The following is a 113,154-nucleotide window of genomic DNA, read 5'->3' on the forward strand; positions in this document are numbered from 1 at the left end:
TGGACGGCCGTCAGGTCGACAGCCGCGGCGTGACGCAGACCGAGATGGGCCGGATGATGGCCGAGTTGGGCGCCCACCACGCGCTCAACCTGGACGGTGGCGGATCGTCCACGCTGCTGGCCCGGGAGCCGGGCGCGCCCGCCGTGCAGCTGGAGAACGGCCCCTCCGACGGCAGCGAGCGGGCCGTGCCCAACGGCCTGGCCATCTACGCGCCGAAGGGCAGCGGGCGACTCACCGGCTACTGGGTCGAGACGGCCAGCGACCCCACCGCCGCCCCGGGCGTCTCACCGGTGCGAGGTGGACGGCCCGACCGGGTCTTCCCGGGGCTGACCCGCACACTCACCGCATCCGGCCACGACGAGACGTACGGCCCGGCGGCCGGCGCCCCCACCTGGCGGGCGACCCCGGCGGTACGCGGCCGGGTGGACAGGGACGGCGTGTTCCACGCCGCCGCGCCGGGGGCCAGCACGGTCACCGTCGGACGGGGGCGGGTCACCGGCTCGCTGAACCTCACGGTGCTCGGCCCGCTGGCCCGGATCGGCACCACCGCGCCGCGGGTCGGGCTGACCGGCCGGGACGGTGACGCCCTGGTCGGCGTCGTCGGGTACGACGCCGAAGGCAACACCGCGCCGATCGAGCCGGACGACCTCACCCTCGACTACGACCGGGACCTGCTGCGGATCACCCCCACCGGGGACGGCAACCTGTCCATCGCTGCTTTACGGGACACCGGCTCCGGCCTGGTGACCGTTCACGTCGGACGTACGAGCGCGGTCCTGCCGGTCACCGTCGGGCTGACCGACGTGCCGGTCGCCGGTTTCGACGACGCCGCGTCCTGGCGGTTCAGTCAGGCCCGTGCCAGCGGTTCGGTGGCGCCGGCGCCCGGGCACACCGGCACCGGTCTGCGCATGTCGTACGACTTCGGCCAGTCGACCGGCACGCGGGCCGCGTACGCCGACCCGCCCGCCTGGATCGAGGTGCCCGGTCAACCGCAGGCCTTCGGGATGTGGATCCACGGCAACGGCACTGGGGAGTGGCCCAGCCTGCACCTGCACGACGCCCAGGACACGCAACACGTGCTGCGTGGCCCACTGATCACCTGGACCGGTTGGCGGTACGTGGAGTTCGCGGTGCCGGCCGGGGTGCAGTACCCGGTGCGGGTACGCCGCTTCTACGTGGCCGAGACGAACGCGGCGGCGCAGTACACCAGCGAGGTGATCATCGATGACCTGGTGGCGAAGGTGCCCCCGACCGTCGACGTGCCGCAGGTGGCCCCGCGTACCGATCGGGTGGTGGTCCGCGACGGCACTGTGGACGGCGCGCCGTGGCGGTTCGCTGTGCTCTCCGACGCCCAGTTCGTCGCCGCCGACCCGGACAGCGACCTGGTCGCCCAGGCCCGGCGGACGTTGCGCGAGGTGCGGGCGGCCCGGCCGGACTTCCTCCTGATCAACGGCGACTTCGTGGACACCGCCTACGCGGCCGACTTCGCGCTGGCCCGGCGGATCCTCGACGAGGAGTTGGGCGACGCGCTGCCCTGGTACTACGTGCCCGGCAACCACGAGATCATGGGCGCTCCGATCAGCAACTTCGCGGCCGCGTTCGGTGCCACCTCCCGGGTGTTCGACCACAACGGCACCCGGTTCGTCACGCTGAACTCGTCCACCGGGACGCTGCGCGGCGGAGGCTTCGACCAGGTACGGATTCTCCGCGAGACGCTGGACGCCGCGGCCACCGACCGGCGCGTGGGGTCGGTCGTCGTCCTGCACCACCACCCGCCGCGTGATCCCAGCCCGGCGCAGGCCAGTCAGCTCGGCGACCGCAAGGAGGCGGCGCTGCTGGAACAGTGGCTGGCCGACTTCCAGCACCGCACCGGCAAGGGCGCGCTGTTCGTGGGTGGGCACGTCGGCACCTTCCACGCCGACCGGGTGGACGGGGTGCCGTACGTGATCAACGGCAACGCCGGCAAGACGCCGTCCACCCCTGCCGACCAGGGCGGCTTCACCGGTTGGACGGAGTTCGGCGTGGACCCGGTGACCCCGGCCGAGGCCGACCGGGCCCGTCGTGACCCCCTCGCCGAGGGCCCGCGTTGGGTGGACGCGGAGTTCCACGCGCACGCCGACCGCCTCACCGTGGCCGCCCCGGCCAGCGTCGCGGTCGGCACCTCCGTGGCGGTCACCGCCACGCTGACCCAGCCCGGCGGGCGTACGGTCCCGGTGGCCGCACCGGTCAGCGCCGACTGGTCGGCGTCGCCGGGAGTGCACGTCGGCTCGGCGGCCGGGGTGCGCCCCTGGCACACCGCCCGGTTCGACCCGGCCACCGGCACCCTGACGGCACTGCGGCCCGGCGCGCCGATACGCCTGACGGTCGAGGTGAACGGCGTGCGCGCCGAGGCCACCATCACCGTCACCGGGTGAAACCGTCCGGACGGGCCCCCAACGCGCGGGGCCCGTCCGGACACCTCAGAAGTCGCCGTCGGCCACCTGGAAGACGGTGAGGCCCAGGGATCGCCACATCTGGACCACCTGGACGCGGTCGTCGAAGACGCCGGCCACCCGGTAGCGGTCCCGGATCTCCCGGTCGTAGATCTCCCGCTTGACGATCGAGTCCTTCCGGGAGTCGCCGACGGCGCGCAGGTGCAGGCCCAGGTACGGCACTCGTACGTGCCGGGCCAGCCACGCCTCGGTGGCCGCGCGGGCGGAGGCGTCCCGCCCCGAGCAGAAGACCACCCCGTACCCGGCGGCGTGCATCGCCCGGACCGCCGCGATCACCGCCGAGTTCGGCTGGTCCTGACCCACCCGGGTCATGTCGTACGGGCTGCGGGAGACGGCCAGCGCGACTGTGCCGTCGATGTCCACCAGGACGATCTCCGGTGGCTCGGTCGACGGCGGGTGCACCACGGCGGGTCGCCCGGTGCGGGCCTGCGGCACCGGCAACGGCAACTCCCGGCCCTGAAGGTAACGCTCGTGCAGCCGGCGGATCGCGTCCGCGCCGACCTGGTCGGTGGCCGGGCGGGCGGCGTCGCGGCGCAGGCACTCGTCCAGCGGCACGTCGGTGAAGTCGTGCACCTCGAAGTCCGCGCCGTGGCGGGCGGCCAGCTCGGCCCAGCCGCGCAGGGTCCGCGCGCGCAGGTTGGTGTCGTCCACGCAGACGTCCGCTCGGGCCCGCAGCAGCGCCTCGACCTGAGCCTGCTGTACGGCCGTCACCTGCGCCTCGGCCCACTGGGTGAACAGCCGTTCGCCGTGCAGCATCCGACGCAGATCGTCCCGGTTCACCCGCGACACGGACGGCTGGAGCGTGCGGGCGAACGTCGTCTTGCCTGAGGCGGGCAGTCCCCGGGTGGCGATCAGACGGGTCATCGGCCCACCTCCGGCTCGACGGGCGTACCCCGGCCGGGGTACCTGGCGGCGGTCCGCCGGGTGCGCGAATGCCCCGCCGGGCGGCGGGAATGCGGACGGGTATGCACGTGTTGACGATGCCGGACGAGGTGTGCGGCCCGATTACCGGGTCGGCTCAGGCCCATGGCACACTGGTCAATCGGCCACCGGTTCCGGTTCACGCCCGAGCCCGTCGCGTACGGCGCGACGAGCGATGACGGCGACCCGGCGACCACCAACGAGAGGACCGAGGCGACATGAAGGCAAACATCCACCCGGAGTACGTGACCACCGAGGTCAGCTGCTCCTGTGGCAACACGTTCACGACCCGCAGCACCGCCAAGGGCGGCACGATCCACGCCGAGACCTGCAGCGCCTGCCACCCGTTCTACACCGGTAAGCAGCGCGTTCTCGACACCGCCGGCCGGGTCGCGAAGTTCCAGCAGAAGTACGCCAAGGTTCAGGCCAAGAAGGCCAAGTAACTCCTCGTTCGGCGCCCGCGTCCGGTTTTTCACCGGAAGCGGGCGCCGTCCGCGTTTTCCTCCATTTCCGCCCGGCCGCTGGCCTCCCGGCCCCGGCCTGGTCGTCGCGCACCGTCGAAGGAGCATCCGCAGCATGAGCAGCGAGCGTCTGGCCGGCCTTCTCGACGAGTACGCGGAGCTGGAGAAGCGGTTGGCCGATCCGGCCATCCACGCCGACCAGGCCACCGCGCGCAGGGTCGGCCGCCGGTACGCCGAGCTGGTGCCGCTGCACAAGGCCGCCGACGAGTTGGAGCAGGCCCGCGCCGATCTGGCAGCGGCTCGCGAACTGGCCGCCGAGGACCCGTCCTTCGCGGCTGAGGCGGACGCCATCGCCGGGTCCCTGCCGGTGTTGGAGGAACGGCTCGCCGAGCTGCTCATTCCGCGCGACCCGCACGACGCCAAGGACGTGATCGTCGAGATCAAGGCCGGTGAGGGTGGCGAGGAGTCAGCGCTGTTCGCCGGTGACCTGCTGCGGATGTACACCCGGTACGCCGAGCGGCACGGCTGGGTCACCGAGGTGATCGACGCACAGGATTCCGACCTCGGCGGGGTCAAGGACGTCTCCCTGGCGATCAAGACCAAGGGTGTGCCGGACGGTGGCAACGGTGTCTGGTCGCGGCTCAAGTGGGAGGGCGGCGTGCACCGGGTGCAGCGTGTCCCGGTGACGGAGTCGCAGGGCCGGATCCACACCAGCGCCGCCGGGGTGCTGGTGCTTCCGGAGGCCGAGGACGTCGACGTCACGATCGACCAGAACGAGCTGCGCATCGACGTGTTCCGCTCGTCCGGCCCGGGTGGCCAGTCGGTGAACACCACCGACTCGGCGGTGCGGATCACCCACCTGCCGACCGGCATCGTCGTCTCCTGCCAGAACGAGAAGTCCCAGTTGCAGAACCGGGAGCAGGCGATGCGGATCCTGCGGGCCCGGCTGCTCGCCGCCGCCCAGGAGCAGGCCGACGCCGCCGCCTCGGACGCGCGCAAGGCCCAGGTGCGCACCGTGGACCGCTCGGAGCGGATCCGCACCTACAACTTCCCGCAGAACCGGATCACCGATCACCGGATCGGCTACACCGCGTACAACCTGGATCTGGCGCTCGGCGGCGAGCTGGACGGGGTGCTGGACGCCCTCACCGAGGCCGACCGGGCCGCCCGGCTGGCCGGCGACACCGAGCTGACCCGCCGCTGACCCCGGCCCTCGGCCCCTCGCCGTCCGGGTCGATCATGGAGTTGTGGTGGGTTGATTGTGGCGTCGTGGGCCTTTTGTGGGGCACCACAACTCCATGATCGACCCTGCGAGGGGTGATCAGCTTGCGCGCGGGCGGGTCTTGGCGCGGAGCATCTCGCGGTCGGCCTGCTCGAACGCGACGCTGAGCGCGTCGCGCAGCCCGCTGCCACCGGAGACCTCGGCGAAGCCGATGCTGACCCCGACCGGGGTGCCCGGGACCAACGACTCCCAGTCCTCCAGGCGGACCGCCGCCTCGATCCGGCGGGCCACCTCGGCGGCCTCGATCATGCCGGTGTCCGGCAGCACCACCACGAATTCGTCACCGCCGTAGCGGGCCACGAAGTCGTCCCGGCGCATCACCCGGTTGATCACGCCGGCGATGCGTTGCAGCACCAGGTCGCCCGAGTGGTGCCCGTGCCGGGTGTTGACCGCCTTGAACCCGTCCAGGTCGCAGACGCCGATCACCACTCGATCGCCGCGGGTGACCACGGCCGTGATGTAGCGCTCCAACCGGCGGCGGTTGGGCAGCCCGGTGAGCGGGTCGGTCAACGCCTCGCCCTCGAAGCGTGCCGCCTCACGGCGCATCTCCTCGTGGTCGATGCGGGCGGCGATGCCGTCGATGTAGACGTCGCGCAGCCGGTCGTTGCGCTGCGCGGCGAGCCGGAACGCCAGCCGGTCGGCCCGGTGCGCCGCCAGGTGGTCCCCGGCGCGGGTCAACGCGATGCTGCGCAGCCGGGCCGGCTCGGCCGCCCCGAGCGTCTCGTTGGAGACCTGGACGGTGTCCAGTCGGGCGACCGCCTCGATCGGCCGACCGTCGGCGACGGCGAGGCACACCTGCCCGAGCTGACGCAGGTCGCGGGCGCGGGCGCTGTCCCCGCCGTGGGTCATCAACCGGGCCGGCTCGGGGCCTTCGGTCGCCACCTGATCGCCGAGCGCGGCCTGTCGAGCTGCCGCATAGCCGTACGCGGCGAGGCTGCTCGGGCGTAGCTGGGCCGCCCGCCCGGCGCGGACGAAGCGGGTCAGGTCGGCGGCCACGTCCCGGAGCACCCGCAGGCAACCGTCGCTGTCGCCGTTGTGGTCGAGGGCCACCGCGTTGCGCAGCCGGATGCCCGGCGCGGCGAACGTCTCCTCCGGGATCCCGGCGGTCAGCCCGAGCTGCCGGGCCCGCTCGATGGCCCCCAGGGCGTACCCGTGGAAGCTGAGGTAGCTGTAGGCCATGGCCAGGTCGTGCCAGCCCCAGGCGGTGTCCCGGTCCGGGTCGGCGACGGCGCCCAGAGCCCGGGCCGCCCGGACGAGGTGCATGACGCAGCGGTCCAGTGCGCCCTGGTGGTGCGCGGCGAGCGCGGCAAGGGCGTTGAGGTGACCGTGCAGATAGGGCTCGGCGAGGTCGCGGACCGCCGCCGACGCCTCTTCGATGGCCCGGGTGAACTCCGCCGTCCGACCGAGATTGATCAGCGCGGAGAGTCGCTGCACCATGGCGTCCGCTCGCGCCGCCGGGCCGTCGGTGGTGCGGATCACACGCTCCAGCAGGACGTACGCCTCCGCGGAGCGGCTGGCCTCCTGCAACGCCCGGGCGTGCGTCAGGGCGTCAACCTGGTCATCGACCCGGTCGAGCCAGCCCACCCGTCAACCTCCTGTCGTGCGCGCCTGGGCGCACCTGTTCGTCACGTCGCCCGCGACGCTTCATGATTATGTCGTGAGTACTTTGCCGCAACACCCCCCCGAAGGGACAGGTCCCATCCGGCCGTCCGCCGCGGTGGCCCGAGCGGCCCGCGCCCTCGCCGCCGCCGGGGTCGGCTCCGCCCGGGTGGAGGCCGAGTTGCTGGCGGCGTACGTGCTCGGGGTTCCCCGGGGTCGGTTGGCCATCGCCGACGACCTGAGCGACGACCAGGTGGTGCGGCTCGACGAGTTGACGCGCCGACGCGCCGCGCGTGAGCCGTTGCAGCACCTGACCGGGCGGGCCGGGTTCCGGCACCTGGAGCTGTCGGTCGGCCCGGGTGTCTTCGTGCCCCGCCCGGAGACCGAGCTGTTGGCCGGCTGGGGCGTCGAGCAGGCCCAGGGGCGGCCCGACCCGGTGGTGGTGGACCTGTGCAGCGGTTCGGGCGCGATCGCCCTCGCGGTGGCTCAGGAGCTGCCGGCAGCGCGGGTGATCGCTGTTGAGCGGTCCGCGGGGGCGCTGGTGTGGCTGCGGCGCAACGCGGCGGAGCGCGCCGCGGCGGGGGACCGGCCGATCGAGGTGGTCGAGGCGGATGTGACAGCGCCGGACCTGCTGGCCGAGCTGGTGGGCCGGGTGGACGTCCTGCTCTGCAACCCGCCGTACGTGCCGGACGACGTGGTGGTCCCGCCGGAGGTGGCCGGTCACGACCCGGCGGAGGCGGTCTTCGGCGGCGCGGACGGTCTGGTGGTGATCCGGCCGGTCGTCGCTCGTGCGGCGGCGCTGTTGCGTCCGGGGGGTGCGTTCGGCATCGAGCACGACGACACCCACGGCGCGGCGGTGCCCGAACTGCTCGCACAGGACGGCGGCTTCACCGCTGTCGCAGAGCATCTGGACCTCACCGGGCGTCCCCGCTACGCGACCGCGTCCCGACGGGCGGACGGCCAGCACGCCCCGATCGGGGCGGCGTGGCAGACTGACTCCTCGTGATGCTCTACGACTGCCGATCGCCCGCCGATCGGGACCGCGGCATCGCCGCGGCGATCGAGGCGGTCAAGAACGGCGAGCTGGTCGTTCTCCCGACGGACACCGTGTACGGGATCGGCGCGGACGCGTTCACCCCGTACGCGGTCAAGGCGCTGCTCGATGCCAAGGGCCGGGGTCGGCAGATGCCGCCGCCGGTGCTGATCGGCTCGCGGCACACCCTGGACGGGTTGGTCTTCTCGCTGCCCACGGCCGCCCGGGACCTCGTGGAGGCGTTCTGGCCGGGTGCCCTGACGATCGTTGTCGAGCACTCGCCGAGCCTGCAGTGGGACCTGGGCGACAAGACCGGCACGGTGGCGGTGCGGATGCCGCTGCACCCGGTGGCGTTGGAGGTGCTGCGCGAGACCGGCCCGATGGCGGTCTCGTCGGCCAACAAGACCGGCCAGCCGGCCGCGGTCACCGCCGACGAGGCACGTGACCAGCTCAGCTACTCGGTGCGGGCCTACCTGGAGGCCGGCCCCTGCCCGGATCCGGTGCCCAGCACGATCGTCGATCTGACCGGTGAGGTGCCGCAGCTGCTGCGGGCCGGGGCGATCCCGTTGGAGAAGCTGCGCGACGTGGTTCCGGATCTCGTCGACGGTCGGGCGGTCTGAGTGCCCCCGTTCACTGTTCTGCACGTCTGCATGGGCAACATCTGCCGCTCGCCGATGGCGGAGCGGCTGCTGGCCCTGGCGGTGCGGGAGCGGCTGACCCGGCGTTCGCAGGACCCGACCCAGGCCGAGGAGCTGGTGCACAGCCACAGCGCCGGCACGGGTGGCTGGCACGCGGGTGAGGAGATGAACCCGCCGGCGGCACGGCAGGTCACCGGCCGTGGTGGGGACGTGGCGGGGTTCGCCGCGCGCAAGCTGCGCTCGGACCACATCGACGCCGCCGACCTGGTCCTGACCGCCACCGCCGACCAGCAGGAGTACGTGGTGGCTCTTCGTCCGGACGCGGCGGCCCGCACGTTCGTGCTGGGCGAGTTCGGCCGGCTGCTGGCCGCCGTGGACGCCGCCGCGCTGCCACCTGGTGACGCCACCCCGGAGGCCGTGTACGCCCGGGGGATGGCCCTGGTGGCGGCGGCGCACGACGCGCGGCTCGGCGCCTCGGCGCTGACCACCGATGACCTGGATGACCCGTGGGGTCGTGGCGACCAGTGCTTCAGCCGGGTCGCCGACGAGATCGAGGAGACGGTCCACCCGCTGGCCGGCGCGCTGCTGCCCTGAGCGTGGTGCGAGTTTCCTCCGGGTTTGGGGAAAACCCAGGGCCAAAGGGGCGTTCCGGGTCATTCTGAACGGGTCCTAGCGTGACCGGCTCCTGCGGGGAGAGCTGATGATCCGGGCCCAACTCGACAAACTGCTGACCGTGGTGATCGCCGGAGTGCTGGCCGGGTTGGTGCTGGCCGCCGCCGCACTGCCCGCGGCCCTGGTCTTCGGGATCGGCTTCAGCGCCCTGTCGACGCCGTACTCGGAGCTGCCGAACACACTCCGGACGCCGCCCACCGCGCAGCGCTCCAACCTGTACGCCAACGACGGCACCACCCTGATCACCTCCTTCTACCAGGAGGACCGGGTGGACGTGCCGCTGCACGAGGTGGCTCCGGTCATGCGCCGGGCGATCGTGGCCGCCGAGGACGTCCGGTTCTACCAGCACAGCGGGGTCGACCTGCGGGGCGTCGTGCGCGCGTTCACAGTCAACAAGCGCGACGGCCAGACCCGGCAGGGCGCCTCCACGCTGACCATGCAGTACGTCCGCAACGTGCTCAGCAACGACCCTCGGCTGACCGAGGCGCAGCGGGACGCCGCCACCGAACTCACCACCGTCCGCAAGCTCCAGGAGATGCGGTACGCGCTCGCGTTGGAGCGCGAACTCGACAAGGACGAGATCCTGACCCGTTACCTCAACATCGCCTACTTCGGTGCCGGGGCGTACGGCATCGCGGCGGCCAGCAAGCGGTACTTCTCCCGCTCCCCGGCCGAACTGACCCTGGCCCAGGCGGCACTGCTCGCCGGTCTGGTGCGCTCGCCGGACAGCGACGACCCGATCAACGGCGACGCCGACAGCGCGGTGGCCCGACGGTCGTACGTGTTGGAGCGGCTCGTGGAGACGGGGCAGGTGCCGGCGGACGCGGCGGCGGCGGCCCGAGCCGAACCGCTGCAACTGCTGCCCAGCGAGACCCCGAACGACTGCACGGGTGTGCCCGACGCGCACCGCGACTGGGGCTTCTTCTGCGACTGGTTCACCCGCTGGTGGAGCAGCCAGTCGGCGTTCGGGGCGACCGCCGACGAACGGCAGCGCACGCTGCGCCGGGGCGGTTTCTCGATCGTGTCGTCGCTGGACCCGGGGGTGCAGCGGGCCACCACCGAGCAGGTGCTGAAGATCTACGCGCCGACCAGGGCCGAGGCGGTGCCCACCGCGGTGGTGCAACCAGGCACCGGGCGGGTGCTGGCCATGTCGGTGAACCGCTCCTACAGCGTGGCGGACAACCCGGTCGGGCAGAAGAACCGACCGAACACCGTCAACCAGTTGGTCGCCGGCGGCGGCGCGATCGAGGGGTACCAGGGCGGCTCGACGTTCAAGCTCTTCACCCTGCTCGCCGCGCTGGAGTCCGGCCTGCCGCTGTCGACCGACTTCGTGGCGCCGACCCAGTTGCTCACCCGCTTCCCGGTGACCGGGGCAGCGAGCTGCGACGGACGCTGGTGTCCGGCGAACGCCAGCCCGTCGTCGATGGACGGCCCCCGCACCATGTGGAGCGCGTTCGGCCGCTCGGTGAACACGTACTTCGCCTGGCTCACCGAGAAGGTCGGCGCCGACCGGGTGGTGGAGATGGCCGAGCGGCTCGGCATCGTGCTGCGGGCCGAGTCCGACGCCAAGCTGGCCCGCTACGGCGCGAAGGACTGGGGTCCGTTCACCCTGGGCGTGGCCGCGACCACCCCGTTGGACCTGGCCAGCGCGTACGCCACAGTGGCAGCCGAAGGGACCTGGTGCGCGCCCCTGCCGGTGGTGTCGATCACCGACTCGGGCGGCCGACCGGTCGACGCCGCCAAGCCGGACTGCCGACAGGTGCTCGACCCCGACGTGGCACGGGCGGCCACCGACGCGGCCCGCTGCCCGGTCGGCGACCAGTCGATGTACGGGCGCTGCGACGGCGCCACCGCACCCGGGCTGCGGGCGAAGCTCGGCCGCCCGGTGGCGGGCAAGACCGGCAGCTCCGAGCGGTACGAGACGGAGACGGTGGTGGCGTTCACGCCGCAACTCGCGGTCGCCTCGATGGCCGCGAACCCGGACGATCCCCGGGACGCGGTCGGTCAGGCGGTGCAGGCCCAGATGGTGAACGCGGTCGGCGAGGTGCTCGCCTTCGCCCTGCGCGACCAACCGGTCCGCGACTTCGTTCCGCCGAGCGAACGCGCCGCCTTCCAAACCCAACCCCAAGCCGGCAACTGACCCCACCCCACCCCGGGCCCCGCCCCAGCCCGGTCGATCATGGACTTGTGGTGGGCATTGAATCCACAAGCGCCCTTTTTGTGGGGCACCACAACTCCATGATCGACGCGGGTGACGCGCGACGCGGGGTAGCGCGAGACGCACCCCGCCTCACTCCCGCGATCTTGCAGTTTCTGTCGCGACAAAGGGCGCATTAGCTCTCGAATCGACAACACAAAGTGCAAGATCGCGGAGTGGGGCTGGCGGGAGTGGGGCGGGGCGGGGTGCGGCGGCGCGGGCGACGTGAGCGATGCCGCCGCGCGGGGAGGCAAGGGAGACAGGGGAGGCGCGGGAGGCGCGGGGTGGTTAGCGGGGCTGTTCGGCGTTGCGGGCTATGTTGCGGGCCATTCCGCCGAAGACCACCGCGTGGAACGGGGCCACCGACTTCCAGTAGGCGTGCCCCGGAAGGCCGCGCGGCAGGAAGACGGCGCGTTGCTGGTAGCGGCTGCGGCCGTCGTCGGCCGGAAGGACCCGCATCTCCAGCCAGGCCCGGCCGGGTAGGCGCATTTCGGCGCGTAGGCGCAGCAGCTCGCCCGGGATGATCTCCTCGACTCGCCAGAAGTCCAGCGCCTCGCCGACCTGGAGGCGGTGCGGGTCGCGTCGACCTCGCCGCAGCCCGACCCCGCCGACCAGCCGGTCCAGCCAGCCGCGGATCGACCAGGCGAGGGGGAACGAGTACCAGCCGTGTTCGCCACCGACGCCCTCGACGACCCGCCAGAGCGCGGTGGGTGGTGCGTCAACCGTCCGCTCCCGGACGTCGGTGTAGGCGGTGCCACCGGACCACACCGGGTCGGTGGGCAGTGGCTCGGCGGGCGCGTCCGGGCCGCTCGCTGTGGACCAGCGGGTCTCCACCTGGGCGTCGCGCACCTTGGCCAGCGCCAGCGCCACCGCCTCGTCGAAGCCGGTCAGCCCGCCGGGCGGGTCGGGGATGTAGCGGGCGATGTCGTGTTCGTGGGCGACCGCTTCGTGGATCAGGCTCTCCACCAGGGGCCGGGCAATCTTGTTCGGCACCGGGGTGATCAGCCCGACCCAGTGCGAGGAGAGGGACGGGGTGAGCGGGCGGACCGGCACGATGATCCGCCGGCGCAGCCCGGCCACCCGGGCGTAACGCTGCATCATCTCGCGGAAGGTCAGCACGTCCGGACCGCCGACGTCGAAGCCCCGGTTGACCTCGGCCGGCAGTTCGGCGCAGCCGGCCAGGTAGTGCAGCACGTCGCGGACCGCGATCGGTTGGATCCGGTTGCGGACCCAACGTGGGGTGATCATGGCGGGCAGCCGCTCGGTCAGGTAACGCAGCATCTCGAACGACGCCGAGCCGGACCCGATGATCACCGCGGCGCGGAGCACCGCCGTGGGCACCCCGCTGCCCAGCAGGATCCGGCCGACCTCGGCACGGGACCGCAGGTGCGGGGACGGGACCTCCGCGTCGGACGCCGGCTCGGGGCCGCCCAGGTAGACGATCCGCCGTACGCCGGCGGCGCGCGCCGCTGCCGCGAAGTTGGTCGCCGCCGCCCGGTCGGCCGCCTCGAAGTCGGACCGGCCCAGCGAGTGCACCAGGAAGTACGCGACGTCCACGTCGGCGAACGCGGCGGGCAGCGTCTCCGGCCGACTCAGGTCTCCTTCGACGATCTCGGCCGCCGAGGCCCAGGGCACGTCGCGCAGCCGTACCGCCTTGCGGGCGAGGCAGCGCACTGTGTGCCCGTCGGCGAGCAGCAGCGGCGTCAGCCGCCCGCCGATGTAGCCGGTAGCGCCGGTGACGAGGCATCTCACGGGTTCCAGTGTGCGGCCCCCTAGACTCGTTCGCTGTGGAGACCGAGACGAGCACCTTCTGGGGGCCGGATTTCGCGCAGCTCAGGGCCACCGACCCGGAGATCGCCGGGGTGGTCCTCGGCGAGTTGGACCGGTTGCGCGGCGGCCTACAGCTCATCGCCAGCGAGAACCTGACCTCGCCGGCGGTGCTGGCCGCGCTCGGTTCGACGCTGACGAACAAGTACGCCGAGGGTTACCCGGGCCGGCGCTACTACGGCGGTTGTGCCGAGGTGGACCGGGCCGAGGAGATCGGCATCGCCCGGGCCAAGGAACTCTTCGGGGCCGAGCACGCGAACCTCCAGCCGCACTCCGGGGCGAGCGCCAACCTGGCCGCGTACGCCGCGTTGGTGCAGCCGGGGGACACGGTGCTGGCGATGGACCTGCCGCACGGCGGGCACCTCACCCACGGCAGCCGCGTGAACTTCTCCGGCAAGTGGTTCCACCCGGTCGGCTACCCGGTCCGGCCGGACACCGAGCAGATCGACTACGACGAGGTACGGGACCTGGCGCGGGCGCACCGACCCAAGCTGATCATCTGTGGGGCCACCGCGTACCCGCGCCTGATCGACTTCGCGCGGTTCCGGGAGATCGCCGACGAGGTCGGCGCGTACCTGATGGTGGACGCTGCGCACTTCATCGGCCTGGTCGCCGGTCGGGCGATCCCGTCCCCGGTGCCGTACGCCGATGTCGTCTGCGCCACCACCCACAAGGTCCTGCGCGGGCCGCGCGGCGGCATGATCCTGTGCCGCGAGTCGCTGGCCCAGCGGATCGACAAGGCGGTCTTCCCGTTCACCCAGGGCGGCCCGCTGATGCACGCGGTCGCGGCCAAGGCGGTCGCGTTGCGCGAGGCCGCCCAGCCGGAGTTCCAGACGTACGCCCGGCAGGTGGTCAGCAACGCCCAGGCGCTCGCCGCCGGGCTGGCCGACGAGGGGATGCGCCCGGTGTCCGGTGGCACCGACACCCACCTCGCCCTGATCGACCTGCGGGAGCTGGGGGTGACCGGCACCGAGGCCGAGCGCCGCTGCGACGCCGCGTCGATCACCCTGAACAAGAACGCCATCCCGTACGACCCGCAGCCGCCGATGGTGGCCTCCGGCATCCGGGTGGGCACACCGAGCGTCACCACGCAGGGGATGCGCGAGGGGGAGCTGCGTCAGGTGGCGACCCTGATCGCCCGTGCGGTGCGCACCGATCCCGGTGCCGCGGGCGGGGTCGACGAGTTGACCCGGCTCGGTGCCGAGGTGGCCGAGCTGGTCGCGGCGTTCCCGGCGTACCCCCGTGGCTGAGCCCGGGGTGGTCGAGCCGGGCACCGACCGGCGGTGGCGGCTGCGGCACCTGCCGGTGTTGCTGGCCGCGTCGGCGGCGCTCGCCGTGGTCGCCGCTGTGGTGGGCGGGGTGACCGGCGGTGTGACTGCAGCGGTCGGCGCGGCGGCCGGCGTGGGCGTCACGGTGCTCAGCTACACCCTCACCACGGTGGTGCTGGCGCGGGCCGACCAGGTCAACCCGCAGTTGCTGCTGCCGCTCGGTGTGGGCCTGTACGTGCTGAAGTTCAGCCTGTTGGGTGCGGTGCTGGTGGCGGTGGCGTCGACTGGTTGGCCCGGTTTGATCCCTCTTTGCCTTGGCATCGTCGCCGGGGTGGCAGTGTGGACAGCGGTGCACCTCTGGTGGCTGACCACGGTGCACGCTCGCCGGCCGCACGGCTGACCTGGCGGTCGTCCCAACCAGCGGACGCGCCGCAATGTGTCGGCCTCCGGTCATTTTCCGACGGGCGGAAGGGGAGTAGCGTGCCCACAGACGACGGCGCCCACGAGAAGCCCACACAACGACGGTTGTGCGGGGGGTGAGGCACAGCCTCGTCTTCCCGGCTGATATCGTTCGCCCCGTCATGGCTGGTGACCAAACCCCCCGTCCCGCCGGTGATTCGGACGATTATCCGTCCGGCGCCGGTCAGGGTTGGACCGCGCTCAGCTACCTCATCGGAGGAATGCTCGTGTGGGGTTTCATCGGCTGGCTGGTCGACCAGTGGCTCGATACAGGTGGCGTCGCCACCGGGATCGGCGTCGTGCTCGGCGTGACCGGGGGGATCATCCTCGTCGTCCGTCGGCTCGGCACGCCTACTTAGGAAGGGACACGGTGTTCGGAGAGGCGAACGTTCTGGCAGCGGGCCAGGCGGCATTCCCACCCAGTGTGGACGACTTCTACCTGCCCGCGATCGTGCCCTGGGGCGCGGAGAACGCCCCGTGGTTCACCAAGTTCACGCTGATGATCTGGATCGCGGTCGGCGTTCTGATCATCTTCTTCCTGGCGACCTATCGGAACCCGCAGTTGGTGCCGACCAAGAAGCAGTGGTTCGCCGAGTCGATCTACGGCTTCGTGCGCAACAACATCTCGGTCGACATGATCGGTCACCAGGGCGTGCGGTTCGCTCCGTACTTCACGACGCTGTTCTGCTTCGTGCTGTTGACGAACTCGTTCGCGATCATTCCGTTCTTCCAGATCTCGCCGAACTCGCACATCGCCTTCCCGGCGATCCTCGCGGTGATCAGCTACGTGCTGTTCAACTACATCGGCATCCGGCACCACGGCTTCGGCAAATACTTCAAGCACGCCCTGATCCCGCCGGCACCGTGGTACATCCTGCCGCTGCTGATCCCGATCGAGGCGTTCTCGACTTTCATCATCCGGCCGTTCTCGCTGGCCGTCCGTCTCTTCGCGAACATGTTCGCCGGCCACATGCTCCTGCTGGTCTTCACGCTCGGCGGCTTCGCGATGCTCAACGCCAACGCCTGGCTGGCGCCGATCTCGGTGGTCTCCTGGGTGATGACAGTGGCGCTGACCCTCCTCGAGGCGCTGGTCATCGTCCTGCAGGCATACGTCTTCACCGTGCTGAGCGCGAGCTACATCCAGGGCGCGCTCGCCGAAGAGCACTGATCCACGCACCAACCGTTGTCGTCCCGCGTGAGAGTCACGCGTGATAACCAGGAGGAACCACACCAATGGACGCTAGCGTTCTCGCCGAGGTCACCGGTAGCACCGCTGCCATCGGCTACGGTCTCGCCGCCATCGGCCCGGGCATCGGCGTTGGCCTGGTCTTCGCCGCCTACATCCAGTCGACCGCCCGGCAGCCCGAGTCGTCGCGCATGACCCTGCCGTACGTCTGGATCGGCTTCGCCGTCATCGAGGCGCTCGCGCTGTTCGGCATCGCCTTCGGCTTCATCTGGGCCGGCTGATTCCGCCCCTTCCGACCGGGAGGTCACCCATGTTGTTCCTCCTCGCCGCCGAGGGTGGTGAGTCAGACCACAACCCGATCATTCCGATCTGGCAGGAGATCGTGGTCGGCACGGTCGCCTTCGCCGTGCTCTGCTTCGTGCTGATGAAGTTCGTCTTCCCGCGCATGGAGCAGACGTTCCAGGCTCGGGTCGACGCGATCGAGGGCGGCATCAAGCGCGCCGAGGCCGCCCAGGCCGAGGCGAACCAGCTGCTCGAGCAGTACCGTGCCCAGCTCGCTGAGGCTCGGACCGACGCCGCCAAGATCCGTGACGACGCGCGGGCCGACGCCGAGGGCATCCGTCAGGACATCCTCGCCAAGGCGCGGGAAGAGTCCGACCGGGTCATCCAGGCGGGCAAGGACGCGCTCGCCGCCGAGCGGGCCACCATCGTGCGCGAGCTGCGCGCGGAGGTCGGCACCATCGCGGTGGACCTGGCCAGCAAGATCGTTGGCGAGTCGCTGGCCGACGAGGCGCGGCGTAAGGGCACCGTCGACCGGTTCCTGAGCGGTCTCGAGAGCACGGGGGCCCGCTGATGCAGGCCGCCAGCCGGGAGTCGTACAAGGTCGCGGCCGAGCGCCTCGACGCGTACGTCCGCGGCGCGGAGCCGTCGGCGGTGGCCTCCACCGCTGACGCCATCCTCTCCGTGGCGACCCTGCTGCGGCGTGAGCCGCGGCTGCGCCGGGCGCTCTCCGAGCCGGCCCGCTCCGGCGAGGATCGCGGGGCGCTGCTCGGCGACATGCTGGGCGGGCGGATCGGCGCGGACGCGCTCGACCTACTCGTGTCGCTGGTCGCCGGCCGGTGGTCGGCACCGTCGGAGCTGCTCGACGGCACCGAGCGGCTGGGCGTGGAGGCGCTGCTGGCCAGCGCCGACAAGGCCGGTGAGCTTGGCGAGGTCGAGGACGAGCTGTTCCGCTTCGGCCAGGTCGTCTCCGGGCAGCCGGCGCTGAGCAATGCGCTCGCCGACCCGGTCGCCCCGGTCGAGCAGCGGGCCACCCTGGCCCGCGAGCTGCTCGCCGACAAGGCCCGCCCGGTCACCGTCCGCCTCGTCGAGGCGGCGCTCGGCGGGTTCGGGGGACGCTCCTTCAGCGGGGCGCTCACCCGGCTGGTCGAGCTGGCCGCCGACCGGCGTGACCGGCAGGTGGCGTACGTGACGGTCGCGGCCCCGTTGAGTGACGAGGACGAGCGTCGGCTGGGTGCGAGCCTCACCGCGATATACGGTCGAGAGGTCTCCGTCAAGCAGACGGTCGACCCCGCCGTTCTCGGTGGCGTGAGCGTCCGGGTCGGTTCCGACCTGTACGACGGCACCATCCTGCGCCGCCTCAACGAGACCCGCAACGCGCTCGCGAAGCGCTGAACGGCTTCGCCGCCCGCAATGCGGTGGTTCCGCCGCCTCACCGTTGGGGCGGCTCCGCCGCCGCAGCGCCCGGATTGACAGACGCCATTCGGACCGGTTGGTACTAGGTATCCCGGGCCCCTGAATTTTAAGGAAGCAGAGGATGGCCGAGCTGACCATCTCGACGGAGGAGATCCGCGGCGCCCTGGAGCGCTACGTCTCCTCTTACTCGTCCGACGTCTCCCGCGAGGAGGTCGGCACCGTCGCCGACACCGGCGACGGCATCGCCCACGTCGAGGGCCTGCCCTCGACCAAGACCAACGAGCTCCTGGAGTTCGAGGACGGCACGCTCGGCGTGGCGTTGAACCTCGACGTGCGGGAGATCGGCGTCGTCGTCCTCGGTGACTCCGCCAAGCTCGAGGAGGGCCAGCGGGTCAAGCGCACCGACCGGGTCCTCTCGGTCCCGGTCGGCGACGCCTTCCTCGGCCGCGTGGTCAACGCCCTCGGCCAGCCGATCGACGGCCTCGGCGACATCGCCGAGGAGGGCTACCGCGAGCTGGAGCTGCAGGCTCCGAACGTGATGGCCCGGCAGTCGGTGTTCGAGCCGCTGCAGACCGGCATCAAGGCCATCGACGCGATGACGCCGATCGGCCGGGGCCAGCGGCAGCTGATCATCGGTGACCGGAAGACCGGCAAGACCACTGTCGCGCTGGACGCCATCCTCAACCAGCGGGACAACTGGCGCACCGGCGACCCGAAGAAGCAGGTCCGCTGCATCTACGTCGCCATCGGCCAGAAGGCCTCCACCATCGCCTCGATCAAGGGGCAGCTGGAGGAGGCGGGCGCGCTGGAATACACCACCATCGTCGCCTCGCCGGCCTCCGACCCGGCCGGCTTCAAGTACCTCGCCCCGTACACCGGCTCGTCCATCGGGCAGCACTGGATGTACGGCGGCAAGCACGTCCTGATCGTCTTCGACGACCTGAGCAAGCAGGCCGAGGCGTACCGGGCCGTGTCGCTGCTGCTGCGTCGCCCGCCGGGCCGTGAGGCGTACCCGGGTGACGTCTTCTACCTGCACTCCCGTCTGCTGGAGCGCTGCGCGAAGCTCTCCGACGAGCTGGGTGGCGGCTCGATGACCGGTCTGCCGATCATCGAGACGAAGGCCAACGACATCTCGGCCTTCATCCCGACCAACGTCATCTCGATCACCGACGGCCAGATCTTCCTGGAGACCGACCTGTTCAACCAGGGCGTTCGTCCGGCGATCAACGTCGGCACCTCGGTCTCCCGGGTCGGTGGCGCCGCGCAGGTGAAGCCGATGAAGAAGGTCTCTGGTTCGCTGCGGCTCAACCTGGCCCAGTACCGCGAGCTGGAGGCGTTCGCCGCCTTCGCTTCGGACCTGGACAAGGCCTCGCAGAACCAGCTGAACCGTGGTTCGCGTCTGGTGGAGCTGCTCAAGCAGTCGAACTACTCGCCGTTCCCGGTGCAGGAAGAGGTCGTCTCGGTCTGGTCCGGCGTCGAGGGCAAGCTCGACGACATCCCGGTCGGCGAGGTGCGGCGCTTCGAGTCGGAGTTCCTCCAGTACCTGCGGCACAAGCACGAGGGTGTCCTCGCGTCGATCGCCGACAACCAGTGGAACGACGACATCACCGGCTCCCTGGACACCGCGATCGCGGAGTTCAAGCAGGTCTTCCTCAACAAGGAGGACGAGCGCAAGGTCAACGACGCGCCGGCCGCTCCGCTTGAGGGCGACGAGAACCGCGAGACGGTGACCCGCTTCCGCGACAGCGCGACCGACCGCCCGGCCGAGAGCTGATCCCATGGCGGCCCAGGTTCGCGTTCTTCGTCAACGAATCCGCTCGGCGAAGTCGATGAAGAAGATCACCAAGGCGATGGAGCTCGTGGCGACGAGCCGGATCGCCAAGGCCCAGGCCCGGGTGCAGGCGTCCCTGCCGTACGCCCAGGCCATCACCGGTGTGCTCACGGCGCTGGCGTCCAACGCGCGGATCGACCACCCGCTGCTCACCCCGCGCGAGCGGGTGCGGCGGGCGGGCGTCCTGTTGGTCACCAGCGACCGTGGCCTGGCCGGCGGTTACAGCTCCAACGCGATCAGGATGGCCGAGTCGCTGATCGCGCGGCTCAAGGCGGACGGCAAGGAGCCGGTGCTCTACGTCATCGGGCGTAAGGGCGTCGGGTTCTACCGGTTCCGCGACCGGCCGATCGAGGCGAACTGGACCGGGTTCAGCGAGCAGCCGTCGTTCGAGGACGCCCGTACGGTGGGTGAGACGCTGATCAAGGCGTTCACCGCCGGTGCGGACGACGTCGACGGTGGCGCTGGCGCGGACGGGGTGCTCGGCGTCGACGAGTTGCACATCGTCTACACCGAGTTCCACTCGCTGATGACGCAGAACCCGGTCACGAAGATCATCGGCCCGATGCAGGTCGAGGACCGGCCGCGCTCCGAAGGACTGCTGCCGGCGTACGAGTTCGAGCCCGAGGCGGAGGCGCTGCTCGACGCGCTCCTGCCGAGGTACATCAACACGCGGATCTACGCGGCGTTGCTCGAGTCGGCGGCGAGTGAGTCGGCGGCACGGCGGCGGGCGATGAAGAGCGCCACCGACAACGCCGAAGAGATGATCGAGAAGTACACGCGTGAGATGAACTCGGCCCGTCAGGCCGGGATCACCCAGGAGATCAGCGAGATCGTCGGCGGCGCCAACGCGCTTGCCGCGTCGGGAAGTGAAGTGTGATGACTGCACCAGTAGAGACCAAGACGGCCACGGGTCGCGTGGTCCGGGTCATCGGCCCGGTCGTCGACGCCGAGTTCCCGCGCGACGGCATGCCGGCCCTGTTCAACGCCCTGAACGTCACCGTGAGCCTGTCCGGCGGTGAGAAGACGCTGACCCTGGAGGTCGCCCAGCACCTGGGTGACAACCTGGTCCGCGCCATCTCGATGCAGCCGACCGACGGTCTGGTTCGCGGCGCGGAGGTGCGTGACCTCGGCGAGCCGATCAGCGTGCCGGTGGGCGACGCGGTCAAGGGCCACGTGTTCAACGCGATCGGCGAGGTGCTCAACCTCAAAGAGGGCGAGACGTTCGAGGCCGACGACCGGTGGGGTATCCACCGCAAGGCCCCGGCCTTCGCGGACCTGGAGCCGAAGACCGAGATGCTGGAGACCGGCATCAAGGTGATCGACCTGCTCGCCCCGTACGTCAAGGGCGGCAAGATCGGTCTGTTCGGCGGCGCGGGCGTGGGCAAGACGGTGCTCATCCAGGAGATGATCACCCGTGTTGCCCGTAACTTCGGTGGTACCTCGGTCTTTGCCGGCGTGGGTGAGCGCACCCGTGAGGGCAACGACCTCATCGCCGAGATGACCGAGTCCGGCGTCATCGACAAGACCGCGCTGGTCTACGGCCAGATGGACGAGCCGCCGGGCACCCGGCTGCGGGTGGCGCTCTCCGCGCTGACCATGGCGGAGTACTTCCGCGACGTGAAGAAGCAGGAGGTGCTGCTCTTCATCGACAACATCTTCCGCTTCACCCAGGCCGGCTCCGAGGTCTCCACCCTGCTCGGGCGTATGCCGAGCGCCGTGGGTTACCAGCCGACCCTGGCGGACGAGATGGGCGAGCTCCAGGAGCGGATCACCTCCGTCCGGGGCCAGGCCATCACCTCCATGCAGGCGATCTACGTGCCGGCGGACGACTACACCGACCCCGCTCCGGCCACCACGTTCGCCCACCTGGACGCGACCACCAACCTGGAGCGGTCGATCTCCGACAAGGGCATCTACCCGGCCGTGGACCCGCTGGCGTCCTCGTCCCGGATCCTCGCCCCGGAGTTCGTCGGCCCCGAGCACTTCCAGGTCGCCACCGAGGTGAAGCGGATCCTGCAGCGCTACAAGGACCTGCAGGACATCATCGCCATCCTCGGCATCGAGGAGCTCTCCGAGGAAGACAAGATCACCGTGGCCCGGGCCCGGCGGATCGAGCGCTTCCTGTCGCAGAACACCTACGCGGCGGAGCAGTTCACCGGCGTGCCGGGCTCGACGGTCCCGATCAAGGAGACCATCGAGGCGTTCCGCAAGATCAGCGAGGGTGAGTACGATCACTTCCCCGAGCAGGCGTTCTTCATGTGCGGCGGCCTCGAGGACCTGGAGCGCAAGGCTGAGGAGCTGATGAAGGCCTGACCAGCCCTCGTCGATACCCGTAGCAAAAAGACTGCCCCGGCAATGCCGGGGCAGTCTTTTGTTCATCTTCGCGTCTTAGCATCGTCGCGGTCCGTTACTCGTGGTCGTCACTTCCGCGGCTCCCGAGCTACGGTTCGTTCCGCGCTCACCTGAACGAGCGTTGATCTTTGCAACCTTTCGACGACGTGCGCCCGTCTTCCTCGTCGTGGGCGTAACGAACGGAGCTGCTCGTGGGTAAGGCCGGCAAGAGTGGCCGCAAGGCGTCCCTCTGGCGAGGTGTGCCGCGCTGGGCCAGGCTCTGCACGGTGTTCGGCACCGTGCTGACAGTGCTCTGCGGCGCCGTGCTGGTCGGCACCGAGGTGCTGATGGCCCGCTACGAGGGGTCCGTCGGCAAGGCCGATCTCTTCGGCGACCAGGCGGCGGGCGCCCAGGCGAAGAAGAGTGACATCAAGGGACCGCTCAACATCCTGCTCGTCGGCATCGACCCGCGTACGCCGACGGCCGCGCCGCTGGCCGACTCGATCATGGTGCTGCACGTGCCGGCCTCGATGGACCGGGCCTACCTGTTCTCGCTGCCTCGTGACCTCTACGTGCGGATCCCGGCGTTCAAGAAGGCCGAGTTCCCGGGCGAGACCACGAAGATCAACGCGGCGATGTCGTTCGGCAGCAGGGTGCCGGGGGCCAACCCCGACGCGGCACGGGGCTTCGAGTTGCTGGCCACCACCGTGCAGAACGTCACCGGCATCAAGCGCTTCGACGCCGGCGCGATCATCAACTTCACCGGTTTCCAGAAGATCGTCGACGCCATGGGCGGTGTCGACATGTACATCGAGCGCGATGTGAAGTCCGAGCACAAGCAGCCGGACGGCAAGCCGCGGCCGGGCAACACCCGTGGTGAGGGCTACGTCGGCCCGCAGGCAATCTACAAGAAGGGCAACCGGCACCTGAGTGGGTGGCAGGCGCTGGACTACGTCCGGCAGCGCTACCCGAAGAACGGCGTTCCGGATTCCGACTACGGTCGTCAGCGCCACCAGCAGCAGTTCGTCAAGGCGATGGTCGGCCAGGCGTTCAGCGCCGACGTGGTGTCCAACCCGATCAAGCTGGACAAGGTGCTCCGCGCCGCCGGCCAGTCGTTGATCTTCAACGGTCGAGGCAACAGCGTCGTCGACTTCGGGCTCGCCCTGAAGGACATCCGCCCGAACACCATTGAGATGATCAAGCTGCCCGGTGGTGGAGTCTTCGAGGGGCAGAAGTACCTGGGCGAGCAGTTCCAGGAAGGTGTGCCGGACTTCTTCACCGCCCTGCACAACGAGCAACTCGACCCGTTCCTGCTGGAGCACCCGGAATTCGTGAACAAGGCCAAGTAGTCAGGTCGGCGTTGTCCCACCCGCGTTGGGCGCGCCGCATCGTCAGGCTAGACTTTCGGCAATCCGTAGCCGCAGCAAGGAGACAGCGTGGCACAGCAGCTTCACGTCGAGCTCGTCGCCGTCGAGGAGAAGGTCTGGTCCGGTGACGCCGAGATGGTCGTCGCCCGGACGACCGAAGGCGAGCTCGGTGTCCTGCCGGGGCACGCGCCGCTGCTCGGCCAACTCGCCGAGCCCGGTCAGGTGCGCATCAAGCTCGCCGGCGGCGAGCAGGTCGCCTACGAGGTGGCCGGCGGCTTCCTCTCGGTGAGCGCCGAAGGTGTCACAGTGCTGGCCGAGAGCGCAACCCCGGTCTCCGCGCAGAGCCGCTGAGCCACACCGGGGATGGAGATCGTCGAAGGATTCGGAATCGGCGTTGTCGTCATCCTCGGCGCGCTTCTGACCCTCTTCGTCCGGCGAGCTCTGGTCACCCGCAGCGGCGGCATCATCCGGCTCAGCGTCCGGGTCTCCACCATGCTCGACGGCCGCGGCTGGTCGCCTGGCTTCGGCCGGTTCGCCGGTGACGAGCTCCGCTGGTACCGGATGTTCAGCTTCGCGATCCGGCCCAAGCGGGTCCTCTCCCGCAAGGGGCTGGCCGTGGAGCGCCGCCGGTTGCCCGAAGGTCAGGAACGGTTCTCCATGCCGGCCGACTGGGTGATCCTGCGCTGTACCAGTCACCACGCACCGGTGGAGATCGCCATGGCGCGATCGACAGTGACCGGTTTTCTTTCCTGGCTCGAGGCCGCCCCTCCGGGGGCGGTCTCGCCGCGTATGGCCTCCCAGGACTGGCCGGCTGCCTGAGGCTCGCCTTTGGTTGCGCTGGTGGTTTCCGGGGCAGCCCGCCCGGCGCAGGGATCAAGCCTGACCGCCCGGAGCCGGGCGGGCTGCCCCGGAAACCCTTCGTTGGCACTGTCCGCCGTTCTGGCGCGGTTCTCTCACCTGCCGTTACCGATGCCGTTGAGTCCAGCCTCCTCGGCGCGCGCTGCGCGTCGGGCTGGTTGATCGACTCGGCTTTCTTGATGTCGGGGTGTTCTGGTGGTTGGGATGCCCCGACATCAAGAAACCCGAGTTGATCAAGGCGCCGGCCAGCCGGACTCGCCGAGGGGCCCGGGTACTGGTCGGCCTGGCTCGCGAGGAGTCGGCCTTGGCTACGCGTGGTGGCGGGCAGAGTGGGAACTCAGACCTCGACGTGGTGCGGAGCGCCCGACGTTCAGCGCTTGCCGCCCGGCACCCATAGCACGTCTCCTGCCGGATTTGCCGTTCTTGACAGGATAAAGAGCAGATCGGAGAGCCGGTTGAGATACTTTGCCGGGAGCGTGCTGGTTCGGTCCGGATCGTGGCTGACCAGCGCCCACGCTGCCCGTTCGGCACGCCGGGCGACGGTCCGCGCCACGTGCAGCAGCGCCGCACCTGCGGTGCCGCCGGGGAGGATGAAGGAGTCGAGCTTGCTCAGGCGTGCGTTGTACTCGTCGCACCAGCCCTCCAGGCGCTCGACGTACTCCTCGGTGACCCGCAGCGGCGGGTACTTCGGCTCCGGCTCGACCGGGGTGGACAGGTCGGCGCCGACGTCGAACAGGTCGTTCTGCACCGACCCCAGCACGCCGCGAAGCTCCTCGTCGAGGTTTCCCAGCGCGAGCGCGACGCCGATCGCCGCGTTGCACTCGTCGACATCCGCGTACGCGGCGATCCGCGGATCGGTCTTCGGCACCTGCTCGTTGTTGCTCAGCCTGGTCATGCCGGCGTCGCCGGCCTTGGTGTAGATGCGCGTGAGGTGGACGGCCATGACGCACAGCCTACGGATTCCCGACCTGACGATCCCGGCGCGGCCGGACAGCACCGCCGGCTTGCCGGTGGTGGTGGGCCCCGGCGACGCCGGCGATTCGACGGTCAACGATGTCGACGTCATCCGGGTACGCGGTGACGCCCGACTGTCCGGCACCGTGCATGTGGTCGGTGCCAAGAACTCGGCGTTGAAGCTGATGGCCGCCGCGCTGCTCGCGCCGGGCCGCAGTGTGATCACCAACGTCCCCCGGATCACCGACATCGCGATCATGGGGGAGGTGCTACGTCGGCTGGGCTGCGACGTCCAGTTCGACGCGGACGACCCGGTCGACCCGATGGTCGCCCGGGGCGGTGTGGCCCGGTCCCGGTCGGTGACGATCGACGTACCCGAGCAGCCGGGCGCGGAGGCCGACTACGACCTGGTTCGACGGTTGCGCGCGTCGATCTGCGTGCTCGGCCCGTTGCTGGCCCGCCGGGGGTACGTGCGGGTGGCCCATCCCGGCGGTGACGCGATCGGGTCGCGTGGGTTGGACATGCACATCTCCGGGCTGACCCGGATGGGCGCGGAGATCTCCGGTGAGCACGGGTTCGTCATCGCATCCGCCCCGCACGGGCTGCGCGGCGCGGACATCGTGCTGGATTTTCCCAGCGTCGGCGCGACCGAGAACCTGGTGATGGCAGCGGTGCTGGCCCAGGGCACCACGATGATCGACAACGCGGCCCGGGAGCCGGAGATCGTCGACATCTGCACGATGCTCAACCAGATGGGCGCGCGCATCGTCGGCGCGGGCACGTCGACGTTGCGCATCACCGGTGTGCCCGGTCTGCGTCCGGTGCGCCACGCCACGGTGGGGGACCGGATCGTCGCTGGCACCTGGGCGTTCGGCGCGGCGATGACCCGCGGCGACGTTACGGTGACCGGGCTCGACCCGGCCTTCCTGGAGGTCGCCCTGGACAAGGTGGTGGCGGCCGGCGCGCTGGTGGAGACCCGGGGGGACGGCTTCCGCGTACGGATGGACGAGCGGCCCCGGGCGGTGGACGTGGTGACGCTGCCGTACCCCGGTTTCGCCACCGACCTGCTGCCGATGGCGATTGGGCTGGCGGCCGTCAGCGACGGCGCCTCCCTGATCACCGAGAACATCTTCGACGGCCGGTTCATGTTCGCCAACGAGATGATGCGGCTCGGCGCGGACATCAAGACCGATGGGCACCACGCGGTGGTCCGTGGACGGGGCCGGCTCTCCGGCGCACCGGTGCAGGCGACCGACATCCGCGCCGGCGCCGGGCTGATCATCGCCGGGCTGTGCGCGCAGGGGGTCACCGAGGTGTCCCACGTGCACCACGTGGACCGGGGTTACCCGGACTTCGTGGCCGACCTGCGTGCGCTCGGGGTGGCGGTCGAGCGGGGCACCACCCCGGAGGAACCGTCACTGGAGATCTGAGGCCCCCACGACCCGGCCCGACCACCACTTAGCCATCGTTCAGGCTCGCCGACTAGGGTGCAGGCAGGCACTCAATCGCAGCGAGGGAGAAGCAGATGGCGGGTCGACTCGCGGTCGTCGGGGCCGGGTTGATGGGTTCCGGCATCGCCCAGGTGGCGGCGCAGGCGGGCTGGCAGGTGACGCTGCGCGACCTGGACGAGGCGGCCACCACCCGGGGTCTGGGCGGTATTCGAAAGTCTCTGGAGAAGTTCGCCGAGAAGGGCAAGATCGAGGCGTCCGAGGTCGAGGCGACGCTGGCTCGGATCACGCCGACCACCGACCTGGAGGCGGCGGCGGACGCGGACATCGTGGTCGAGGCGGTCTTCGAGCGGTTGGAGATCAAGCACGAGGTGTTCCGCGCTCTGGACAAGATCTGCAAGTCGGACGCGGTGCTCGCCACCAACACCTCGGCGATCCCGGTCACCCAGATCGCCGCGGTGACCGAGCGGCCCGAGGCGGTGGTCGGCACCCACTTCTTCTCCCCGGTGCCGATGATGCAGCTCTGCGAGCTGGTGCGCGGTTACAAGACCAGCGACGCCGCGCTGGACACCGCGCGGGCCTTCGCCGAGGAGATCGGCAAGACGGTCGTCGTGGTCAACCGGGACATCGCCGGCTTCGTCACCACCCGGCTGATCTCCGCCCTGGTGATGGAGGCGGTCAAGCTGGTCGAGTCCGGCGTGGTGTCCGCGGAGGACCTGGACACCGCCTGCCGGCTGGGCTTCGGGCACGCGATGGGCCCGCTGGCCACCACCGACCTGACCGGCGTGGACGTGCTGCTGCACGCCTCGAAGAACATCTACACCGACACCGCCGACGAGAAGTTCTTTCCGCCGGAGCTGCTCCAGCGGATGGTCACCGCCGGTGACCTGGGCCGCAAGACCGGCAAGGGCTTCTACACCTACTGAGTTGTGGCGACCGGGGCGGGCGCCCGCCCCGGTCGGCCGCTCAGCCGCTCAGCCGTCGCGCTTGGTGGTCCAGCGGAAGGTGGTCAGGCAGACCACCACACCGATCACGCACCACAGGGCCAGCACCACAGCCACCCGGCCCAGCTCGAACGAGCCGCCCGGCTCCTGGGCGCCGAAGCTCTCCGGCAGGAACACCGACCGCAGCCCCTGGCACATCCACTTGAGCGGGAAGAGTGCCGCCACCTGCTGCATCCAGGTGGGCAGGTCGGTGAAGACGAAGAACACCCCGGAGATGAACTGGAGCACCAGGGAGACCGGGGTGACCACGGCCGAGCCGCTGCGGGCCGTGCGGGCCAGTGACGAGATGGCGATGCCGCTAAGGGTGCACGCGGTCACGCCGAGCATGGAGACCCAGCCGAAGGTGAGCCACTTTGCGGCGGTGCCCGGCAGGTCGAGGTCGAACAGCGCCACCGCGAACGCCAGCAGCAGCGCCGTCTCGGCGATCCCGATCGCCACCACCATGATCACTTTGCCGGCGAACCAGACCCACTTCGGCATCGGCGTGCCCCGGTAGCGCTTGAGCACCCCCCGGTCCCGCTCGACCGGGATCCAGATGCCCAGGTTCTGGAAGCTCACAGTCATCAGGCCGGTCGCGATCATGCCGGTGATGAAGTACTGGGTGAACTTGACCCCGCCGCCGATCGTCCCGTCGAAGATCGACGCGAAGATCAGGATCATGATGATGGGGAAGCCCATCGTGAAGACCACCGACTCCCGGCTACGCAGGAACTGAGTGATCTCCAGTCGACCCTGGCGCAGGGCGAGCGCGCCGGCACCCGGCCGCCGGCCGCGGGTCGCGGTGACCGGCGTCGCCGGCTTCGTCGTGGTCGTCATCGCGAGTGTCCGATCATGGTGAGGTAGACGTCCTCCAGGGTCGGCCTGGTCACCGTCAGCCCGGGGACCTCACCGCCGTGACGCGCGGCGAGGTCGGCCACGAGGGCCGTCGGCGTCGCGCTCTGCGCGCTTTCCAGCGTCCCGTCCGGGGTACGCCAGGAGACCGTGGCGAGGGCCTCCTGCCGATTGCCCAGCCGATTGGGCGCGGCGACCTCGACAAGTCGGCCACCGGCGATCACGCCGACCCGATCGGCGAGGGCCTCGGCCTCGTCCAGGTAGTGGGTGGTGAGCACGATCGTGGTGCCGGCCGCGGCGAGATCGCGGATCAGCTCCCAGAACTCACGGCGGGCCTCCGGGTCGAACCCTGTGGTCGGCTCGTCGAGGAAGAGCAGCTCGGGGCGACCGATGATGCCGAGGGCCACGTCCAGGCGGCGCTTCTGGCCGCCGGAGAGGGTGTGCGTGCGGGCTTTCGCCTTGTCGGCCAGCCCGACCCGCTCGATCACCTTTGCCGGGTCGTCGGCGCCGGGGTAGAAGCCGGAGAAGTGTCGGATCACCTCGGCCACTGTCAGCTCGTCGAACTCGCCGGTGCCCTGGAGCACGATGCCGACCCGGGAACGCCAGTCGGCGTCGGGGTTGGCCGGGTCCGCGCCGAGCACGGAGACCTCGCCGGCATCCCGGTGCCGGTAACCCTCCAGGATCTCCACGGTCGTGGTCTTGCCGGCGCCGTTCGGGCCGAGCAACGCGAACACCTCGCCACGGTGGACGTCGAGATCCACGCTCGCCACGGCCACGTTGTCGCCGTACGCCTTGCGTAGCCCTCGGACGGAGATGGCCAGCTCGTCATCCATGCCGTCAAGTGTGCGTCCTGGCAGCAACCGGTGGGTGCCCGGGGTGTGGCGGTCCGCGCCACAGCGGGGGCTTGGCACCCGGACGTCCCCGACATGGACCTGTGTGGTTTTCCACAGCTCCTTTTACTGAACGGTAACTTAGACTCCGGCCATGGATGAGACGCCATTCCCGGGGCGACTGCCCGAGCGGGACCGCCCGTGGGTGATGCGCACCTACGCCGGCCACTCGTCGGCCGCGGCGACGAACGCGCTCTTCCGCCGCAACCTGGCGAAGGGGCAGACCGGCCTCTCGGTCGCCTTCGACCTGCCCACCCAGACCGGGTACGACCCGGACCACGAACTCGCCGCCGGCGAGGTCGGACGGGTCGGCGTGCCGGTGGCTCACCTCGGCGACATGCGGGCGCTCTTCGACGGTCTTCCGCTCGCCGAGACGAACACCTCGATGACCATCAACGCCCCGGCGATGTGGCTGCTCGCCCTGTACGGCACCGTCGGGCTGGAGCAGGGCGCCGACCTGGCCCGCTGCGCCGGCACCACCCAGAACGACATCATCAAGGAGTACCTGTCCCGGGGCACCTACATCTTCCCGCCCGCGGCGTCGCTGCGGCTCACCGCCGACGTGGTGGCGTACACGCTGCGCGAGATGCCCCGGTGGAACCCGGTGAACATCTGCTCGTACCACCTCCAGGAGGCCGGTGCCACGACCGTGCAGGAGGTCGGCTTCGCGCTGGCCACCGCCGTCGCCGTGCTCGACGAGGTCCGGGACTCCGGTCAGGTGCCGGCCGAGCGGATGGGTGACGTGGTCCAGCGGATCTCGTTCTTCGTCAACGCCGGGGTGCGCTTCGTCGAGGAGATCGCCAAGATGCGCGCGTTCGGCGTGCTCTGGGACGAGATCACCCGGGACCGGTACGGGGTCACCGACGCCAGACAACGGCGGTTCCGCTACGGCGTGCAGGTCAACTCGCTCGGCCTGACCGAGGCGCAGCCGGAGAACAACATCCAGCGCATCGTGCTGGAGATGCTCGGCGTGACGATGTCCCGCGACGCCCGGGCCCGCGCCGTCCAACTGCCCGCCTGGAACGAGGCGCTCGGCCTGCCCCGACCGTGGGACCAGCAGTGGTCGCTGCGGATGCAGCAGGTCCTGGCGTACGAGTCGGACCTGCTCGAATATCCCGACCTCTTCGCCGGCTCGCACGTGATGACCGCACTCGTCGACGAGATCGTCACCGGGGCGCGGGCCGAGCTGGGCGCGGTGCTCAAGCTGGGCGGCGTCGTCGCCGCGGTGGAGACCGGCTACCTCAAGAGCGCGCTGGTCGCGTCACTCGCCGAGCGGCGGCGGCGGATGGAGTCCGGTGCCGACGTGGTGGTCGGGGTCAACCGGTACACCGAGACCGAACCCTCCCCGCTGACCGCTGCGGGCGCGGGCTCCGTCGAGCAGGTCGACCCCGCGGTCGAGGCGGCCGCCGTGGACGGCGTACGCCGGTGGCGGTCCGACCGGGATGCGGCCGTCGTCGACGCGGCGCTGGCCCGGCTGCGCGCGGACGCCGCGACCACCGTCAACCTGATGCCGGCCACCCTGGAGTGCGTGCGGGCCGGGGTGACCACCGGCGAGTGGGCCGGCGCGCTGCGCCAGGTCTTCGGCGAGTACCGGGCGCCGACCGGGCTGGCCGGAGCTACCGGCGGCGGCGGGGAGCCGGGCCTCGCGGCGGTCCGCGAGCGGGTCGCCGCGACGGCGCGGGAGCTGGGTAGTGGCCGGCTGCGGCTGCTGGTCGGCAAACCCGGCCTGGACGGGCACTCCAACGGCGCGGAGCAGATCGCGGTACGCGCCCGTGACGCCGGCTTCGAGGTCGTCTACCAGGGCATCCGGTTGACCGCGGGGCAGATCGTCGCCGCCGCTGTCGAAGAGGACGTCGACCTGGTCGGGCTCTCCGTGCTCTCCGGGTCGCACCTGGCCGCCGTGCCGGCGGTGCTCGACGGGCTACGCGCCGCCGGCCGGGCCGACCTGCCGGTGGTGGTGGGCGGCATCATCCCGGCCGGTGACGCGGACACCCTCCGCGCGGCCGGGGTCGCCCGGGTCTTCACCCCGAAGGACTTCGCCCTCACCGGCATCATCGACGACCTGGTGACCGTCATCCGTCGCGCCAACGACCTGCCCTGAACGAAGCGCCGTCTCGGGCAGGTCGTCGGCCCGGCGTGGGTCAGCGGCCGGTGTAGGTCATGCAGTCCGCCATGTCGTTGTCCGGGCCGACCCTGATCGACGACGCGTGGCAAGCCAACTGCTCGTTGTGCCGGCAGTCGGCGCGCTGGCAGGCCCCCACCTGCGCGATCAGGCTCTCCACGCCGCCCCGGACGGGCGACTCGACGAAGGTGTGGCAGTGGGCGTGATCCATGCTGCCGATGGTGATCGCGAAGGCGTGGCAGTCACCCGACTGGTTGTACGCGCATGCGGCGACCACGCATTCCTGGACTCGGGGCATCTCCAACGCTGCGGTCATGCCGACCTCCTCTAGGCTCTTGCCCCGATACTAGGCTTTTGTCGCCCCGTGCAGCCCCGGTATAGCGGCCGCCGATCACGCGTCAGACGCGGAAGCCGGCGGCGCGGGCGGCCTCCCGTTCGCGGCGTCGATCGGACCGACGACGGAAGAACCAGAAGGCGAAGAATGCCAGGCCGACGAGGGCGACGAGCACCAGCACCGGCAGGATGATCGCCACCAGGGAGACCACCACGCTGGTGGCGTCCTCGGCGGTGCTGGCGACCGGGGCGCCGATTCCGGCGGTGGTCGCGTTGATCACCGGCCGGGCTGCGGACTTGAGCAGATGCACGCCCAACGCCAGCAGCACGCCGGTGACGACCGGCACCCACTGGTGCGACGAGAAGAAGCTCCCCGGGTCGCTGACCGTCACCGTCTCCGACGAGGAGCCGGCACCGAAGGCCAGGCCACCGGCGGTGGGTCGGACCACGGTCTGCACCACGTCGTTGATGTGGTCGACCACTGGCACCTTGTCCGCCACCATCTCCACGGCGAGCAGCACGGCCATGATGGCGATGACCCAGCCGTTGCCGAGCCAGGTCCAGCCGCTGGGCAGGTCGATCAGGTCGGTGTAACGGCCGAGTAGGCCGAGGATGAGCAGGGGTATATAGGCGTTGAGACCCGCCGATGCGGCGAGACCGGTGCCGGTGAGGACTTCGAACACGGTCTCAGCATCGCATCGACGCGCCAGTGCCGCTCGCTGGCGACCGGTGGGTGCTCGGCTACCCTCGTCGGGTGCGGTTGGTCATTGCGAAGTGCTCGGTTGATTACGTCGGACGGCTCTCGGCTCACCTGCCGCTGGCCACCCGGTTGCTGATGGTGAAGGCGGACGGGTCGGTGTCCATTCACGCCGACGACCGGGCGTACAAGCCGTTGAACTGGATGAGCCCGCCGTGTCGGTTGGAGGAGGCCCCCGGTGTGTGGCGGGTCGTCAACAAGGCTGGCGAGGAGCTGCGGATCACCCTGGAGGAGATCTTCCAGGACACCTCGTACGAGTTGGGTGTGGATCCGGGCCTGCGCAAGGACGGGGTGGAGGCGCACCTACAGGAGTTGCTGGCCGCCAACCCGGGCGCCCTGGGTGAGGGGTTCACGCTGGTCCGCCGTGAGTACATGACGGCCATCGGCCCGGTCGACCTGCTGTGCCGGGATGCCAACTCGGGCTCGGTGGCGGTCGAGGTCAAGCGGCGTGGCGACATCGACGGCGTGGAGCAGTTGACCCGCTATCTCGAGCTGATGAACCGTGACCCGCTGCTCAGCCCGGTCGTCGGGGTCTTCGCCGCCCAGGAGATCAAGCCGCAGGCCCGGGTGCTCGCCACCGACCGGGGCATCAGGTGTGTGGTCGTGGACTACGACAAGCTGCGCGGCATCGTGAAGGACGAGCTGACCCTCTTCTGACCGGCGTACTACCCGGTGCGCACCGCGATCAGCGACTTCGGCAGACCGAACACCCGCTCCACGAGCATTGTCGAGTCGGGGAAGTAGTGACGCATCTGCGAGCGGTCCAGCAGCTCGGTCCAGAGCACCTGGTGGATGGCGGCGTCGTGGCTGCGGGTCGGCTTGTGCCCCAACGGCCAGCGTCGGGCGAACGCGGTGCGCAGTCGTACCGGCAGGAACTGCATGCCGGGGGCGATCCAGTGTGGCTCGATGGGGAAGTAGCGGTAGGGCGTCTGCACCCAGTGCCGCTCAGCCAGTGAGCGGGCCGCGGCGGCGAAGCGGATCCGGCGTTCGTGCCCGCCCACATGCTCCAGCACCGAGTTCGAGAAGACCAGGTCGTAGCCGCCCTTGGTGAGGTGCGAGGGCAGGTCGCAGGCATCGGCCTGCTCGACGTGGGCCCAATCCGGGACGACAGCGGGCGGCTGCTCCAGGTTGACGACTGTCACCCGGGCCGGTCGGACGGTGGCTCGGTGCCAGGTGCCGAGCCGACCACCGAGGTCGACCACGTGCATGTCGCCGATCTCGGGAAAGGTGCGTGCCAGCCAGTCCGAGCGGTGCCGACGCCGTCGGGCGCTCCACGACTGGTCACTGTCGACAAGGCGGTAGCGCAATCGATTGGGGCCCATTTAACGCAATGTACCGCCGTCGCCACAGTGACCAAACATGTGGATGCACCGATCCTTGTTGATGATCGGTTATCCGACACTCACCTGCCGTACATGACCTTGATGGCCTTGACGAGTCGGGCCACGTCGGCCGGGGTGCGCTCGAAGGTCATCGACGGCAGCAGCGAACGGGCCCGACGCCTGGTGATCGCCTTGGCCCGACCGAACTCACGCAGGCCGTCCTCGCCGTGGATCCGCCCGAAGCCGGAGTCGCCGACACCGCCGAACGGCAGGGTGGACATGCCGGCGAAGGTCAGCGTGGAGTTGATCGACGCCATCCCGGAGCGCAGTCGCCGGGCAATGGCCACCGCGCGCCGCCGGCCGAAGACCGAACCGCCGAGGCCGTACGACAGGGCGTTGGCGCGGGTGAGGGCCTCGTCGGCGTCGCGGACCCGGCTGATGGTCAGCGTGGGACCGAAGGTCTCCTCGCGGACGGCGGCCGACTCCTCCGGAACGTCCACCAGCACGGTGGGGTGGACGTACGGCGGCTGTACGGCGCTCGGGCCGCCGAGCACGGCGCGCCCGCCGGACGTGATGGCGGCGTCGATGTGCCGACGGATCACGTCGATCTGCTTGGGCATGGTGATCGGGCCGATGTCGGTGCCCTCCGGCCCGACCGTCAGCCGACCGGCGCGGCTCACCACCTTGTCGACGAAGGCGTCGAAGACGGCGTCGACCGCGTACACCCGCTCGATGCCGATGCAGGTCTGGCCGGCGTTGGTCATGCCGCCCCAGACGCACGCCTCGGCGGCCGCGTCGAGGTCGGCGTCGCTGTCCACGATCATGGCGTCCTTGCCGCCGCCCTCGATGAGCACCGGGGTCAGCGTCTCGGCGCAGGCGGCCATCACCTTGCGGGCGGTGGCGGTGGAGCCGGTGAAGGCCAGCTTGTTGACGCCGGAGCGGCACAGCGCCGCGCCCACGTCGCCCAGCCCGTGCACGGCGGTGAAGACCGGCTGCTCGGGCACCACCTCGGCGAAGCTGTCCACCAGCCACTGGCCGACGGCGGGGGTGTACTCGCTCGGCTTGAGCACCACGGCGTTGCCGGCGGCGAGGGCGTACGCGGCGGAGCCGATCGGCGTGAAGACCGGATAGTTCCACGGCCCGATAACGCCGACCACACCGTAGGGCTGATATTCGAGATGCCCGGAGAACTCGGCCAGGATGAGCCGGGACCGCACCCGGCGTGGACCGAGCACGCTGCCGGCGTTGCGGGCGGCCCAGTCGATGTGCTCGATCGCGGTGACGATCTCGACGATGGCGTCGGCGATCGGCTTTCCGCCCTCGACGTGCACCAACTCGGCCAGCTCCTCGATGCGCTTGGCGAGCAGGGCACGCCAGCGCAGCATCCGTTGGCGGCGGCCGGTGAAGCCGAGGCCCGCCCACCATTCACCCGCGGCGCGGGCGCGGTCGACGGCCTGCCGCACGTCGGCGTCGGTGGCGACCGGGAGGCGACCGGCCTCAGCGCCGGTCGCCGGGCTGGTGGAGACCAACTGACCCGCGTCGATGACCGGAACGCCCGGGATATGCACTGCCGTCATGGCGGAAGTCTAGACCCGAGGATTACTCACCGGTAGGGTCCCCGATTCGGGGCCGGGGGAGCGGCGTCGCACCAACCCGACCGATCGTTGATCAGTGCAGGTCAGGGCGTTGGTATCGGAAATGGCCCGCCCGAATCGTCGAACGGCAGGTGGCCGGGAGGTGACGAGAGGCTGACCGGCCGGTCGGTATTGACGACTACCGTCTGATGGCAAGCTGACGCGCGGAGTGACGGTGTGGGGTGGAGGGCTGACTGTCCATGGAGGAACATCCGGAACTGATGCCGCTGTTGACGGTCGCGGGTGGACCGATGCGCGGCGCGAGCTTTCGCATGCGAGCCGAGATACAGGTGATCGGCCGAGCGCCGACCGGTCAGGTTGTCATCAACGACCCACACCTGAGCCGTCGCCACGCCGAGGTGTGGCTGGCGCCGGAGGGCCCATCCCTGCGGGACCTGGGCTCCACCAACGGCACCTGGCTCAACGACCGGCGGATCACCGAGGTGGAACGACTCTCCGACGGAGATGTGATCCGGCTGGGCCGTACCGAACTGCGCCTGTTCGACCCCGGGGTGGCGCTCACCGACCCGGTGGGGCTCAGCTTCGGCCCGTCCCGGCGCGACGTCCGACCGACCCTGCCGCTGCCGCTGGCCGCGCCGCCGGGCTCGCGTCGCTGATCGCCTGGCGGCCTGCCACACCGGGTCGGCCCGTTGGGTGGCGGTCCGACACCTGGACCGACGGGAACACCCGTGGCACCATGCCGCGGATGGAGACCGAGCAGCGGACCGTGACGGCGAACGGCATCACTCAGGCGGTACGGGTGGCCGGCCCGCCGGACGGCACGCCGGTGCTGCTCATCCACGGCAACTGCTCGTCCGCGCTGTTCTGGGAGCCGCTGGTCCGCCGTCTGCCGCCGACGCTGCGGGTGGTCGCCCCCGACCTGCGGGGGTACGGCGACACCGCGACCGCCCCGGTGGACGCTACCCGGGGCCTGCGGGACTTCGCCGACGACGTGGCCGCACTGCTGGACGACCCGACGCTCTTCGACGCCGACGCGCGACCGGTGGTGGTCGGGCACTCCCTCGGCGGCGGGGTGGCGATGCGCCTGCTGGTCGACCATCCGCACCGGGTGGGGGCGTTGCTGCTCGCCGCACCGGTCTCCCCGTACGGCTTCGGCGGCACCCGCGACCTGACCGGCACGCGGACCACCCCCGACTTCGCCGGCACCGGCGCCGGCACGGCGAACCGGGACTTCGTCGCCCGCCTCGCGGCCGGCGACCGGAGCACTGACGCGCCGGCCAGCCCGCGCGCCGTGCTGCGAGCCACCTACGTGGCCGATCCCGCCTCGCTGGGCACCGATGAGGAACTGCTGCTGGACACAGTGCTCTCCACCGCCACCGGCGACGACAACTACCCGGGCACGGCGGTGCCGTCGGAGAACTGGCCGGGCACCGCGCCGGGGGAGCGAGGGGTGCTCAACGCGCTGGCGCCGACCTGGTTCCGGCTCGCCGACGAGCTGGTGGCCGTCGCCGAGAAACCGCCGGTCACCTGGGTACGCGGAGACGTCGACGTCATCGTCTCGGACACCTCGCTCTTCGACCTGGCGTACCTGGGTTCGCTGGATCTCGTGCCCGGCTGGCCCGGCGCGGACGCCTGCCCACCGCAGCCGATGGTCGGCCAGACCCGGGCGGTGCTCGACCGGTACGCGGCGGCCGGCGGCGCGTACCACGAGGTGGTGCTGCCCGGCTGCGGGCACAGCCCGCACCTGGAGCGCCCCGCGGAGTTCGTCGCGGAGCTGTTGGCCCTGACCAGCGTGGCGGCCGGGTAGCGGCACCGCTGGGTCGTGGGTGACATAGGCCACGGCGTCTCGACAACTCACCGTCACGTGGCAGACTCGCGCGCATAACCTTAGCGGCCGTTCAGTGGCCGTGCGGAGTCCTGGGGAGGCCGGTCGTGGCGCGCGAGTTCAGCACCGTTGGTGTGGTGGGGCTGGGCACCATGGGTGCCGGCATCGTCGAGGTCTTCGCCCGCAACGGCATCGACGTGGTGGCAGTGGAAATCTCGGCACCGGCGCTGGAGCGCGGCCGGGCCACCCTGAAGGGCTCCACCGACCGGGCGGTCGCCAAGGGCAAGCTCGCCGAGGCGGACCGCGACGCCCTGCACGAGCGGGTGCACTTCGCTGTCGGGCTGGACGCGCTGCACTCCGTCGACCTGGTCATCGAAGCGGTGCCCGAGCACCTCGACCTCAAGCAGCGGATCTTCGCGGAGCTGGACCGGGTCTGCCGACCGGAGACCATCCTCGCCACCAACACCTCGTCGTTGAGCGTCACCGAGATCTCGGTCGCCACCAGCCGACCCAACCAGGTGATCGGCATCCACTTCTTCAACCCGGCCCCGGTGATGAAGCTGGTCGAGGTGGTCCGCACCGTCGTCACCGCACCCGAGGTGGTCGCCGACGTCGAGGCGCTCTGCGCCCGGCTCGGCAAGGTCGACGTCACCATCAACGACCGGGCCGGCTTCATCGCCAACGCGCTGCTCTTCGGCTATCTCAACCACGCGGTCAGCATGTTCGAGTCGCACTACGCGACCCGGGAGGACATCGACGCCGCCATGAAGCTCGGCTGCGGCCTGCCGATGGGCCCGCTGGCGTTGATGGACCTGATCGGCCTGGACACCGCGTACGAGATCCTGGACACCATGTACCGGCGCGGAGGGCGGGACCGCCGCCACGCCCCGGTGCCGCTGCTCAAGCAGATGGTGACGGCAGGGCTGCTCGGCCGGAAGTCCGGCCGGGGCTTCTACACCTACGAGCGGCCCGGCTCCCCGGTGGTCGTACCGGATGGGGCGACGCCGCAGGCCACCGACGTCGCGCTCGCCGACGGCGCGCGCGCCATCGCGAAGGTCGGCGTGGTCGGCTCCGGAACGATGGCCACCGGGATCATCGAGGTCTTCGCGAAGGCCGGCTACGAGGTCGTCTCGGTCACCCGCGGCATGGAGAAGTCCGCGAAGGTCTGCGAGGCGGTGAAGACCTCGCTCAACAAGGGCGTGGTGCGCGGAAAGCTCACCGAGGCCGACCGGGACGCCGCACTGGGCCGGATCAGCTGGTCCGCCACGCTCGACCATCTCGCCGACGTCGACCTGGTGGTCGAGGCGGTCGTCGAGGAGTTGAGCGTTAAGAAGGCCCTCTTCGCCAGCCTCGACGAGATCTGCAAGCCGGGTGTGGTGCTGGCCACCACCACCTCGTCGCTGCCGGTGATCGACGTGGCGATGGCCACCCAGCGTCCGGCCGACGTGGTGGGGCTGCACTTCTTCAACCCGGCCCCGGTCATGCCGTTGGTCGAGGTCGTCCGCACCATCCGCACCTCCCCGGAGGCCACCGCCACCGCCCGCGCCGTGTGCGCCGCGCTCGGCAAGACCGGCGTGGTCTGCGGCGACCGGTCCGGCTTCATCGTCAACGCGCTGCTCTTCCCGTACCTGAACGACGCGGTGAAGATGCTGGAGGCCAGCTACTCGACGGCCGACGACATCGACCACGCCATGAAGTTGGGCTGCGGCTACCCGATGGGCCCGTTCGAACTGCTCGACGTGGTCGGCCTGGACGTCTCCCTGGCCATCCAGCGCGAGCTGTACCTGGAACTGCGCGAACCGGGTTTCGCGCCCGCGCCGCTGCTGGAGCACCTGGTCACCGCCGGCTACCTGGGCCGCAAGACCCGCCGCGGCTTCCGCGACCACTCGCACCGCTGACCGGGTCAACGCCGGGCGGCTCCGGCCGCGTCTGCATGGTGTGACCTTCGAGGAGTACGTCGGCAGCCGCGGCCCGGCCCTCGTTCGGCTGGCCCGGCTGCTGACCGGTGACGAGCACCGGGCCGAGGACCTCACCCAGGAGGTGCTGTCCCGGGCGTACGTGCACTGGCGCAAGATCTCCCGGGCGGACCGGCCCGACGTGTACGTGCGCCGGATGCTGGTCAACGCCAACAACTCCTGGTGGCGCCGCCGGTCGAACCGCGAACTGGCCATCGACACGTTCGTGGACCGGCCGCACCGCGGCGACCTCGGCGGCGAAGCGGCCGACCGGGACGAGATGTGGCGGCTGATCCTCGGCCTGCCCGACCGCCAGCGGGCGGTCCTGGTGCTGCGCTACTACGAAGACCTGGACGACGCGACCATCGCGCAGATCCTGGACTGCTCGCCGGTCACCGTCCGCACCCACGCGATGCGGGCGCTCGCCAACCTCCGGGAGCGCTGCGCTGCCCCGGCCAAGAACGGGAGCCGGCCGTGATCGACCTCGACGAACAGATCGCCCAGACCCTGCGGATGCGGGCCGAGGGTGACGTGGACACCGACCGACTGCTGCGGGCTTCCCGCGGTCGGGGCCGCCGCCGACAGTTGCACCGCAGGACCGCCCTGGGCACCGCGTTGTGCCTCGTCGGGGCGCTCGGCTTCGTCGGGGTGAACGGGCCAGGCCTCGACGGTCTGGCCGGCCGCCTGCCCTGGACCACGGCCACCCCCACCGTGGTCCCGCCGGTGCCGGCGCGCGCCGACGGCGTGCCCGGGGCCGCCGCCGACCCGGCGTCGGTGGGTGCCGATCCGCAGGTGCTGCACCTCGGCCTCGACGCCGACCGGGCCCGCTACCTGGGCTGGGAGGTGATCCGGGACCATGTCGAGACGGTACGGCTCAGCGTGGCGGGCAGCGAAGAGGTGCGTGTCGACGTGGGCAGGTCGGCCGAGTTGTCCGGCAGCGTCACCATCGACGGCGTGTCCTTCGAGGTGACCGAGGAGGAACGGCCGACCTTCGACGGTGCGGTCCGTCCGGCCAGCGGCAGGGCCCAGGGGCTGGTCAAGTTCTGGCAGCCCGTGCCGGGCGTGTACGCGCGTGCCGTCATGCGCAACGGCGACCGGGCCGCGCTGAACCAGGCGGTCGAGGCCCTGCGCTGGCAGGAGGCCCGCCGCTGCGCCGCCCCGCTGCGGCTCGGTGGGCTGCCCGCGGGCGCGAAGGTCACCGTCTGCTCGGTCGACATCGCCTCGTACCCGAGGCTGGTCACCGCCCGGCTCGCCCTACAACGGGGCGAGATGGAGAACATGTCGGTGGAATACCGGTACGCGAGCGGGGCGGGCACCTCCACCGGTGCAGACCGGAGCATCGCGGGCCGACCCGCGTTGCTCACCGCGAAGGGGACCAGGTTGGACCTGGTCGGCATTCCCCGAACGAGTGTGTTCGTCAACTTCGGTTGGCCCTGGGACGGCGAGAGGCCCGCGAGCATCTTCACCGAGGCGGAGGCGACGGCCCTGCTCGCGGGGCTGGCAGTAGCCGAGGACCCGACCCGGCCGCAGAGCTGGAGGTGACGTGACCCAACCGTCGAGCGGGCCCGCCGGGCGGTCGCACCCGCCGGACGTACGCTTGGTGACTGTGAGCCCCCGTCGCAATCGCCCTCACCGGGACGAGAACGCCAACCTGGACGCCGACCGCGTCCGGCAGGGCGTCGCCTCGGTGCAGCAGTGGACCGACGGCGCCTGGCAGGTACGCGGCATCGGCGCGGGCGCGTCGGTCAAGACGTACCGCTGCCCCGGTTGCAACCAGGAGATCCGGCCCGGGGTGGCGCACCTGGTCGCCTGGCCGGCGGACGGCCTGGGTGACCTGACCGACCGGCGGCACTGGCACAGCGGCTGCTGGCGGGCCCGGGAGCGGCGCGGCCCGGCGGTGCAGCGCGGCCGGAGCTCCCCGCGCTACTGAGCGGCCCTCTCCGGGGGTGGCCTGTGCCACGGCTGAGCGATCTGGATCACCCTGTTCGTGCCTGGGCGGGCGGCGGCGGCGACTTCGCGACAGACTTGTGCGGTGAGCACAGCGATCCGCGCGTCGTCGATCCTGCCCGGCCGCCGGGAGGACATCGAGCTGCACACCGCCGACGGTCTGCGGCTGGTCGGTGAGCTGGCCCTGCCGGCCGACCGGCCGCCGGTGGCCACCCTGGTCTGCCTGCACCCGCTACCGACCCACGGCGGAATGATGGACAGCCACGTGTTCCGCAAGGCGGCCTGGCGGTTGCCCGCGCTGGCCGACCTGGCGGTGCTGCGGTTCAACACCCGGGGCACCAGCAGCGTGCGCGGCACCAGCGAGGGAGCCTTCGACGGCGCGGTGGGCGAGCGGTACGACGTGGCCGCCGCCATCGAGTACGCGGAGTTCGCCGAGCTGCCCAACATCTGGCTCGTCGGCTGGTCGTTCGGCACCGACCTGGCGCTGAAGTACGGCTGCGACCCGACGATCGCCGGGGCGATCCTGCTCTCCCCGCCGCTGCGCTTCTCCGCCCCCGACGACCTGACCACCTGGGCCAACTCGGGTCGGCCGCTGGTGGCCTTGGTGCCGGAGTTCGACGACTACCTGCGCCCCACCGAGGCACGGGAGCGGTTCGCAACCGTGCCACAGGCCGAGGTGGTCGGGGTGCCGGGCGCCAAGCACCTGTGGGTGGGCGACGCGGAGACGGTGCTCGACGAGATCGTCCGGCGGGTCAACCCGGCCGTCGAGGTGCCGCTTCCGACAACCTGGGACGGCCCGATGGAGTCCGGCGACGTCAGCGCGTACGCCGACCGGACGGTGGCCGCCTTCGCCGACACCCCCGTGCCCGGCCCGGCCGCCACCAAGGCGGACTGACCCGAGGGCCCGCAGCCCGGCCGCCGCTCAGAGGGCTGACGCTCAGCGACGCTCCTGGCGGGGCAGCACCACCTCGCGCAGGATTAGTTGCAGCGCGGCCACCGTGGGGATGGCGATCAGCGCGCCCACCACACCCAGCAGCGCCACTCCGAGCAGCGCGGCCAGCAGGGCGGCCACCTCGTTGACCTCCACCGAACGCCGCATCACCTTCGGGTAGATGAGGTAGTTCTCCACCTGCTGGTAGATGAGGAAGAAGACCGCGCAGGCGATGCCGGTGGGCAAGTCGGCGGCGAAGCCGACCAGGCTCACGATCACCGCGCCCAGGGTGGCACCGATCTGCGGGATCAGGTCGGTCACCGCGACCACCACGGCCAGCGCGAACGGGTACGGCAGGTCGACGATCAGCGCGAAGACGAAGGTGGTGGCGCCGGCCAGCACCGCGATGCTCAGCGCGCCGACCATGTACGAGCCCACCTTGGCCAGGATCTCGTCGCCGATCAGCTGCACCCGCTGCCGCCGCGACCGGGGCACCAACGAGTAGCCCAGCGAGCGCAGCTTGTCGAAGTACGCCAGGAAGTAGATGGTCAGCACCAGCACGGTCAGCGTCCGGAACACCGTGCCGAAGATCAGTTGTGCGCCGCCCAGCACCCCGCCGAGCGCCCGTCCGACCGTCTCCGCGTTGGCCGCGCCCTGCACCCGCTCCACCACGTCGTACCGCTCCACGAGGTCATTGACCGTCGGGTTGCGGCGCAACTCGTCGAGCAGGCTCGGGATCTGGTCGATGAACTGCCCCGACTGCGTGATGATCGGTGGGACCAGCGCCACGATGCCGCCGCAGAGCAGCAGCACCACCGTCAGGGCGACCGCCGCCACCGCCAGGCCGTGCGGCACACCCCAGCGGCGCAGTCGGACCACCGCCGGGTTGAGGCCGACCGCGAGGAAGAGCGCGATCACCACCAGCACGAGGATGCCGCCGGCATTGCGAATCCCCAGATAGAGGGTGTACGCCAGCAGCACGCCCAGCGCACCGGTGAAGCCGAGCAGGAAGCTGCTGCGGCGCAGTGGCCGCCCGGGTGTGCCGAACTTCCCGGACGGGACCGCCGGCGGCTCGTCCAGGTCGACCCCCGGGACGGGTACCGGCACCGGCGGCGGAGCCTCGGTCGACGGTGGTGCCTCAGTCGGCGATGGTGTCTCAGCCGACGATGGTGTCTCGGTCGACGGTGGCGTCTTCGGCGGCCGGGGACCGGCGGGCATGTCCGCGTCGTCGCCGGACGGGTCGTGCTGCGGCATCAGAACCTCCCCGCTCAGGCAGTCGGACGACGGGCGGCGGCCACGAACGCCCGCCACGCGGCCGGCGCGAGCACCAACAGCGGGCCGGACGGATCCTTACTGTCCCGCACTCCCACCATCCCGGGCAGGTTGTCCGCCACCTCGACGCACTCACTGTTGCCGCTGCGAGTGGAGGTGCGCCAAACTGCGCCGCTCAGGTCCATGAGGTCACAACTTCCTTCATCAGTTCCATCGACTGGCGGCGAGACAAGCGTTTCTGATCATCTCCCAGCGCGCCAGCAGCGTAGCCACCTCATGGTCGCCATCGACCACGAGACCGTCAATCTGATGCACCATGTGCCCCACCCAACCACCGTCGCCGCCTCGGGCCAGATTGAACGGTCCGGAAAGGCCGACGTGCAGTCCGGTCTCGGCCGCACCCCGCCGACCCGCAGATCTTGGAAACTTTTCGTCACGCCATGACGGAAACTGTCCAAGATCTGGTGGTGGGGCGGCGCTCAGGGGCGAAAGCTGTCCGGATGCTGCCCGCCGACGACGCCGACGCACTCGACTGGCTCGCCTTCGAGCAGGCGGGCGTGCTGACGACCGCGCAGGTCGCCGGTTGCTCAGCGAAGCGCGGGTGCGGGGCCGGATCCGCTCCGGTCGGTGGCGGTCGATCTGCCGAGGGATCCTGCTGGCCGGCAACGGTCGACTCACCCGCGACCAGCAACTCTGGGTGGCGGTGCCGGCGGCCCGCCGTGCCGCGCGGACCACTCTGCGTCGACTTCCGATCGACATGCCCGCCGTCCTGGTCCACCGCACGACTGTCCTCCCCGAAGCTCATCTCCAACGGGCCCGCCCACCGCGTACCACGACGGCGCGGGCCCTGGTGGACGCGGCGGGCTGGGCGGCCGGGGTGGACGAGGCGCAGTCGGTGCTGGCCGCCGGTTGCCAGCAACGCCGGGTGCTGCCCGAGGAGTTGCGGGCGGTGCTCGACGTCCTCCCTCGGGCCCCCCGTCGGCGGCTGATCGGGCAGACCATCAGCGACATCGCGGGCGGCGCCCAGGCGCTCTCGGAGATCGACTTCCTGCGGCTGTGCCGCAGACATCGGCTGCCCGCGGCGGATCTGCAGGAACACCGGGTCGACGCGGCCGGTCGGAACCGCTGGCTGGACGCGTACTGGCGGGAGTGGCGGGTGCAGGTGGAGATCGACGGCGCGCACCACATGGATGCCAAGCAGTGGGCTGCCGACATGCGTCGGCAGAACGACGTCTGGACCAGCGGCGACCGGATTCTGCGCTTCCCGGCCTGGCTGGTCCGCGCTCGCCCAGACGAGGTGGCCGACACCGTCCGCCGCGCCCTCGTCGCAGCCGGCTGGACCCCCACCGTGCCTCTACGTCACCCGGCGCAGAAGTGAAACTTGGACACTTTCCGTCAGCCGATGACGGAAAGTGTCCAAGATCTGGAAGCTTCGACGGGTGGGTGCCCGTCACTCCTTCTCGATGGTGACCTTGCTGGGCTTGGCGCTGCGCTCGTCGGTGGTCGGCTTGGTGGGTCGCTTGCCGTTCTCACCGGTGCTAGTGATCTTGGTGGGTTTGGCGCCCCGACCACCCTCGCCCGGTACGGCGGCCACTGTCGGCTCCCCGTCCACCCCGGCGCTCGCCGTGCCACCATCCACAGTGGTCACCGGCTCGGCCACCGGCCGCGTCGTGGACTGCCCGGACTCGTCCGCGGCGGCGTTCACCGGCTGCCTGGTGTCGGCGGGCTCCGTCTTCAGCCCGGTGCCCGCCCCCGACCCGGTGCCCGCGCCCGACCCGGTGCCCGCGCCGGCGGTAACGCTCGCGCCGTCGTCCCCACCACCGGGTACGCCTTCGCTCGCGCTGGCGTTTCCGGTCGGCGCGGTCGGGCCGTCGATCGGACCGGCGACACTCTGCAACCGCAGCTCGGACATCTGACGCTGGAGCTCATCGGACTCCTGCCGGGCCTTCCAGGTCTCCTGCCGCAGATCCGCCAACTGCTGCTGGGCCTGGGCGATCTCCAACATCACCTGGGCCAACTGCTGACGACCCGCCGCAGACTCCTGCTGGGTCGCCGCCAGGTGCTGCTGGGTGGTGGCCAGGTGCTGCTGCGTGGTGGCCGCGTACTCCTCGAACTGCCGCCGGGACGCAGCGACATGCTCGTCGGCCTTGCGGCGCTTGTCGCTGGCCTCGGCCTCGGCCCGGCTCAGCAGCTCGGCGGCCTCCGCCTCGGAGCGCTGGCGCAGCCCCGCAGCGTCCTGCTCGGCCGCCTGCCGGATACCGGCCGCGCCCTGCTCGATCTCGTTCTTGCGAGCCGTGTACTCGGTCTCCAGCTCGTTCTTCCGGGTGGAGTATTCGGTTTCCAGCTCGTCCCGGCGGGTGGTGAACCCGGTCTCCAGCTCCTGCTGACGGCTGGCGAGCCCGGTCTCCAGCTCCTGCTGGCGCGACGCGTGGTGCTTGTCCAACTCGTCGCGGCGCTTGGCGAACTCCTGCTCGGCCGCGGACCGTCGCTGCGCCAACTCCCGATCGGCCGCCTCCCGACGGGAGTTGACCTCCTGCTCCACCCCGGCCCGCCACGCGCCCAGCTCCTGCTGGGTCTGCGCGCGGGTGTGCTGCACGTACGCCTCGGTCTCGGTGCGCATTCGCTGTACGTACGCCTCGGTCTCGGCGCGGCTGCGCTTCGCCGATTCGGTGGCCTGCGTCGTCAGCCGCTCGGCCTCCTGCTGCGCCTTGGCGCGGGTGGCCCGACCGGCCATCGACGCGTCGTCGATGATCTGCTTGGCCTCCTGCTGCGCCTTGGCGTGGGTGGCCCGTCCCGCTTCGGTCGCGGTGTCGGTGAGCCGCTTGGCCTCCTGGAGCGCCTTGGCGTGCACCTCCTTGGCGGCGTCGCGCAGATCGCTGGCCTCCTGCCGGGCGTTGGCCAGCGTCTCGCGGGCCGTCTCGCGCAGCTTGGTGGCCTCCTGCTGGGCCCGAGTGTGGATCTCCTTGGCGGAGTCCCGCAGTTGGGTGGCCTCCTGCTGGGCCTTCGCCAGAGCGTCCTGGGCGGCCTTGCGCAACTGCGCCGACTCGTCCTTTGCCGACCGCAGGGCGGCGTCCGCCTCGGCGCGCTGTGCGGCGCTGTGCCGCTCCTCCTCCGCCCGTCGGGCGGCGAGGGCGAGTTCGAAGTCCTTCAGTGCCCGGTCGGCCTGCTCGCGGGCCTCCTCGATGATGTGCTCGGCAGCGGCCCTCCGGGCCTCGATCTCGCCGTTCGCGTCGCCGAGGATCTCCTCCGCCTGCTCCTCGGCGAGAGCGAGGATCGACTCGACCCGTGGGCCGAGGTGCCGGAACGACGCCCGGTCGACCACGTTCATCTGCTTGCGCACCTGGGTCAGGTCGCGCTGGAGAACCTCGACCTGGCCGGCGAGCTTGTGAATCTGTGTGTACGCCTGTTCCCGTTCGGAGGCGAGGGTCGCGATCTCGTGCTCAGCACGTGCGACATAACGGTCGACCTGTTTCTTCTCGTACCCCCGCAGAGCGGACTCGAAGCTGGGCTCCGTCGTCACGTCCCCGCCGAGAGCGAACAGTTCCTCGCCGTGCGACATGCCCCCATCCTCACACGCAACGGGCCCTGCTGGGGCGATACGGACGGGCCATGTGGGAGCTACTTCACTCCGTCGCGGCCAGCGGATACCACGGGTGAGGAAACGCATACGGCGCGAGGCGGCACCGGTTACCCGGTGTCACCTCGCGCCGTCGATGCCCCTACCTGACGCCTCGCGTCAGCCGGCGGTCTCCGCGGGCACCCGCTCCTGACCACCATCGGTCTTCTTTGCTGCTTCCGGCTTGGCAGCCGGAGCGGCCTGCGCCGGCATTCCCGGAACGATGCCGGCGAGACCGGAGAGCATCTGACCCAGCTGCGACGTGACAGCGTCCTTCTGCCGGGTGAGGTCCTCGACCTCGCGGCGGGCGGCCTGCGTGGTCAGCTCCGCCTCGGTGCGGGCCTCGGTGAGCAGGCGCTGCGACTCGGCCTTCGCCTCGTTGAGGGTCTTCTCCGAGTGGGCCTTGGCCTTGTCGACGGTCTCGGCCGCGTTGCGCTCCGACTCGACCCGCCGCGCCTCGGCGCGCTGCTCGATCTCCTTGGCCCGCTCCTGCGCGGCCCGGGCACGCTGCTCGGCCTCGCTGACCATCTTCTGGGTCTGCGCGACCTGGGCGGCGTGCCGCTCGGACTCCTCGCGCTCGGCCTTCTCCCGCCGCTCGGCCAACTGGAGCTCCAGGGCCTGCAGGTCCTTGTCGCGCTTGTCCCGCGCGTCGGTGAGCAGCTTGGTCGCCTCGGCGCGCTTCTCCTCAGCCTCGCGGGCGGCCTTCGCCCGCTGCTGGGTGATCTCCCGCTCGGCGGTGGCACGCAGGGTGGCGACCTCCCGCTCGACTGTCGACTTCAGCTCGGCCACCTCGTGCGCGGTGACCGTACGCAGCTGCTTGGTCTCCCGGTCGGCGTCGGCGCGCAGCGTGTCGGCCTCGCGGCGAGCCTGCACCCGGACCTCGGCGGCCTCGCGCTCGGCGGCCGTGCGCAGGTTGCCCGCCTCGCGCTCGGCGCTCGCCTTCATGGCGGCGGCCTCGGCGCGGGCCTTGTCGGTGATCTCGCGGGCCTCGAGGCGGGCGGCGGAGAGGATGCCCTCCGACTCGCGCTTGGCCTCGTTGCGGTGGTCGTTCGCCTGCTCCTCGGCGAGCCGCAGGATCTGCTCGACGCGCGTGCCGAGCCCGGAGAGGGTGGGTCGGCTGTTCTCTTCGAGCTGCTTGTTCGTGTCGGTGAGCTTCTGCTCCAGCGCACTCATGCGCTGCTCGGCCTGGCGGAGCCGACGCTGGGCGTCGTTCATCCGCTGCTCGGCCTCGGCACGGGCCTGCTCGGACTGGGTCAGCGCGGCGGTCATCCGGCCGAGGAAGTCGTCGACCTGATGGGTGTTGTATCCGCGCAGGCCAACGGTGAAATCTGGCTGCGAGTTCGCGTTATCGAAGAACGCGAGAGGGGAGGACTGCTGCTGGGGCATTGGGACATACTGGCAGACGCCCCAGGGTGCTTCGCAAGAGCGGTGCGAAGCTTTCGTGCCCTCTTTACATGGTCAACACTCGCGATCGGCGAGGTTGGACCAATCGGCGATCTTGGCAGGTCCCGGCCTGTCGGACGCCACGCAGCGTGACGCGGAAAAGGGCCCCGGGGTTACCCCGAGGCCCTTTGTTCGATCCGGGTGACTTATCCGCTAATGGGGGCGGAAGAACAATGGGCGATCAGCGCAATGGTCATCCGGCGTTCCACCGTCCGGCCGGGACCGCCCCGGCGCTCCGGATGCCGGGAGGTCAGTGACCGCGGAACCGGTTGATCGCGTCCTCGTGCCGGGCCCGCAACTCTCCGTCACGAACGCCCAGCCCGTCAGTGGGTGCGAGGCAGCGCACGCCCACCTTGCCCTGGTGGGCGTTGCGGTGCACCTCGTACGCGGCCTGGCCGGTCTGCTCCAGCGGATAGGTGCGCGACACCGTCGGGTGCACCTTGCCGAGCGCGACCAGGCGGTTGGCCTGCCACGCCTCGTGGTAGTTGGCGAAGTGGCTGCCCACGATCCGCTTGAGGTGCATCCACAGGTAGCGGTTGTCGTACTGGTGCAGGAAGCCGCTCGTGGAGGCGCAGGTGACGATGGTTCCACCGCGTCGGGCCACGTAGACGCTGGCGCCGAACGTCTCCCGGCCCGGGTGCTCGAACACGATGTCCGGGTCCTCGCCGCCGGTCAGCTCGCGAATCCGTTCGCCGAAGCGCCGCCACTCGTCCGGGTCCTGGGTCTCCTCGTCCTTCCAGAAGCGGAAGCCCTCCGCGGCCCGGTCGATGACCAGCTCCGCGCCCATCCGGCGGCACAGCTCGGCCTTCTCCGGGGAGGACACCACGCAGACCGGAATCGCGCCGCCGTTGAGCGCCATCTGGGTGGCGTACCCACCGAGGCCGCCGGAGGCGCCCCAGATCAGCACCACGTCACCCTGCTTCATGTTGGCGCCGTGGTGCGAGACGAGCTGCCGGTACGCGGTGGAGTTGACCAGTCCGGGACTGGCCGCCTCCTCCCAGCTCAGGTGTCGCGGCTTGGGCATCAGCTGGTTGGCCTTGACCACCGCCAGCTCGGCCAGCCCGCCGAAGTTGGTCTCGAACCCCCAGATCCGCTGTTGCGGGTCGAGCATCGTGTCGTCGTGCCCGGCCGCGTCCTCCAACTCGACCGAGAGGCAGTGCGCGACCACCTCGTCGCCGGCGGTCCAGCGGGTCACCCCGGGGCCGGTGCGCAGCACCACGCCCGCCGCGTCCGAGCCGACCACGTGGTACGGCAGGTCGTGCCGGCGGGTCAGCTCGGAGACCCGGCCGTAGCGCTCCAGGAACTTGAAGGTGCTCACCGGCTCGAAGATGCTGGTCCACACCGTGTTGTAGTTGATCGCGCTGGCCATCACCGCTATCAGCGCCTCGCCCGGGGCCAGCTCCGGCGTCGGCACCTCCTGCACGTGCAGCGCCTTGCGCGGGTCCTTGTCCCGGGTGGCCATGCCGTCGAACATCCGGGACTCCTCGGCGCGGACCACCACGCCCCGGTAGCTCTCCGGTACGGGCAGCCCGGCGACGCCGGCGAGTTCGCGGTCCGGATCGTTCGATTCCTCCGCCGCCATGATCGCTTCGAGGATGTCCTGCACGGTGACCTCCGGTTCTTCCGCACCCGCACGGGCCCGGGTGCTGCCATCGTCGGCGCCGGTGGGCACGACCGCCATGTCGGCATTCGACACATCCGGCACCGGTCGCGCTCCTGTGGGGCCGGACGTTACTGAACGGTAGCTAGGCCGGGAAGTCCTCTGTGAAAAACTGCATCCGCCGATGCGTGAAGGTGTCCAGCCACCCCGCCAACCGCGCACTGACGTGCGCGCGCCTCGGCCTCCAACGCTCGCCACCCCTCGTTGATCAAGAGCTTTCGGTCATCTGCGCGGGGCGGGATGACGCGAACCTCTTGATCAACAGGGGTGGGGTGGGTCAGTGGGGAGTGGGGGCGGGTTGGACCAGTTCTACGAGGACGCCGCCGGCGTCCTTGGGGTGCACGAAGTTGATCCGGCTGTCGGCGGTGCCACGCCTCGGAGTCGCGTAGAGCAGGCGCATGCCACGCTCGCGTAGCGCCGCGCAGGCCGCGTCGATGTCCACGACCGTGTACGCGACCTGCTGCACGCCCGGCCCGTTGCGATCCAGGAACTTCGCGATAGTCGACTCCGGGGTGAGCGGGGCGAGCAACTGCACGCAGCCGCCCTCGGTGGTCGGTCCGACGGCCAGCATCGCTTCCCGGACGCCCTGCTCGGTGTTGGTCTCCACGTGCACGCAGCGCATCCCGAACGTCCGCTGGTAGAAGTCGATCGCGGCGTCCAGGTCGGCCACGGCGATGCCGACGTGGTCAATCTTGCGAAGCCCGATGTCTGTGACGTAGTCCGCACCGGGCTCGACGGGGGAGTTCTCTGCCATGGCGCTAGTCTGGCCGAACAATCGTTAAGGCGTACAGCTCGGCACCCCTTCGGAGGCAGGCATGGCTTCGGTGATCGTCAGCGGCGCGCGGACCCCGATGGGCCGGCTGCTGGGCAACCTCAAGGACCTCCCGGCCACGAAGCTCGGCGGGATCGCCATCAAGGCCGCGCTGGAGCGTGCCGGCGTCAGCCCGGACCAGGTCCAGTACGTGATCATGGGGCAGGTGTTGCAGGCCGGCACCGGTCAGATCCCGGCTCGGCAGGCGGCGGTCGAGGCCGGTGTGCCGATGTCCGTGCCGGCGCTGACCATCAACAAGGTCTGCCTCTCCGGCCTGGACGCGATCGCCCTGGCCGACCAGCTGATCCGCGCCGGTGAGTTCGACATCGTGGTGGCCGGCGGCATGGAGTCGATGACCAACGCCCCGCACCTGCTGATGGGCCAGCGCACCGGCTACAAGTACGGCGACGTGGTGGTCAAGGACCACATGGCACACGACGGGCTCAGCGACGCCTGGGACTGCTGCTCGATGGGCGAGTCCACCGAGCGGCTCGGTGCCAAACACGGCATCTCCCGCGCGGAGCAGGACGCCTTCGCCGCCGCCAGCCACCAGCGGGCCGCCGCCGCCCAGAAGAACGGTCACTTCGCTGACGAGATCGCCCCGGTGGTCATCCCGCAGCGCAAGGGCGACCCCCTGGTGATCACCGAGGACGAGGGCATCCGTCCGGACACCACAGCCGAGTCGCTGGCCAAGCTGCGCCCCGCCTTCGCCAAGGACGGCACCATCACCGCCGGCAGCTCGTCGCCGATCTCCGACGGAGCGGCCGCGGTGCTCGTGATGAGCAAGGCCAAGGCCAAGGAGCTGGGGCTGACCTGGCTGGCCGAGATCGGTGCGCACGGCAACGTGGCGGGCCCGGACAACTCCCTGCACTCGCAGCCGTCCAACGCGATCAACCACGCCCTGAAGAAGGGCGGCCTGAGCGTTGCGGATCTGGACCTCATCGAGATCAACGAGGCGTTCGCGCAGGTTGGTGTCCAGTCCACCCGCGACCTCGGCATCAGCCCGGACAAGGTCAACGTCAACGGCGGCGCGATCGCGCTGGGGCACCCGATCGGCATGTCCGGCGCGCGTCTCGTCCTCACTCTCGCCCTGGAGCTGAAGCGGCGCGGTGGTGGCACCGGCGCGGCCGCGCTGTGTGGCGGCGGTGGCCAGGGCGACGCGCTGATCATCCACGTGCCGGGCAAGGCCGAGACGGACCAGTGAGCGAGACTGAGCACGTCCCGGCGGCGGGCACCACGTCGGTGCGCCGCAGCCGGGACGTACCGCTGCTGGTCGAACGGGCCCGCACGGGCGACCCCCGGGCGGTGGCTCGCCTGATCACGTTGGTGGAGAACGGTGACGCGCTGTTGCCGGAGATCGCCGCGGCGCTGGCGCCGTACGCCGGGCAGGCCCAGGTGGTCGGGCTGACCGGTTCGCCCGGGGTGGGCAAGTCGACCACCACGAACGAGCTGGTCCGCGCGCTGCGGGCACGCGGGCACCGGGTGGGCGTGCTGGCGGTCGACCCGTCCAGCCCGTTCACCGGCGGAGCGATCCTCGGTGACCGGGTGCGGATGCAGGACCACGCCACGGATCCGGGCGTCTACATCCGGTCGATGTCCAGCCGGGGGCACCTCGGCGGGCTGGCCGCGGCCACACCGCAGGCGGTTCGGGTGCTGGAGGGCGCCGGCTGCGACGTGGTGCTGGTGGAGACCGTCGGCGTCGGGCAGGCCGAGGTGGAGGTCGCCTCGCTCGCCGACACGACGCTGGTGCTGCTCGCACCCGGGATGGGCGACGCGATCCAGGCGGTCAAGGCCGGCATCCTGGAGATCGCCGACGTGTTCGTGGTCAACAAGGCGGACCGGGACGGCGTCGACGCCACCGTCCGGGACATCCAGGGCATGATCGCGCTCGGCGAGCGCGGGCCGGGACAGTGGCGGCCCCAGGTGGTCCGGTCCGTCGCCGCGCGGGGCGAGGGTATCGACGACATCGCCGCCGCCATCGACAAGCACCGGGGCTGGTTGGTCGAGCACGGCGAGCTGCGCCGCCGCCAGGAGACGCGGGCCGCCGCCGAGATCGAGGCGATCGCGCTCGGCACCCTCCGCGCCCGGATCGGCTCACTTCGCGACGGTACGGAGTTGGCCACTCTCGCCACCAGGGTCGCCGAGGGCGCGACCGACCCGTACACGGCGGCGGACGAACTGCTCGCCCAGCTCTCCCGCTGACCCCGACGCCCCGCTGGCCGGCGCGTCCACCCTGGACGTGCCGTATCGGCGCGGTCCGACCTCTTTCGTGCGGCCGGTCGGAGCGTGCCTCCCGCCCACAAGCGAAGGTCGCTCTGGTTTTAGTAGGCTCGCGGCGCGTGGCCGGCAGCCAGCTGCCGCGAAACGGGCTGACGAGCCGGTCGGTCCACAGTGCACCGGGACCAGGGGAGATGTGATCATGACGGACGCGGTGGAGAACGCCGGAGCGGTGCAGCCCGCGACGGGTGCGGCCCGGGGTGTCACGTCGGTTTCCGACGAGGTCGTGGAGAAGATCGCCGGCGTGGCCGCTCGCGCGGTGCCCGGTGTCGCCGATCTCGGCGGTGACGTGTCCCGCTTCTTCAACAGCGTCCTGGACAAGATCGGCCTGGACGAGGTGGGCGACGCCCGCCGGGGAGTCTCGGCCGACGTGAAGGGCAGCTCCGCCGTCATCAACGTGGTTCTGGTGATCGACGCCGGGCACGTGGTGGCCGACGTGACCGAGGCGGTGCGGGCCGCGGTGATCGAGGCCGTGGAGAAGTACGGCCTGAGCGTCACGCAGGTGAACGTCACGGTGGACGACATCGAGCTGAACCAGCCAGGCGCGGCAGCCGGAGCCTGAGGCGTAGCTGCCCAACAACCTGACGGCTTACTCGGTGGTGTGAGGAGCAGGGAGCGACTGTGGACCTGGAAGCAACACAGAGGCTGACCAGGGCGTCGGTGCCGGCTGGTGGGACGACGCAGGTCGCCGACGAGGTGATCGAGAAGATCGCTGTCGCGGCGGCCCGCGCGGTGCCCGGCGTGGCCGACCTGGGCGGGGACGTCGCCCGGTTCTTCAACGCGGTTCTCGACCGAGTCGGACTGGACCAGGTGGGTGACGCCCGGCGGGGTTGCTCGGCCCACGTCACCGAGGACGCCGCAGTGGTCAACCTGGTGTTGGTGATCCAGGCCGGTCGACAGGTGTCAGAGGTCACCGGTCAGGTGCGCGCTCGAGTGAGCGAGGCGGTCGAGGCGTTCGGGCTGCGGGTCGATGAGGTCAACATCCGGGTCGACGACATGGCGTTCGGCGAAACCCCCGCCACGCCTCCGGCCTGAGAGGTGCGCGGCGCGATCGACGCCGTGCCTGCTGTTACCCGCGGGTAGGGCGTGACTTAGCGATCGTTCAGGTAGGGGCCTTACACTCGACGTGCAGTCGAGGACCCGAGGAGGAGCCCTGCTCATGGACGCCGACGAGATCGACGCCGGACGGGCGCGCTGGCAGGCCCGGTACGACGCCGCGCGCAAGCGGGACGCGGACTTCACCACGCTCTCCGGCATGCCGGTGGAGCCGGTGTACGGCCCGCCGGAGGGCGCCACCTATCCGGGCTTCGAACGGATCGGATGGCCGGGCGAGTATCCGTACACCCGGGGTTTGTATCCGACCGGCTACCGCGGTCGGACCTGGACCATTCGGCAGTTCGCCGGCTTCGGCAACGCCCAGCAGACGAACGAGCGCTACAAGATGATCCTCGGCGCCGGCGGCGGCGGGCTCTCGGTGGCGTTCGACATGCCGACGTTGATGGGCCGCGACTCGGACGACCCCCAGGCGCTCGGCGAGGTCGGCCACTGCGGCGTCGCCATCGACACCGCCACGGACATGCAGGCGCTCTTCGACGGCATCGACCTGGCCGGCGTCACCACCTCGATGACCATCTCCGGCCCGGCCGTGCCGGTGTTCTGCATGTACCTGGTCGCCGCCGAGCGGCAGGGCGCCGACCTGTCCAAGCTGGACGGCACCCTGCAGACCGACATCTTCAAGGAGTACATCGCGCAGAAGGAGTGGCTCTTCGACCCGGAGCCGCACCTGCGCCTGATCGGCGACCTGATGGAATACTGCGCCGCCGAGATCCCGCGCTACAAGCCGCTGTCGGTCTCCGGCTACCACATCCGCGAGGCCGGCTCGACTGCGGCGCAGGAGCTGGCGTACACCCTGGCGGACGGCTTCGGCTACGTCGAGCTGGGTCTCTCGCGTGGGCTGGACGTGAACGTCTTCGCGCCAGGGCTGAGCTTCTTCTTCGACTCGCACCTCGACTTCTTCGAGGAGATCGCCAAGTTCCGCGCCGCCCGCCGGATCTGGGCCCGCTGGCTGCGTGACGTCTACGGCGCGACCAGCGAGAAGGCTCTGTGGCTGCGGTTCCACACGCAGACCGCCGGGGTGTCGCTGACCGCGCAGCAGCCGGTCAACAACGTCGTACGGACCGCCGTCGAGGCTCTCGCGGCGGTGCTCGGCGGCACGAACTCGCTGCACACCAACGCGCTGGACGAGACCCTGGCGCTGCCCACCGACGAGTCGGCCGAGATCGCCCTGCGTACCCAGCAGGTGTTGATGGAGGAGACCGGTGTGGTCAACGTTGCCGACCCGCTCGGCGGCTCCTGGTACGTCGAGGCGCTGACCGACAAGATCGAGGCCGAGGCGGAGGAGATCTTCGCCCGGATCCGGCAGCTCGGCGGAGACGGGCCGCACCAGATCGGCCCGATGACCTCGGGCATCCTGCGCGGCATCGAGGACGGCTGGTTCACCGGGCACATCGCCGAGTCGGCCTTCGTCTACCAGCAGGCCCTCGAAAAGGGCGACAAGAAGATCGTCGGGGTCAACTGCCACACCGGCACGGTCGCCAAGGAGCTGGAGATCCTGCGCATCTCGCACGAGGTGGAGCTGGAGCAGCGCCGGGTGCTCGCCGAGCGCAAGAGCGGGCGGGACGAGGAGGCGGTGCGCGCCGCGGTCACCCGGATGATCGCGGCGAGCCGTACCGACGAGAACATGATCCCCGCCATGCTCGACGCGGTGCGCGCCGAGGCCACGTTGGGCGAGATCTGCGACGCCCTGCGAGCCGAGTGGGGCACCTACCGAGAACCAGCCCGCTTCTAACCCCAGCCCTGAACCCCCACTCCCGTCGATCTTGCAGTTTCTGCGGTGCCATAAGGCATGAATGCGGCATAGCGGCGACAGAAAGTGCAAGCTCGCGGGGGTGGGGCGTGGGGCGTGAGAGTTGCAACGTCGGGGTTGCGGGTGAGCTGAGAATCCGGGCTCACGTGCGAGACTAGGTAACCATGAGCGACCCACGGATCACCTCGTCGATCTTCACCCGCGGCGCGGTCGACCTCAGCACGCTGCGTGGCCCCGCACCAGCAAGTACCCGCCCCGGCACGCCCCCGCAGGGCGGCCCGTCCAACGGCGCCCCCGGCGCGCCCACCGCCGGCGGTGACACCGCCATCGTGGACGTCACCGAGGCGACAATCCAGTCCGACGTGCTCGAACGCTCGATGGCCACGCCCGTCGTCGTGTTCTTCGGCGCGGCCGGCTTCCCGGAGAGCGACGAGTTCGCCCCGGTCCTGGAGCGGCTGAACGCCGAGGGCGGCGGCACCTGGGTGCTGGCCCGGGTCGACGTGCAGGAAAATCCCCGAATCGCCCAGATGTTCCGGGTGCAGGGCATCCCCATGGTCTACGCGGTCGTCGGCGGCCAGCCGGTCGACGCCTTCTCCGGAGTGGTTCCCGAGGCTCAGCTGCGGCAGTGGATCCAGGCAGTGCTCAAGGCCGGTGGCGTGGCAGTCGCCGAGCCGGAGGACCCCCGCCTCGACGAGGCGGACGACGCGCTGATGAGCGGCGATCTGGACGCCGCCGAGCAGGCGTACCGGAAGATCCTCGCCGACGCCCCGGCGGACGCCGCGGCCACGGCGGGGCTGGCCCAGGTCGGAGTGGCCCGCCGGGTGGCCGGCGCCGACCCGTCCGCCGCGCTGGCCGCCGCCGAGAGCGCCCCCGACGACGTCGCCGCCCAGCTGCTGGCCGCCGACATCGAGGTGCTCAGCGGCCTGGCCGAGCAGGCGTACGCCCGGCTCGTCGGTCTGGTCCGGCGCACCGCCGGTGAGGACCGTGAGACGGTTCGCCAGCACCTGGTCTCGCTCTTCTCCATTGCCGGCCCGGACGATCCGGCGGTCGCCTCGGCGCGTCGGGCTCTGGCCAGCGCCCTGTTCTGAGTTCGTAGCACGCCAGCGCGGGCCGGCGTTCCGGCCGGCCCGCCCGACCACCGAGGACGGGAGCTCACGATGCGCCGGATCGCCGTCCTCGACGCGCCGACAAATCTCGGTCTACGGCCGCCGACGCCCACGTCGGTCCCGGGTTGCGCCAAGGCACCCGGGGCGCTGCGCGACCACGACCTGCTGGCCCGGCTCCGCGCCCGCGACGCCGGCTGCGTCACCCCCGCCCGGTACGACCCGGGCGACTGGCGGCCCGGCGACGGGGTGTGCCACGCCCGGGAGATCGCCGACTACTCGTTGGCCCTCGCCGAGCGCATCGGCTCGATCATCGACCGGGGCGAGTTCCCGGTGGTGCTCGGCGGCGACTGCTCGGTGCTCCTCGGCTCGGCCCTGGCCATGCACCGCCTCGGCGAGGCCGTCGGCGGGCGGATCGGGCTGGTCTTCGTCGACGGGCACTCCGACTTCCGGCACCCCGGCAACGCCTCCTACGTCGGGGCCGCAGCCGGTGAGGACCTGGCTCTGGTCACCGGGCGAGGGCAGGCCGACCTGGCCGCGCTGGAGGGCCGCCGGCCCTACTTCCGTGACATCGACGTGGTGGTGCTCGGCATCCGGGCCCAGGACGAATACCGGCTCGACCTCCAGGCCGCCGGGATCACCACCCGACCGGTGCCGGCGCTGCGCGCCGAAGGCGCCGCCCGGACGGCCCAGTGGGCGCACGAGCAACTCGCCGACTGCGCGGGCTACTGGGTGCACATCGACGTGGACGTGCTCGACCCGGCGGTGATGCCCGCCGTGGACGCCCCCGACCCGGGTGGAATCGCCTTCGCCGAGTTGGAGATCCTGCTCGCCGGCCTGGTCGACACCCCGCACTGCCTCGGCGTGGAGCTGACCGTCTTCGACCCCGACTACGACCCGGACGGCTCGTACGCGGCCGAGATCGTCAACACAGTGGTCGCCGGTCTGGCGCCGGTGACCGCCCCGGAGGCAGTGCCGCCCCGACTGCTGGCGGCACGGCCGACGCCCTCCCCGCGGCGCAGCAACGGCCGGATCTCGACCGCCACCACCGATCGCTCCGACCGTGCCGAGCGGCTCGACCGTGCCGAGCGTCCCAACCGGGCCGAGCGGCTCGACGGGCTGGTTGTGCTTGACGGGCACGACGGCGTTGAGCGGGTTGCGAGGCGTGAATTCCCCGCTGACATCGACCCTGCGGACATCGACCACGCCGATAGCGGGCCTGCTGCGCTCGGGTCCGCCGATGACGGCCCTGCCGACGTCGGTGTCCCCGGCGTCGGTCCGTCGGTGAGCGCGGTGCCGTACGACGTCCCTGTCGAGGGGGAGTCACCAGGCACTGGCGGGCGGGCCCACTCCGAGCCGTCGGGCGTCGCTGCCAGCATCGCGTCCCTGGTCGAGCGCGAACCGGTCGGCCCGCCGGCGTCGGCCGGCCCAGGTCTTCTCCGACGCACCACCCCGTCGACCCAGAACACGCCCGAGAGGCACGAGGCCGACACCGCCTGACCCGGCCCTCGGCCGCACGGCCTTGATCGACTCGGTTTCAGGGAATCCGGGGTGTCCGAGTGGCTCGGACACCGCAGCTTCAGCGAAGCCGAGTGGATCAAGGCCCGGCGCCGGGAGCCCCGCGGGCCCCCAGGTGTGGGGGTCAGGTGGTGGGGAGAGCGCGGAGGAAACGCTCGGCCATGGGGACGGCCGAGGCGGTGCTGGCCCCGCCCTTCTCCACGAAGACGGCGAACGCCACGTCGCCCCGCCAGCCGACGAACCAGGCGTGGGTGTGCGCCGGGTTGTCGTCGTACTCGGCGGTGCCGGTCTTGCCGTACACCTCGCCCGGCACGTCCTTGAGCGCGCTGCCGGTGCCGGCGGTGACCACCTCGCGCATCATCGTGCGCAGCGCCGCGACCGACTCCGGCTTGAGCTGCTCGCCCGCCGGGGCCGGCTTGGCCGGTGCCGGGTCGATCAGCAGCTTCGGCTGCTCGAAGCGGCCGCGGGCGACGGCGGCGGTGGCACCGGCCATGGCGAGCGGGCTGACCAACGTGGTGCCCTGCCCGAACGACGCGGCGGCCTGCTCGGCGAGGCTGCCGCCCGTCGAGACCTTGCCCGTGAAGGCGTCCGTGCCGAAGTCCCACTGACCCTCCAGGCCCAGCGAACGACCGGCTGCGGCCAGCCCGTCGCCGCCGAGCTTCGGGGCCAGCGCGGCGAACGCCGTGTTGCAGGACTTGGCGAAGTCGGTGCGGAACGGCACCGAGCCGAGCTCGAAGTTGTCCGAGTTCTTGAAGGACCTGCCGTCCACGGTGAAGGTCTTCTTGCAGTCCACCGGCCCGTCCAGCGTGACCGCGCCCCGGTCCAGTAGGCCCAGCGTGCTGACCATCTTGAAGGTGGAGCCGGGAGGCACCTGGGCGTCGAAGGCCAGGTTCTGCCCGGCCGGACCGGGGCCGTTCGCGGCGGCGAGCACGGCGCCGTCGCTGATCCGGAGCGCCACCAGTGCGGAGCGGCGCGGCTCGGCGCGCAGTGCCCCGTCGGCCGCGTTCTGGACGGCGACGTCCAGCGTGGTCTTCAGCGCCTGCCCGGGCTGCGGCTCCCGGCGGAACAGCTCGGCGCCGGTGGGTTCGAGTTTGCCGCCCTCCGCCGGACGCTCGACCACCACGGTCAGCCCGGGGCCGCCGCGCAGTCGCTCGTCGTAGCGGCCCTGGAGACCGCCGTGCCCGACCAGGTCGCCGACGACGTACCGGTCAGGATGCGCGGCGAGGTCGTCGGCCTGCGCCGGGTCGACGGTGCCGAGCAGCGCACGGGCGAACTCGCGGGTGGGCGCCAGGTCGAGCTTGTCAGTGACGAACTTCGTGCCGGGCAGGTCGTAGATCCGGGGCTTGATCTGCAGGTACGCCTCCTCGCGCAGCGACACCACCTCGACGAAGGCACCCGGCTCGGCCTTGCCCACCCTCTCGGGCAGATCGGCCAGGTCGACGCCGGGAACCAGAGCCGGGCGAATGGCCTTGAACGCCGCGTCGAGGTCCTTGACGAGCTTTTTCAGGTCGGCGACCCCGTTGGGCTGCACACCCACCCGAACCACTGTGCGCGGGGTCACGAGTGGCTTCCCGGCGTTGTCCAGCACGGCGGCGCGGGCACCGGCGTCGCGACGAAGCGCCAACCGGTCACCCTTGGTGAGCTGCTCGTGCACCACCGTCGGCTCCCAGATCACCTGCCACTGGTCGTCGTCGCCGTGGGCGAGCCGGACCTCCCTGTCGTACGCCCAGCGGGTCTGACCGGGCAGGGCCCACTCCACCTGGACGGTGGTGGTCGCGATGTCCTTCGTGATCTTCGGCTCGCCGCGACGCGTCAGCGTGGGCGGGGTGGCCGCCAGCTCACCGGAGAGCTCCTTGATCTCACGTGCGACGTCCGCCGACGGCACTTTCGAGCCGAGCGGGTCGATCAGACCGACCGCCTGGAGGTCACCGCTGCGCCAGCCCGCGAGGAAGGCGTCCACGGTGCGTTGCGGCCCGTCGTCACCGGAACAACCGACGAGGACACCCGCCGCGAGCAGCGCCGTGGTGACGCCAGCGGCGAGCCGGCGGGCGGGGTTCGGCCGGTGGGGCCGGGGGTACGACAAGGGCATGAAGCTGGTCCTTCCGATCTCGGACTGCCCTCGCACGGTAGTACGGGAACGCCGTCCCCAACGTCCCGCAGGTGCTCGGCCGCGCTCAAAGACGAGCCCTACCCGTGTGATGAACATCGCGTGGCGGGGTATCCCGCAGCCGGCCTACCTCGGACCCGCAACGGGTGAAAGGACAAAGTCCCGATCCGGACGTCTGGCCAGTGGTCCGCCGACGAAGGCGCACAACGGCAGGGCCTAGGCTGGGCGGCAGAGTGACCCACAACGCGGTGGGTCGAGGGGAGTGGCACCGATGGACCGGCGTCCGGCGATCAAACCGGAACCCGACCTCCGGCAGGATGACTCCGGCCGGGACGATGACAGCTTCGATTCGGCGACCGACGGGGACGGCTACGGCCGACTCGACACGGGAGTCACCGGGCTGACCGGGTCGAGCATCGACACCATCTACGATCTGGGTCTGCCAGCCGAGGCGCTGGCCGACGACGTGGAGGACGCCGAGCTCGACGAACCCGTTCCCAACGCGGAGCGCCTGGTGGCCCAGGCCGTCGCGCTCGCCGGGGACGACCACGACGCGGCGACACTTGTCGGCCGTTTCTGGCGGTTCGCCCCGGACGAGGAGCTGGTCGGCTTCACGGCGGAAGAGATGCTCGACGCGGCCCGGGCGCACCGGGATCTCGCCCAGCAGCGGGTGCCGGGCGAGTTGAAGCTGCGGATCCACGAACCGCACGCCGACCAGCACCACACGGTCGTCGAGATCGTCACCGACGACATGCCGTTCCTGGTCGACTCGGTGACGGCGTTGCTCAACTCGTACCACCTCGACGTGCACCTGCTGGTGCACCCGTTGGTGGTGGTGCGGCGGGAGCCGCTGGGCCGGCTCACCGAGGTCTCCGCGGATGTGGAACCGGACGACGCGATCGCCGGCGACATCATCGAGAGCTGGATGCGGATCGAAATCGACCCGGTCCGGGACGCGGCCGAACGGGACCGGTTGCGCCGCGAGTTGCAGCGTGTGCTCACCGACGTGCGGGAGGCGGTCGAGGACTGGCCGAAGATGCGTCAGCGTGCCCTCGCACTCGCCGACGAGCTGGCGTCCGCCCGTACCTCCGACAACCGCCCACCGGTGCCGGAAAAGGACATCACCGACTCGGTGGAGCTGTTGCGGTGGCTCGCCCAGGACCACTTCACCTTCCTCGGCTACCGCGAGTACCGGTTGGTGGACGCCGACGGCGGCGACGCCGCCGACCCGGTCGACGGCAAGGCGTTGGAGGCGGTGCTCGGCACCGGTCTGGGCATCCTGCGCTCCGATTCGCCGGATGCGCGGTCGCTGTCCTCGATGACGCCCGAGGCGCACGAGAAGGTGCTGGAGAAGCGCCTCTTGATCATCACCAAGGCGAACTCCCGGGCCACCGTGCACCGCTCGGCGTACCTGGACTACATCGGCTTCAAGATCTTCAACTCCGCCGGTGACGTGATCGGTGAGCGGCGCTTCCTGGGGCTGTTCTCGACGGCCGCCTACCGGACCAGCGTCCGCGAGCTGCCTGTGGTACGACGCAAGGTGGCCGAGGTGCTCGACCGCTCCGGTCTGAGCCAGCGCAGCCACTCGGGCAAGGATCTGATCCAGATCCTGGAGACCTACCCGCGCGACGAGCTGTTCCAGATCAAGACCGACGACCTGTACCACGCGGTGGTCGGCGTGCTGCGGATGGCCGGCCGCCGGCAACTGCGGGTGTTCCTGCGTCGGGACGCGTACGGGCGGTTCATCTCCTGCCTGATCTACCTTCCCCGGGACCGGTTCACCACCCAGAACCGGCTGCGCATGCAGGACATCCTGCTGCGTGAGCTGAACGGTGTCGGGGTGGACTACACCACCCGGGTCACCGAGTCGATGCTGGCTCGGGTGCACTTCATCGTCCGTACCGACCCGACGCGGCCACCCGGCGACATCGACGCCGACCTGCTCGCCGAGGAGTTGGCCGACGCCACCCGACTGTGGGACGACGACTACCGGTTGGTGCTGGAGCGCAAGCTCGGCGACGAGCAGGCCAAGCACCTGTTCACCCGGTACGCCGACGCCTTCCCGGAGGGCTACAAGGACGGGCACACGCCGTACGAGGCGATGAAGGACCTGGCGAAGCTGGAGCTGCTGGAGGAGCCCGGCCAGCTGGAGATGCACCTGTTCCGCAAGCAGTTGGCGCCGCGGCCGGGCACCCGGGTGCCGGGAGCCGACCTGGCCGAGGCGATGGACGTCCGGTTCAAGGTCTACCGGTACGGCGAGCCGATGATGCTCTCCGCCGTGCTGCCGGTCCTGCACTCGCTCGGCGTACGGGTGGTCGACGAGCACCCGTACGAGGTGGACCGGATCGACGGTCGGGTCTACCTGTACGACTTCGGCCTCATGCTGCCCGAGGGGCATCACGAGCTGGCCGAGGTGCGCCCGCACGTGGAGAACGCCTTCGCGGCCGCCTGGCGCGGCGAGGCTGAGGTGGACCGGTTCAACGAGCTGGTGCTGCGCGGCGGGCTGACCTGGCGGCAGGTGGTGGTGCTGCGGGCGTACGCGAAGTACCTGCGGCAGGCCGGCACGGTCTTCTCGCAGGACTACATGGAGCAGACCTTCATCGCGTACCCGAAGATCGCCGCGTTGCTGGTGGAGCTCTTCGAGACCCGGTTCGCGCCGGGAGAGTTGAGCGCCGAGCAGCGCCAGCAGCGCAGCGGTGAGCTGGTGGAGACGATCCGGGGCGCGCTGGACGACGTGGCGAGCCTGGACCAGGACCGGATCCTGCGCTCGTACCTGACGCTGATCGAGGCGACCCTGCGGACCAGCTTCTACCAGAAGCGCGCCGACGGGCGGCCGAAGGCGTACGTGGCGTTCAAGCTCGACCCGCAGGCCATTCCGGACCTGCCCGCGCCGCGACCGAAGTTCGAGATCTTCGTCTACTCGCCGCGGTTCGAGGGTGTGCACCTGCGGTTCGGGCCGGTGGCCCGGGGCGGGTTGCGGTGGTCCGACCGTCGGGAGGACTTCCGGACCGAGGTGCTGGGCCTGGTCAAGGCGCAGATGGTGAAGAACACCGTGATCGTGCCGGTCGGCGCCAAGGGCGGCTTCGTGTTGAAGCAGAAGCCGGGCGACCGGGACGAGGCGGTCGCCTGCTACCAGGAGTTCGTCGGCGCGATGCTGGACGTCACCGACAACATCGTCAGTGGGCAGATCGTGCCCCCCGAGGATGTGGTCCGGCACGACAGCGACGATCCGTACCTGGTCGTGGCGGCCGACAAGGGCACCGCGACGTTCTCCGACATCGCCAACGAGATCTCCAAGGCCCACAACTTCTGGATGGGCGACGCGTTCGCGTCCGGCGGATCCGCCGGCTACGACCACAAGAAGATGGGCATCACCGCCCGGGGCGCCTGGGAGTCGGTCAAGCGGCACTTCCGTGAGCTGGGTCTGGACACCCAGGCCCAGGACTTCACTGTGGTCGGCGTCGGCGACATGTCCGGCGACGTGTTCGGAAACGGGATGCTGCTCTCCGAGCACATCCGGCTGGTGGCCGCCTTCGACCACCGGCACATCTTCCTCGACCCGGAGCCGGACGCCGCCACCTCGTACACGGAGCGTCGACGGCTGTTCGACCTGCCCCGCTCCTCCTGGGAGGACTACAACCCGGAGCTGATCTCGGCAGGTGGCGGCATCTTCCCGCGTACCGCGAAGTCCATCCCGATCACGCCGCAGGTCCGGGCGGCGATCGGCCTGGACGACGACGTCACGCAGCTGTCGCCGCAGGACCTGATGAAGGCGATCGTCACCGCTCCGGTGGACCTGTTCTGGAACGGCGGCATCGGCACCTACGTCAAGGCCTCCACCCAGACCAACGCCGAGGTGGGCGACAAGTCCAACGACGCGATCCGGGTGGACGGGCGCAGCCTGCGCTGCCGGGTGGCGGGCGAGGGCGGCAACCTGGGCTGGACCCAGCTCGGCCGGATCGAGTACGCGTTGACCGGTGGCCGGATCTACACGGACTTCATCGACAACGCGGCCGGGGTGGACACCTCCGACCACGAGGTGAACATCAAGATCCTGCTCAACACGGCGGTGGCCGATGGTGAGCTGACCATGGCCGACCGGGACGAGTTGCTGGCCGGGATGACCGACGAGGTCGCGGAGCTGGTGCTGCGCGACAACTACGACCAGGCTCGGGCGATCAACAACGCCCAGGCCCAGGCCGCCTCGCTGCTCCCGGTGCACCGTCGGATGATCAACGAGCTGGAGCGTTCGGGCGGATTGGACCGCGCGTTGGAGGCGCTGCCGCCGGACGAGGAACTGGCGGTCCGCAGCGAGTCCGGGCTGACCGCGCCGGAGTTCGCCGTGCTGCTCGCGTACGTGAAGATCGTCCTTGAGCGGGAGATCCTCACCGACGGGCTGGCCGACGAGGAGTGGACGACCGACGTTCTGGTCAACTACTTCCCGACGCCGATGCGCGAGCGGTTCGCCGACCGGATGGGCCGGCACCGGCTGCGCCGGGACATCGTCACCACGGTGCTGGTCAACGAGGCGATCAACCGGGGTGGCATCTCGTTCATCTTCCGGGTGGTCGAGGAGACGGCGGCCAGTGCGGCCGACGTGATCCGGGCGTACGTGGTGGTCAGCGAGGTGTTCGGCCTACGCGACCTGTGGGACGAGGTCGAGGCGCTGGACAACAAGGTGGCGCCGGAGCTACAGACCAGCGTCTACCTGGACACCCGTCGACTGCTCGACCGCGCGGTGCGGTGGTTGGTCTCCAACCGGCGCTCGCCGATCGACGTACCGGCCGAGATCGCCCGGCTGCGCGACGGGGTCACCCGGCTGCTGCCAGGGCTGGAGGAACTGTTCTACGGCAACGAGCGCCAGGGCATCGCCGCGCACATGGACTCGATGACCGAGCGTGGGCTACCCCGCGAGCTGGCGGAGCGGGCCACCCGGTTGATGTACAGCTTCGGTCTGATGGACGTGGTGGAGACCGCGAACGCCAGTGGGCGGGACGTCAGCGAGGTGGCCTCGGTCTACTTCGTGCTGTCCGACCTGTTCCGGGTGGACTCGCTGCTGTCGAAGATCTCCCTGTTGCCGCGGGAGGACCGCTGGCAGACCCTTGCGCGGATGGCGCTGCGGTACGACCTGTACGCCGCGCTCGCCGCGCTCACCGCGGAGGTGCTCGACTCCACCCCGGGCGACCTGCCGCCGCACGAGCGGGTGCAGCAGTGGGAGCAGTCGAACGCCACCTCCATCCACCGCGCCCGACGGGCGATGGGTGAGTTCGACGAGTCGCGGGCGGATCTCGCCGCCCTGTCGGTGCTGCTGCGCCAGATCCGCACCCTGGTGCGGACCTCCGCGGCAGCCTGAGTCAGGTACGCCGGACGCGGTCCGGCCGGTCGGGTCACCCCGACCGGCCGGACCGCGTTCGTTCGTCGTCGGTCAGGCCGCCAGGGTGGCGAAGACGACGATGTTGTCCGGGTAGCTCTTCGCGGCCTGATCGAACTGGCCGCCGCAGGTGACCACCCGCAGGCCGGGCCGGTCACTCGGTCCGTAGACCAACTCGGTGGGGAAGGCCGTCTTCGGGTACGACTTCACCGAGTCGACAGTGAAGGTGGCCGGCACCCCGTCGGCGCGGCGCACTGTGACGGTGTCGCCGGGGGTCAGAGCGCCGAGGTCGAAGAAGACGGCCGGGCCCAGCACCGCCGAGTCCACGTGCCCGACGATGACCGCATTACCCGTCTCGCCCGGGCTCGCACCGGGCTCGTACCACCCGGCCTGGTCGGCCTTGTCCAGCGGAGGGACCTGGACGGTGCCGTCCGGGTTGGTGCCCAACGACATGATCGTCGCGTTGACGCCGATCCGGGGGATCTCGATGCTCGTCGGTGCCGACCGGGCCAACCCGACCGCCGACTGACCGACGGGCTGTCCGTCGACCGGCTGCCCGTCGACCGGAGGGGCATCGTCGGCGGTGCTCGCCGGCGCGGTCGGCTCGGGGCCGGCCTGGGCCAGCGGCTGTGGCGGCCGGGGAGTGGGCGTGGTCTTCAGGGAGGCGCCGATCATGCCGGCGCCGATCAGGGCCATGGTGACGACGACGGCCGTGCCGGCGGCACGCCACGGTCTCCCGCGGCGGCCGCCGGCCGGTGTCGTCGTCACGTCAGACGAGCGAACCATCGGTCCGCCGACGACGCATCAACACGATCCCGCCCAGCGCGGCAGCGCCGAGCACGCCCGCCCCGCCGGTGGCCAGGCCGCGGTCGGTGCCGGTGCTGGCGCCACCGTCACCACCGTCGACGCCGCCGTGCGGCAGCACGACGAGCTCGCCCTCGCCGCAGGAGCCCTTGAGCTCGTAGCGACCCGGCTTGGCGTCCTTGTCCACCTTGGCTTCGCCGTAGTAGACGAACTCGCGCTCCTTGTCCCAGTCACGCTCGTCCGAGCCGCGCTCGTCCTTGCCGTAACCGCCACGCTCGTCCGAGCCGCGCTCGTCCTTGCCGTAACCGCCACGCTCGTCGGAGCCGTACTCGGAGCCGTGCTCGTCCTTGTTCTCCCAGCCCTTGTCGGAGCCGTACTCGGAGCCGTGCTCGTCCTTGTTCTCCCAGCCCTTGTCGGAGCCGTACTCGGAGCCGTGCTCGTCCTTGTTCTCCCAGCCCTTGTCCGAGCCGTATTCCGAGCCGTGCTCGTCCTTGGACTCCCAGTCCTTCTTGTCTTCGTCCTTGGAGTCCCAGTCCTTCTTGTCACGGCCTTCTTCGGCGTCCTGGCCGTGCTCCTCGCCCTTCCAGTCCTTGCTGCCCTCGTCGCCGTAGGCGTCGGCGGCAGCGCCGCCACCCTGGCCACCCTTGCCGTTCTCGTCCTTGCCCTTGTCGTCCTTGCCCTTGTCGTCCTTGCCGTGCTCGTCCTTGCCGCTGTCGTCCTTGCCTTCGTGGTCCTTGCCCTTGTCGTCCTTGCCGTTCTCGTCCTTGCCGTGTTCGTCCTTGCCCTTGTCGTGGTCGGAGGAGTCCTCCTCCTCACGCCACTCGCGGTCCTCGCCCCGGTCTTCATCCGCCGGCTTGAGCTTGACCTTGCCGGTGACCTTGGACCACACGTACGCGTGCTCCTGCCGATCCGGGCAGATCTCGAGGAGCTTGACCTCGTCGCCAGCCTTGACGACGTGCGGCTTGGCGTAGACCTTGCCGTCGTCGTGGCCGTCGGCGAACGCGATCCCCGGTGCGAACACCAGCAGCGACGCGCCGCCGAGCGCGGCGCCCGCAACGACTTTCCCGAGCATCTTCTTAGCCATGACCTGCGTCACTCCATCCCTGTTGTCCTGAGCTCGGCGACAACCGAGCTAAGACCGACGTTAGACCGTTTCATGACTTATGAAGTGAAAGATTCGCGTTTTACCTTTGATCCAAGTAAGAGGTGAAGGGGTGGTACGCGGCTTTCGCTGCGCTGAGTGTCGTGTCAGGTATCCCGGGGGCCTCTGGGTGTGCCGCGGTGTTGCGCGCTCCCCGTGCCTGGCCTGCCCCGGCATCCGATAGCTGCGGCTCCGGGCGGCGCGTGCCGGTCCGGCGTGCTCGGAGGTATCGTCCGAAGCGGCTCCGGCAACGCATCGAGCCATTGCCATGGAAGCGCTCCCATGCAAGAATCGGCGAACGCGGTTCTGAGAGCCACACCGTGCAGGCAGGGAGTCGAGGGCACCCGGTTTCACCGGGCGACGCACCCGCCGCCGATCGACCGGCCGACGCATCGGTCGGGCACCACCACCACTATCGCCCGTCCGGGTCGGGCGCCCCCCCAAAGAATCCCGTGGCGCCGACGGCCGTCCGTGCAGGACGCCCATCGGGCCGTCCCGCCGGGCCGTACGTGGGCCCGGTCTCGCCCAAGGAGATCAGTGGCATGAATGTGTGGAGAAGGTTAACCGGCCCACGCCGGGCCCTCGCGCTCGCCGGCGCGGGTGCCCTGGTCGCCGGTGGGCTCGTAACGATTCCGGGTACCGCGGCGCAGGCCGCGACGCAGTGCGACATCGCGTACACGAGTAACGACTGGCAGGGCGGCTTCACCGCGAACATCACCATCAAGAACGTCGGCGACCCGCTGAACGGCTGGACGCTCGGCTGGACCTTCCCCAACTCCAGCCAGCGGGTGCAGCAGGGCTGGTCGGCCACGTACACCCAGTCCGGCAGCCAGGTCACCGCCCGGAGCATGTCCTACAACGGCACCCTGGCCACCGGCGCGTCGACGAGCATCGGCTTCAACGGCGCGTGGAGCGGCAGCAACCCGAAGCCGACCTCGTTCACCCTCAACGGCGTGGCCTGCAACGGTGGCACCACCCCACCGACGACTCCCCCACCGACGACGCCCCCGCCGACCGACCCGCCCACTGACCCGCCGACCGATCCGCCGACCACGCCGCCGCCCGGCACCAAGGTCGACAACCCGTACGTCGGGGTCCGCGGTTACGTGAACCCGGAGTGGAAGGCCAAGGCGGACGCCGAGGCCGGCGGAAGCCGGGTTTCCAACAACCCCACCGCCGTCTGGCTGGACCGGATCGCCGCGATCAACGGCACGCCGAACAGCAGCTCCAACGGCGCCTTCGGGGTGAAGGAGCACCTGGACGAGGCGCTGCGCCAAGGCGCCGGCTACATCCAGTTCGTGATCTACAACCTGCCCGGCCGGGACTGCTCGGCACTCGCCTCCAACGGTGAGCTGGGTCCGGACGAGCTGCCGAAGTACAAGGCCCAGTACATCGACCCAATCGCCGCGATCCAGAGTCAGTCGAAGTACAGCAGCCTGCGGATCATCAACATCATCGAGATCGACTCGCTGCCGAACCTGGTGACCAACACCTCCGGCCAGCCTGGCGGCACGGTCATGTGCGACACGGTCAAGGCAAACGGCGCCTACGTCAACGGCGTCGGCTACGCCCTGGCCAAGCTGGGCGCGATCGGCAACGTCTACAACTACATCGACTCCGGCCACCACGGCTGGCTCGGTTGGGACAGCAACTTCAACCCGAGCGCCGAAATCCTGAAGACCGCCGCGGTCGCCTCCGGCAGCACTGTCAACAACGTGCACGGATTCATCACCAACACCGCGAACTACTCGGCGCTCCAGGAGCCGTACTTCAAGGTCACCGACAACGTGAACGGCCAGACGGTGCGGCAGTCCAAGTGGGTCGACTGGAACTACTACGTCGACGAGCTGTCGTTCGCCCAGGCGTTCCGGACCAAGCTGGTCTCGTTGGGCTTCAACTCGAACATCGGCATGCTCATCGACACCTCCCGCAATGGTTGGGGCGGCTCCGCTCGACCCACCGGGCCGGGCGCGACGACGAGCGTCGACACGTACGTCAACGGTGGCCGCATCGACCGCCGGGCGCACCTCGGCAACTGGTGCAACCAGGCCGGTGCCGGTCTCGGTGAGCGGCCCCGGGCGAACCCGGCGACGGGCATCGACGCCTACGTCTGGGTGAAGCCGCCGGGCGAGTCGGACGGCTCCAGCAGCGAGATCCCGAACAACGAGGGCAAGGGCTTCGACCGGATGTGTGACCCGACGTACGGCGGCAACGCCCGCAACGGCAACAACCCGTCGGGGGCTCTGGGCAACGCGCCGATCTCCGGTGCCTGGTTCTCCGCCCAGTTCCAGGAGCTCATGCGCAACGCCTACCCGGCGCTCTGATCGGGTAGCTCACGCACCAACCCGCTGCCAGTGGTTGGTGAGGCACTGCTGGCAGCAGGTTCCCCCCGGGTCCCCGGCTCGACCGTCACAGGTCGGGCCGGGGACCCCCCTTGTTTGTCGGCCCGATCAGGGCACTGTGCGTTCGATCGCCGCCTGGCCCTGCTCGGCCAGGTCACGGCGGGCCTTCTCCAGGTTCTCCGGTGTCAGATCCTGCCCGCGGGCCATCACCAGGTCCTCCGGCTCCCAGGGCTGCTCGCCCCCGGTGCGGATGTTGTCCCCGCCGGCACCGGTGCCCGTCCCGGTAGCACCGGTGCCGGCGGCGTACGGGTCACCGATCAGCTCGTCGGTGTCGGGTGCGAGGTCGCCCGGTCGACCGCGGGGTTCGGCGAAGCCCGGTGTGTCCCGGTCCGGGCCACCCCCGGTCCGCAGTTGCGGCACGGTGGCGTCATCGTCCACCGCCGAGGCGACCTCGGGGCTGTCCTCCAGCGGCGGTTGGCCATCGCGATCGGTCATGGTGCTGCCTCCTGGGTCCGACACGGTGCCTGATTCCCCCGCGTACCCCTTCGTGCCGCGCTCATGCCGCACCGCCCGGCGGTCGGGGCGGGCCGTGCCAGCGCAGTGCGGTCAGGCGTCGGGCTGCTGCTCGTTCGGCTCCGGCGCCTCCGCTGGGCGCCACCACTGCCAGAGCAGCATGAGCAGACCGAACACGAGCATCGCCAGCCCGGCCCACAGGTTGATCCGTACGCCTTCGGCCTTGTCGATCTCGGCTCGGCTGTCGAAGATGCCGATCAGCGTGACGATGACCCCGTACGCGACGAAGAGGCCACCGATCACACGGCGGATGTCGAACAACCGGGCCGCGGCCGAGCGCCGCTGCTCCGCCTGTGCCTCGTCGATCAGTGGGTCCTGTGCCGGCTGGCCGTCGTTGCTCATCTGCCGACCCCTTTCCTCAGAAGACCGGGATGTAGAAGAGGGCGGCCAGCGCGACCGCGATCAGACCGAGCAGCACCGGGGAGCGGTACCAGGCGGCGTCCCCGGCGAGCACATCGCCCTTCAGGTCGACGCCGCCCATGCCGTACACCAACCCGCGCAACTCCTCGTCCCGCTTGGGTGAGGTGAGCGGGGTGACGATCGCGGCGACCACCACCGCCGTGACGAACGCCAGACCGGCGCCCCAGAAGCTCTCCTCCAGGTCGGAGTTGAAATCGATCACCCCGCCCTTGTAGAGCAGGTAGAGGCTCAGCGACACCAGGGTGCCCAGCAGCAGCGACCAGAAGCCGGCGAGCGCGGTCATCCGCTTCCAGAACATGCCGATGATGAAGGTGGCGAACAGCGGCGCGTTGAAGACGGAGAAGAGCGCCTGGATGTAGTTCATGATGTTGCTGAACCCGGCCGCGATGAACGCGGTGCCGATCCCGATCACGACGGCGGCGACCGTCGCCCACCGGCCGATGCGCAGGTAGTACTCGTCCGACCGGTCACGGCGGATGTACGCCTGCCAGATGTCGTAGGTGAAGACGGTGTTGAAGCCGCTCACATTGGCCGCCATGCCGGCCATGAACGAGGCGAGCAGGCCGGTGACCGCGACCCCGAGCACGCCGTTGGGGAGCAGGTCGCGCATCAGCAGCGGGATGGCGTTGTTGTACTGGAGCTCGCCGCTCTCCGCGCCGAGGCCCTTCACCGTGACCAGGGCCACCAGGCCGGGGATGATCGTGACCAGGGGGATGAACAGCTTCGGGTACGCGGCGATGATCGGCGTACGCCGGGCGGCGCTCATGTTCTTGGCCGAGAGGGCCCGCTGCACCTCGGCGAAGTTCGTCGTCCAGTAGCCGAACGACAGCACGAAGCCGAGGCCGAAGACGATGCCGATCCAGTGCGCGCCCAGCGGGTTGGCCGTGCTGCCGGTGTCCTGCCACGCGTGCAGGCCGGCCTCGCCGAGCTTGGTGTCGCCGACCGCGTCCATCAGGCCGTTCCACCCGCCGACCTTGACCAGGCCGATCACTGTGACCGGGATGAGGCCGGCCAGGATGACGAAGAACTGGAGCACCTCGTTGTAGATCGCCCCGGACAGGCCGCCGATGGTGATGTACGCCAGCACGATCGCCGCGCCGACCACGATCGCCGTCCAGAGCGGCCAGCCGAGCAGCGCCTGCATGACGAGCGCCAGCGCGTACAGGTTCACGCCGGCGATCAGCACCTGGGCGACGGCGAAGCTGATCGCGTTGAGCAGGTGGGTGGGGCGGTTGAAGCGCAGCCGCAGGTACTCCGGCACGCTGCGGACCTTGGAGCCGTAGTAGAAGGGCATCATCACGATGCCCAGGAACACCATCGCCGGGACCGCGCCGATCCAGTAGTAGTGGACCGTCATGACGCCGTACTGGGCCCCGTTGGCGGCCATTCCGATGATCTCCAACGCGCCCAGGTTCGCCGAGACGAAGGCGAGACCGGTCACCCAGGCCGGCAGGGAGCGACCGGAGAGGAAGAAGTCGACGCTGGTCCGGATGGCCCGGCGCGCGGCGAAGCCGACCCCGAGGACGGTGACGAAGTACAGCGCCAGGATCAGGTAGTCCAGGCCGTTCATGTTGAGCCGGAGACCGTCGCCGTCCATCCCGTCACCCCTCGTCCCGACGTCCGCGCTGCTGAGTTCGCGCGCGCCCTATTACCCCGTCTGCGCGGTTTCACTCCCCGAGGTCGCGCCCGGGCGTGTCTGGGCCGTTCCGGCGGTCTGGCGGGATCGGTACACAGAAGGGCGCCCCGGCCGTTTCGGCCGGGGCGCCAGTGTCGCTCGGGTGGACTCAGCGACCGAGAACGCGGTCCAGGAAGTCCCGGTAGTTGCGGACCGCCATCCGCAGTTGCTCGGTGTCGGCCGAGCCGGCGTCCTGCCACCCGCCCAGCGTGCTTTTCTGGGCGGCCAGCGCCGAGGAGAGGGCCTGGATGGCCTCCTCCACCAGTGACTGCGCCTCACCGGCAGCCGCCTGCGGGTCGTCGACGAAACGCAGCTGCACGTCCCGCCAGCGGTCCCGGAAGCCCTGCGCGGTGTCCGTGTCGAGGAGGGTGGCCGCCTCGGTAGCGACTGTCGACCCGGAGGGTCGGGATGTTCCGGCGGACTCCAGCGTGGGGCTGGTGTCGTCGCCGGGGGCCGGTTCGCCGTCCGCGTCCGGGTCGACCATCTCGGGTGTCGCACTGCCGTAGCCGGCTGCGCCCGCCGTCGCGGCGTCCCGGTCGCCGGTCAGGTCGCCGCGCCGCTCAGGGTCGCCGTCAGTGCTCCCCGGCGCGACGACGGTGCGCGCGGACGTGTCCGAGTCGTCCAGGTCGGTGCGGTCGTCGACGTCCGTGCGGTCGTCGACGTCCGTGCTGTCGTCGACGTACGCGTCGCGGCGGTGCAGCTCGGCGGTGGGGTCGGCGCGCAGGCCCTCCCGCTCACCGTCCTCGGCGCCGTCGCCCGGCTGGGCGGTCCGCTCGGCCCTCGGGTCCGGCTGATCCTGCGGGTGCGGGCTGGCCAGCGCGGAGGCGGCCACCGCGTCGGCCACCGTGGTGGCGCCGAACGTCGTCGGCAGCGGCCCCGGCTCGTGGAAACCGCCCTCGTCGGTGGACCGGTTGTCGCGCCGGTGGCGCGGGTCGGCGTCGTCGGTCAGCTCGTCGTCGGCCGGGTCGTACGCGGCGTCCCGGTCGGTGTCGTCGGCCCGCTCGTGGGCGGCGGTCTGGTCGTCGAAGGTGCCCCGGTCGTCGAGGGCGTCCTCCGGGACGTCGGAGCGGTCGGCCCGGTCGCCGGCCGGGGGTACCGGCACGGGCGCGGAGCGGACGGCCTCCGGGTGGTCGTTGCTCACCTGTTGCTCTTCCTGGCGCATCGGTGGCCTCCTCAGCGGCTCGTGGCGTCGTGGTCCGGGTGGTGGCGCTGTTCGGGCGTGCGGTGGCCGACCGGCTCCTCGCCCAGCAGGTCGGCGAAGAGTGCGCGGTAGTGCACGACCGCCTGCCGCAGCTCCTCGGTGCTGGCCTCGCCCCGGGAGTTGCGCAGGTGGATCTCGTGCGCGTCCCGGTAGTTGGTCAGGGTGCGGGCGTGCTCGACGGAGAGGTGGGCGATCTGGTCGGAGAAGTCACCGGTCGGGTAGCCCTGCTCCTCGATGAGCCGGGTGACCAGTTCGTCCGCGTCGCCCACCGTCTCGCCGGGGGAGTCGATGAAACGGACCTGGAGTTCCTCCCAGGCCGCGGCGTAGCGCGCCCGGGACTCCGGGGTGAGTGGGGTGAGCGTGAGCTCGGCATGCCGGCGTTCCCGGTCGCGCAGTTCGCGCTCCGCGGCGGACCGGCTGTCCTGTTCCGCCACCACCCGGTCGTACTCCGGCCCGAACCGGTTGCGCAGGGCCCGACGGTTGTTGAGCGAGCGGGCGGCCACGGCCAGCACCGCGACGATCACCAGCACGACGAGCACGATGACGACTATCTGCGTGGGCGACATGGGCTCCTCCTTCGCCCTCTGCTATTCCCTCCGCGCAGTGATCGCCAATCCCGATCCGAGACACTTTCCTGACGAGGGGCGCAACCACTCACCGGCCGAGACCTGATTCATCCCGGAAGCGGCGCTTGGGTGGTGACGACACGGGCGGTAGTGAAACAGCCTCCGATTACGTATCCTGCCCAAGGCGCCCGCGCCGGTGCCCGGCGACGCGGCCGGGCGCGCAGCCGGCAGGCGCGGTGCCCGGCGGTGCCGGCACCCCTCCTGCCACCCTGTACGGGCGAGGTCTGATGAAAACCCGCGACTGGCCGATCCGCTCGAAGCTGACCGCGTTGGTCGTCGCGCCGGTGACCGCGCTCCTGGCGCTGTGGATCTTCGCGACCACGCTGACCTTCGGTCCCGCCCTGAACCTTCTCTCCGCCCGCACCCTGTTGTACGACCTGGGTCGCCCCGGCGAGACGGTGGTCACCGAGCTGCAACGGGAACGCCGACTCTCGGTGGTGCAGCTCGCCGGCGATACCGAGTTGCCCGCCCTCGCCGAGCAGCGCGGGCGCACTGACCGGGCGGTCGCCGAGCTGCGCCGCCGGGTGGACGGGGAACCGCTGCGCGACGCCGCCGACGACCTGCTGGAAACCCGGGTCGACCAGCTGGTCAACTCCCTGGCGGCGCTACCCGACGGGCGGAGGTTCATCGACGAGCGCAAGGTGGACCGGGCCGGTGCGATCGGCCTCTACAGCGGCATGGTCGCCGCGGCCTTCCAGGCGTTCGCCGGCATGGCGACCCTCACCGACCCGGACATCAACCGGCAGGCGCTGGCGCTCACCGCCCTGGGTCGCTCCCGGGAACTGCTGGGCCAGAGCGACGCGCTGCTGGCCGGCGCGCTGACCGCCGGACGGTTCGCCGAGGGGGAGCACACGCAGCTCGTCCAGGCCATCGGCAACCAACGGTGGCTCACCGAGAGCGCCGTGGCAGACCTGCCCGAGAGCAGCCGGGTCGCGTACCAGCGGTTGACCGAGAGCGAGGCGTTCACCCGGCTGCGCAGCATGCAGGACGCCCTGGTCGTGCCCAACCGGTCCGGTCGGCCGACTGTCGACGCCGCGGCCTGGCAGGCCAGCCAGGACGCGGTACAGCAACAGTTGCGGGACTTCGAACTGTCCGAGGCCGACGCTCTCGCCGACCGTTCCGTGCCGATGGCGGTTCGCATCCTGGTGCGGCTGGCCGCCGCCGGCGTACTCGGGCTCGTCGCAGTCGTCGTCTCGGTGCTGGTGGCGCTGCGGGTCGGCCGCACCCTGGTCCGCAGGCTCAGCGGCGTCCGCACCGCAGCGCTGGAGCTGGCCGAGCACCGGCTGCCCGACGTGGTCGCCCGGCTGCGCCGTGGCGAGCAGGTCGACGTCGCCCGGGAGGCACCGCCACTGGAGTACGGCCACGACGAGATCGGCGAGGTCGGGCGCGCCTTCACCGAGGTGCAGCGCACCGCCGTCCAGGCCGCGGTGGACGAGGTCACCCTGCGTCGCGGGCTCAACGAGGTCTTCCTCAACATCGCCCGACGCAGCCAGAGCCTGGTGCACCGTCAGTTGCACCTGCTGGACCGGATGGAGCGGCGTAGCGAGGACCCGGACGAGCTGGCCGAGCTGTTCCAGGTCGACCACCTGGCCACCCGGCTGCGCCGGCACGCCGAGGATCTGGTCATCCTGGCCGGCTCCGCGCCCGGTCGGGGTTGGCGGAACCCGGTCGCGATGGTCGACGTGATCCGTGGCGCGATCTCCGAGGTCGAGGCGTACGAACGGGTGGACGTCAAGGCCGTGCAGCCGGCCGGCGTGCTGGGGCGGGCAGTCGGCGACGTCATCCACCTGCTCGCCGAGCTGTTCGAGAACGCCACCGCCTTCTCCCCGCCGGACACCCGGGTCACCGTCACCGGCGCGCAGGTCGCCGACGGGTACGCCCTGGAGATCACCGATCAGGGGCTGGGCATGTCCGCCGCGGCACTGGAGACCGCCAACACCCGACTGGCCAGCTCGCCCGAGTTCGACCCGGCGCAGAGCGCCCGACTCGGCCTGTTCGTGGTGGCCCGGCTGGCGGCCCGGCACGGCGTAAGGGTGCTGTTGCGCCCATCCGGGGAGGGGGGCGTGACCGCCGTGGTGCTGGTCCCCGGCGACCTGGTCACCACCGAGCCGCCGGCCGGCCCCGACCCTGCCACGCTCGACACCGCGTCGGCCGACCCGAGCCGGCGGCTGGCCCGGACGGCGCGCCGGGGCGCCGTGACCCGCCCCCGTACCCGCCCGCCGACGGCCCCGTCCGCCAGCACGGCCCCGCCCGCCGGAGCGCCGACCTCTACCGTCGCACCCGCCGAGGGTTCGGCCACCCCCGACGAGCCGGACGACGAGCTGGATGGTCTGCCCCGCCGGGTGCGACGTCGTACCCCCGCCGCCCAGCCCCGCTCGACCGTTACCGACACGCCGTCGCCCCGCTCGCCGGAGGAGGTCCGCCAGGTGATGGCGGCGCTCCAGGCCGGCACGGCGCGCGGACGCGCCACCGCCATCACCCCGCCAGCGTCGACCGGCCCGGCGGCACCGACCGGCCCGGCGGCACCGACCGGCCCGGAGTCGACCGGCCCGGCGGTCCAGGCGGCCCCCACCGACCCGCCGACGACCCCCGAACCCCCGACCGCGACTGAGAGGGACGCCTAGTGCCGCATTCGACGAAGCAGAGCGCCGGCCTGGACTGGTTGCTCGACGAACTGGTGCAACGGGTACCCGCCGCCCGCGAGGCGGTGGTGCTCTCCGCCGACGGCCTGCTGCTCGGCTGCTCGGCCGAGCTGGAGCGCTCCGACGCCGAGCACCTCTGTGCGCTCGCCGCCGGCTTCTCCAGCCTCGCCCGAGGCGCCAGCCGGCACGTGGACGGCGGCCCGGTCCGGCAGACAGTGGTGGAGATGGAGGAGGCGTACCTCTTCGTCACCGCCGCCGGGCAGGGTGCCTGCCTGGCCGTGGTGAGCGACGCCGACGCGGACATCGGGCTGGTCGCGTACGAGATGGCGATGCTGGTGATCCGCGTGGGGGAGAGCCTCGCCGCGCCGGCCCGATCGGCGGCGGGTGCCGGAGATGCGGACTGAACCGCCCGGGCCGCAGCACGAGTGGCTGGACGGTGAAGCCGGCCCGGTGATGCGCCCGTACACCCTCACCGGAGGCCGAGTACGCCCCGCCGTCGACGGATTCAACCTGGTCGCGTTCGTGTTGGCCGGTTCGGACGTCGACGCGACACGCCAATCGCATCTGCTGCCGGAGCATCGACGGCTGGTCACGTTGGCCCACCGGCCGGTGTCGGTGGCCGAACTGGCAGCCGAGCTGGACCTCGCGGTCGGCGTGGTCCGGGTACTGCTCGGTGATCTCCTCGCCGAGGGCCTGGTCGCGGTGCACGAGCCGCCGGCCGCCGGCATCCTTCCCGACGACGACATCCTCAAGGCGGTGGTCAGTGGACTCCGTGCGCTATGACCAGGTGGGCACCAGCACCACCATCCCGCTGGCACTGAAGATCCTCATCGCGGGAGGCTTCGGAGCTGGCAAGACGACCTTGGTGAGCGCCCTGAGCGAGGTCCGTCCGTTGCAGACCGAGGAGGTGCTCACCGGTGCCGGGATCGGCACCGACGACCTCTCCGGCGTGGAGGGCAAGTCCACCACCACTGTGGCGATGGACTTCGGCCGCATCACCATCAACGAGGACCTTCAGGTCTACCTGTTCGGCACGCCGGGCCAGGACCGGTTCTGGTTCCTCTGGGACGAGCTGGCCTTCGGCGCGCTCGGTGCCGTGGTGCTCGCCGACACCCGGCGGTTGGCCGACTGCTTCCCCTCCATCGACTACTTCGAGCAGCGGGGAATCCCGTTCGTGGTGGGCGTGAACTGTTTCGACGACTCCCGCCGGTTCAACCTGGAGACCGTACGCCGAGCGCTCGACCTGGACCCGGACGTACCGATGGTGCTCTGCGACGCCCGGGACCGGCAGTCCGGGAAGATGGTTTTGATCTCTCTGGTGGAGCACGTCGCCCGACAGCGCGGTGAGCCGGTGCCGGCGGCCTGAGATCCGGGCCGAAAAGCCGGTTAACGGGCGGGCAACGCGGGCAGCCTCTGGTTGGATCAACGAAGGTTGCCGGCGGAGGAGTTGGGCGTGAGCGGTCAGGGTGAGGTCGTCCACATCGGGGGTTACACCGCGCAGAGCGGCGGGCGGGGCAGCGGCATCGTCGCCGCGCGTCGCGACCCGAGGACCGGGGCGCTGACCCCGCTCGGCACTGTGGCGGTCACCCCGTCCCCCTCCTTCCTGGTGCGGCACCCCACCCAGCCGGTGCTGTACGCGGTCAACGAGCTGACGGACGGCGAGATCAGCGCCTGGCAGGTCGGTGCGGACGGCGCGTTGGACCCGCTCGGCAGTCGGTCGACCGGCGGCGCGGAGCCCTGCCACCTCGCGGTGCTGCCCGGTGGCGGTCACCTGCTGGCGGCCAACTACGGCAGCGGCAGCATCGCGGTCTTCCCGCTCGACCCGCAGGGCGTGCCCGGCGAGCGCACCGACCTGGTGGTGCACGAGGGGCACGGCCCCGACCCGGAGCGCCAGGACCACGCCCACGCCCACATGGTCTCGCCCGGTGCGGGCCAAGGGCCGATCTTCGGCGTGGATCTCGGCACCGACTCGGTCTACCGGTACGACCTGGACGAGGCGACCGGACGACTGGTGCCGCGCGCGCCCCGGATGCGTACGAAGCCCGGCACCGGCCCCCGGCACCTGGCCCGGCACCCGGACGGACGGCGCTGCTACGTCGTCGGTGAGCTGGACGCCTCGGTCACCGCCTACGAGCTGACCGACGACGGCGCGTTGCACCAGCGCGGGCGGGTCGAGGCGAGCGGGCGCGCCGGTCACGTCCAGCCATCGGAGGTAGCGGTCGCCCCGGACGGCCGGTTCCTCTACGTCGCCAACCGTGGGGTGGGGACGCTGGCGGTCTTCGCAGTGGCAGGGGAGTTGCCCGAGCTGGTGGCCGAAGTGGACACCGGAGGGGAGTGGCCCCGGCACTTCGCCCTCATCGGGGAGCACCTCTACGTCGCCGACGAGCGGGCGGACATGGTGCGGGTGTTCCGTCGCGACGCCGACACCGGCGTCCTGGAGGCGGCCGGCGAGCCGGTGCCGGTGCCGAGCCCGACGTGCGTCCTGCCCTGAACGCTCGCTAAATAGACGTGAGGGTGGCACTGGTTTGGCAACGCCGCGAGGCTGCCTCGTCACTCTGTGTTGCAAAAAAGTGGTCAACTGTTTCTCCTCCGTAACTTTAGTCCGAACGGATGTGGCAGAGACGGCACCTAGTACGCAAGATGGTCACCGTGTCAGCAGGCCGCCATCGCATGCGTTCGAAACTCCACCTAGCCGCCGCCGCAGCAACGGCGGGTGTGCTCGTCGTGACGACGGGCGCGTGGTTCGGTTACCAGGAGTTGATCCAGCCCAGCTGCTCGGGAGAGATCCGACTAGCCGTGGCGGTCGCCTCCGAACTCGCGCCAGCGGTGGACGCTGCCGCGTCCCAGTGGGTGAAGGACGGCGCGGCGGTGGGCCCGACCTGCATCCGCGTCGACGTGTCCGCGTCCGACCCGGTCGACGTCGCGGCCGTGGTGGCGGCCAAGCACGGGGCCCTGCTGGCCGGTGTGGGGCAGGCCAGTGGCACCGCCGTCAGCCCGGATGTCTGGGTGCCCGACTCCTCGACCTGGCTGCTGCGGCTGAAGAAGGACGCGACGGCGTTCGCTCCGACCAACGGCCAGTCCATCGCGCGTAGCCCGATCGTCGTCGCGATGCCCGAGCCGATCGCCACCCGACTGGGCTGGCCGGACAAGAAGTTCAACTGGACCGACCTGCTCAAGCAGGTCAACAACACCAGCTCTCCGCTGCGGACCGGGATCGTCGAGCCGACCCGCGACGCTGCGGGCCTGTCCGGTCTGCTCTCGCTGACCGCCGCGGCGAACGGTGCCGGCGGCGACGCCCAGCGCAACACCGTCGGGGCGCTCCGCGCACTGGCCACCGGGCGTTCCTCGCTCCGCAACGACCTGCTGGCCCGCTTCCCCACGGCCAACGACTCGACGTCCATCGCGAGCGGTCTCGGCGCGGCGGCTCTGTCCGAAGAAGACGTGATCGCGTACAACAGTAAGAAGCCGCCGGTGCCGCTGGCCGCGCTCTACATGGAGCCGGCGCCGATGCCGCTGGACTACCCGTACGCGGTGCTGCCCGGCATCGAACCGAGCAAGGCGTCGGCGGCCAAGGTGCTGTACGAGCTGCTCACCAGCCCGAACTTCCGCAACCGGCTCGCCGCGCAGTCGCTGCGCGCGCCGGACGGCAACTGGGGAGATGGTTTCAAGGCGCCACAGGGTGCTCCGAGCCCGTCCGGCGGCGCGCCGACCGCACCGGCGAACGGTGGCACCGCGGCGGGTGGCCTCGACCCGGCCGCCATCCAGCGGGTCGTCTCCAGCTGGTCGATCGCCACCCAGTCCGGTCGGATGCTCGCCGTCATCGACGTCTCCGGCTCGATGAAGGAACCGGTGCCCAGCGCCAACAACCGCAGCCGGGAAGAGGTCACCGTCGACGCGGCCCGTCGCGGCCTCGGCCTCTTCGACGACTCCTGGTCGATCGGCCTGTGGACCTTCTCCACCAAGCTCGTCGGCAACCGGGACTACCGCGAGCTGGTCCCGATCGGGCCGCTCTCCGGTCAGCGGGCCCAGTTGGAGGGCGCCCTCGCCACCGTCAAGCCTTCCAGCGGTGACACCGGCCTCTACGACACCATGCTGGCCGCCTACCAGGCGGTGCAGGAAAACTGGCAGCCCGGCCGGGTCAACTCGATCGTGCTGTTCACCGACGGCAAGAACGAGGACGACAACGGCCTCAACCAGCAGCAGCTGCTCGGCAAGCTCAAGCAGATCGCCGACCCGGAGCGGCCGGTCCAGGTCATCATGATCGGTATCGGCGAGGGCGTCAGCAAGGCAGAGCTGGAGTCGATCACCAAGGTGACCGGTGGCGACGTCTTCGTCACGAAGGACCCGAGCGAGATCGGCAGCATCTTCCTCAGCGCCATCGCACGGCGTCCGCCAGCGCCGCGCTGATCCGACGCTCAGACGTCCAGGGGCCTGCCGTACCGTCAATTCGGTGTGGCAGGCCCCTTTTCGGCCACCAGGTTGTTGAAGAAAAGTGACGGCAATACGTCGGAAGCAATCGGCAGTCATAGTTGTCAAGGCAGGATGTCGACTGTTCCGGCATAGTCGGTCCGCCTCCGGACCGACCCGTCGGCCGGGGCCATCCTGTACAGAGTGGGAGGGCCGGTGAGCGTGGCGACACTGTTGACCCCCGCCACGTCGGCGGAGCCGGACGATCGACGCGCCGGGCTGGTGGCGCGCGCCGACGAACGGTCCTACGTCCGGGTTCTGGTGGTGCTGGACACCACCATCCTCATCATCGCGTTGCTGATCGGGTACGTCGCCCGTTTCGGTGACGACGAGCCGACCGGCTCGGAAATCCCGTACGTGCTGGTCGCCCCCGGGTTGGTGCTGGCCTGGCTGATCTCGCTCAAGGCGCTCGGCTGCTACGACGACCGGGTGATCGGCTACGGGGCGGACGAGTACCGGCGGGTCAGCTCAGCCAGCCTGCGCCTGGCCGGGGCGATCGCCATCATCGGCTACATCGCCGATGTCGGCGTCTCCCGGGGTTTCCTGGGCATCTCCTTCGCTGTGGGCACCGTCGGGCTGGAGGTGGCGCGGTTCGCCGCCCGTAAGCGGCTGCACCGGGCCCGCTCGCTGGGTGCCGGCTGGTCCCGCAAGGTGCTGGTGGTCGGCGACACCGCTCACGTGTTGGAGTTGGTCCACACGCTGCGCCGCGAGCCGTACGCCGGCTACCAGGTGGTGGGCGCCTGCATCCCGGACGCGCTGCTCGCGCCGGTGGCGCAGCGGCTGGGTGACGTGCCGGTGGTGGGGTCCTTCCGGGGCATCCCGGAGGCCGCCACCGCGATCGGCGCGGACACGGTCGCGGTGACCGCCTCCGGTGAGCTGACCGCGGCCCGGCTGCGCCGCCTCGGCTGGCAGTTGGAGGGGACCGGCATCGACCTGGTCGTGGCACCCGCGCTGACCGACGTCGCCGGCCCGCGCATCCACACCCGCCCGGTCGCCGGCCTGCCGCTGATCCACGTCGAGGCGCCCGAGTTCCGCGGGGTGCGCAAGCTGGTGAAGGGTTTCGTCGACCGGTCCGTCTCGTCGTTGGCGCTGGCGGTGCTGCTGCCGCTGATCGCGTTCATCGCGCTGGCCATCAAACTGGACAGCCGGGGCCCGGTGCTGTTCCGGCAGGTCCGGGTCGGTCGGGGCGGGCAGGAGTTCGGCGTGTTCAAGTTCCGCACCATGGTGGTGAACGCGGACGCGCTGCTCGCCGAGCTGACCGCGCGCAACGAGACCGATGGCCTGATGTTCAAGATGCGCCAGGACCCCCGGGTGACCCGCGTCGGCCGGCTGCTGCGCAAATGGTCACTGGACGAGCTGCCGCAGCTGGTCAACGTGTTGCTGGGGCAGATGAGCCTGGTCGGGCCCCGCCCGCCGCTGCCCTCGGAGGTGGCCCGTTACGACGGTGACGTGGCCCGACGGCTGCTGGTCAAGCCCGGCATGACCGGCCTGTGGCAGGTCAGTGGCCGCTCCGACCTGAGCTGGGAGGACGGCATCCGGCTGGACCTCTACTACGTGGAGAACTGGTCCCTCGCCGCCGACCTCACCATCCTCTGGAAGACCTTCGGCGCGGTGCTGAACGGCCGCGGCGCCTACTGACCACCGGTCACGGCTGCGGGCCGGTCCAGTCCAGGCAGACGACCACCGCGTCGTCGACCAGGTCACCCGACACGAACGCGCGCAGATCACCGATCAGCGACCGGACGGCGTCCAGGGGGGCCATCGGCCCGGTCCGGCGCAAGAACCGGTCCAGCGCCGTCTCGCCGTAGCGCATGTGCTGACCGGTGGCCTCCACCACCCCGTCGCTGACCACGAAGACCCGGTCGCCGCGCTGCAGCGGGAACTTCTGCTCGTGGTAGTCGGTCGCCTCGAACATGCCCAGCGGGAACTGCGCCTCCAGTGGCTGTTCGGTGACGTCCCCGTCGCGGAGCAGGACCAGCCGGGGTGAGCCGGCGTCCACCACTGTCATCATCCCGGAGCGCAGGTCCAACTCCATCAGCAATGCGGAGAGGTGCTGCTCGCCCCGGTACAGGTCGTAGATGGCCTGGTCGGCGAGGGCGGCCTGGTCGGCCAGGCTCAGCCCGGCCCGACGCGCGTTGCGCAGCGCGTGAGTGGCCAGCGAGGTGAGCAGGGACGCGGCCACGCCCTCACCGGTGCCGTTGATTGTCGACAACCAGAGCCGTTCCCCGTCGTCGGACCAGTCGAAGCTGTCGCCGCGCACCGCGTACGCCGGCTCCAACTGCCCGGCCAGGCTGAACGAGGGTCGGATGCGGCTGCGGCCGGGGAGCAGGTCCCACTGCATCTCGGCGGCCAGGGTGAGGCGTTGGGTGCGCTTGGCCGCCAGATAGACGTCGGTGCCGGCGGAGACGGCCGCCACCTCGTGGGCGAGCGCGGTGGCGACCTCGGCCAGCGCGGCGACGACGTCCCGGTCGTCCGGAACGGGTGACAGGCGCAGCACCCCTCGACGTTCGCCTCGCATGGTGACCGGGATCCAGGCAGTGCCGTCGGCCAGTATCGGCGACTGGTGGTCGAAGGCGCGCCAGGCCGGGTGCCCGGGGCTGGTGATCGACTCGTCGTCGCCGAGTGGCAGCAGCTCCGCGATCCGGTAGTCGACCTGGTAGAGCTCGACGTCGGTGATCCCGTACGACTGGGCGAGCACGTCCCCGATGCCACCGACGAGCCGGTCAGCTGGTGTCTCGTTCAGGGCACGTCGTGCCCGATCGACCGGTTCGCTCATCGTCAGTCCTTCACTGAAAGCTCGACCACCAGGAGGTTCGGAGTACTCTCGGGCCACCATGGCCGAACTGAACCGTCCGACGGACCCTGAGACGAGTATGGCTGCCGCGCTGGATACGGCAGCCGCTGCCCTGCTGGGCATCTGGGAGTCTGCCCGGGAAGGGACCGCCAACCGCGTGTCCGGCGCTCAGTTGCGCGCGGTGATGGTGGTGGAGCAGTACGACGGTATCAACCTGCGTCGGCTCGCCACCCGACTCGACATGCTGCTCAGCTCCGCCAGCCGTCTCTGCGACCGGCTGGTCGCCGCCGGCATGCTGGAGCGTGAGCCGGGCCGCTTCGACCGGCGGGAGATCTCGCTGCACCTCACCCCGGAGGCTCGCCGGCTCGTCGCCGAGCTGCGGGCCGACCGTCAGGGCCAACTCGCCGCCGTGCTGGCCGGGATGAGCCGGGAGGGCCGCGACGCGCTGCTGCGCGGAATGCGGGAGTTCGACGAGACCGCCCGCCGCCAGCAGGCGGAGGACACGTCGACACCGGACGAGCCGCCGGGCCAGGGGGACTGGCCGGACGGCCCGGACCGGCCAGGTGGGCGGTCGGGGGACTGGGCGGGCGATTCGGCTCGGCAGACCCGAACGGGGTGGACGGGTTCGTCGGGCGGTCCGGAACGATCGGTCGGCAGCACCAGGGAGTGGCCGGGCGGCAGCCCGCCGGTGGCGCGTACCGCCTGATCGAGCCGGCGGGCGGTCGCCCGTCGGTCAGGCCGAGGCGCCGACGGCCAGCATCGCGATGTCGTCGTGGGCCTGCCCGCCCGCCCAGTCGTCGACAGCGCGGAGCACCCGCTCGATCAGCGCCGCCGGCGGTTGCCCGGCCTCCGCCACGAGCGCGGCCCGCAGCCGGGCCTCGCCGAACATCGCCGCGTCGCGGGGGTCGCGCGCCCCGGTCACCCCATCGGTGTACGCGAGCAGCAGATCGCCCGGATCGAGGTGCACCCGGCTCTCGGCGAAGCGTGCGGCCGTCAGCGCCCCCACCGGCATGCCACCGACCGGGACCGGGGTGACGGTGCCGTCGGCGGTGACCAGCAGTGGCGCCGGATGACCCCCGCCGGCGACGCGAAGGTCCAGCCCGGTCGGCCCCCGGTCCAGGGAACCGAGCAACAGGGTGGTGAACTGGCTGCGCCGTGCCGCGTCCGGCGCGTCGAACAGCGCCTGGTTGAGCAGGTGGATCAGCTCCAGGGGGCGGTGCTCCACCAGCCGCAGCGTCTGCAACGACTGGCGGACCCGGCCGGTCAGCACCGCCGCGCCCACACCCTTGCCGCACACGTCGCCGAGCGCGAACAGGGCGCCGCGCGGGTGCGGAAACACCTCGTAGAAGTCGCCGCCGATGCGGAGGGTGTCGCCCGCTGCCCGGTAACCGCCGGCCAGGCTCACGCCGGGCACGACGGGCAGCTCGGGCGGAAGCAGACTGGTTTGCAGCACCCGGGCCAGGTGAGCCTGCTCGCCGTGCAGGTCGGCGGTGGCCAGCGCGGCACCCGCGCGGGTGGCGAACTCCCGGGCCAGCTCCACGTCGCGCCGGTCGAAGCCGGCCCGCCCGGACCGACGGATGAGCAGCAGCGCACCGGCCGACCCGCTGGCGCTGAGAAGCGGGCTGACCAGCACCATGCCCGGGGGGCCGAACCCGGGCGGCAGCAGGTCGGCCAGGTCGGTGATCGGGGCCGGCTCGCCGTCGGCGTACCGGATCCATCGGGGGTGCGGCTCGGCCGGCGCTGTCGGTCGGGGCAGTGCGACGGCGACGTCGGCGAGGTAGGGAACGGCGAGCGTGGTGGTGGCCAGGAGGACCTGGTCGCGGTGCAGGGCCAGCGCCAGCCGACTGCCGGCCTGGGCGAGGAACGCGGTGCGGGAGCGTTCGACCAGCAGGGCGTCGGTGCGGGCGTGCTCCTCGGTGACGTCGCGGACGTACCACGCCCACCGGGAGCCGGCGAGTTGCCGTCGGACGCCGCGCAGTCGCCGGCCGTGGTGGTCGGCGTCGAAGTGGTCAGCGCCGCCGGCGACAGCCCGGGCCAGTGCCGCCACCGAACACCCGGCCAGCTCGGTGCCGGCGTCGATCTCCGGGATCAACTCGGCAGCCATGGCGTTGACCAGGGTGACCCGACCGGCCTCGTCCGTCGTCAGCACGGCCTCGGCGAGCCCGTCGAGCAACTCCCGGGCCAACCGCTCGTCGGCCGGCAACGGGGTGCCGCCGGGTCGCTGAGTCGTGGTCACCGCCGGACGCCGGCTCGCGTCTGACGACGTGTGCGCATGCTGCTTCTCGACTCCTCACCGGGGATCGTTGCCTGATAGCAAGGGTACCGATTCCCCCCGACAGCGATGCACGGCGCGGGTGGCGATCAGCCGGCGCGGGCCAGCCAGCCGGCGGGCTGAGCGACGATCCGGCGGGCCACCGAGCCGGCGGCGCCTACCGCGGCGGCCTCCGCGCCGAGCGTCGACGGGCGGACCGTGACCGGCGACCAGGCCGCGGTGAGCACCCGGGCACCGATCTCGGCGAGGACCGGGGGGCACAGCCAGGGCGCGAGCGCCGCGTAACCGCCACCGAGCACCACGGTGTCCAGGTCGAGCAGATTGACGACGCCGGCCACCGCGACGCCGAGTGCCGTTCCGGCGTCGCGCAGCGCCCGCAGCGCGTCGGCGTCGCCGGCCTCGGCCAACTCGGCCAACCGGGCCGTCGCCGTGTCTGCGGGAAGCTCCGCCCGGGCCAGCCCGGCGGCGGCCACGATCGCCTCCTGACCGGCGTACTGCTCCAGGCAGCCCTGCCCGCCGCAGCGGCACGGACGGCCCTCGGGGTGCACGGGAAGGTGCCCGATCTCGCCACTCCACCCGCGTACGCCGCGAAACAGCGCGCCGTCCAGCACGATGCCGGCACCGATGCCCACCTCGCCCGAGATGTGCAGGAAGCTGGACGTGCCGGTGGGCTGCGAGTGCAGCTCGCCGAGCGCCGCGAGGTTGGCCTCGTTGTCCACCACCAGTGCGGGGATGCCGGGCACCTGTTCGATCAGCGGAGGGTGCTCGGCGAGCAGCGCCGGCACCGGCACGTCATGCCAGCCGAGGTTCGGCGCGAGCCGGACCAGCCCGGCGTCGTCCACCAGGCCGGGCACCGCCAGGGCGGCCCCGACCAGGGTGAGGCCGCGCTGGGCGGCGTCCTCGCGGGCTGCCCCGGCCATCTCGACAAGGCGGGCCAGGGCGTCGGCGGGGGCCACCGGGCGCAGGTCGGCCCGGTGTACGGTGCGGTGCCGGACCTGGCCGGCGAGGTCCACCACGCAGACCGCCAGGTAGTCCACGTTGACCTCCAGCCCGAGCCCGGCCGGCCCCTGATCGGCCAGGACCAGTCCGCGCGCCGGGCGGCCGGCACCCGAGCGGGGCGCGGGGTCGGACTCACTGACCAGCCGGCCGGCGAGCAGGTCCTCGACTACCGCGGACACGGTGGCTCTGGTCAGGCCGGTAGCGGTCGCCAGGTCGGCCCGGGAGGGAGGTCGGTCGGCCGTGGCGATCCGGCCGAGGACCAGGGCGAGGTTGAGCTCGCGCAGGCTGCCCTGACGGACAGCGCCGGCAGGGGCGTGGGTGAGGCTCACCCCTTGACAGTGCCATAGGGTGGGCAAATAATTCAATCGCTGAACAAATAGCGGACAACACCACCCCGGAGGTTGCTCATGGCACCCCGTCCCACCCCCGCCGACAAGTTCTCCTTCGGGCTCTGGACCGTGGGCTGGCAGGCCCGCGACCCGTTCGGTGACGCCACCCGTCCCGAGCTCGACGCGGTCGAGGCAGTGCACCGGCTCGCCGAGCTGGGCGCGTACGGCATCACCTTCCACGACGACGACCTGATCCCGTTCGGCGTCGACGCGGCCACCCGGGACCAGCACATCGCCCGGTTCCGCAAGGCCCTCGACGAGACCGGCCTGGTGGTGCCGATGGTCACCACCAACCTCTTCACCCACCCGATCTTCAAGGACGGCGGCTTCACCAGCAACGACCGCGACGTCCGCCGGTACGCGCTGCGCAAGGTGCTGCGTCAGGTCGACCTGGCCGCCGAGCTGGGTGCCAGCACCTTCGTCATGTGGGGTGGCCGCGAGGGCTCCGAGTACGACCTCGCCAAGGACGTCCAGGCCGCCCTGGACCGCTACCGCGAGGCCGTCAACCTGCTCACCCAGTACTCCATCGACAAGGGTTACAACCTGCGGTTCGCCCTGGAGCCCAAGCCCAACGAGCCGCGCGGCGACATCCTGCTGCCCACCATCGGGCACGCGCTCGGCTTCATCTCGCAGCTGGAGCACCCCGAGCTGGTCGGCCTCAACCCGGAGGTCGGCCACGAGCAGATGGCCGGGCTCAACTACGCCCACGGCATCGCCCAGGCGCTCTGGCAGGGCAAGCTGTTCCACCTGGACCTCAACGGCCAGCGCGGCATCAAGTACGACCAGGACCTGGTCTTCGGCCACGGTGACCTGATGAACGCGTTCGCCCTGGTGGACCTCCTGGAAAACGGCGGCCCCAACGGCGGTCCGGCCTACGACGGCCCCCGGCACTTCGACTACAAGCCGTCCCGCACCGAGGACATGGACGGCGTGTGGGCCTCCGCGGCGGCCAACATGAGCACCTACCTGCTGCTCAAGGAGCGGGCAGCGGCGTTCCGCGCCGACCCCGAGGTGGTCGAGGCGCTCGCCGCCAGCAAGGTCGGCGAGCTGAGCACGCCGACGCTCAACGACGGCGAGGGCTACGAGGAGCTCCTTGCCGACCGGTCCGCGTTCGAGGACGTCGACGTCGACGCGGTGGCCGCCCGGGGCTTCGCCTTCGTCCGGCTCAACCAGCTCGCCGTCGAGCACCTGCTCGGCGCCCGCTGAGGCCCCGCCATGCCGTTGGTCGCGGGCGTCGACTCGTCCACCCAGTCCTGCAAGGTGGTGATCCGGGACGCGGAGACCGGCGCCCTGCTCCGGCAGGGCCGGGCACCGCACCCGGACGGCACGGAGGTCGACCCGGAAGCCTGGTGGCAGGCGCTGCGTAGCGCCGCCGACCAGGCCGGCGGGTTGGCCGACGTGGCGGCGATCTCCGTCGCCGGCCAGCAGCACGGCATGGTGTGTCTCGACGAGGACGGCCGGGTGGTCCGCCCGGCGCTGCTGTGGAACGACACCCGGTCCGCCGACGCCGCCGCCGACCTCATCGAGGAGGTCGGCGGCGGCTCGGTCGGGAAGAGGTTCTGGGCGGAGGCCACCGGCAGCGTTCCGGTGGCCAGCTTCACCCTCACCAAGCTGCGCTGGCTGGCCACCCACGAGCCGGAGCGGGCAGCCCAGGTGGCGGCCGTCTGCCTGCCGCACGACTGGCTGACCTGGCGGCTCGCCGGAGCACCGGGGCTGGACGCGCTGCGGACCGACCGGGGTGATGCCAGCGGCACCAGCTACTGGTCGCCGGCCACCGGGCAGTACCGGCTGGACCTGCTGGAGCGGGGCTTCGGCCGGCGGTTGGTGCTGCCCGAGGTGCTCGGTCCGGCGGATTCGGCGGGAAAGCTGTCCGACGTACTGGGTGGGCCGGGCGGTGCCCTGCTCGGTGCGGGCACCGGGGACAACGCCGCCGCCGCGCTCGGTGTCGGCGCCGGGCCCGGTGACGTGATCGTCTCGATCGGCACCTCCGGCACAGTGTTCAGCGTCGCCGACGTGCCCGCCGCTGACGAGAGCGGTGCGGTGGCGGGCTTCGCCGACGCGTCCGGGCGCTTCCTGCCGCTGGTCGCCACGCTCAACGCGGCCCGGGTGCTGGACGCCGCCGCGGCGATGCTCGGCGTCACCCTGGACGAGCTGGCCGAGCTGGCGCTCTCCGCGCCAGCCGGGGCGGACGGGCTGGTCATGGTGCCCTACCTGGAGGGTGAGCGGACGCCGAACCGACCGCTCGCCACCGGTGCGGTGCACGGCCTGACCCTGCGTACGTCGACCCCCGCGCACCTGGCGCGGGCCGCCGTGGAGGGCATGCTCTGCGCGCTCGCCGACGGGTTGGACGCGCTGACCGCGCAGGGCGCGACCGCTCGCCGGGTCATCCTGATCGGCGGTGGGGCCCGGTCGGCCGCGGTGCGGCAGATCGCCCCGCAGGTCTTCGGCTGCCCGGTCGTCGTCCCGCCGGCCGGGGAGTACGTCGCCGACGGTGCCGCCCGCCAGGCCGCCTGGGTCGCCCTGGGCGGCGACGCGCCGCCGGTCTGGGCGGTCGAGGGCACCGAGGAGTACGCCGCGGCGGCTGTCCCCGCGGTGCGCGACCAGTACGCCGCGGCCCGCGGGTTGGTGCTCGACCGGCGCTGACCGTCGGGATCGACGCGCGGGTGGGTGCCGGTCGACGGTGACCGGCACCCACCCGCGTGACGACCTCCTGCGCGCGGTCTGGTTGGCTGCCGGTCATGACGGTGACCAGTGGCGGGCCCGCCGTGCGCCCGCACGGTCGGGGCGGTGGGCGGGCGCACCGGTTGTACAGCGTGGTGGTGTTCGTGCTGCTCGCCTCGCTGGACAACGTGGCGATCGGGCTGGTCCCCCCGCTGTACGGCCCGATCTCCGACGCGTTCGACGTGTCCGGTCGGCTGCTCGGCGTGGTCACCGCGGTCAGCTTCCTGGTCAGCGCGGTCGCGGCGGTCGGCTGGGCGTACGTCGGTGACCACACCAACCGTAAACCGCTGCTCATGGTGGGCACCCTGCTCTGGGCGGCGGGCACCGGCGGCAGCGCACTCGCCGGCGGCTACCTGACGTTCCTGGCCGCGCAACTGGTCGCGGCGGTCGGTCTCGGCGCGGTCGGCTCGGTGGGCTTCTCCGTGGTGACCGACCTGATCTCGCCGACCCGACGCGGGCTGGTGATGAGCTTCTGGGGCCTCTCCCAGGGGGTCGGCACCCTCGCGGGCACTCTCCTCGGCGGGCTGCTCGGGGCTGCCGACTGGCGTCGGCCGTTCCTGCTGTTGACCGGCGTCGGCCTCGTCGCCACGGTGGCCTACCTGTTCACGTACGACGTCCGGCGTGGCCAGAGTGAGCCGGAACTGGCCGGCAGGTTGGACGCCGGCGCCGAGTACGACTACCGGATCAGCCGCGCCGACCTGCCGCGCATCCTGGCCCGGCGGACCAACCGGTGGCTGATCCTGCAGGGCCTGACCGCGCAGGCCGCGTTCGGTTCGTTGGTCTGGCTGCCGGTGCTGTTCGCCGAACGGGCCGAGGCCCAGGGCTACTCCACGTCGACAGCTGTGGTGGTGGGCAGCGTCTTCGCCACCCTGTTCCAGCTCGGTGGGGTGCTGTCCATCGTGGGCGGGCTGATCGGTGACGCCGTGCAACGGCGTACCCCGCGAGGGCGGGCACTCGTCGCCTCGATCGGCATCCTCGCCGCGCTGCCGTTCTACCTGGTGTTGTTCTTCGTGCCGGTGACCATCGACGTGCCGGACGGCGCGAGCGGCGGCGCGGTGGTGGGTGCGGTACTGGCCAGTGTGTTCACCGAGCCGTCGGTAGGGCTGAGCCTGCTCACCGCCGTCGTGGCGCTCGCGTTGACGTCGGCCAACTCGCCGAACTGGTTCGCGTTGATCGCCGACGTCAACCCACCGGAGCACCGGGGCACTGTCTACAGCCTGGGCAACCTGGTGAACGGGGTCGGTCGCGCCGCCGGGAACGGGCTGGTCGGGGTGGCCTTCCAGGCGCTGCGAGTGGCGTTCCCGCCACCGCTGAACTTCGCCGTCGGGCTGGCCGCGTTCCAGCTCTTCTTCATCCCGACGGGGGTCATGTACTGGCTCGCCTCGCGAACCTCACCGGCGGACATCGACAACGTGCGCGACCTGCTGCACACCCGGGCCGACCGCCTCTGACCGCCGACCTACTCTCCCTGATCCGCGCAACATCAGGGAAAGTGCTGCCTTGAGCGAGCGTGAGGGGCCAACATCCCTGATCTTGCGCGGATCTTGGCCCCTCACGGCATGCGGATCAGCCTCGCAGCCAGACGGTGACGTCGGCCGGGAGCGCACCGTCGTCGTCCAGGGGCGCGCTGGCGGCGAGCACCTCGGCGTTGGCCGGCACCGGCACCGGGGCGGCACCGAAGTTGGTCAGCACGGTCAGCTCGCCGTTGCGGAAGCTCAGCACCTCGTCGCCCGAGGACAACCACTCCAGGGTGCCGCGACCCAGCCCGTGTGCACGGCGCAACCGCAATGCCGTGCGGTACAGCTCGTACGTCGAACCGGGCACGTCGCGCTGGCGGTCCAGCGCGTACTCCGCCCAGAGCGCGGGCTGCGGCAACCAGCTCGCGTCGGTCGGCCCGAAGCCGTACGACGGGGCGTCGGCCTCCCACGGGATCGGCACCCGGCAGCCGTCCCGGCCGCGCTGGGTGTGCCCGCTGCGGGCCCAGGTCGGGTCCTGCCGGGCCTCGTCGGGCAGTGTGGTGTGCTCGGGCAGCCCCAGCTCCTCACCCTGGTAGAGGTACGCCGAGCCGGGCAGCGCCAGCATCAGCAGGGTGGCCGCCCGGGCCCGGCGCAGACCGAGTGCGGCGTCCGGCTGCGGGTCGCCGATGCCGATGCCGTTGGGGCGTACGGTGCCGATCGGCAGACCGAGCCGGGAGGCGTGCCGCACCACGTCGTGGTTGGACAGCACCCAGGTGGTGGGCGCGCCGACCGAGTCGGTCGCCTCCAACGAACGGGTGATCACCGCGTACTGGGCCGGTGCGCTCCACGCGGCGAGCAGGTACTCGAAGTTGAACGCCTGGTGCATCTCGTCCGGGCGGACGTAGCGGGCCAGCCGCTCGGCCGGTTCCACCCATGCCTCGGCGACCAGCACCCGCTCGCCGGGGTAGCTGTCCAACACCTGCCGCCACTGCCGGTAGATCTCGTGCACGCCGTCCTGGTCCCACATCGGCGGGCGGGGCTTGTCGATCTCGTTGCCGGAGAGGATCTCCTGCGGCTCCTGCCAGTCGGCCAGGTCGGCCTGCTTGATGAGGCCGTGCGCCACGTCGACCCGGAAGCCGTCCACCCCGCGGTCCAACCAGAAGCGCAGCACGTCCAGGAACTCCGCGTGCACCTCCGGGTTGTCCCAGTTGAGATCCGGCTGCCCGGTGTCGAACAGGTGCAGGTACCACTGGCCGGGCTGTCCGTCGGCGTCGACCGTCCGGGTCCAGGCCGGGCCACCGAAGACGCTCTGCCAGTCGTTCGGCGGCTGGTCGCCGGCCGGGCCACGGCCGTCCCGGAAGACGTACCGCGACCGTTCCGCGCTGCCGGGCGCGGCCGGCAGCGCGGCCTGGAACCAGCGGTGCGCCGACGAGGTGTGGTTCGGAACCAGGTCGACAATCACCCGCAGGTTACGGGCCCGGGCCTCGGCGATCAGCTTGTCCGCGTCGGCGAGGGTGCCGAACAGCGGGTCGATGTCGCGGTAGTCGGCCACGTCGTAGCCGGCGTCGGCCTGCGGCGAGGGGTAGAAGGGGGAGAGCCACACCGCGTCAACGCCCAGCTCGACCAGGTGGTCGAGGCGGGCGGTGATGCCGGGCAGGTCACCGATTCCGTCCCCGTCCGAGTCGGCGAACGAGCGGGGGTAGATCTGGTAGATGGCGGCCTCGGTCCACCAGCCGGTGGCCGGGGGACCGGAGGGGATCTGCTGCGTCGAGTCGGTGTTCAGGGTCGTCTCCCGTGTTGCGGTGTGTGGACTTCAGTGTGCCCGGGGTGGTGCTGTCGAATCCCGGACCACCAACCGGGTGGGCAGGACCACCGGAGTGTCGCAACCGGCACCCCGTTGACTGACGATGGGCCCCGGAGGTCGGGTCCCGAGCGGGTCGAGCAACATCTGGGCGGCCAGCCGGCCCTGCTCGGCAGCGGGCTGGGCGACGGTGCTGAGCCCGAGCACACCGGCCAGGTCGTGGTCGTCGATGCCGACCACGCTGACGTCCTGCGGCACCCGCAGCCCGACGTCGCGCAGGGCGGTCATCGCGCCCATCGCCATCTCGTCGCAGGCGGCGACGATCGCTGTCGGTGGCTCGCCGCGGGCCAGCAACTCGGCGGTGGCCCGGTTGCCACCGTCGATGGTGAAGGTGGACTCGATGTCCAGGGTGGGGTCGGGTCGCAGGCCGGCGGAGCGCAGCGCCGCCTGGTAACCCCGGCGTCGGTCGAGGTGGGTGGTGAAGGCCAACTCGTCGTCCGGGTCGCCGGAGATGTGGGCGATCCGGTGATGGCCGAGGTCGATCAGATGCTTGGTCGCGACCCGTGCGGCCGCCACGTCGTCGATCCGTACGCACGGCCAGTTGGGCACCCTGCTGCCCGAGCTGATGGTGACGCCGGGCAGTTCCAGCGTGGCCAGCGCGGTCAGGTCGGCCGGACGCAGCGGTGTGGCGACCAGCATCATGGCGTCCACCCGCTTGTGCAGGTTGGCCGTCCGCAGGACCCGCTGGCGGACCTGCTCCCGGCCGCCCAGGTTGTAGAGCAGCAGGTCGTAGCCGGACTGGTGGAGGTACTCCTCGACCGCCTCGACGACAGTGCTGAAGAACCAGCGGGTGATCCGGGGGACCACCACCGCTACCGTGCCGGTCCGGCCCCCGGCGAGCCGGGACGCGCTCGGCGAGACCTCGTAGTCGAGTTGCTCGGCGGCGGCGAGCACCCGCCGCCGGGTGGCGGCCGAGACCGTCGGTAGTCCGCGCAGCGCCCGCGAGACGGTGGCCGTGGAGACTCCGGCCAGCCGGGCCACATCATCGATCCTCGTCACGGTTTCCCCCGCTCGGTGCCCGGAGCGCCCGCCGCCGCCCGAGGGGCCAGGCGGCGGCGGGCGCGCGGGTCAACCCTTGACGCTGCCGGCGAGCAGACCTCGCACGAAGAAGCGCTGCAGGGACAGGAACACGATGAGGGGTACGACGATGCTGACGAACGCACCGGCGGTGAGGCGCTGCCACTCGTTGCCCCGGGTACCGGCCATCTCGGCGAGCCGGACGGTCAGCGGAGCGGTCTCGTCACCGCCGCCCGCGAAGATCAGCGCGACCAGCAGGTCGTTCCAGACCCAGAGGAACTGGAAGATGCCGAATGCCGCCAGCGCCGGGGTGATCAGCGGCAGCACGATGGTGCGGAAGATCTTCGGGTGGGTGGCCCCGTCGACCCGGGCCGCCTCCATCAGGTCCCCCGGCAGTTGCGAGATGAAGTTGTGCAGCAGGAAGACGGCGAACGGAAGCGCGAAGCAGGTGTGGGCGAACCACACCTGGGCGAACTTCTGCTCGTCGACCAGGTCCCAGGCCGGCATCAGGGTGACGCCGCCGAGGCTGACCCCGGTGGAGAAGAACCTCAGCAGCGGCACCAGGGCCATCTGCAACGGCACGATCTGCAACGCGAAGATCGCGATGTAGACCCAGTCCCGGCCGCGGAAGTTGATCCACGCCAGCGCGTACGCGGCGAGGCACGCGAAGGCGAGCGGGAAGAGCACCGACGGGATGGTGATCGCCAGCGAGTTGATGAAGGAACCGGCGAGCTGCCCGGAGGACGACGAGCGCCCGAACAGGACCTGCTCGTAGTTCTCGAAGGTGAACTGCGGGTTGGTGAAGGCCGTCCACCAGCCGGTGGTCTTGATCTCGTCCTCCGGGCGGAGGGACGAGACGAGCAACCCGAAGGTCGGGATGGTCCAGACCACCGCGATGACGATCGAGACGAGCGTCGCGGTGCGGCTGTTCAACCGCTTGCGGACCCGGCCGGCCGTGGTGGTCGGGGTGCCGTCGGTCTTCTGGGTCCCGGCGGCGACGGTGGGCGTTGCGGTGGTCATCTCAGCCCTCCCGCTGTTGACGGAGGTTACGGATCTGGTAGATCACGACCGGGATGACCAGGAGGAAGAGGAAGACCGCGAGCGCGGAACCCCGCCCGTTCTCGCTGTACCGGAACGCCTGGTTGTACATCTCGTTGGCGATCACGCTGGTGTCGTAGTTGCCGTTCGTCGAGGTCCGGACGATGTCGAAGACCTTGAGCGTGGCGATCGTGAGGGTCACCATCACGACGATCAGCGCCGGTCGGATGCTCGGCATGGTGATCTGCCAGAACATCTGCCACGGGCTGACCCCGTCGAGCCGGGCGGCCTCGACGATGTCGCCGGGGATCGCCTTGATCGCGGCGGAGAGCACCACCATGGCGAAGCCGGCCTGGATCCAGACCATGATGACGATCAGCAGCAGCGTGTTCAGCGGCGATTCGAGCAGCCACTGCTTGGGCTCACCGCCCAGGCTGACCACGATCTGGTTGAGCAGACCGATCTGGTCGCCCTCACCTCGGTAGGCGTAGACGAACTTCCAGATGATGCTGGCGCCGACGAAGGAGATGGCCATCGGCAGGAAGATCAGTGACTTGGCCACGGACTCGAAGCGGGCCTTGTCCACCAGTACGGCGTAGATCAGGCCGAAACCGGTCGCTACCAGCGGGACCAGGAGCACCCAGATCAGAGTGTTGATCAGGACCCGGACGATCGCGTCGTCGGAGAACATCCAGCCGAAGTTGTCCAACCCCACCCACTCCGTGCTGGTCCTGTTCATCAGGGAGAGCAGCACGGTGCGGATGGCCGGCACGACCAGACCGATGGTGAGCAGCAGCAGCGTCGGCAGCAGGAAGAAGAGCGCGAAGATCCCCTCCCGCTGCTTGGGTCGACGGGGAAGTGGAGCACCACTAACCGAGGCAGCGACGAGCTGCGCCTCCCGTCGCCGGGCGAACCAGGCCGGCACCACGTCGAGCAGCAGTAGGAGACCACCCACCACCAGCACGAAGGCGACCAGCCCGTACATCAGCATGAGGAGCTTCGGCTGCTGATCGGCGAAGTCGAACTCCATCAACCCTCCCTTCCGGGTCCACCTCGGCCGGTGGCCCGGCCCGCGTCAGCGGACCGGGCCACCGCCGGGGATCACTTAGGCCAGCTGCTCTCGATGCCCTGGAGCACCGGGGCGGTCGCCTTGCCGTTCAGCCACTCGACCATGCCCTTCCAGAACGTTCCCGCGCCGACGGCGGCCGGCATCAGGTCGGATCCGTCGAAGCGGAAGGTGCCCGTCTTGTCCTGGAGGATCTGGACGGAGAGCTTGTCGATCGGGCTGGCGACGTTGGCGATGTCCAGCTTGTTGTTCGCCGTGACCCAGTTGCCGAGCTTCGCGCGGCTGTTCACGTACTCCGCCGAGACGAGGTAGGTCTGCACGGCCTGGACCTCGGGACGGTCGGCGTAGCCGACGACGAACTCGCCAGCGCCCAGCACCGGCTTGCCCTTGGCCGGGTCGATGGCCGGGAAGTAGAAGGCGAACGCGTCGCCGTCCTCGGCCACCTTGGTGCCCTCGGGGAACTGGTTGGCGTAGAACGACGCCTGTCGGTGCATCGCGCACTTGCCGGTGGTCACCGGCAGGCCTGCCTCCTGGAAGGCGGTGGTGGTGATGCTCTTGACCCCGCCGAAGCCGCCGTTGACGTACTTCTCGTTCTTGAGGATGCTGCCGGCGCGGTCGACCGCGTCGACGATCTTCGGGTCGTTGAACGGGATGGCGTGGGTGGTCCACTGGTCGTAGACCTCGGGACCCTGCGTACGCAGGACCACGTCCTCGATCCAGTCGGTGGCCGGCCAGCCGGTCGCGTCACCGGACTCGACGCCCGCGCACCACGGCTTGATGCCGCTGGCGGCGATCTTGTCGCTCAGGGCGATGAGCTGGTCCCAGGTGGTCGGAACCTCCCAGCCCTTCTCCTTGAACGTCTTCGGCGAGTACCAGACGAAGGACTTCACGTTGGCGCCGAGCGGCACGCCGTAGAGCGTCCCGTTCACGGTGCCGTACTTCAGCCAGTCGGCCGGCATGTTCTGCTCGGCGAGGGCCTTGGTGTCGGCGCTGAGGGACTTCAGCTTGCCGGCGTCCGCGAAACGCTTCACCAGGCCCGGCTGCGGCACGAAGGCGATGTCGGGGGCGTTGCCACCGTCGACCCGGACCGGGAGCTGCGCCTCGAACTCGCCGCTGCCCTCGTAGTCGATCTCGATGCCGGTGCAGTCCTCGAACGACTTCCAGGAGTTCCTGAGCAGGTCGGCCTCGGCGTCACGGATGGACGCGTAGATGGAGACCTTCTTGCCGTCGTGGCCCTCGTACTTGTCGTATGCCGCGCACTCCGCGGAACCCGCTTTGCTGCTCTTCTTGTCGTCGCCGGTACCGCAGGCGGTGGCGCTGAGCGCCAGCCCGACTACACCGGCGATCACGAAGGCCTGGCGTGGTCTGGTAAAGACCGCCATGCCGTCCTCCTTCCTAGCCGGCGCGGTCGTGCTGGTGACCCGTCGCCGGTCCGATTGGGCGTGCACACATGTAAGCGCTTGCATCCGGCCCGGTCCACCCCCTGTCAGACACGAGCGAGTAACAATCCGGAAACCTGCGGGCTGCCTGGTGGGCGCGCGTCCGGGACAGGCTGAGGACTCTTTCGAAGATTGACGATATCTGTCAGGCTGACCCCACCGGATCGAAGGTTTTCGACATAGGAGGAGCTGTATGCGAAAGCGGTGGATCAGCCTGTTGGTGACGGGTCTCCTCGTCGGGGGAGCGTTGGTGCCGACGACCCCGGCCCTGGCCGCGCCGACCTTCAGGGTGCCGTTCCCGTGCGGGCAGACCTGGTCCGGGCAGACCCGGTCGGACCACAGCCCGGCGTACGCCGTCGACTTCAACCGCACCGACGATCAGGGCGACCCGGTGGTGGCGAGCGCCCCCGGCACCGTCGACCGGGTGACCGACCTCGGCGGCACCAGCTACGGCAAGTACGTCCGAATCAACCACGGGGGCGGTTACAGCACGTACTACGCCCACCTCAGCGGCTTCAACGTCTCCGTCGGGCAGACGGTCGGGTACGGCAAGGTGATCGGCTGGGTCGGCAGCACCGGCGGATCGACAGGCCCCCACCTGCACTACGAGCAGCGCCTCAACGGCGCCGACATCCAGGTCCGCTTCAACGGCAGCCTCGCGCTGTACTGGGGCACCAAGAGCTACACCAGTGGCAACGGGTGTTCCTCGGGCGGCGGTAACGGCACCGTCGACACCAGCGGCACGCCACTGACCGTCCGCTCCGGCCCCGGCACTGGGTACGCCTCGGTGGGCACCGTCGCCGACGGCACCCGGGTGACGATCGCCTGCCAGACCAGTGGCACCACTGTCACCGGCACGTACGGCACCAGCTCGATCTGGGACCGGATCGGCTCCGGCCGCTACATCGCCGACGCGTACGTGTACACCGGCTCCGACGGCTACATCCCGGGCGTGCCCCGCTGCTGACCCGGTGACTGTCACGGTCCCCGGCGGGCGTCGCCGCAGGGGACCGTGCGGTCAGTTGTTGAGCTGCCAGATCGCCAGGTTCAACGCGGCGGCGAAGGTGACCCAGGCCCAGTACGGCAGCATCAGCGCCGCCGCCACTCGGGACACCCGGGCGAAAAGCACCACGGTGAGCCCGATCGCCAGCCACATCAGCACGATCTCGGCGAACGCCAGCCCGTACTGCCCCGCGCCGAAGAACAGCGGGGTCCAGATCGCGTTGAGCACCAGTTGGGCGGTCCACGCCCAGAGGGCGGGGGAGAAGCCGACCCGGCGCCACACCAGCCAGCCGGCCACCGCGATCAGCGCGTAGAGCAATGACCAGACCGGGCCGAAGAGCCACGAGGGCGGGGCCCAGCCGGGCTGCCGCAGGTTCGCGTACTCCTCGGTGGTGCCCTGCACTCCCAGCCCGCCGATCGCGGCCGCGACGAACACCGCCGCCGCGAAACCGGCGAGGGCCCACCACGCCCGCCGCCCGGAGGTCGCTGGCGCGTCCTGAGACATCTCCATGGTCGAGATATTTCCCCTCGGGGTCGGCTGAAACCGCCGAGCCCTCGGGGGCGGCTCAAACCGGCGAGCCGGAGGGCGGTTCTCCGGGCCGGCAGCCACAAAAAAGCGCCGGGATCGCCGCGGCCGGTGCTTCTGTCGGGAGGACGAAGCTCCGGTCGCGGCGACCCCGACGGGTCCCGGTGTTAGAGGTTTGAGCGCTAATTGAAGATGCTGACACCACCCGGGCCGACCAACAGCCCGACAACGATGAGGACGATGCCCCACAGGATCTGCCGGCGGAACAGCGCGAGGATGCCGGCGACCACGAGTACGACTGCGAGAATCCAGAGAATCAGCTCCATGACCTCTGACTACCCGACTGGCCGATCGGGGAAACCTGGTCGGTGTCGAGTTGATCGCCGACATGAAAGACGCTGTACGCCTGCTTGATCACCGGGTGCGCGACGTTGCGGACGCGTACCCCGCCGGGGGTCGTGCCGCGCTCGGTGCCGGCGTGCGCGTGCCCGTGCACGGCCAGCGCCGTGGGCGCCGAGTCGATCGCCTGCCCCAGCTGGTACGACCCCAGGAAGGGGTAGATCTCCAACGGCTCGCCGGCGAGCGTGTCCGGCACCGGCGAGTAGTGGGTGAGCGCGACCAGCATGTCGCAGTCCAGCGAGCGCAGCGCCGCACCGAGACGGTCCGCGCTCTCGGTGGTGGTCCGTACGAAGGCCTTCATCTCCGGCTCGCCGAAGTCGCTGGCGCACCGCCCGGCGAACCCGCCGCCGAAGCCCTTGACGCCGGCGATGCCGAGCCGGCCACCCGCGCAGTCCAGCACGACGCCGTTGCCCTCCAGCACCGTGATGCCGGCGTCCTCCAGCACCTTGACCACCTGTGGCACCTGGTCACACTGGTGGTCGTGGTTGCCGAGCACTGTCACCACCGGTACGGCCAAGCCGCCGAACTCCTCCGCCACGCAGCGCGCCTCGGCCTCGGTGCCGTGCCGGGTCAGGTCCCCGGCCAACAGCAGCACGTCGGCGCACTCCGGCAGTTCCTCCAGCGCCGGTCGGAACCGGCCGACCACGTCCTCGTCCAGATGCACGTCGCCCACAGCGGCAATCCGGATCACCATGGAACCTCCCTCAGGGCAGTTGCTCGATCTCCGTGGGCGCTTGGGCGCGGATCACCCCGATGTCGCTGGTGACAGGCACGTCCGGGAAGCGCTCGGACACCCGACGCAGGATCTCGTCCCGTCGGTGCGGACTCTCCACCTCGCCGTAGAGCACGAGGGCGCGTTCACGTCGAACCACTGTGATCCCCTGTTCGGCGACGGCGGGGTCCTCGACGAGCAGCCGTTGGATCTCCGCCTCGACGTACTCGTCAGGTGGCCCGGTGTCGATGTCGCGATGGTGGGTCACGATGTCCCCTCTCCTGGCTGGGTGCCGGCGGCCGACACCACCTCCAGCCGGTCCAGCAGCACCAGGAACGCCTCGGCGTACGGCGAGTGCTGCGTCTCCTTGCGTACCCGTTCCCAGTCGATCTGCTCCCGCAGTGAGCGGGCCAGCGGCAGACCGCGGGCGAAGTCGCAGTAGTGCTGGGAGAAGCTGAGCAGTTTGTGCACCATCAGCTGGGTCGCGGACAGCACCGGCATGCGAATCGCGTCCACCGGTCGGACGACGGTGTCGGCGAACGTCTCCTCGGTGACCGGGGTCTCGATCGGCCGGTGGATCAGGTCCACCATCCGGCCATCGTCGAAGACCTTCACCAGCCAGTCCTCCGGCGGACGCTCCGCGACGAAACCGGCGGCCACCAGGGCCTCCAGTGCCTCTTCCACGTCGGCCTCCCGGATCAGGAAGTCGACGTCGTGATCGCTGGAGTGCCCCCCGTGGGCGTAGACCGCGAAGCTGCCGCCCAGGGCGAACGGAATCTCGGACTGCTTGAGCACGGCGGCGACCTTCTTGAGGGTGTGCACCAGACTCTCGTCTCCGCGCTCAGCCATCTGGGTTCCTCCGTCGTCGTGTTGGTGGACCGGCGGTTGGATTTCGAACTCCGGTACCCGGCATTCCGTTCGTCCACACCTGCTGGTGTCTCGGTCGGGCGTGAACAGGGATGAAGCACCACAAACCTCGCGGACCATGTGCGTGGGTCGGATAACCTGTGGAGGGTGGCCAGATCATCGGGGATGCGACGACGCAAGGCCCGATTGCGCACCGTCGCCCTGATCGGGATCGACGGTTCGGGTAAGACCACGCAGGCGCACCGGCTGGCCGACGCGCTGACCGCCGCCGGGCGCCCCGCCACCTACCGACGCAACGCCAGTGGCCGCCGCTGGCTCGGTCGGATCGCCCAACGCCTCGGCCGTCCGGACGCACAGCGGCTCGTCGGTCGCGACGGTGTGCTGGCAGTGGAGTCGGTACTGCGCTGGCTGGCTATCGCCATCGCCCTGATCAGCTGCCTGCTCACCGGTCGGACGGCGGTCATGGACCGCTACTCGGCCTGCCAGTACGCGAGCATCCGGGCGCACGGCGGGCAGCGCTGGGAGCGGCTCGCCCGGGCCGGCTACCGGCTGTTCCCGACCCCGCAGGTGACCTTCCTGCTCGCCGTCGACCCGGCGGAGGCGTACCGGCGTATCGAGGAACGCGGCACCGACCACGAGACGATGGGGTGGTTGACCGCCGCCGACACCGCCTACCGGGCGCTGCCCGAGTACCCCACCTTCGTGCTGGTGGACGCGGGCCGCCCGGCCGAGGAGGTGACCGAGCAGATCCAGGCGCATCTGGAGACCTGGCTACCGCCGTCCGCCCCGGGCGGAGAGGACCTCGGCCCGGTGGTGGCTCAGGCCCGCCCGTAGACCGGCACTGTGGCGCCACTGGTCGGGTTGGAGTCCGCCGACGCGAGGAACCGGATCACCGGCGCGATCTCGGCCGGGGTGACCCAGCGGGAATGGTCGGCGTCGGGCTGGGCGGCCCGGTTCGCCGGGGTGTCGATGACGCTGGGCAGCACCGTGTTGCAACGGACGTTCTGCGAGCGGTACTCCACCGCTACCGCGTTGGCGAAGGCCAGCACCGCCGCCTTGGCCGTCGAGTAGCCGGCCGCGCCGCGGAACGGGGTGACCGCCGCGCGGGCCGAGACGCAGACCACCGCGCCGCCGCCGGACTCCACCAGGTGCGGGAGCGCGGCCTGGGTGACCAGATAGGTCGGCCGCAGGTTGACGGTGAGCATCCGCTCGAACTCCTCGACCGGGGTCTCGTGCACCAACCCGCCGCTGGCGTACCCACCGACGAGGTTGACCACCGCGCGCAGCGGCGCCGCCGGGTCGCCGGTCGCGGCCTCGACCGCCTGCGCCGCGCCCGCCGGCTCGCCCAGGTCCGCGACCACGCGGACCAGTCCGGCCACCGCCGGCTCCGACCCGGGCCGGGCTTTCCGCTCCGGTACGACCACCCGCCAGCCCGCCTCGACGAACGCGGTGACGACTGCCCCGCCGAGCCCGCCGGAACCCCCGGTCACCAACACGCTGCGCTCTCCCATAAGCCCCACGCTAGTGCCCCGCCCTCTTCGAGCCCCTCCGCCGATCATGAAGTTGTTGCCGTGACACGCCGATCCGAGGGGCAACAACTTCATGATCGCGGTCTGCCGTCGGCAGATTGGCTGGGATGTTCGGACCTCGGGGGCGCAGGATCGGCGGATGCGGATCCTCATTCTCGGTGGCACCCGGTTCCTCGGTCGGGCCACGGCGCAGCTCGCCGTCGAACAGGGTCACGAGGTGACCTGCGCCGCCCGGGGCGTGTCCGGCGCGGTGCCGGCCGGGGCGCGGTTCGTGGCGGCCGACCGGGATGATCCCGAGTCGCTCGTCCCGCTCGCCGCCGCGGGCTTCGACGCCGTGGTCGACGTGACCCGCCAGATCAGCCACGCCCGGCACGCGCTCGCCGCGCTCGCCGACCATGTCGGCCACTGGTCGTTCGTGTCGACGATCTCGGTGTACGCGGATTACACCACCCCGGGCCAGACCGCTGCGGACGCGCCGATCCTGGCACCCGCCCCGCCGGATGTGGACGGTCCCATCGGCCCGGACCACCGCTGGTACGGCGAGTGCAAGGTGAGCATCGAGGAGCTGGTCCGGGAGCGGGTGGGCGTGGACCGTTCGTTCATCTGCCGGGCGGGGCTGATCGTCGGCGCGGAGGATCCGAGCGACCGTTTCCCGTACTGGGTGCGGCGGCTGTCGGCCGGTGGCGAGGTGCTGGCCCCCGGGCGTCCGACCGATCGGGTGCAGTTCGTGGACGTGGCCGATCTGGCGCGTTGGTTGCTGCACGCCGCCGGCACCGGCCTCGGCGGCACGTACGACGGCTCCGGTCCGGCGATGTCCCGGGCCGACCTGTTGGCCGGAGTGGCCGCCGGGCTGGGCGTCCCCGATCCGGTCCTCACCTGGGTCGACCAGGAGTTCCTGCTGTCCCATGACGTACGCGAGTGGTCGGGGGAGCGGGCGTTGCCGCTCTGGGTGCGACTGCCGGAGACCGCCGGCCTGATGGACCGGGACGTCCGGCCGGCCCTGGACACCGGTCTGACCGTCCGTCCGCTGGCCGATACCGTTCGGGCGACGGCGTCGTGGATGGCCGCACACCCGGCGGCCGTCCGGCAGGGTGGACTCGACCCGGCGGATGAGGCGGCGATCCTGGGGAAGTGGCAGGCTGTGCGGGACCGGTGATCCCGGCGATCGAAGTTTCCCCCATGTCGGACAGTCATAGTTGACGCTCACGCTTGGTGAAAGTAAGTTTCATCCGTGGCGAAGAGTCCGAAGATTTCTGCGAGTCACGAGCCCGGTGGGCTGATCGTCCACATCAGCGGGCTGTTGCCATCGCTGTCGCCCGCCGAGCAGCGGGTCGCCCGGCTGGTCGTCTCCGACCCGGCGGCCGCCGCCCGGCGGACAATCACCGACCTCGCCACCGCAGCCGAGACTTCCGAGGCGACGGTCATCCGGTTCTGCCGTTCGGTGGGCATGGACGGTTACCCCCAACTGCGCATCCGCCTCGCTGCCGAGGCCGCCCGCCGGATCGAACCACCGGACGCCCGCGTCGTCGGCGGCGACATCCCGCCCGGTGCCGACCTCGCCCAGATCATCGCCACCATCGCGTTCAACGACGCCCGCGCCGTCGAGGAGACCGCCGAGCAACTCGACCCCGCCGTCTGCGAGCAGGTGGTCGAGGCGATCAGCGGTGCCGCTCGGATCGACATCTACGGCGCCGGCGCCAGCGGGTTCGTCGCCTCGGACTTCCAGCAGAAGCTGCACCGCATCGGCCGGATCGCCTTCTACTTCCCGGACGTGCACACCGCTCTGACCTCGGCCGCCCTCCTGGGCCGGGGAGACGTGGCGATCGGCATCTCGCACACCGGCACCACCTCCGACGTGATCGAGGTGCTGGAGCAGGCCCGTACCCGCGGTGCCGTGACAGTGGCGCTGACCAACTTCCCGCGCTCGCCGATCACCGACGTGGCGGACTTCGTGTTGACCACGGCGGCCCGGGAGACCACCTACCGCTCCGGCGCGACGGCCAGCCGGCTGGCCCAGCTCACAGTGGTCGACTGCCTCTTCGTCGGGGTGGCCGCCCGCAACCGCGCCCGGGCCCGCAAGGCCCTGGAGGCGACCGCCGAGGCGGTCCAGTCGCACCGGGTGGGTGCCAACCGGAGGCGGGCATGACGGCCGGTGCGGAGATGCCCGCACGGCCCGCTCGCCCCACGGTCCGGGTGGGTGCCCCCACCGAACGGCGTAACCCGCTCAGCGTCGACCTCGACCTGATGTCGACCCGGGACGTGCTCACCGTGATCAACGAGGCGGACCGGCGGGTGCCCGCAGCGGTCGCCGCGGTGCTCGACGAGATCGCCACCACCGTCGACCTGGCTGTCGCGGCGCTACGCGGCGGTCACCGGGTGCACTACTTCGGGGCCGGCACCTCCGGCCGTCTGGGCGTGCTCGACGCGGCCGAACTGGCCCCCACCTTCAACTCGCCCCGACACTGGTTCTGCGCACACCTCGCGGGAGGCCCGGACGCCATGTGGCGGGCCGTCGAGGACGCCGAGGACGACGACCGGGGCGGCGCGGTCGAATCGGCCAGTTGTGTACGGGCCGGGGACCTGGTGGTCGGTCTGGCGGCCAGCGGGCGCACCCCGTACGTCCTCGGGGCGCTGTCCGCGGCCCGCGCCAAGGGCGCCTCGACGGTGCTGCTCTGCGCCAATCCGGAGGCGGAGGCCGCCCGGTCGGTCGACGTGTTCATCGGGGTGGACACCGGACCCGAGGTGGTCACCGGGTCGACCCGGATGAAGGCGGGCACAGCGCAGAAACTGGTGCTCAACACGTTCTCGACCGCCGTCATGGTGCGTCTGGGCCGGGTCTACTCGAACCTCATGATCGATATGGTGGCCACCAACGCGAAACTTCGCGGACGAATGATCTCGATTCTGGTCGAGGCCACCGGTTGCTCGGAGGAGCTTTCCCAGCAGGCCCTCACCGACGCCGACGGGGACCTGAAGACGGCGCTCGTCGCCCTCGTTTCGGGTGCCGAGATCGACGCTGCCCGGGCCGCGCTGGCCCGCTCGGCCGACCAGGTGCGCGGCGCCCTCGCCCTGCTCGCCTCATAGCGACCCCCGTCCCGTCCCCCGGGAAGCGAACGGGCCCTCGGATTGTTCATCTGGCCGGAGGGTAATAACACACCCGTGAATGAACCGACCGGCTCACCGGTGCGTATCTGGCAGTGACCAGGATCGCATCCCGGTGGTGACCCGGGTCGCTGTGCCCCACGGCGGGTGGTGTTGCCATGGTGCGGTAAACCCGTACGTGGTGCCCAGTGGCGAGCCACCCGATGGGGTGCTGACAGCAAACATGGATCGTGCTCTCAGCTACTACTCAGGCATTCGTGACACTTTCGACTCACGACGAGGAATCCCCGACACGTCTCATCTGTTGTGTAGGTGTCAGCACCGATGGGCACAGCAGAAGTTACCAGGGGCTGACAGGTGTGGGGAATGGCAAGGAACCGGGCAACCGGCGCGAGCGAGGGGACCGTGGGCAACGTGGACAAGAACATCGGCATGCGAACCGATCAGGTCGCCGAGGAACGCGACCTGGTGGGCGTCTACCTGCACGAGATCTCCCGGACGCCACTGCTGGACGCCGCCCGGGAGGTAGAGCTCTCCAAGGCGATCGAGGCCGGCCTCTACGCCGAGCATCTGCTCGGTGAGGAAGCCGTTCCCGCCGGTGTCGACCGGGCCGACCTGGAATGGCTGGTCGTCGAGGGCGAGCGGGCGAAGGACCTCTTCATCCGCGCCAACCTCCGACTGGTCGTGTCGATCGCCCGGCGCTACGTGCGCTCGGGCATGCCCATGCTGGACCTGATCCAGGAGGGCAACACCGGCCTCGTCCGGGCGGTCGAGAAGTTCGACTACGAGCGCGGCTACAAGTTCTCCACCTACGCCACCTGGTGGATCCGCCAGGCGATCAGCCGGGCGATCGCCCAGCAGGAGCGCACCGTCCGTCTGCCGGTGCACCTGGTGGAGGACGTCAACCGGATGCGCAACGTGGCCCGGCAGCTGACCCGTGAGTTGGGCAGCGACCCGGAGCCGGAGCAGATCGCGGCATCCCTCGGCGTCACCGTTGAGCGGGTGAACGAGTTGCGCCGTTGGTCGCAGGACACCGTCTCGCTGGACACCCCGGTCGGCGACGACGGCGACACCAGCCTCGGCGACCTGGTCGCCGACAGTGACGCGCCGTCGCCGGAGGACATCGTCCTCAGCGGTCTGGAGCGGCAGCGCATCGAAGGGCTGCTCAACCACCTCGACGACCGGTCGGCCGGCATCATGCGGGCCCGCTACGGGCTGGAGGACGGCCGGGAGCACTCGCTCACCGAGGTCGCGTCACGGTTCTCGCTGTCCCGCGAGCGGATCCGGCAACTGGAGATCCAGGCCCTCGGCCGGCTCCGTGAGCTGGCCCGGGCGGAGGGGCTGCAGGCGGCCTGACCTGGTAGTAATGACGGCGAACGGCCGGCGTCCGATAGGGGGACGCCGGCCGTTCGCCGTCATTGACAGTGGTTAGCGGACCCGGCCGTAACCGTGGATGGACATCATGTTCATGCCACGCTTGAGCACGTTGCGACCGGCGCTGGGCGCGTCGATCACCTGACCGTCGCCGACGTAGAGGGCGACGTGCCCGAGCCCGCTGTAGAAGATCAGGTCGCCGGGGCGTAGCTCGCCCCGCCCGATGTGGGCGACAGCGCTCCACTGCATCCGGGCGCTGTGCGGCAGCGACTTGCCGGCCGCCCGCCAGGACGCCAGGGTCAGCCCGGAGCAGTCGTAGCCGTCCGGCCCTTCGCCCGCCCACTTGTACGGCTTGCCGATCGCCCCGAACGCGTAACGCACCGCTGTTCCGGCAGCACCGGACACGGCGGGCACGTTCCTGGCCTCGGCCGTCGCTGCCTTGGGCGCGGGTCGCTCAGTGGCGGCCCCGTACGCCTGCCGGCGCAGCTCGTACAGCTTGGCCAGGTCCTGTTCGATCTGCTTCTTGGCCGTGGCGAGCTGACGGGCCTGTGCGGCCTGCCGGGTCAAGGTCGTGCTCAGGCGGGCCTTCTCGTCGAGCAGCCGCCGCTGGTCGGTGGTGAAGCCGGAGATGCTCTCCTGCCGCTGGCGGGTCAACTGCTCGATCGTGCCGAGCCGGTCCAGCAGCGCAGCCGAGCCGCCCGCGCGCAGCAGGGCGTCCGCGGTGCGCAGACCGCCACTCTTGTACGCGGTGGAGGCGATCTCGGCCACGTCGGCCCGGCTCTGCTCGACCTGCTGTTCAAGCGGGCCGATGCGGGTCTGTAATCGGGCCACGGCGGCCTCGTTTGTCTTGATCTCCTCACGCAACTTGTTGTACGACTCGACGACCCGCTCCAACTCGGCCGAGGACGTCTCGATCCGGCGGGTCAGGTCGGCGGGGGACGGCTCGGCCTGGGCCACCGCCGTCGGGGCGATCAGCGCGGCCGACATGCCGACCAGCGCCACTGTGCGCAGCAGATTTCTCAGGGATGACAAGAGCGGAAGGCCCCTCTCCCACGGCCGCCGGGGCTGCTGACGCCCTCGACGACACCGGCCGGGGCCACCCGGGCGGACGGCACTGGGCCGGACCGGCTCGCCCAACCTAACCCGAGACGGATGTGACTCGCAGTTGAAGCAGGGGCGAAAGTTGGGAGAGTTGCGGGTCGGGCCGTTGGGCTGGGTGGCGCCATCGTGGCTGATGACACCTGCGAACGAGGGAGCATCGCCCTTTTCGCGGCGTACTGACAGATATATGACTTTCGTCGTTCCGGGCTTATGCCGCCGGATTCCTGGCGGCCATAACCGATAAAAGCTGAAATGGATGCGGTTTCTCGGCGATCTCACCCAGTCGGGGTGAGCTGTCGTGACCCGGTAAATGCCCAGGTCGACTGGCGGCGCCGCAACACAATGAAGTCCGGAGCCGGGAATCCCGTCGGCAGGCAGCGATGACTGTCGCCAGCGGGCCCACTCGGCCAACCGTCCCCTTCGGGAGGAACCGTGAATCGTGAAGGCGCAAAGACGCGACCGCCGCGAACGGTGCCGGGCGCCCGGTCGACCCTGCTGTACGCGCGGCCCGGCATCATCGTGACCATCGACCGGTTCACCATCGGTCGGAACAGTTACCGGGTCGCCGACCTGACCCATCTGCGTACCACCCGGGGTCCGCACGACCGGATCGCCGTCCGGGCCGTGGTCATCACCGCCAGCATGCTCGGCGGTGTGGGGGTGCTTCTCGGCTTCACCGGCGGTCTGCACCGCCTCACCGCCGGGGCGTACCTGATCCTCGGCGCCGTGTTCCTGCTCCCGGCCGCTCTCGCCCTGGTCGGCGATCGCTGGCGCCCACCGCCACACGAACTGTGGGGGTGGTACCAAGGCTCGGAGGTGCTGCTGTTCAGCGCCGACGACGAACGACAGTTCGGCCAGGTCACCCGGTCGCTGCTCCGGGCCCGGGAGGTCAACCGCTACGGCAGTTGGGTCGACCCGATCGCCGAAGCGGATCCGTGGCGGCCCAACCGCTGATGCGGCGCGACCGGCGTGAAGGTCGGCGCAACCAATCTTCACGCCCGCTCACCGTCAGCGGGGGAGGACGGGCTCCGGAGTCCGTTCGGCCTGCGGCGCGGCCACCCAGGCGCTGACCCGGCGCTCAGCGTAGAACGAGACGAACGGCACCGTGCCGGCCAGCATCACCAGCAGCATCCGCTTCAGCGGCCAGTCGGCTCGGCGGCTCAGGTCGAACGCGGCCACCAGGTAGATCATGTAGAGGAAGCCGTGCGCCGGCCCGATCGTCTCCACGACGACCGGATTGTCGAACGCGTACTTCAGCGGCATGCCGACCACGACCAGCAGGATCAGCACCACGCCCACGATCCAGGCGATCACGCGGTACCGGGTAAGGGCAGCGCCCACCTTCGTCCGTCCTTCCGAGCCCGGCTCAGCCGGGATAGTCACCGGGCCGGGCGCCCGGATTGGCGTTCAACCATGACAGGTAGTGGTTGTAGGCGGCCAGGTCGTTGTCCTCGACGACGTCGCCGGTGGCCGGCACTCGGGACACCCGCACCGGTCGACGTACCCCCGGTCGGGACCCGGTGGTGACCGCCGGCTCCGGCTCGACGGCCGGATCCGCTGGCGGCGCGTCGGCCTCCGCCGCTCGGCGGCGGGCCAGCTTCACCTCACGCCACCAGACGTAGACCACGAAGCCGGCGAAGATCGGCCACTCGACCGCGTACCCCCAGCTCAGGCTGTTGCCGGCGGTGGCCCGGCTGATCTGCCACCAGCCCAGCCCCAGGAAGCCCACGACCAGCACGACCATGGCCACGTGGCGCGCGATCCACGCCGGGGTCCAGAGCCGCCTCATGACATTGAGGGTACCGGGGACGCCATCGGTCTCCGACACCGTGTCGTAGTCGTCCGTCGACTCGCCGGCGTGGTTTGGCGTCACCGCGCCTGGGCAATCGTTTAGACGCCAGCCCAAACGAGATCAAGGGGGGCGATCATGACCGGATCGGTACGTGAGGACGGCTTTGCGTCCAGCGGCAGCGCGGATACGAGCCCGGAGCAGCGGGTGCCCGAGTGGGGCGGCGATCAGCTCGCCGACCCGGCCGGCGCTCCCGGCCTCGACGACGACCTGCTCGGCATCGACCCGACGGAGCTTTCCGACGAGGACCTGATCCGCGAGATGCACAGCCTGCACCGAACCCGCCTGGACACCCTGCGGCACGCTGCCGACTCCGCACTCGCGAACCACCTCCGGCGCACGGCGGAGCTGGAGACCGAGTACCTGGCCCGACACCCGGGTCGAGAGGTCGATCCCAGCCGCCTGCGGGACGCGTGATGCCGGCGCGCGCCGTGCGCGGCATGTCCGCGCCACCCGAGGTGGTCTTCAGCACAGCCACCGACCCCGACCGTGCCTCGGCCTGGCTGCCGGAGCCGCTGCGCGGCGACGGCAGCCCCGCCGCGGAGATCAGCGGCGAGGAGCTGCGCGCCCGCTGGGGCGACGGCGACGCCGACGACTGGTCCGCCGAGATCCGGGTGGAGCCGGCCGATTCCGGTGGCGCGCGGATCCAGCTGGACCTGGCCGACGGGTCCGGCGGGCCCGGTCCGGACCAGCTTGCCGACGAGGCGCTCACCAACCTGGCACGTGAGGTCGCCGACAACCTCCAGGCCGGCTGAGTCGGCCACGCGCGACGCCGTTCCCGCACCACCACGACACATGAGGAGATCGGGTGAGCGACACTGGCCTGCGGCAGAAGGCGGCCCGGCTGCGCCGGGCGTACGCGCCGCACGAGCACCGGCCGCTCGGCGGCTACCTGGTGGCGATGGGCGCCTACGCCGGGGTGACCGGGGCTCTCGCCGGCCTGGTCAAGGCGACGGGCCGGCCGGTGCCGGAGCGTCCCGCGCCGTCCGACGTGGTGCTGCTCTCCATCGCCACGCACAAGCTGAGCCGGTTGCTGTCCAAGGACGCGGTGACCAGCCCGTTGCGGGCGCCGTTCACCCGCTACGACCGCCCGATCGGCAGCGGCGAGGTGATGGAGCAGGTCCGCGACTCGGGCAGCCCCACCCGGCACGCCATCGGCGAGCTGCTGAGCTGCCCGTTCTGCCTGGCGGTCTGGGTGGCTACCGGGCTGACCGGTGGCCTGGTGCTCGCGCCCCGGCTCACCCGCCTGGTGGCGACCGCGCTGACGGCGGTCGCCGCGTCCGACTTCCTCCAGATGGCGTACGCGACGGCGCAGCAGGCCGCCGAGGGCGGGCACGACGACTGAAAGCCAAAAAAAGGGGGGCCGGCCTGCGCCGGCCCCCCTTTTTTCGTACGCCTTCAGCGCTGCATGCCGGACCAACCGTGCGGCGACTCCGGTTCCCGTTCGTCCTCGTCCGCCCCGGTGATGATGTCCCGATCCACCGCCGTGCGGTCGTGCTCGTTGGCGAAGTCCGGCTCGGGCGTGGTGTCCCTGCCCTTCGGGGGCTGACCCAGCGCCGGCACCTTCTCGTCGTGGTCCTCGTGGTGCGTCATGTCGGTGTCCCTTCCGCGGTCGCTCAGCCGACCGAGCCGCCCAGCAGGTCACTGGCCTCGTCCACCGCGTACTCACCCTCG

The 113,154-nt window shown here is 70.8% G+C and carries 105 protein-coding genes and 1 pseudogene (2 of these 106 cut by a window edge); 63 read left to right on the plus strand and 43 right to left on the minus strand.

What is annotated here, in order from left to right:
* Positions 1-2,414, plus strand: the 3' portion of a protein-coding gene (locus ACLQ3F_RS20765) for a phosphodiester glycosidase family protein (protein WP_425850896.1). The gene continues 1,081 nt to the left of window position 1, outside the view; only the last 2,414 of its 3,495 coding nucleotides appear in the window; its start codon lies off the left edge, out of view; its stop codon occupies positions 2,412-2,414.
* A gap of 45 nt (positions 2,415-2,459) precedes the next feature.
* Here ACLQ3F_RS20765 and ACLQ3F_RS20770 read toward each other — a convergent pair whose 3' ends face one another.
* Complete coding sequence (locus tag ACLQ3F_RS20770; protein WP_425850897.1) at positions 2,460-3,356, minus strand: AAA family ATPase; 897 nt, start codon at positions 3,354-3,356, stop codon at positions 2,460-2,462.
* A 275-nt stretch (positions 3,357-3,631) separates the two neighbouring features.
* Between ACLQ3F_RS20770 and rpmE the strand changes: the two genes are divergently transcribed.
* A complete protein-coding gene (gene rpmE / locus ACLQ3F_RS20775; RefSeq protein WP_355008073.1) occupies positions 3,632-3,856 on the plus strand; it encodes a 50S ribosomal protein L31 in 225 nt (74 codons plus the stop codon).
* 133 nt (positions 3,857-3,989) lie between these two features.
* The gene (gene prfA / locus ACLQ3F_RS20780; RefSeq protein WP_091405908.1) at positions 3,990-5,078 is read left to right on the plus strand and encodes a peptide chain release factor 1; all 1,089 of its coding nucleotides are present in this window, start codon (positions 3,990-3,992) and stop codon (positions 5,076-5,078) included.
* A 117-nt stretch (positions 5,079-5,195) separates the two neighbouring features.
* Here prfA and ACLQ3F_RS20785 read toward each other — a convergent pair whose 3' ends face one another.
* Positions 5,196-6,740 carry a GGDEF domain-containing protein gene (locus ACLQ3F_RS20785; protein WP_357204054.1) on the minus strand — a complete coding sequence of 515 codons (1,545 nt, stop codon included), beginning with the start codon at positions 6,738-6,740 and terminating at the stop codon, positions 5,196-5,198.
* A 73-nt stretch (positions 6,741-6,813) separates the two neighbouring features.
* Here ACLQ3F_RS20785 and prmC point away from each other — a divergent pair, with 73 nt between their 5' ends.
* From prmC to ACLQ3F_RS20805, 4 genes are all read left to right on the plus strand, one after another.
* Entirely contained in the window at positions 6,814-7,761 is a 948-nt protein-coding gene (gene prmC, locus ACLQ3F_RS20790) for a peptide chain release factor N(5)-glutamine methyltransferase (protein WP_425850899.1), read from the plus strand.
* Positions 7,761-8,408, plus strand: a complete 648-nt coding sequence (locus ACLQ3F_RS20795; protein WP_091406475.1) for an L-threonylcarbamoyladenylate synthase — start codon at positions 7,761-7,763, stop codon at positions 8,406-8,408. The genes prmC and ACLQ3F_RS20795 overlap by 1 nt, the downstream gene beginning before the upstream one ends.
* Complete coding sequence (locus tag ACLQ3F_RS20800; protein WP_425850900.1) at positions 8,409-9,020, plus strand: phosphotyrosine protein phosphatase; 612 nt, start codon at positions 8,409-8,411, stop codon at positions 9,018-9,020.
* 106 nt (positions 9,021-9,126) lie between these two features.
* The gene (locus ACLQ3F_RS20805) at positions 9,127-11,238 is read left to right on the plus strand and encodes a transglycosylase domain-containing protein (protein WP_357204057.1); all 2,112 of its coding nucleotides are present in this window, start codon (positions 9,127-9,129) and stop codon (positions 11,236-11,238) included.
* A gap of 345 nt (positions 11,239-11,583) precedes the next feature.
* On the opposite strand, the gene ACLQ3F_RS20810 is transcribed toward ACLQ3F_RS20805, so the two are convergent.
* A complete protein-coding gene (locus ACLQ3F_RS20810; protein ID WP_425850901.1) occupies positions 11,584-13,047 on the minus strand; it encodes an SDR family oxidoreductase in 1,464 nt (487 codons plus the stop codon).
* Positions 13,048-13,082: 35 nt separating this feature from the next.
* Here ACLQ3F_RS20810 and glyA point away from each other — a divergent pair, with 35 nt between their 5' ends.
* The 13 genes from glyA to ACLQ3F_RS20875 all read left to right on the plus strand — a co-directional run bounded on the left by glyA (position 13,083) and on the right by ACLQ3F_RS20875 (position 24,078).
* Entirely contained in the window at positions 13,083-14,372 is a 1,290-nt protein-coding gene (glyA, locus tag ACLQ3F_RS20815) for a serine hydroxymethyltransferase (protein ID WP_355008066.1), read from the plus strand.
* Positions 14,365-14,790 (plus strand): hypothetical protein, encoded by a 426-nt coding sequence (locus tag ACLQ3F_RS20820; protein WP_425850902.1) that lies wholly within the window; start codon positions 14,365-14,367, stop codon positions 14,788-14,790. Before glyA ends, ACLQ3F_RS20820 begins: the two co-directional genes overlap by 8 nt.
* 181 nt (positions 14,791-14,971) lie before the next feature.
* The gene (locus ACLQ3F_RS20825; protein ID WP_355008064.1) at positions 14,972-15,208 is read left to right on the plus strand and encodes an AtpZ/AtpI family protein; all 237 of its coding nucleotides are present in this window, start codon (positions 14,972-14,974) and stop codon (positions 15,206-15,208) included.
* An 11-nt stretch (positions 15,209-15,219) separates the two neighbouring features.
* Positions 15,220-16,017 carry a F0F1 ATP synthase subunit A gene (gene atpB / locus ACLQ3F_RS20830; RefSeq protein WP_425850904.1) on the plus strand — a complete coding sequence of 266 codons (798 nt, stop codon included), beginning with the start codon at positions 15,220-15,222 and terminating at the stop codon, positions 16,015-16,017.
* Positions 16,018-16,082: 65 nt separating this feature from the next.
* Positions 16,083-16,316, plus strand: a complete 234-nt coding sequence (locus ACLQ3F_RS20835; RefSeq protein ID WP_091405890.1) for an ATP synthase F0 subunit C — start codon at positions 16,083-16,085, stop codon at positions 16,314-16,316.
* A gap of 32 nt (positions 16,317-16,348) precedes the next feature.
* Entirely contained in the window at positions 16,349-16,888 is a 540-nt protein-coding gene (locus tag ACLQ3F_RS20840; protein ID WP_112584053.1) for a F0F1 ATP synthase subunit B, read from the plus strand.
* Positions 16,888-17,709, plus strand: a complete 822-nt coding sequence (locus tag ACLQ3F_RS20845) for a F0F1 ATP synthase subunit delta (RefSeq protein ID WP_357204062.1) — start codon at positions 16,888-16,890, stop codon at positions 17,707-17,709. Before ACLQ3F_RS20840 ends, ACLQ3F_RS20845 begins: the two co-directional genes overlap by 1 nt.
* A gap of 142 nt (positions 17,710-17,851) precedes the next feature.
* Positions 17,852-19,504, plus strand: a complete 1,653-nt coding sequence (gene atpA / locus ACLQ3F_RS20850) for a F0F1 ATP synthase subunit alpha (RefSeq protein ID WP_366608051.1) — start codon at positions 17,852-17,854, stop codon at positions 19,502-19,504.
* A 4-nt stretch (positions 19,505-19,508) separates the two neighbouring features.
* Positions 19,509-20,438 carry a F0F1 ATP synthase subunit gamma gene (locus ACLQ3F_RS20855; RefSeq protein WP_334501836.1) on the plus strand — a complete coding sequence of 310 codons (930 nt, stop codon included), beginning with the start codon at positions 19,509-19,511 and terminating at the stop codon, positions 20,436-20,438.
* Positions 20,438-21,874, plus strand: a complete 1,437-nt coding sequence (atpD, locus tag ACLQ3F_RS20860; RefSeq protein ID WP_357222280.1) for a F0F1 ATP synthase subunit beta — start codon at positions 20,438-20,440, stop codon at positions 21,872-21,874. The genes ACLQ3F_RS20855 and atpD overlap by 1 nt, the downstream gene beginning before the upstream one ends.
* Before the next feature lie 224 nt (positions 21,875-22,098).
* The gene (locus ACLQ3F_RS20865) at positions 22,099-23,241 is read left to right on the plus strand and encodes an LCP family protein (RefSeq protein ID WP_357204073.1); all 1,143 of its coding nucleotides are present in this window, start codon (positions 22,099-22,101) and stop codon (positions 23,239-23,241) included.
* An 87-nt stretch (positions 23,242-23,328) separates the two neighbouring features.
* Complete coding sequence (locus ACLQ3F_RS20870; RefSeq protein WP_355008058.1) at positions 23,329-23,610, plus strand: F0F1 ATP synthase subunit epsilon; 282 nt, start codon at positions 23,329-23,331, stop codon at positions 23,608-23,610.
* 12 nt (positions 23,611-23,622) lie between these two features.
* Positions 23,623-24,078, plus strand: a complete 456-nt coding sequence (locus ACLQ3F_RS20875; RefSeq protein ID WP_355008057.1) for a DUF2550 domain-containing protein — start codon at positions 23,623-23,625, stop codon at positions 24,076-24,078.
* Positions 24,079-24,487: 409 nt separating this feature from the next.
* On the opposite strand, the gene ACLQ3F_RS20880 is transcribed toward ACLQ3F_RS20875, so the two are convergent.
* On the minus strand, positions 24,488-25,060 hold the full coding sequence (locus tag ACLQ3F_RS20880; RefSeq protein ID WP_355008056.1) for a cob(I)yrinic acid a,c-diamide adenosyltransferase: 573 nt from the start codon (positions 25,058-25,060) through the stop codon (positions 24,488-24,490).
* Here ACLQ3F_RS20880 and murA point away from each other — a divergent pair.
* Together murA and ACLQ3F_RS20890 are read left to right on the plus strand one after the other, a co-directional pair.
* Positions 25,059-26,501: a UDP-N-acetylglucosamine 1-carboxyvinyltransferase gene (murA, locus tag ACLQ3F_RS20885; protein WP_425850908.1), complete on the plus strand. Its 1,443-nt coding sequence runs from the start codon at positions 25,059-25,061 to the stop codon at positions 26,499-26,501. The two genes, ACLQ3F_RS20880 and murA, sit on opposite strands and share 2 nt — an antisense overlap.
* Before the next feature lie 95 nt (positions 26,502-26,596).
* On the plus strand, positions 26,597-27,445 hold the full coding sequence (locus tag ACLQ3F_RS20890) for a 3-hydroxyacyl-CoA dehydrogenase family protein (RefSeq protein WP_355008054.1): 849 nt from the start codon (positions 26,597-26,599) through the stop codon (positions 27,443-27,445).
* A gap of 48 nt (positions 27,446-27,493) precedes the next feature.
* On the opposite strand, the gene ACLQ3F_RS20895 is transcribed toward ACLQ3F_RS20890, so the two are convergent.
* Together ACLQ3F_RS20895 and ACLQ3F_RS20900 are read right to left on the minus strand one after the other, a co-directional pair.
* On the minus strand, positions 27,494-28,339 hold the full coding sequence (locus tag ACLQ3F_RS20895; protein ID WP_357198638.1) for an ABC transporter permease: 846 nt from the start codon (positions 28,337-28,339) through the stop codon (positions 27,494-27,496).
* Entirely contained in the window at positions 28,336-29,187 is an 852-nt protein-coding gene (locus tag ACLQ3F_RS20900; protein WP_357198635.1) for an ABC transporter ATP-binding protein, read from the minus strand. The genes ACLQ3F_RS20895 and ACLQ3F_RS20900 overlap by 4 nt, the downstream gene beginning before the upstream one ends.
* Positions 29,188-29,338: 151 nt before the next feature.
* On the opposite strand from ACLQ3F_RS20900, the gene ACLQ3F_RS20905 reads away from it, so the two are divergent.
* Positions 29,339-31,345, plus strand: coding sequence for a protein meaA (locus ACLQ3F_RS20905; protein WP_425850909.1), 2,007 nt, complete (start codon positions 29,339-29,341; stop codon positions 31,343-31,345).
* A 40-nt stretch (positions 31,346-31,385) separates the two neighbouring features.
* Here ACLQ3F_RS20905 and ACLQ3F_RS20910 read toward each other — a convergent pair whose 3' ends face one another.
* Together ACLQ3F_RS20910 and ACLQ3F_RS20915 are read right to left on the minus strand one after the other, a co-directional pair.
* Positions 31,386-31,682, minus strand: a complete 297-nt coding sequence (locus ACLQ3F_RS20910) for a DUF1540 domain-containing protein (protein WP_425850910.1) — start codon at positions 31,680-31,682, stop codon at positions 31,386-31,388.
* Between the two features lie 82 nt (positions 31,683-31,764).
* Positions 31,765-32,382 carry a DUF4126 domain-containing protein gene (locus ACLQ3F_RS20915; protein ID WP_355008049.1) on the minus strand — a complete coding sequence of 206 codons (618 nt, stop codon included), beginning with the start codon at positions 32,380-32,382 and terminating at the stop codon, positions 31,765-31,767.
* A gap of 71 nt (positions 32,383-32,453) precedes the next feature.
* On the opposite strand from ACLQ3F_RS20915, the gene nucS reads away from it, so the two are divergent.
* Complete coding sequence (gene nucS, locus ACLQ3F_RS20920; protein ID WP_112584054.1) at positions 32,454-33,113, plus strand: endonuclease NucS; 660 nt, start codon at positions 32,454-32,456, stop codon at positions 33,111-33,113.
* Between the two features lie 8 nt (positions 33,114-33,121).
* Here nucS and ACLQ3F_RS20925 read toward each other — a convergent pair whose 3' ends face one another.
* Entirely contained in the window at positions 33,122-33,778 is a 657-nt protein-coding gene (locus ACLQ3F_RS20925) for a class I SAM-dependent methyltransferase (RefSeq protein ID WP_425850911.1), read from the minus strand.
* An 80-nt stretch (positions 33,779-33,858) separates the two neighbouring features.
* Positions 33,859-35,355, minus strand: coding sequence for an aldehyde dehydrogenase family protein (locus ACLQ3F_RS20930; RefSeq protein WP_425850913.1), 1,497 nt, complete (start codon positions 35,353-35,355; stop codon positions 33,859-33,861).
* 308 nt (positions 35,356-35,663) lie between these two features.
* On the opposite strand from ACLQ3F_RS20930, the gene ACLQ3F_RS20935 reads away from it, so the two are divergent.
* The 7 genes from ACLQ3F_RS20935 (at position 35,664) to ACLQ3F_RS20965 (ending at position 41,995) form a co-directional block, all read left to right on the plus strand.
* Complete coding sequence (locus ACLQ3F_RS20935; protein ID WP_255750185.1) at positions 35,664-36,029, plus strand: FHA domain-containing protein; 366 nt, start codon at positions 35,664-35,666, stop codon at positions 36,027-36,029.
* A gap of 80 nt (positions 36,030-36,109) precedes the next feature.
* A complete protein-coding gene (locus ACLQ3F_RS20940; protein ID WP_425850915.1) occupies positions 36,110-37,180 on the plus strand; it encodes an alpha/beta fold hydrolase in 1,071 nt (356 codons plus the stop codon).
* A gap of 125 nt (positions 37,181-37,305) precedes the next feature.
* Positions 37,306-39,096, plus strand: coding sequence for a 3-hydroxyacyl-CoA dehydrogenase family protein (locus tag ACLQ3F_RS20945; protein WP_425850916.1), 1,791 nt, complete (start codon positions 37,306-37,308; stop codon positions 39,094-39,096).
* A gap of 40 nt (positions 39,097-39,136) precedes the next feature.
* Complete coding sequence (locus ACLQ3F_RS20950; protein WP_425850918.1) at positions 39,137-39,631, plus strand: SigE family RNA polymerase sigma factor; 495 nt, start codon at positions 39,137-39,139, stop codon at positions 39,629-39,631.
* On the plus strand, positions 39,628-40,695 hold the full coding sequence (locus ACLQ3F_RS20955; protein ID WP_425850919.1) for a hypothetical protein: 1,068 nt from the start codon (positions 39,628-39,630) through the stop codon (positions 40,693-40,695). Before ACLQ3F_RS20950 ends, ACLQ3F_RS20955 begins: the two co-directional genes overlap by 4 nt.
* 64 nt (positions 40,696-40,759) lie before the next feature.
* Complete coding sequence (locus ACLQ3F_RS20960; RefSeq protein ID WP_425850920.1) at positions 40,760-41,083, plus strand: hypothetical protein; 324 nt, start codon at positions 40,760-40,762, stop codon at positions 41,081-41,083.
* A 102-nt stretch (positions 41,084-41,185) separates the two neighbouring features.
* Positions 41,186-41,995 carry an alpha/beta hydrolase gene (locus tag ACLQ3F_RS20965; RefSeq protein ID WP_425850921.1) on the plus strand — a complete coding sequence of 270 codons (810 nt, stop codon included), beginning with the start codon at positions 41,186-41,188 and terminating at the stop codon, positions 41,993-41,995.
* 42 nt (positions 41,996-42,037) lie between these two features.
* Here ACLQ3F_RS20965 and ACLQ3F_RS20970 read toward each other — a convergent pair whose 3' ends face one another.
* Positions 42,038-43,285, minus strand: a complete 1,248-nt coding sequence (locus ACLQ3F_RS20970) for an AI-2E family transporter (RefSeq protein WP_425850923.1) — start codon at positions 43,283-43,285, stop codon at positions 42,038-42,040.
* Positions 43,286-43,299: 14 nt separating this feature from the next.
* Positions 43,300-43,488, minus strand: coding sequence for a DUF397 domain-containing protein (locus ACLQ3F_RS20975; protein ID WP_425850924.1), 189 nt, complete (start codon positions 43,486-43,488; stop codon positions 43,300-43,302).
* A 91-nt stretch (positions 43,489-43,579) separates the two neighbouring features.
* On the opposite strand from ACLQ3F_RS20975, the gene ACLQ3F_RS20980 reads away from it, so the two are divergent.
* Both ACLQ3F_RS20980 and ACLQ3F_RS20985 read left to right on the plus strand, forming a co-directional pair.
* The gene (locus tag ACLQ3F_RS20980) at positions 43,580-43,747 is read left to right on the plus strand and encodes a hypothetical protein (protein WP_425850926.1); all 168 of its coding nucleotides are present in this window, start codon (positions 43,580-43,582) and stop codon (positions 43,745-43,747) included.
* 139 nt (positions 43,748-43,886) lie between these two features.
* Positions 43,887-44,681, plus strand: a complete 795-nt coding sequence (locus ACLQ3F_RS20985) for an endonuclease domain-containing protein (RefSeq protein ID WP_425850927.1) — start codon at positions 43,887-43,889, stop codon at positions 44,679-44,681.
* 72 nt (positions 44,682-44,753) lie between these two features.
* Here the strand turns inward: ACLQ3F_RS20985 and ACLQ3F_RS20990 are convergent, their stop codons facing one another.
* The 4 genes from ACLQ3F_RS20990 to mce form a co-directional block, all read right to left on the minus strand.
* A complete protein-coding gene (locus ACLQ3F_RS20990) occupies positions 44,754-46,862 on the minus strand; it encodes a hypothetical protein (RefSeq protein WP_425850929.1) in 2,109 nt (702 codons plus the stop codon).
* 177 nt (positions 46,863-47,039) lie between these two features.
* Positions 47,040-48,305, minus strand: a complete 1,266-nt coding sequence (locus ACLQ3F_RS20995) for a DivIVA domain-containing protein (RefSeq protein WP_091405818.1) — start codon at positions 48,303-48,305, stop codon at positions 47,040-47,042.
* A 307-nt stretch (positions 48,306-48,612) separates the two neighbouring features.
* Positions 48,613-49,968, minus strand: coding sequence for a crotonyl-CoA carboxylase/reductase (gene ccrA, locus ACLQ3F_RS21000; RefSeq protein WP_357258042.1), 1,356 nt, complete (start codon positions 49,966-49,968; stop codon positions 48,613-48,615).
* Positions 49,969-50,299: 331 nt separating this feature from the next.
* Entirely contained in the window at positions 50,300-50,776 is a 477-nt protein-coding gene (gene mce / locus ACLQ3F_RS21005; RefSeq protein ID WP_355008997.1) for a methylmalonyl-CoA epimerase, read from the minus strand.
* Between the two features lie 61 nt (positions 50,777-50,837).
* On the opposite strand from mce, the gene ACLQ3F_RS21010 reads away from it, so the two are divergent.
* The 7 genes and pseudogenes from ACLQ3F_RS21010 to ACLQ3F_RS21040 all read left to right on the plus strand — a co-directional run.
* Positions 50,838-52,037: an acetyl-CoA C-acetyltransferase gene (locus ACLQ3F_RS21010; RefSeq protein WP_425850931.1), complete on the plus strand. Its 1,200-nt coding sequence runs from the start codon at positions 50,838-50,840 to the stop codon at positions 52,035-52,037.
* Complete coding sequence (gene meaB, locus ACLQ3F_RS21015; RefSeq protein ID WP_425850933.1) at positions 52,034-53,035, plus strand: methylmalonyl Co-A mutase-associated GTPase MeaB; 1,002 nt, start codon at positions 52,034-52,036, stop codon at positions 53,033-53,035. Before ACLQ3F_RS21010 ends, meaB begins: the two co-directional genes overlap by 4 nt.
* A 217-nt stretch (positions 53,036-53,252) precedes the next feature.
* Positions 53,253-53,672, plus strand: coding sequence for an Asp23/Gls24 family envelope stress response protein (locus ACLQ3F_RS21020; RefSeq protein ID WP_425850935.1), 420 nt, complete (start codon positions 53,253-53,255; stop codon positions 53,670-53,672).
* A gap of 59 nt (positions 53,673-53,731) precedes the next feature.
* Positions 53,732-54,145 (plus strand): Asp23/Gls24 family envelope stress response protein, encoded by a 414-nt coding sequence (locus ACLQ3F_RS21025; RefSeq protein WP_196919465.1) that lies wholly within the window; start codon positions 53,732-53,734, stop codon positions 54,143-54,145.
* 124 nt (positions 54,146-54,269) lie between these two features.
* A complete protein-coding gene (locus ACLQ3F_RS21030) occupies positions 54,270-55,958 on the plus strand; it encodes an acyl-CoA mutase large subunit family protein (protein ID WP_357198584.1) in 1,689 nt (562 codons plus the stop codon).
* Positions 55,959-56,140: 182 nt separating this feature from the next.
* Positions 56,141-57,064: a tetratricopeptide repeat protein gene (locus tag ACLQ3F_RS21035; protein WP_357198581.1), complete on the plus strand. Its 924-nt coding sequence runs from the start codon at positions 56,141-56,143 to the stop codon at positions 57,062-57,064.
* Positions 57,065-57,133: 69 nt separating this feature from the next.
* Positions 57,134-58,102 (plus strand): annotated as a pseudogene (locus tag ACLQ3F_RS21040) (arginase family protein); the annotation flags it as partial.
* Between the two features lie 619 nt (positions 58,103-58,721).
* Here ACLQ3F_RS21040 and ACLQ3F_RS21045 read toward each other — a convergent pair.
* On the minus strand, positions 58,722-60,686 hold the full coding sequence (locus tag ACLQ3F_RS21045) for a penicillin-binding transpeptidase domain-containing protein (RefSeq protein WP_425850937.1): 1,965 nt from the start codon (positions 60,684-60,686) through the stop codon (positions 58,722-58,724).
* A 289-nt stretch (positions 60,687-60,975) separates the two neighbouring features.
* Between ACLQ3F_RS21045 and ACLQ3F_RS21050 the strand changes: the two genes are divergently transcribed.
* Positions 60,976-66,057, plus strand: a complete 5,082-nt coding sequence (locus ACLQ3F_RS21050) for an NAD-glutamate dehydrogenase (RefSeq protein ID WP_357198576.1) — start codon at positions 60,976-60,978, stop codon at positions 66,055-66,057.
* 72 nt (positions 66,058-66,129) lie between these two features.
* Here ACLQ3F_RS21050 and ACLQ3F_RS21055 read toward each other — a convergent pair whose 3' ends face one another.
* Complete coding sequence (locus tag ACLQ3F_RS21055) at positions 66,130-66,843, minus strand: class F sortase (protein WP_425850938.1); 714 nt, start codon at positions 66,841-66,843, stop codon at positions 66,130-66,132.
* 1 nt (position 66,844) lies between these two features.
* Positions 66,845-67,963 (minus strand): hypothetical protein, encoded by a 1,119-nt coding sequence (locus tag ACLQ3F_RS21060; RefSeq protein WP_425850939.1) that lies wholly within the window; start codon positions 67,961-67,963, stop codon positions 66,845-66,847.
* A gap of 599 nt (positions 67,964-68,562) precedes the next feature.
* Between ACLQ3F_RS21060 and ACLQ3F_RS21065 the strand changes: the two genes are divergently transcribed.
* Complete coding sequence (locus tag ACLQ3F_RS21065; RefSeq protein ID WP_425850941.1) at positions 68,563-70,344, plus strand: glycoside hydrolase family 6 protein; 1,782 nt, start codon at positions 68,563-68,565, stop codon at positions 70,342-70,344.
* Between the two features lie 126 nt (positions 70,345-70,470).
* Here the strand turns inward: ACLQ3F_RS21065 and ACLQ3F_RS21070 are convergent, their stop codons facing one another.
* The 5 genes from ACLQ3F_RS21070 to ACLQ3F_RS21090 form a co-directional block, all read right to left on the minus strand.
* Positions 70,471-70,857, minus strand: a complete 387-nt coding sequence (locus ACLQ3F_RS21070) for a hypothetical protein (protein ID WP_357224280.1) — start codon at positions 70,855-70,857, stop codon at positions 70,471-70,473.
* Between the two features lie 111 nt (positions 70,858-70,968).
* Positions 70,969-71,277, minus strand: a complete 309-nt coding sequence (locus ACLQ3F_RS21075) for a hypothetical protein (RefSeq protein WP_355008983.1) — start codon at positions 71,275-71,277, stop codon at positions 70,969-70,971.
* A gap of 16 nt (positions 71,278-71,293) precedes the next feature.
* Positions 71,294-72,952 (minus strand): sodium:solute symporter family protein, encoded by a 1,659-nt coding sequence (locus ACLQ3F_RS21080; RefSeq protein ID WP_425850942.1) that lies wholly within the window; start codon positions 72,950-72,952, stop codon positions 71,294-71,296.
* A gap of 187 nt (positions 72,953-73,139) precedes the next feature.
* Positions 73,140-74,192 carry a hypothetical protein gene (locus tag ACLQ3F_RS21085; protein WP_425850943.1) on the minus strand — a complete coding sequence of 351 codons (1,053 nt, stop codon included), beginning with the start codon at positions 74,190-74,192 and terminating at the stop codon, positions 73,140-73,142.
* A gap of 11 nt (positions 74,193-74,203) precedes the next feature.
* Entirely contained in the window at positions 74,204-74,797 is a 594-nt protein-coding gene (locus ACLQ3F_RS21090) for a hypothetical protein (protein ID WP_357204252.1), read from the minus strand.
* Positions 74,798-75,084: 287 nt separating this feature from the next.
* Between ACLQ3F_RS21090 and ACLQ3F_RS21095 the strand changes: the two genes are divergently transcribed.
* The 7 genes from ACLQ3F_RS21095 to ACLQ3F_RS21125 all read left to right on the plus strand — a co-directional run bounded on the left by ACLQ3F_RS21095 (position 75,085) and on the right by ACLQ3F_RS21125 (position 83,604).
* Positions 75,085-77,481 carry a nitrate- and nitrite sensing domain-containing protein gene (locus ACLQ3F_RS21095; RefSeq protein ID WP_425850944.1) on the plus strand — a complete coding sequence of 799 codons (2,397 nt, stop codon included), beginning with the start codon at positions 75,085-75,087 and terminating at the stop codon, positions 77,479-77,481.
* On the plus strand, positions 77,481-77,903 hold the full coding sequence (locus ACLQ3F_RS21100) for a roadblock/LC7 domain-containing protein (protein ID WP_357204255.1): 423 nt from the start codon (positions 77,481-77,483) through the stop codon (positions 77,901-77,903). The genes ACLQ3F_RS21095 and ACLQ3F_RS21100 overlap by 1 nt, the downstream gene beginning before the upstream one ends.
* Positions 77,893-78,282, plus strand: a complete 390-nt coding sequence (locus ACLQ3F_RS21105; protein WP_357204257.1) for a DUF742 domain-containing protein — start codon at positions 77,893-77,895, stop codon at positions 78,280-78,282. Before ACLQ3F_RS21100 ends, ACLQ3F_RS21105 begins: the two co-directional genes overlap by 11 nt.
* A complete protein-coding gene (locus ACLQ3F_RS21110) occupies positions 78,263-78,865 on the plus strand; it encodes a GTP-binding protein (protein WP_355008977.1) in 603 nt (200 codons plus the stop codon). Before ACLQ3F_RS21105 ends, ACLQ3F_RS21110 begins: the two co-directional genes overlap by 20 nt.
* Positions 78,866-78,952: 87 nt before the next feature.
* Positions 78,953-79,990, plus strand: a complete 1,038-nt coding sequence (locus ACLQ3F_RS21115; protein ID WP_425850945.1) for a lactonase family protein — start codon at positions 78,953-78,955, stop codon at positions 79,988-79,990.
* Between the two features lie 158 nt (positions 79,991-80,148).
* Positions 80,149-81,906, plus strand: a complete 1,758-nt coding sequence (locus ACLQ3F_RS21120; protein WP_357204262.1) for a substrate-binding domain-containing protein — start codon at positions 80,149-80,151, stop codon at positions 81,904-81,906.
* Positions 81,907-82,122: 216 nt separating this feature from the next.
* Positions 82,123-83,604, plus strand: coding sequence for a sugar transferase (locus ACLQ3F_RS21125; protein WP_387354612.1), 1,482 nt, complete (start codon positions 82,123-82,125; stop codon positions 83,602-83,604).
* A gap of 7 nt (positions 83,605-83,611) precedes the next feature.
* Here the strand turns inward: ACLQ3F_RS21125 and ACLQ3F_RS21130 are convergent, their stop codons facing one another.
* Positions 83,612-84,742 (minus strand): PP2C family protein-serine/threonine phosphatase, encoded by a 1,131-nt coding sequence (locus ACLQ3F_RS21130; RefSeq protein ID WP_425850946.1) that lies wholly within the window; start codon positions 84,740-84,742, stop codon positions 83,612-83,614.
* 97 nt (positions 84,743-84,839) lie between these two features.
* On the opposite strand from ACLQ3F_RS21130, the gene ACLQ3F_RS21135 reads away from it, so the two are divergent.
* Positions 84,840-85,466 carry a MarR family winged helix-turn-helix transcriptional regulator gene (locus ACLQ3F_RS21135; protein WP_425850948.1) on the plus strand — a complete coding sequence of 209 codons (627 nt, stop codon included), beginning with the start codon at positions 84,840-84,842 and terminating at the stop codon, positions 85,464-85,466.
* Positions 85,467-85,493: 27 nt separating this feature from the next.
* Here ACLQ3F_RS21135 and ACLQ3F_RS21140 read toward each other — a convergent pair whose 3' ends face one another.
* Together ACLQ3F_RS21140 and ACLQ3F_RS21145 are read right to left on the minus strand one after the other, a co-directional pair.
* Positions 85,494-86,996 (minus strand): PP2C family protein-serine/threonine phosphatase, encoded by a 1,503-nt coding sequence (locus ACLQ3F_RS21140; protein ID WP_425850950.1) that lies wholly within the window; start codon positions 86,994-86,996, stop codon positions 85,494-85,496.
* A gap of 125 nt (positions 86,997-87,121) precedes the next feature.
* Positions 87,122-88,360 carry an ROK family transcriptional regulator gene (locus ACLQ3F_RS21145; RefSeq protein WP_357204270.1) on the minus strand — a complete coding sequence of 413 codons (1,239 nt, stop codon included), beginning with the start codon at positions 88,358-88,360 and terminating at the stop codon, positions 87,122-87,124.
* A gap of 78 nt (positions 88,361-88,438) precedes the next feature.
* Here ACLQ3F_RS21145 and xylA point away from each other — a divergent pair, with 78 nt between their 5' ends.
* From xylA to ACLQ3F_RS21160, 3 genes are all read left to right on the plus strand, one after another.
* Entirely contained in the window at positions 88,439-89,626 is a 1,188-nt protein-coding gene (gene xylA / locus ACLQ3F_RS21150; RefSeq protein ID WP_357204272.1) for a xylose isomerase, read from the plus strand.
* Between the two features lie 9 nt (positions 89,627-89,635).
* Entirely contained in the window at positions 89,636-91,063 is a 1,428-nt protein-coding gene (xylB, locus tag ACLQ3F_RS21155; RefSeq protein WP_425850952.1) for a xylulokinase, read from the plus strand.
* A 95-nt stretch (positions 91,064-91,158) separates the two neighbouring features.
* The gene (locus tag ACLQ3F_RS21160; RefSeq protein ID WP_425850953.1) at positions 91,159-92,592 is read left to right on the plus strand and encodes an MFS transporter; all 1,434 of its coding nucleotides are present in this window, start codon (positions 91,159-91,161) and stop codon (positions 92,590-92,592) included.
* 115 nt (positions 92,593-92,707) lie between these two features.
* Here ACLQ3F_RS21160 and ACLQ3F_RS21165 read toward each other — a convergent pair whose 3' ends face one another.
* The 5 genes from ACLQ3F_RS21165 to ACLQ3F_RS21185 all read right to left on the minus strand — a co-directional run bounded on the left by ACLQ3F_RS21165 (position 92,708) and on the right by ACLQ3F_RS21185 (position 98,962).
* Entirely contained in the window at positions 92,708-94,381 is a 1,674-nt protein-coding gene (locus ACLQ3F_RS21165) for a glycoside hydrolase family 13 protein (RefSeq protein ID WP_425851051.1), read from the minus strand.
* Between the two features lie 30 nt (positions 94,382-94,411).
* The gene (locus ACLQ3F_RS21170; protein ID WP_425850954.1) at positions 94,412-95,458 is read right to left on the minus strand and encodes a LacI family DNA-binding transcriptional regulator; all 1,047 of its coding nucleotides are present in this window, start codon (positions 95,456-95,458) and stop codon (positions 94,412-94,414) included.
* A gap of 69 nt (positions 95,459-95,527) precedes the next feature.
* Positions 95,528-96,496 (minus strand): carbohydrate ABC transporter permease, encoded by a 969-nt coding sequence (locus tag ACLQ3F_RS21175; protein WP_357208069.1) that lies wholly within the window; start codon positions 96,494-96,496, stop codon positions 95,528-95,530.
* Position 96,497: 1 nt separating this feature from the next.
* A complete protein-coding gene (locus ACLQ3F_RS21180; RefSeq protein ID WP_355008967.1) occupies positions 96,498-97,544 on the minus strand; it encodes a carbohydrate ABC transporter permease in 1,047 nt (348 codons plus the stop codon).
* A gap of 71 nt (positions 97,545-97,615) precedes the next feature.
* A complete protein-coding gene (locus ACLQ3F_RS21185) occupies positions 97,616-98,962 on the minus strand; it encodes an ABC transporter substrate-binding protein (RefSeq protein WP_355008966.1) in 1,347 nt (448 codons plus the stop codon).
* 250 nt (positions 98,963-99,212) lie between these two features.
* On the opposite strand from ACLQ3F_RS21185, the gene ACLQ3F_RS21190 reads away from it, so the two are divergent.
* On the plus strand, positions 99,213-99,986 hold the full coding sequence (locus ACLQ3F_RS21190) for a peptidoglycan DD-metalloendopeptidase family protein (protein WP_425850956.1): 774 nt from the start codon (positions 99,213-99,215) through the stop codon (positions 99,984-99,986).
* A 51-nt stretch (positions 99,987-100,037) separates the two neighbouring features.
* Here ACLQ3F_RS21190 and ACLQ3F_RS21195 read toward each other — a convergent pair whose 3' ends face one another.
* From ACLQ3F_RS21195 to ACLQ3F_RS21215, 5 genes are all read right to left on the minus strand, one after another.
* A complete protein-coding gene (locus ACLQ3F_RS21195; RefSeq protein ID WP_425850958.1) occupies positions 100,038-100,532 on the minus strand; it encodes a TspO/MBR family protein in 495 nt (164 codons plus the stop codon).
* 197 nt (positions 100,533-100,729) lie between these two features.
* Entirely contained in the window at positions 100,730-100,873 is a 144-nt protein-coding gene (locus tag ACLQ3F_RS21200) for a GPGG-motif small membrane protein (protein ID WP_007464364.1), read from the minus strand.
* Positions 100,864-101,640 carry a metallophosphoesterase family protein gene (locus tag ACLQ3F_RS21205; RefSeq protein ID WP_112621865.1) on the minus strand — a complete coding sequence of 259 codons (777 nt, stop codon included), beginning with the start codon at positions 101,638-101,640 and terminating at the stop codon, positions 100,864-100,866. The genes ACLQ3F_RS21200 and ACLQ3F_RS21205 overlap by 10 nt, the downstream gene beginning before the upstream one ends.
* A 10-nt stretch (positions 101,641-101,650) precedes the next feature.
* Positions 101,651-101,926 carry a hypothetical protein gene (locus ACLQ3F_RS21210; protein ID WP_355008963.1) on the minus strand — a complete coding sequence of 92 codons (276 nt, stop codon included), beginning with the start codon at positions 101,924-101,926 and terminating at the stop codon, positions 101,651-101,653.
* Entirely contained in the window at positions 101,923-102,645 is a 723-nt protein-coding gene (locus ACLQ3F_RS21215; protein WP_425850960.1) for a nucleotidyltransferase family protein, read from the minus strand. Before ACLQ3F_RS21215 ends, ACLQ3F_RS21210 begins: the two co-directional genes overlap by 4 nt.
* A gap of 45 nt (positions 102,646-102,690) precedes the next feature.
* Here ACLQ3F_RS21215 and ACLQ3F_RS21220 point away from each other — a divergent pair, with 45 nt between their 5' ends.
* The gene (locus ACLQ3F_RS21220; protein ID WP_357258046.1) at positions 102,691-103,359 is read left to right on the plus strand and encodes a thymidylate kinase; all 669 of its coding nucleotides are present in this window, start codon (positions 102,691-102,693) and stop codon (positions 103,357-103,359) included.
* Here ACLQ3F_RS21220 and ACLQ3F_RS21225 read toward each other — a convergent pair.
* Positions 103,344-104,036 (minus strand): SDR family NAD(P)-dependent oxidoreductase, encoded by a 693-nt coding sequence (locus tag ACLQ3F_RS21225; protein WP_425850962.1) that lies wholly within the window; start codon positions 104,034-104,036, stop codon positions 103,344-103,346. The genes ACLQ3F_RS21220 and ACLQ3F_RS21225 overlap by 16 nt on opposite strands.
* Before the next feature lie 157 nt (positions 104,037-104,193).
* Here ACLQ3F_RS21225 and ACLQ3F_RS21230 point away from each other — a divergent pair, with 157 nt between their 5' ends.
* From ACLQ3F_RS21230 to ACLQ3F_RS21245, 4 genes are all read left to right on the plus strand, one after another.
* Complete coding sequence (locus tag ACLQ3F_RS21230) at positions 104,194-105,210, plus strand: NAD-dependent epimerase/dehydratase family protein (RefSeq protein ID WP_425850963.1); 1,017 nt, start codon at positions 104,194-104,196, stop codon at positions 105,208-105,210.
* A 75-nt stretch (positions 105,211-105,285) separates the two neighbouring features.
* Positions 105,286-106,200 (plus strand): MurR/RpiR family transcriptional regulator, encoded by a 915-nt coding sequence (locus ACLQ3F_RS21235; RefSeq protein ID WP_355008959.1) that lies wholly within the window; start codon positions 105,286-105,288, stop codon positions 106,198-106,200.
* Positions 106,197-107,138 carry an N-acetylmuramic acid 6-phosphate etherase gene (murQ, locus tag ACLQ3F_RS21240; RefSeq protein ID WP_425850965.1) on the plus strand — a complete coding sequence of 314 codons (942 nt, stop codon included), beginning with the start codon at positions 106,197-106,199 and terminating at the stop codon, positions 107,136-107,138. The genes ACLQ3F_RS21235 and murQ overlap by 4 nt, the downstream gene beginning before the upstream one ends.
* A 384-nt stretch (positions 107,139-107,522) precedes the next feature.
* On the plus strand, positions 107,523-108,512 hold the full coding sequence (locus ACLQ3F_RS21245; RefSeq protein WP_425850967.1) for a sigma-70 family RNA polymerase sigma factor: 990 nt from the start codon (positions 107,523-107,525) through the stop codon (positions 108,510-108,512).
* Between the two features lie 72 nt (positions 108,513-108,584).
* On the opposite strand, the gene ACLQ3F_RS21250 is transcribed toward ACLQ3F_RS21245, so the two are convergent.
* On the minus strand, positions 108,585-109,562 hold the full coding sequence (locus ACLQ3F_RS21250) for an NlpC/P60 family protein (RefSeq protein ID WP_425850968.1): 978 nt from the start codon (positions 109,560-109,562) through the stop codon (positions 108,585-108,587).
* 501 nt (positions 109,563-110,063) lie between these two features.
* Here ACLQ3F_RS21250 and ACLQ3F_RS21255 point away from each other — a divergent pair.
* The gene (locus tag ACLQ3F_RS21255) at positions 110,064-110,585 is read left to right on the plus strand and encodes a DUF6232 family protein (RefSeq protein ID WP_357206483.1); all 522 of its coding nucleotides are present in this window, start codon (positions 110,064-110,066) and stop codon (positions 110,583-110,585) included.
* A gap of 54 nt (positions 110,586-110,639) precedes the next feature.
* Here ACLQ3F_RS21255 and ACLQ3F_RS21260 read toward each other — a convergent pair whose 3' ends face one another.
* Both ACLQ3F_RS21260 and ACLQ3F_RS21265 read right to left on the minus strand, forming a co-directional pair.
* Positions 110,640-110,972, minus strand: coding sequence for a DUF3817 domain-containing protein (locus ACLQ3F_RS21260; RefSeq protein WP_357206485.1), 333 nt, complete (start codon positions 110,970-110,972; stop codon positions 110,640-110,642).
* 25 nt (positions 110,973-110,997) lie between these two features.
* Positions 110,998-111,420, minus strand: coding sequence for a hypothetical protein (locus ACLQ3F_RS21265; RefSeq protein WP_425850970.1), 423 nt, complete (start codon positions 111,418-111,420; stop codon positions 110,998-111,000).
* A gap of 135 nt (positions 111,421-111,555) precedes the next feature.
* On the opposite strand from ACLQ3F_RS21265, the gene ACLQ3F_RS21270 reads away from it, so the two are divergent.
* From ACLQ3F_RS21270 to ACLQ3F_RS21280, 3 genes are read left to right on the plus strand one after another with little or no spacing between them, the layout of a single operon-like run.
* Positions 111,556-111,897: a DUF6158 family protein gene (locus ACLQ3F_RS21270; protein ID WP_393220805.1), complete on the plus strand. Its 342-nt coding sequence runs from the start codon at positions 111,556-111,558 to the stop codon at positions 111,895-111,897.
* Positions 111,897-112,235, plus strand: coding sequence for an SRPBCC family protein (locus ACLQ3F_RS21275; RefSeq protein ID WP_238678168.1), 339 nt, complete (start codon positions 111,897-111,899; stop codon positions 112,233-112,235). The genes ACLQ3F_RS21270 and ACLQ3F_RS21275 overlap by 1 nt, the downstream gene beginning before the upstream one ends.
* A 53-nt stretch (positions 112,236-112,288) precedes the next feature.
* A complete protein-coding gene (locus tag ACLQ3F_RS21280) occupies positions 112,289-112,825 on the plus strand; it encodes a DUF1360 domain-containing protein (RefSeq protein ID WP_355008951.1) in 537 nt (178 codons plus the stop codon).
* Positions 112,826-112,878: 53 nt separating this feature from the next.
* On the opposite strand, the gene ACLQ3F_RS21285 is transcribed toward ACLQ3F_RS21280, so the two are convergent.
* Together ACLQ3F_RS21285 and ACLQ3F_RS21290 are read right to left on the minus strand one after the other, a co-directional pair.
* Positions 112,879-113,073, minus strand: a complete 195-nt coding sequence (locus tag ACLQ3F_RS21285; RefSeq protein WP_091405645.1) for a hypothetical protein — start codon at positions 113,071-113,073, stop codon at positions 112,879-112,881.
* 23 nt (positions 113,074-113,096) lie between these two features.
* Positions 113,097-113,154, minus strand: the 3' end of a protein-coding gene (locus ACLQ3F_RS21290) for a hypothetical protein (protein WP_355009012.1). The gene runs 176 nt beyond the window's last position; the window shows 58 of its 234 coding nt (coding positions 177-234); its start codon lies off the right edge, out of view; it ends in the stop codon at positions 113,097-113,099.

It is taken from the genome of Micromonospora sp. DT15 (assembly GCF_049841475.1).
In the GTDB taxonomy this organism is placed as follows: Bacteria; Actinomycetota; Actinomycetes; order Mycobacteriales; family Micromonosporaceae; genus Micromonospora.

What these genes read in the sequence shown, in the direction of transcription:
- ACLQ3F_RS21185 (WP_355008966.1), bottom strand. Translation starts at nt 98,962, where the DNA reads ATGGCGGTCTTTACCAGACCACGCCAGGCCTTCGTGATCGCCGGTGTA.
- ACLQ3F_RS21200 (WP_007464364.1), bottom strand. Translation starts at nt 100,873, where the DNA reads ATGGAGCTGATTCTCTGGATTCTCGCAGTCGTACTCGTGGTCGCCGGC.
- ACLQ3F_RS20795 (WP_091406475.1), top strand. Translation starts at nt 7,761, where the DNA reads ATGCTCTACGACTGCCGATCGCCCGCCGATCGGGACCGCGGCATCGCC.
- ACLQ3F_RS21030 (WP_357198584.1), top strand. Translation starts at nt 54,270, where the DNA reads ATGGACGCCGACGAGATCGACGCCGGACGGGCGCGCTGGCAGGCCCGG.
- ACLQ3F_RS21195 (WP_425850958.1), bottom strand. Translation starts at nt 100,532, where the DNA reads ATGGAGATGTCTCAGGACGCGCCAGCGACCTCCGGGCGGCGGGCGTGG.
- murQ (WP_425850965.1), top strand. Translation starts at nt 106,197, where the DNA reads ATGACGGCCGGTGCGGAGATGCCCGCACGGCCCGCTCGCCCCACGGTC.
- ACLQ3F_RS21230 (WP_425850963.1), top strand. Translation starts at nt 104,194, where the DNA reads ATGCGGATCCTCATTCTCGGTGGCACCCGGTTCCTCGGTCGGGCCACG.
- ACLQ3F_RS20925 (WP_425850911.1), bottom strand. Translation starts at nt 33,778, where the DNA reads ATGGGCCCCAATCGATTGCGCTACCGCCTTGTCGACAGTGACCAGTCG.
- ACLQ3F_RS20930 (WP_425850913.1), bottom strand. Translation starts at nt 35,355, where the DNA reads ATGACGGCAGTGCATATCCCGGGCGTTCCGGTCATCGACGCGGGTCAG.
- ACLQ3F_RS20995 (WP_091405818.1), bottom strand. Translation starts at nt 48,305, where the DNA reads ATGCCCCAGCAGCAGTCCTCCCCTCTCGCGTTCTTCGATAACGCGAAC.
- ACLQ3F_RS20935 (WP_255750185.1), top strand. Translation starts at nt 35,664, where the DNA reads ATGCGCGGCGCGAGCTTTCGCATGCGAGCCGAGATACAGGTGATCGGC.
- ACLQ3F_RS21080 (WP_425850942.1), bottom strand. Translation starts at nt 72,952, where the DNA reads ATGGACGGCGACGGTCTCCGGCTCAACATGAACGGCCTGGACTACCTG.
- ACLQ3F_RS21225 (WP_425850962.1), bottom strand. Translation starts at nt 104,036, where the DNA reads ATGGGAGAGCGCAGCGTGTTGGTGACCGGGGGTTCCGGCGGGCTCGGC.
- atpD (WP_357222280.1), top strand. Translation starts at nt 20,438, where the DNA reads ATGACTGCACCAGTAGAGACCAAGACGGCCACGGGTCGCGTGGTCCGG.
- ACLQ3F_RS20805 (WP_357204057.1), top strand. Translation starts at nt 9,127, where the DNA reads ATGATCCGGGCCCAACTCGACAAACTGCTGACCGTGGTGATCGCCGGA.
- ACLQ3F_RS20875 (WP_355008057.1), top strand. Translation starts at nt 23,623, where the DNA reads ATGGAGATCGTCGAAGGATTCGGAATCGGCGTTGTCGTCATCCTCGGC.
- ACLQ3F_RS20975 (WP_425850924.1), bottom strand. Translation starts at nt 43,488, where the DNA reads ATGGACCTGAGCGGCGCAGTTTGGCGCACCTCCACTCGCAGCGGCAAC.
- ACLQ3F_RS21265 (WP_425850970.1), bottom strand. Translation starts at nt 111,420, where the DNA reads ATGAGGCGGCTCTGGACCCCGGCGTGGATCGCGCGCCACGTGGCCATG.
- ACLQ3F_RS20845 (WP_357204062.1), top strand. Translation starts at nt 16,888, where the DNA reads ATGCAGGCCGCCAGCCGGGAGTCGTACAAGGTCGCGGCCGAGCGCCTC.
- ACLQ3F_RS21070 (WP_357224280.1), bottom strand. Translation starts at nt 70,857, where the DNA reads ATGACCGATCGCGATGGCCAACCGCCGCTGGAGGACAGCCCCGAGGTC.
- ACLQ3F_RS21010 (WP_425850931.1), top strand. Translation starts at nt 50,838, where the DNA reads ATGGCTTCGGTGATCGTCAGCGGCGCGCGGACCCCGATGGGCCGGCTG.
- ACLQ3F_RS21130 (WP_425850946.1), bottom strand. Translation starts at nt 84,742, where the DNA reads ATGAGCGAACCGGTCGATCGGGCACGACGTGCCCTGAACGAGACACCA.
- ACLQ3F_RS20905 (WP_425850909.1), top strand. Translation starts at nt 29,339, where the DNA reads ATGGATGAGACGCCATTCCCGGGGCGACTGCCCGAGCGGGACCGCCCG.
- ACLQ3F_RS20825 (WP_355008064.1), top strand. Translation starts at nt 14,972, where the DNA reads ATGGCTGGTGACCAAACCCCCCGTCCCGCCGGTGATTCGGACGATTAT.
- mce (WP_355008997.1), bottom strand. Translation starts at nt 50,776, where the DNA reads ATGGCAGAGAACTCCCCCGTCGAGCCCGGTGCGGACTACGTCACAGAC.
- ACLQ3F_RS21050 (WP_357198576.1), top strand. Translation starts at nt 60,976, where the DNA reads ATGGACCGGCGTCCGGCGATCAAACCGGAACCCGACCTCCGGCAGGAT.
- ACLQ3F_RS21215 (WP_425850960.1), bottom strand. Translation starts at nt 102,645, where the DNA reads ATGGTCCGCGAGGTTTGTGGTGCTTCATCCCTGTTCACGCCCGACCGA.
- ACLQ3F_RS21175 (WP_357208069.1), bottom strand. Translation starts at nt 96,496, where the DNA reads ATGACCACCGCAACGCCCACCGTCGCCGCCGGGACCCAGAAGACCGAC.
- ACLQ3F_RS21065 (WP_425850941.1), top strand. Translation starts at nt 68,563, where the DNA reads ATGAATGTGTGGAGAAGGTTAACCGGCCCACGCCGGGCCCTCGCGCTC.
- ACLQ3F_RS21275 (WP_238678168.1), top strand. Translation starts at nt 111,897, where the DNA reads ATGCCGGCGCGCGCCGTGCGCGGCATGTCCGCGCCACCCGAGGTGGTC.
- ACLQ3F_RS21180 (WP_355008967.1), bottom strand. Translation starts at nt 97,544, where the DNA reads ATGGAGTTCGACTTCGCCGATCAGCAGCCGAAGCTCCTCATGCTGATG.
- atpA (WP_366608051.1), top strand. Translation starts at nt 17,852, where the DNA reads ATGGCCGAGCTGACCATCTCGACGGAGGAGATCCGCGGCGCCCTGGAG.
- ACLQ3F_RS20855 (WP_334501836.1), top strand. Translation starts at nt 19,509, where the DNA reads ATGGCGGCCCAGGTTCGCGTTCTTCGTCAACGAATCCGCTCGGCGAAG.
- ACLQ3F_RS20895 (WP_357198638.1), bottom strand. Translation starts at nt 28,339, where the DNA reads ATGACGACCACGACGAAGCCGGCGACGCCGGTCACCGCGACCCGCGGC.
- ACLQ3F_RS20980 (WP_425850926.1), top strand. Translation starts at nt 43,580, where the DNA reads ATGGTCGCCATCGACCACGAGACCGTCAATCTGATGCACCATGTGCCC.
- ACLQ3F_RS21085 (WP_425850943.1), bottom strand. Translation starts at nt 74,192, where the DNA reads ATGCGCCAGGAAGAGCAACAGGTGAGCAACGACCACCCGGAGGCCGTC.
- ACLQ3F_RS20835 (WP_091405890.1), top strand. Translation starts at nt 16,083, where the DNA reads ATGGACGCTAGCGTTCTCGCCGAGGTCACCGGTAGCACCGCTGCCATC.
- murA (WP_425850908.1), top strand. Translation starts at nt 25,059, where the DNA reads ATGACGCACAGCCTACGGATTCCCGACCTGACGATCCCGGCGCGGCCG.
- ACLQ3F_RS21160 (WP_425850953.1), top strand. Translation starts at nt 91,159, where the DNA reads ATGACGGTGACCAGTGGCGGGCCCGCCGTGCGCCCGCACGGTCGGGGC.
- ACLQ3F_RS20890 (WP_355008054.1), top strand. Translation starts at nt 26,597, where the DNA reads ATGGCGGGTCGACTCGCGGTCGTCGGGGCCGGGTTGATGGGTTCCGGC.
- ACLQ3F_RS21220 (WP_357258046.1), top strand. Translation starts at nt 102,691, where the DNA reads ATGCGACGACGCAAGGCCCGATTGCGCACCGTCGCCCTGATCGGGATC.
- ACLQ3F_RS20970 (WP_425850923.1), bottom strand. Translation starts at nt 43,285, where the DNA reads ATGCCGCAGCACGACCCGTCCGGCGACGACGCGGACATGCCCGCCGGT.
- ACLQ3F_RS21075 (WP_355008983.1), bottom strand. Translation starts at nt 71,277, where the DNA reads ATGAGCAACGACGGCCAGCCGGCACAGGACCCACTGATCGACGAGGCA.
- ACLQ3F_RS20880 (WP_355008056.1), bottom strand. Translation starts at nt 25,060, where the DNA reads ATGGCCGTCCACCTCACGCGCATCTACACCAAGGCCGGCGACGCCGGC.
- xylB (WP_425850952.1), top strand. Translation starts at nt 89,636, where the DNA reads ATGCCGTTGGTCGCGGGCGTCGACTCGTCCACCCAGTCCTGCAAGGTG.
- ACLQ3F_RS20900 (WP_357198635.1), bottom strand. Translation starts at nt 29,187, where the DNA reads ATGGATGACGAGCTGGCCATCTCCGTCCGAGGGCTACGCAAGGCGTAC.
- xylA (WP_357204272.1), top strand. Translation starts at nt 88,439, where the DNA reads ATGGCACCCCGTCCCACCCCCGCCGACAAGTTCTCCTTCGGGCTCTGG.
- ACLQ3F_RS21060 (WP_425850939.1), bottom strand. Translation starts at nt 67,963, where the DNA reads ATGGCTAAGAAGATGCTCGGGAAAGTCGTTGCGGGCGCCGCGCTCGGC.
- ACLQ3F_RS21205 (WP_112621865.1), bottom strand. Translation starts at nt 101,640, where the DNA reads ATGGTGATCCGGATTGCCGCTGTGGGCGACGTGCATCTGGACGAGGAC.
- ACLQ3F_RS21045 (WP_425850937.1), bottom strand. Translation starts at nt 60,686, where the DNA reads ATGCCCTTGTCGTACCCCCGGCCCCACCGGCCGAACCCCGCCCGCCGG.
- ACLQ3F_RS21245 (WP_425850967.1), top strand. Translation starts at nt 107,523, where the DNA reads ATGGCAAGGAACCGGGCAACCGGCGCGAGCGAGGGGACCGTGGGCAAC.
- ACLQ3F_RS21020 (WP_425850935.1), top strand. Translation starts at nt 53,253, where the DNA reads ATGACGGACGCGGTGGAGAACGCCGGAGCGGTGCAGCCCGCGACGGGT.
- ACLQ3F_RS21035 (WP_357198581.1), top strand. Translation starts at nt 56,141, where the DNA reads ATGAGCGACCCACGGATCACCTCGTCGATCTTCACCCGCGGCGCGGTC.
- ACLQ3F_RS20990 (WP_425850929.1), bottom strand. Translation starts at nt 46,862, where the DNA reads ATGTCGCACGGCGAGGAACTGTTCGCTCTCGGCGGGGACGTGACGACG.
- ACLQ3F_RS21105 (WP_357204257.1), top strand. Translation starts at nt 77,893, where the DNA reads ATGCGGACTGAACCGCCCGGGCCGCAGCACGAGTGGCTGGACGGTGAA.
- ACLQ3F_RS20910 (WP_425850910.1), bottom strand. Translation starts at nt 31,682, where the DNA reads ATGACCGCAGCGTTGGAGATGCCCCGAGTCCAGGAATGCGTGGTCGCC.
- ACLQ3F_RS21090 (WP_357204252.1), bottom strand. Translation starts at nt 74,797, where the DNA reads ATGTCGCCCACGCAGATAGTCGTCATCGTGCTCGTCGTGCTGGTGATC.
- ACLQ3F_RS21135 (WP_425850948.1), top strand. Translation starts at nt 84,840, where the DNA reads ATGGCTGCCGCGCTGGATACGGCAGCCGCTGCCCTGCTGGGCATCTGG.
- prfA (WP_091405908.1), top strand. Translation starts at nt 3,990, where the DNA reads ATGAGCAGCGAGCGTCTGGCCGGCCTTCTCGACGAGTACGCGGAGCTG.
- ACLQ3F_RS20940 (WP_425850915.1), top strand. Translation starts at nt 36,110, where the DNA reads ATGCCGCGGATGGAGACCGAGCAGCGGACCGTGACGGCGAACGGCATC.
- ACLQ3F_RS20770 (WP_425850897.1), bottom strand. Translation starts at nt 3,356, where the DNA reads ATGACCCGTCTGATCGCCACCCGGGGACTGCCCGCCTCAGGCAAGACG.
- ACLQ3F_RS21285 (WP_091405645.1), bottom strand. Translation starts at nt 113,073, where the DNA reads ATGACGCACCACGAGGACCACGACGAGAAGGTGCCGGCGCTGGGTCAG.
- ACLQ3F_RS21190 (WP_425850956.1), top strand. Translation starts at nt 99,213, where the DNA reads ATGCGAAAGCGGTGGATCAGCCTGTTGGTGACGGGTCTCCTCGTCGGG.
- rpmE (WP_355008073.1), top strand. Translation starts at nt 3,632, where the DNA reads ATGAAGGCAAACATCCACCCGGAGTACGTGACCACCGAGGTCAGCTGC.
- ACLQ3F_RS21095 (WP_425850944.1), top strand. Translation starts at nt 75,085, where the DNA reads ATGAAAACCCGCGACTGGCCGATCCGCTCGAAGCTGACCGCGTTGGTC.